At 66.2% G+C, this 112649-nt stretch carries 112 protein-coding genes and 1 pseudogene (2 of these 113 only partly in view); 46 read left to right on the top strand and 67 right to left on the bottom strand.

Features of this window, described 5'->3' with window-relative positions; all coding sequences use genetic code 11:
* Positions 1–642, top strand: partial view of an acetolactate decarboxylase gene (gene budA, locus CFOUR_RS02465; protein WP_085957723.1) — the 3' portion only. Its footprint begins 99 nt before the window's first position; 642 of the gene's 741 nt are visible here — the last part of the coding sequence; the start codon falls outside the window, past its left edge; the stop codon is at positions 640–642.
* Between the two features lie 15 nt (positions 643–657).
* On the opposite strand, the gene CFOUR_RS02460 is transcribed toward budA, so the two are convergent.
* Positions 658–1125 carry a hypothetical protein gene (locus CFOUR_RS02460; RefSeq protein WP_085957722.1) on the bottom strand — a complete coding sequence of 156 codons (468 nt, stop codon included), beginning with the start codon at positions 1123–1125 and terminating at the stop codon, positions 658–660.
* 22 nt (positions 1126–1147) lie between these two features.
* A complete protein-coding gene (locus CFOUR_RS02455; RefSeq protein ID WP_230471816.1) occupies positions 1148–1876 on the bottom strand; it encodes a biotin--[acetyl-CoA-carboxylase] ligase in 729 nt (242 codons plus the stop codon).
* 142 nt (positions 1877–2018) lie between these two features.
* Between CFOUR_RS02455 and CFOUR_RS02450 the strand changes: the two genes are divergently transcribed.
* A complete protein-coding gene (locus CFOUR_RS02450; RefSeq protein ID WP_290179841.1) occupies positions 2019–4106 on the top strand; it encodes a catalase in 2088 nt (695 codons plus the stop codon).
* Here the strand turns inward: CFOUR_RS02450 and CFOUR_RS02445 are convergent, their stop codons facing one another.
* Positions 4107–5012, bottom strand: coding sequence for an RNase H family protein (locus CFOUR_RS02445; RefSeq protein ID WP_085957719.1), 906 nt, complete (start codon positions 5010–5012; stop codon positions 4107–4109).
* Positions 5013–5167: 155 nt separating this feature from the next.
* Between CFOUR_RS02445 and CFOUR_RS02440 the strand changes: the two genes are divergently transcribed.
* From CFOUR_RS02440 to CFOUR_RS02420, 5 genes are all read left to right on the top strand, one after another.
* A complete protein-coding gene (locus tag CFOUR_RS02440; protein WP_179154829.1) occupies positions 5168–8170 on the top strand; it encodes a PD-(D/E)XK nuclease family protein in 3003 nt (1000 codons plus the stop codon).
* Positions 8171–8172: 2 nt separating this feature from the next.
* Positions 8173–11886, top strand: a complete 3714-nt coding sequence (locus CFOUR_RS02435) for a UvrD-helicase domain-containing protein (RefSeq protein WP_085957717.1) — start codon at positions 8173–8175, stop codon at positions 11884–11886.
* A gap of 71 nt (positions 11887–11957) precedes the next feature.
* Positions 11958–13472, top strand: a complete 1515-nt coding sequence (locus tag CFOUR_RS02430) for an acyl-CoA carboxylase subunit beta (RefSeq protein ID WP_085957716.1) — start codon at positions 11958–11960, stop codon at positions 13470–13472.
* Between the two features lie 12 nt (positions 13473–13484).
* The gene (locus tag CFOUR_RS02425) at positions 13485–13670 is read left to right on the top strand and encodes an acyl-CoA carboxylase subunit epsilon (protein WP_085957715.1); all 186 of its coding nucleotides are present in this window, start codon (positions 13485–13487) and stop codon (positions 13668–13670) included.
* A complete protein-coding gene (locus CFOUR_RS02420; protein WP_085957714.1) occupies positions 13670–14260 on the top strand; it encodes a Maf family protein in 591 nt (196 codons plus the stop codon). The genes CFOUR_RS02425 and CFOUR_RS02420 overlap by 1 nt, the downstream gene beginning before the upstream one ends.
* Here CFOUR_RS02420 and CFOUR_RS02415 read toward each other — a convergent pair.
* Genes CFOUR_RS02415 through CFOUR_RS02395 form a run of 5 tightly spaced genes read right to left on the bottom strand, consistent with a single transcriptional unit; the run spans position 14257 to position 16922 of the window.
* A complete protein-coding gene (locus CFOUR_RS02415) occupies positions 14257–14778 on the bottom strand; it encodes an ankyrin repeat domain-containing protein (protein WP_085957713.1) in 522 nt (173 codons plus the stop codon). The genes CFOUR_RS02420 and CFOUR_RS02415 overlap by 4 nt on opposite strands.
* Before the next feature lie 12 nt (positions 14779–14790).
* Positions 14791–15318 (bottom strand): hypothetical protein, encoded by a 528-nt coding sequence (locus CFOUR_RS02410; RefSeq protein ID WP_085957712.1) that lies wholly within the window; start codon positions 15316–15318, stop codon positions 14791–14793.
* A gap of 9 nt (positions 15319–15327) precedes the next feature.
* Positions 15328–15849 (bottom strand): hypothetical protein, encoded by a 522-nt coding sequence (locus CFOUR_RS02405; protein WP_085957711.1) that lies wholly within the window; start codon positions 15847–15849, stop codon positions 15328–15330.
* A 14-nt stretch (positions 15850–15863) separates the two neighbouring features.
* The gene (locus CFOUR_RS02400; protein WP_085957710.1) at positions 15864–16391 is read right to left on the bottom strand and encodes a hypothetical protein; all 528 of its coding nucleotides are present in this window, start codon (positions 16389–16391) and stop codon (positions 15864–15866) included.
* 9 nt (positions 16392–16400) lie between these two features.
* Entirely contained in the window at positions 16401–16922 is a 522-nt protein-coding gene (locus CFOUR_RS02395) for an ankyrin repeat domain-containing protein (RefSeq protein ID WP_085957709.1), read from the bottom strand.
* Positions 16923–17027: 105 nt separating this feature from the next.
* On the opposite strand from CFOUR_RS02395, the gene CFOUR_RS02390 reads away from it, so the two are divergent.
* Together CFOUR_RS02390 and CFOUR_RS02385 are read left to right on the top strand one after the other, a co-directional pair.
* The gene (locus CFOUR_RS02390) at positions 17028–17426 is read left to right on the top strand and encodes a DUF3151 domain-containing protein (RefSeq protein ID WP_085957708.1); all 399 of its coding nucleotides are present in this window, start codon (positions 17028–17030) and stop codon (positions 17424–17426) included.
* A gap of 6 nt (positions 17427–17432) precedes the next feature.
* Positions 17433–18152: a hypothetical protein gene (locus CFOUR_RS02385; protein ID WP_085957707.1), complete on the top strand. Its 720-nt coding sequence runs from the start codon at positions 17433–17435 to the stop codon at positions 18150–18152.
* A 308-nt stretch (positions 18153–18460) separates the two neighbouring features.
* Here the strand turns inward: CFOUR_RS02385 and CFOUR_RS02380 are convergent, their stop codons facing one another.
* Positions 18461–19522, bottom strand: a complete 1062-nt coding sequence (locus tag CFOUR_RS02380; RefSeq protein WP_085957706.1) for a Cj0069 family protein — start codon at positions 19520–19522, stop codon at positions 18461–18463.
* 271 nt (positions 19523–19793) lie between these two features.
* Between CFOUR_RS02380 and CFOUR_RS02375 the strand changes: the two genes are divergently transcribed.
* Both CFOUR_RS02375 and CFOUR_RS02370 read left to right on the top strand, forming a co-directional pair.
* Positions 19794–20705, top strand: a complete 912-nt coding sequence (locus tag CFOUR_RS02375) for a sulfurtransferase (protein WP_085957705.1) — start codon at positions 19794–19796, stop codon at positions 20703–20705.
* A 92-nt stretch (positions 20706–20797) separates the two neighbouring features.
* On the top strand, positions 20798–22591 hold the full coding sequence (locus tag CFOUR_RS02370) for an acetyl/propionyl/methylcrotonyl-CoA carboxylase subunit alpha (protein WP_085957704.1): 1794 nt from the start codon (positions 20798–20800) through the stop codon (positions 22589–22591).
* 3 nt (positions 22592–22594) lie between these two features.
* On the opposite strand, the gene CFOUR_RS02365 is transcribed toward CFOUR_RS02370, so the two are convergent.
* Entirely contained in the window at positions 22595–23539 is a 945-nt protein-coding gene (locus CFOUR_RS02365; RefSeq protein ID WP_143339013.1) for a chymotrypsin family serine protease, read from the bottom strand.
* Between the two features lie 23 nt (positions 23540–23562).
* Between CFOUR_RS02365 and CFOUR_RS02360 the strand changes: the two genes are divergently transcribed.
* The gene (locus CFOUR_RS02360) at positions 23563–24066 is read left to right on the top strand and encodes a GNAT family N-acetyltransferase (protein WP_085958446.1); all 504 of its coding nucleotides are present in this window, start codon (positions 23563–23565) and stop codon (positions 24064–24066) included.
* 6 nt (positions 24067–24072) lie between these two features.
* Here the strand turns inward: CFOUR_RS02360 and CFOUR_RS02355 are convergent, their stop codons facing one another.
* Entirely contained in the window at positions 24073–27501 is a 3429-nt protein-coding gene (locus CFOUR_RS02355) for a pyruvate carboxylase (protein ID WP_290179830.1), read from the bottom strand.
* A 156-nt stretch (positions 27502–27657) separates the two neighbouring features.
* Positions 27658–27921 (bottom strand): annotated as a pseudogene (locus CFOUR_RS02350) (citrate/2-methylcitrate synthase); the annotation flags it as partial.
* Here CFOUR_RS02350 and CFOUR_RS02345 point away from each other — a divergent pair.
* On the top strand, positions 27890–28087 hold the full coding sequence (locus CFOUR_RS02345; RefSeq protein WP_179154754.1) for a hypothetical protein: 198 nt from the start codon (positions 27890–27892) through the stop codon (positions 28085–28087). The pseudogene CFOUR_RS02350 and the gene CFOUR_RS02345 sit on opposite strands and share 32 nt — an antisense overlap.
* 112 nt (positions 28088–28199) lie before the next feature.
* Here the strand turns inward: CFOUR_RS02345 and CFOUR_RS02340 are convergent, their stop codons facing one another.
* On the bottom strand, positions 28200–29606 hold the full coding sequence (locus tag CFOUR_RS02340) for an NAD(P)H-quinone dehydrogenase (protein ID WP_085957701.1): 1407 nt from the start codon (positions 29604–29606) through the stop codon (positions 28200–28202).
* A gap of 77 nt (positions 29607–29683) precedes the next feature.
* Entirely contained in the window at positions 29684–30892 is a 1209-nt protein-coding gene (locus CFOUR_RS02335; RefSeq protein WP_085957700.1) for an amidohydrolase, read from the bottom strand.
* Between the two features lie 98 nt (positions 30893–30990).
* Between CFOUR_RS02335 and CFOUR_RS02330 the strand changes: the two genes are divergently transcribed.
* Positions 30991–31422 carry a hypothetical protein gene (locus CFOUR_RS02330; protein WP_085957699.1) on the top strand — a complete coding sequence of 144 codons (432 nt, stop codon included), beginning with the start codon at positions 30991–30993 and terminating at the stop codon, positions 31420–31422.
* A gap of 18 nt (positions 31423–31440) precedes the next feature.
* On the opposite strand, the gene CFOUR_RS02325 is transcribed toward CFOUR_RS02330, so the two are convergent.
* Both CFOUR_RS02325 and upp read right to left on the bottom strand, forming a co-directional pair.
* On the bottom strand, positions 31441–31842 hold the full coding sequence (locus CFOUR_RS02325; RefSeq protein WP_085957698.1) for a helix-turn-helix transcriptional regulator: 402 nt from the start codon (positions 31840–31842) through the stop codon (positions 31441–31443).
* Between the two features lie 98 nt (positions 31843–31940).
* Positions 31941–32576, bottom strand: coding sequence for a uracil phosphoribosyltransferase (gene upp / locus CFOUR_RS02320; RefSeq protein ID WP_085958445.1), 636 nt, complete (start codon positions 32574–32576; stop codon positions 31941–31943).
* 88 nt (positions 32577–32664) lie between these two features.
* On the opposite strand from upp, the gene CFOUR_RS02315 reads away from it, so the two are divergent.
* The 5 genes from CFOUR_RS02315 (at position 32665) to CFOUR_RS02295 (ending at position 37806) form a co-directional block, all read left to right on the top strand.
* The gene (locus CFOUR_RS02315; protein ID WP_290179824.1) at positions 32665–32946 is read left to right on the top strand and encodes a hypothetical protein; all 282 of its coding nucleotides are present in this window, start codon (positions 32665–32667) and stop codon (positions 32944–32946) included.
* An 8-nt stretch (positions 32947–32954) separates the two neighbouring features.
* Positions 32955–34010 carry a C40 family peptidase gene (locus tag CFOUR_RS02310; RefSeq protein WP_290179822.1) on the top strand — a complete coding sequence of 352 codons (1056 nt, stop codon included), beginning with the start codon at positions 32955–32957 and terminating at the stop codon, positions 34008–34010.
* A 10-nt stretch (positions 34011–34020) separates the two neighbouring features.
* Positions 34021–35259 (top strand): SatS C-terminal domain-containing protein, encoded by a 1239-nt coding sequence (locus tag CFOUR_RS02305; RefSeq protein ID WP_085957696.1) that lies wholly within the window; start codon positions 34021–34023, stop codon positions 35257–35259.
* Positions 35260–35412: 153 nt separating this feature from the next.
* Entirely contained in the window at positions 35413–36555 is a 1143-nt protein-coding gene (locus CFOUR_RS02300; RefSeq protein WP_179154828.1) for a TRIC cation channel family protein, read from the top strand.
* A complete protein-coding gene (locus CFOUR_RS02295) occupies positions 36556–37806 on the top strand; it encodes a D-alanyl-D-alanine carboxypeptidase family protein (RefSeq protein WP_230471815.1) in 1251 nt (416 codons plus the stop codon).
* Here the strand turns inward: CFOUR_RS02295 and CFOUR_RS02290 are convergent.
* Positions 37766–38860 carry a YhjD/YihY/BrkB family envelope integrity protein gene (locus CFOUR_RS02290; protein ID WP_085957695.1) on the bottom strand — a complete coding sequence of 365 codons (1095 nt, stop codon included), beginning with the start codon at positions 38858–38860 and terminating at the stop codon, positions 37766–37768. The genes CFOUR_RS02295 and CFOUR_RS02290 overlap by 41 nt on opposite strands.
* Positions 38861–39017: 157 nt before the next feature.
* On the opposite strand from CFOUR_RS02290, the gene cmtR reads away from it, so the two are divergent.
* Positions 39018–39377: a Cd(II)/Pb(II)-sensing metalloregulatory transcriptional regulator CmtR gene (gene cmtR, locus CFOUR_RS02285; protein WP_034662574.1), complete on the top strand. Its 360-nt coding sequence runs from the start codon at positions 39018–39020 to the stop codon at positions 39375–39377.
* Positions 39374–41266 (top strand): heavy metal translocating P-type ATPase, encoded by a 1893-nt coding sequence (locus CFOUR_RS02280; RefSeq protein ID WP_290179818.1) that lies wholly within the window; start codon positions 39374–39376, stop codon positions 41264–41266. Before cmtR ends, CFOUR_RS02280 begins: the two co-directional genes overlap by 4 nt.
* Before the next feature lie 39 nt (positions 41267–41305).
* Here the strand turns inward: CFOUR_RS02280 and trpS are convergent, their stop codons facing one another.
* Positions 41306–42316 (bottom strand): tryptophan--tRNA ligase, encoded by a 1011-nt coding sequence (trpS, locus tag CFOUR_RS02275; RefSeq protein ID WP_085957693.1) that lies wholly within the window; start codon positions 42314–42316, stop codon positions 41306–41308.
* An 83-nt stretch (positions 42317–42399) separates the two neighbouring features.
* On the opposite strand from trpS, the gene CFOUR_RS02270 reads away from it, so the two are divergent.
* From CFOUR_RS02270 to CFOUR_RS02250, 5 genes are all read left to right on the top strand, one after another.
* Positions 42400–42813, top strand: coding sequence for a hypothetical protein (locus tag CFOUR_RS02270; protein WP_143339012.1), 414 nt, complete (start codon positions 42400–42402; stop codon positions 42811–42813).
* Positions 42810–42971, top strand: coding sequence for an RNA helicase (locus CFOUR_RS02265; protein WP_101494221.1), 162 nt, complete (start codon positions 42810–42812; stop codon positions 42969–42971). The genes CFOUR_RS02270 and CFOUR_RS02265 overlap by 4 nt, the downstream gene beginning before the upstream one ends.
* Positions 42972–43178: 207 nt before the next feature.
* On the top strand, positions 43179–43532 hold the full coding sequence (locus CFOUR_RS02260; protein ID WP_070614319.1) for a GntR family transcriptional regulator: 354 nt from the start codon (positions 43179–43181) through the stop codon (positions 43530–43532).
* The gene (locus CFOUR_RS02255; RefSeq protein WP_085957691.1) at positions 43529–44212 is read left to right on the top strand and encodes an ATP-binding cassette domain-containing protein; all 684 of its coding nucleotides are present in this window, start codon (positions 43529–43531) and stop codon (positions 44210–44212) included. The genes CFOUR_RS02260 and CFOUR_RS02255 overlap by 4 nt, the downstream gene beginning before the upstream one ends.
* A complete protein-coding gene (locus tag CFOUR_RS02250; protein WP_085957690.1) occupies positions 44209–44892 on the top strand; it encodes a hypothetical protein in 684 nt (227 codons plus the stop codon). Before CFOUR_RS02255 ends, CFOUR_RS02250 begins: the two co-directional genes overlap by 4 nt.
* 18 nt (positions 44893–44910) lie before the next feature.
* Here CFOUR_RS02250 and bsaP read toward each other — a convergent pair whose 3' ends face one another.
* The 4 genes from bsaP to CFOUR_RS02230 form a co-directional block, all read right to left on the bottom strand.
* Positions 44911–45114, bottom strand: a complete 204-nt coding sequence (gene bsaP / locus CFOUR_RS02245) for a biotin synthase auxiliary protein BsaP (protein ID WP_179154827.1) — start codon at positions 45112–45114, stop codon at positions 44911–44913.
* 14 nt (positions 45115–45128) lie between these two features.
* Positions 45129–46190 carry a biotin synthase BioB gene (bioB, locus tag CFOUR_RS02240; RefSeq protein WP_085957689.1) on the bottom strand — a complete coding sequence of 354 codons (1062 nt, stop codon included), beginning with the start codon at positions 46188–46190 and terminating at the stop codon, positions 45129–45131.
* A 93-nt stretch (positions 46191–46283) separates the two neighbouring features.
* Positions 46284–46724, bottom strand: a complete 441-nt coding sequence (locus CFOUR_RS02235; protein ID WP_143339011.1) for a hypothetical protein — start codon at positions 46722–46724, stop codon at positions 46284–46286.
* Between the two features lie 4 nt (positions 46725–46728).
* Complete coding sequence (locus CFOUR_RS02230; RefSeq protein ID WP_085957687.1) at positions 46729–47643, bottom strand: exodeoxyribonuclease III; 915 nt, start codon at positions 47641–47643, stop codon at positions 46729–46731.
* Positions 47644–47703: 60 nt separating this feature from the next.
* Between CFOUR_RS02230 and CFOUR_RS02225 the strand changes: the two genes are divergently transcribed.
* Entirely contained in the window at positions 47704–49890 is a 2187-nt protein-coding gene (locus CFOUR_RS02225; protein WP_085957686.1) for an NADP-dependent isocitrate dehydrogenase, read from the top strand.
* 278 nt (positions 49891–50168) lie between these two features.
* On the opposite strand, the gene CFOUR_RS02220 is transcribed toward CFOUR_RS02225, so the two are convergent.
* Positions 50169–51107 (bottom strand): DUF559 domain-containing protein, encoded by a 939-nt coding sequence (locus tag CFOUR_RS02220; protein WP_085957685.1) that lies wholly within the window; start codon positions 51105–51107, stop codon positions 50169–50171.
* A gap of 129 nt (positions 51108–51236) precedes the next feature.
* On the opposite strand from CFOUR_RS02220, the gene CFOUR_RS02215 reads away from it, so the two are divergent.
* Both CFOUR_RS02215 and metX read left to right on the top strand, forming a co-directional pair.
* Entirely contained in the window at positions 51237–52571 is a 1335-nt protein-coding gene (locus CFOUR_RS02215; protein ID WP_085957684.1) for an O-acetylhomoserine/O-acetylserine sulfhydrylase, read from the top strand.
* On the top strand, positions 52572–53708 hold the full coding sequence (gene metX / locus CFOUR_RS02210; protein WP_085957683.1) for a homoserine O-acetyltransferase MetX: 1137 nt from the start codon (positions 52572–52574) through the stop codon (positions 53706–53708).
* Here metX and CFOUR_RS02205 read toward each other — a convergent pair.
* The 7 genes from CFOUR_RS02205 to CFOUR_RS02175 form a co-directional block, all read right to left on the bottom strand.
* Positions 53705–54373, bottom strand: a complete 669-nt coding sequence (locus CFOUR_RS02205) for a metallophosphoesterase family protein (RefSeq protein WP_085957682.1) — start codon at positions 54371–54373, stop codon at positions 53705–53707. The genes metX and CFOUR_RS02205 overlap by 4 nt on opposite strands.
* 200 nt (positions 54374–54573) lie before the next feature.
* Positions 54574–55869: a hypothetical protein gene (locus tag CFOUR_RS02200; protein ID WP_085957681.1), complete on the bottom strand. Its 1296-nt coding sequence runs from the start codon at positions 55867–55869 to the stop codon at positions 54574–54576.
* Between the two features lie 63 nt (positions 55870–55932).
* The gene (locus CFOUR_RS02195) at positions 55933–57597 is read right to left on the bottom strand and encodes an ABC transporter permease (protein WP_085957680.1); all 1665 of its coding nucleotides are present in this window, start codon (positions 57595–57597) and stop codon (positions 55933–55935) included.
* 9 nt (positions 57598–57606) lie between these two features.
* Positions 57607–58668, bottom strand: coding sequence for an ABC transporter substrate-binding protein (locus CFOUR_RS02190; RefSeq protein ID WP_085957679.1), 1062 nt, complete (start codon positions 58666–58668; stop codon positions 57607–57609).
* 32 nt (positions 58669–58700) lie between these two features.
* Positions 58701–59714, bottom strand: coding sequence for an ABC transporter ATP-binding protein (locus CFOUR_RS02185; protein WP_230471814.1), 1014 nt, complete (start codon positions 59712–59714; stop codon positions 58701–58703).
* A gap of 95 nt (positions 59715–59809) precedes the next feature.
* Complete coding sequence (locus tag CFOUR_RS02180; RefSeq protein WP_085957677.1) at positions 59810–60136, bottom strand: DUF3017 domain-containing protein; 327 nt, start codon at positions 60134–60136, stop codon at positions 59810–59812.
* A gap of 25 nt (positions 60137–60161) precedes the next feature.
* A complete protein-coding gene (locus CFOUR_RS02175; protein WP_085958441.1) occupies positions 60162–61034 on the bottom strand; it encodes a bifunctional methylenetetrahydrofolate dehydrogenase/methenyltetrahydrofolate cyclohydrolase in 873 nt (290 codons plus the stop codon).
* An 18-nt stretch (positions 61035–61052) separates the two neighbouring features.
* On the opposite strand from CFOUR_RS02175, the gene CFOUR_RS02170 reads away from it, so the two are divergent.
* Entirely contained in the window at positions 61053–61523 is a 471-nt protein-coding gene (locus CFOUR_RS02170) for a tRNA (cytidine(34)-2'-O)-methyltransferase (RefSeq protein ID WP_085957676.1), read from the top strand.
* Here CFOUR_RS02170 and CFOUR_RS02165 read toward each other — a convergent pair.
* The 3 genes from CFOUR_RS02165 to CFOUR_RS02155 all read right to left on the bottom strand — a co-directional run bounded on the left by CFOUR_RS02165 (position 61470) and on the right by CFOUR_RS02155 (position 66729).
* Complete coding sequence (locus tag CFOUR_RS02165) at positions 61470–62840, bottom strand: PH domain-containing protein (RefSeq protein WP_230471813.1); 1371 nt, start codon at positions 62838–62840, stop codon at positions 61470–61472. The genes CFOUR_RS02170 and CFOUR_RS02165 overlap by 54 nt on opposite strands.
* A complete protein-coding gene (locus CFOUR_RS02160) occupies positions 62837–63331 on the bottom strand; it encodes a PH domain-containing protein (RefSeq protein ID WP_230471812.1) in 495 nt (164 codons plus the stop codon). The genes CFOUR_RS02165 and CFOUR_RS02160 overlap by 4 nt, the downstream gene beginning before the upstream one ends.
* A gap of 227 nt (positions 63332–63558) precedes the next feature.
* Entirely contained in the window at positions 63559–66729 is a 3171-nt protein-coding gene (locus tag CFOUR_RS02155) for an error-prone DNA polymerase (RefSeq protein ID WP_290179804.1), read from the bottom strand.
* 212 nt (positions 66730–66941) lie between these two features.
* Here CFOUR_RS02155 and CFOUR_RS02150 point away from each other — a divergent pair, with 212 nt between their 5' ends.
* The 5 genes from CFOUR_RS02150 to CFOUR_RS02130 are packed head-to-tail and all read left to right on the top strand — an operon-like array spanning position 66942 to position 71264.
* Entirely contained in the window at positions 66942–67838 is an 897-nt protein-coding gene (locus tag CFOUR_RS02150) for a MetQ/NlpA family ABC transporter substrate-binding protein (protein WP_085957675.1), read from the top strand.
* Positions 67839–67867: 29 nt separating this feature from the next.
* Positions 67868–68755, top strand: a complete 888-nt coding sequence (locus tag CFOUR_RS02145; RefSeq protein ID WP_085957674.1) for a MetQ/NlpA family ABC transporter substrate-binding protein — start codon at positions 67868–67870, stop codon at positions 68753–68755.
* Positions 68756–69784 (top strand): methionine ABC transporter ATP-binding protein, encoded by a 1029-nt coding sequence (locus CFOUR_RS02140; protein ID WP_085957673.1) that lies wholly within the window; start codon positions 68756–68758, stop codon positions 69782–69784.
* Positions 69781–70482: a methionine ABC transporter permease gene (locus tag CFOUR_RS02135; RefSeq protein ID WP_085957672.1), complete on the top strand. Its 702-nt coding sequence runs from the start codon at positions 69781–69783 to the stop codon at positions 70480–70482. Before CFOUR_RS02140 ends, CFOUR_RS02135 begins: the two co-directional genes overlap by 4 nt.
* Positions 70483–70493: 11 nt before the next feature.
* Positions 70494–71264, top strand: coding sequence for an HAD hydrolase family protein (locus CFOUR_RS02130; protein ID WP_085957671.1), 771 nt, complete (start codon positions 70494–70496; stop codon positions 71262–71264).
* A 207-nt stretch (positions 71265–71471) separates the two neighbouring features.
* On the opposite strand, the gene CFOUR_RS02125 is transcribed toward CFOUR_RS02130, so the two are convergent.
* Positions 71472–72359, bottom strand: coding sequence for a sucrase ferredoxin (locus tag CFOUR_RS02125; protein WP_101706443.1), 888 nt, complete (start codon positions 72357–72359; stop codon positions 71472–71474).
* 139 nt (positions 72360–72498) lie between these two features.
* Here CFOUR_RS02125 and CFOUR_RS02120 point away from each other — a divergent pair, with 139 nt between their 5' ends.
* A complete protein-coding gene (locus tag CFOUR_RS02120; RefSeq protein WP_290179798.1) occupies positions 72499–73086 on the top strand; it encodes an AMIN-like domain-containing (lipo)protein in 588 nt (195 codons plus the stop codon).
* A gap of 35 nt (positions 73087–73121) precedes the next feature.
* Here the strand turns inward: CFOUR_RS02120 and CFOUR_RS02115 are convergent, their stop codons facing one another.
* Positions 73122–74717 (bottom strand): Y-family DNA polymerase, encoded by a 1596-nt coding sequence (locus CFOUR_RS02115; protein WP_290179797.1) that lies wholly within the window; start codon positions 74715–74717, stop codon positions 73122–73124.
* The gene (gene imuA', locus CFOUR_RS02110) at positions 74714–75463 is read right to left on the bottom strand and encodes a DnaE2-dependent mutagenesis accessory factor ImuA' (protein WP_230471811.1); all 750 of its coding nucleotides are present in this window, start codon (positions 75461–75463) and stop codon (positions 74714–74716) included. Before imuA' ends, CFOUR_RS02115 begins: the two co-directional genes overlap by 4 nt.
* A 122-nt stretch (positions 75464–75585) precedes the next feature.
* On the opposite strand from imuA', the gene CFOUR_RS02105 reads away from it, so the two are divergent.
* Together CFOUR_RS02105 and CFOUR_RS02100 are read left to right on the top strand one after the other, a co-directional pair.
* Entirely contained in the window at positions 75586–76002 is a 417-nt protein-coding gene (locus CFOUR_RS02105) for a hypothetical protein (RefSeq protein WP_085957666.1), read from the top strand.
* 171 nt (positions 76003–76173) lie between these two features.
* Positions 76174–76656, top strand: coding sequence for a PspC domain-containing protein (locus tag CFOUR_RS02100; protein WP_179154825.1), 483 nt, complete (start codon positions 76174–76176; stop codon positions 76654–76656).
* A gap of 4 nt (positions 76657–76660) precedes the next feature.
* Here CFOUR_RS02100 and CFOUR_RS02095 read toward each other — a convergent pair whose 3' ends face one another.
* On the bottom strand, positions 76661–77629 hold the full coding sequence (locus CFOUR_RS02095; RefSeq protein WP_230471895.1) for an alkylhydroperoxidase domain protein: 969 nt from the start codon (positions 77627–77629) through the stop codon (positions 76661–76663).
* A gap of 167 nt (positions 77630–77796) precedes the next feature.
* Between CFOUR_RS02095 and CFOUR_RS02090 the strand changes: the two genes are divergently transcribed.
* On the top strand, positions 77797–77925 hold the full coding sequence (locus tag CFOUR_RS02090) for a hypothetical protein (protein ID WP_268989752.1): 129 nt from the start codon (positions 77797–77799) through the stop codon (positions 77923–77925).
* Here the strand turns inward: CFOUR_RS02090 and CFOUR_RS02085 are convergent.
* Both CFOUR_RS02085 and CFOUR_RS02080 read right to left on the bottom strand, forming a co-directional pair.
* Positions 77922–78557: a LuxR C-terminal-related transcriptional regulator gene (locus tag CFOUR_RS02085; protein ID WP_085957663.1), complete on the bottom strand. Its 636-nt coding sequence runs from the start codon at positions 78555–78557 to the stop codon at positions 77922–77924. The two genes, CFOUR_RS02090 and CFOUR_RS02085, sit on opposite strands and share 4 nt — an antisense overlap.
* Complete coding sequence (locus tag CFOUR_RS02080; RefSeq protein ID WP_101706385.1) at positions 78554–79681, bottom strand: ATP-binding protein; 1128 nt, start codon at positions 79679–79681, stop codon at positions 78554–78556. The genes CFOUR_RS02085 and CFOUR_RS02080 overlap by 4 nt, the downstream gene beginning before the upstream one ends.
* A 112-nt stretch (positions 79682–79793) precedes the next feature.
* Between CFOUR_RS02080 and CFOUR_RS02075 the strand changes: the two genes are divergently transcribed.
* Positions 79794–80897 (top strand): PspC domain-containing protein, encoded by a 1104-nt coding sequence (locus tag CFOUR_RS02075; protein ID WP_085957661.1) that lies wholly within the window; start codon positions 79794–79796, stop codon positions 80895–80897.
* Here the strand turns inward: CFOUR_RS02075 and guaA are convergent.
* From guaA to guaB, 4 genes are all read right to left on the bottom strand, one after another.
* On the bottom strand, positions 80860–82413 hold the full coding sequence (guaA, locus tag CFOUR_RS02070; protein ID WP_085957660.1) for a glutamine-hydrolyzing GMP synthase: 1554 nt from the start codon (positions 82411–82413) through the stop codon (positions 80860–80862). The genes CFOUR_RS02075 and guaA overlap by 38 nt on opposite strands.
* 121 nt (positions 82414–82534) lie before the next feature.
* On the bottom strand, positions 82535–83827 hold the full coding sequence (locus CFOUR_RS02065) for a PAS domain-containing protein (RefSeq protein WP_085957659.1): 1293 nt from the start codon (positions 83825–83827) through the stop codon (positions 82535–82537).
* Between the two features lie 21 nt (positions 83828–83848).
* Positions 83849–85003, bottom strand: a complete 1155-nt coding sequence (locus CFOUR_RS02060) for a GuaB3 family IMP dehydrogenase-related protein (protein ID WP_085957658.1) — start codon at positions 85001–85003, stop codon at positions 83849–83851.
* A gap of 15 nt (positions 85004–85018) precedes the next feature.
* Complete coding sequence (guaB, locus tag CFOUR_RS02055) at positions 85019–86542, bottom strand: IMP dehydrogenase (protein ID WP_085957657.1); 1524 nt, start codon at positions 86540–86542, stop codon at positions 85019–85021.
* A gap of 137 nt (positions 86543–86679) precedes the next feature.
* Here guaB and CFOUR_RS02050 point away from each other — a divergent pair, with 137 nt between their 5' ends.
* On the top strand, positions 86680–87051 hold the full coding sequence (locus CFOUR_RS02050; protein ID WP_290179792.1) for a DUF5319 domain-containing protein: 372 nt from the start codon (positions 86680–86682) through the stop codon (positions 87049–87051).
* Here the strand turns inward: CFOUR_RS02050 and CFOUR_RS02045 are convergent.
* Together CFOUR_RS02045 and CFOUR_RS02040 are read right to left on the bottom strand one after the other, a co-directional pair.
* The gene (locus tag CFOUR_RS02045) at positions 87048–87992 is read right to left on the bottom strand and encodes a hypothetical protein (protein ID WP_290179791.1); all 945 of its coding nucleotides are present in this window, start codon (positions 87990–87992) and stop codon (positions 87048–87050) included. The two genes, CFOUR_RS02050 and CFOUR_RS02045, sit on opposite strands and share 4 nt — an antisense overlap.
* Complete coding sequence (locus tag CFOUR_RS02040; protein ID WP_085957656.1) at positions 87989–88564, bottom strand: sigma-70 family RNA polymerase sigma factor; 576 nt, start codon at positions 88562–88564, stop codon at positions 87989–87991. The genes CFOUR_RS02045 and CFOUR_RS02040 overlap by 4 nt, the downstream gene beginning before the upstream one ends.
* A 270-nt stretch (positions 88565–88834) precedes the next feature.
* Here CFOUR_RS02040 and CFOUR_RS02035 point away from each other — a divergent pair, with 270 nt between their 5' ends.
* The gene (locus tag CFOUR_RS02035) at positions 88835–89146 is read left to right on the top strand and encodes a WhiB family transcriptional regulator (RefSeq protein ID WP_085957655.1); all 312 of its coding nucleotides are present in this window, start codon (positions 88835–88837) and stop codon (positions 89144–89146) included.
* Between the two features lie 66 nt (positions 89147–89212).
* Here the strand turns inward: CFOUR_RS02035 and groL are convergent, their stop codons facing one another.
* The 10 genes from groL to CFOUR_RS01985 form a co-directional block, all read right to left on the bottom strand.
* The gene (groL, locus tag CFOUR_RS02030) at positions 89213–90820 is read right to left on the bottom strand and encodes a chaperonin GroEL (protein WP_290179788.1); all 1608 of its coding nucleotides are present in this window, start codon (positions 90818–90820) and stop codon (positions 89213–89215) included.
* A gap of 5 nt (positions 90821–90825) precedes the next feature.
* Positions 90826–91125, bottom strand: a complete 300-nt coding sequence (groES, locus tag CFOUR_RS02025) for a co-chaperone GroES (protein WP_042406332.1) — start codon at positions 91123–91125, stop codon at positions 90826–90828.
* 156 nt (positions 91126–91281) lie between these two features.
* Entirely contained in the window at positions 91282–91731 is a 450-nt protein-coding gene (locus CFOUR_RS02020) for a hypothetical protein (RefSeq protein ID WP_230471927.1), read from the bottom strand.
* 67 nt (positions 91732–91798) lie between these two features.
* Positions 91799–92848 (bottom strand): tRNA (adenosine(37)-N6)-threonylcarbamoyltransferase complex transferase subunit TsaD, encoded by a 1050-nt coding sequence (gene tsaD / locus CFOUR_RS02015; protein WP_085957653.1) that lies wholly within the window; start codon positions 92846–92848, stop codon positions 91799–91801.
* Positions 92845–93321 carry a ribosomal protein S18-alanine N-acetyltransferase gene (rimI, locus tag CFOUR_RS02010; protein WP_085957652.1) on the bottom strand — a complete coding sequence of 159 codons (477 nt, stop codon included), beginning with the start codon at positions 93319–93321 and terminating at the stop codon, positions 92845–92847. Before rimI ends, tsaD begins: the two co-directional genes overlap by 4 nt.
* Positions 93318–93950, bottom strand: coding sequence for a tRNA (adenosine(37)-N6)-threonylcarbamoyltransferase complex dimerization subunit type 1 TsaB (tsaB, locus tag CFOUR_RS02005; RefSeq protein ID WP_085957651.1), 633 nt, complete (start codon positions 93948–93950; stop codon positions 93318–93320). Before tsaB ends, rimI begins: the two co-directional genes overlap by 4 nt.
* Positions 93950–94453, bottom strand: a complete 504-nt coding sequence (locus tag CFOUR_RS02000) for a hypothetical protein (RefSeq protein ID WP_085958437.1) — start codon at positions 94451–94453, stop codon at positions 93950–93952. Before CFOUR_RS02000 ends, tsaB begins: the two co-directional genes overlap by 1 nt.
* Before the next feature lie 10 nt (positions 94454–94463).
* Complete coding sequence (gene tsaE / locus CFOUR_RS01995) at positions 94464–94931, bottom strand: tRNA (adenosine(37)-N6)-threonylcarbamoyltransferase complex ATPase subunit type 1 TsaE (RefSeq protein ID WP_085957650.1); 468 nt, start codon at positions 94929–94931, stop codon at positions 94464–94466.
* Positions 94932–95999: an alanine racemase gene (gene alr / locus CFOUR_RS01990; RefSeq protein WP_290179780.1), complete on the bottom strand. Its 1068-nt coding sequence runs from the start codon at positions 95997–95999 to the stop codon at positions 94932–94934.
* Between the two features lie 7 nt (positions 96000–96006).
* A complete protein-coding gene (locus tag CFOUR_RS01985) occupies positions 96007–96657 on the bottom strand; it encodes a GAP family protein (protein WP_290179778.1) in 651 nt (216 codons plus the stop codon).
* A gap of 83 nt (positions 96658–96740) precedes the next feature.
* Here CFOUR_RS01985 and CFOUR_RS01980 point away from each other — a divergent pair, with 83 nt between their 5' ends.
* Entirely contained in the window at positions 96741–97595 is an 855-nt protein-coding gene (locus tag CFOUR_RS01980; protein ID WP_290179776.1) for a dienelactone hydrolase family protein, read from the top strand.
* A gap of 30 nt (positions 97596–97625) precedes the next feature.
* On the opposite strand, the gene CFOUR_RS01975 is transcribed toward CFOUR_RS01980, so the two are convergent.
* The 4 genes from CFOUR_RS01975 to glmM form a co-directional block, all read right to left on the bottom strand.
* Positions 97626–97904 carry a hypothetical protein gene (locus CFOUR_RS01975; protein WP_085957648.1) on the bottom strand — a complete coding sequence of 93 codons (279 nt, stop codon included), beginning with the start codon at positions 97902–97904 and terminating at the stop codon, positions 97626–97628.
* A gap of 2 nt (positions 97905–97906) precedes the next feature.
* Positions 97907–99079, bottom strand: a complete 1173-nt coding sequence (locus CFOUR_RS01970; protein ID WP_290179774.1) for a hypothetical protein — start codon at positions 99077–99079, stop codon at positions 97907–97909.
* A complete protein-coding gene (locus CFOUR_RS01965) occupies positions 99079–99354 on the bottom strand; it encodes a hypothetical protein (RefSeq protein ID WP_143339007.1) in 276 nt (91 codons plus the stop codon). Before CFOUR_RS01965 ends, CFOUR_RS01970 begins: the two co-directional genes overlap by 1 nt.
* Before the next feature lie 148 nt (positions 99355–99502).
* Entirely contained in the window at positions 99503–100846 is a 1344-nt protein-coding gene (gene glmM, locus CFOUR_RS01960; RefSeq protein ID WP_290179773.1) for a phosphoglucosamine mutase, read from the bottom strand.
* Positions 100847–100988: 142 nt separating this feature from the next.
* Here glmM and CFOUR_RS01955 point away from each other — a divergent pair, with 142 nt between their 5' ends.
* On the top strand, positions 100989–101879 hold the full coding sequence (locus CFOUR_RS01955; RefSeq protein ID WP_085957646.1) for a hypothetical protein: 891 nt from the start codon (positions 100989–100991) through the stop codon (positions 101877–101879).
* On the opposite strand, the gene rpsI is transcribed toward CFOUR_RS01955, so the two are convergent.
* The 6 genes from rpsI to eccCb all read right to left on the bottom strand — a co-directional run bounded on the left by rpsI (position 101797) and on the right by eccCb (position 108085).
* Positions 101797–102345: a 30S ribosomal protein S9 gene (rpsI, locus tag CFOUR_RS01950; RefSeq protein ID WP_085957645.1), complete on the bottom strand. Its 549-nt coding sequence runs from the start codon at positions 102343–102345 to the stop codon at positions 101797–101799. The genes CFOUR_RS01955 and rpsI overlap by 83 nt on opposite strands.
* A complete protein-coding gene (rplM, locus tag CFOUR_RS01945) occupies positions 102345–102788 on the bottom strand; it encodes a 50S ribosomal protein L13 (RefSeq protein ID WP_034997310.1) in 444 nt (147 codons plus the stop codon). Before rplM ends, rpsI begins: the two co-directional genes overlap by 1 nt.
* A 292-nt stretch (positions 102789–103080) precedes the next feature.
* Positions 103081–103365 carry a WXG100 family type VII secretion target gene (locus CFOUR_RS01940; protein WP_085957644.1) on the bottom strand — a complete coding sequence of 95 codons (285 nt, stop codon included), beginning with the start codon at positions 103363–103365 and terminating at the stop codon, positions 103081–103083.
* 10 nt (positions 103366–103375) lie between these two features.
* A complete protein-coding gene (locus tag CFOUR_RS01935) occupies positions 103376–103687 on the bottom strand; it encodes a WXG100 family type VII secretion target (RefSeq protein WP_085957643.1) in 312 nt (103 codons plus the stop codon).
* 100 nt (positions 103688–103787) lie between these two features.
* The gene (locus CFOUR_RS01930; RefSeq protein WP_085957642.1) at positions 103788–104678 is read right to left on the bottom strand and encodes a type VII secretion-associated protein; all 891 of its coding nucleotides are present in this window, start codon (positions 104676–104678) and stop codon (positions 103788–103790) included.
* Positions 104675–108085, bottom strand: a complete 3411-nt coding sequence (gene eccCb, locus CFOUR_RS01925) for a type VII secretion protein EccCb (protein WP_290179768.1) — start codon at positions 108083–108085, stop codon at positions 104675–104677. The genes CFOUR_RS01930 and eccCb overlap by 4 nt, the downstream gene beginning before the upstream one ends.
* A gap of 128 nt (positions 108086–108213) precedes the next feature.
* On the opposite strand from eccCb, the gene eccD reads away from it, so the two are divergent.
* Complete coding sequence (eccD, locus tag CFOUR_RS01920) at positions 108214–109518, top strand: type VII secretion integral membrane protein EccD (protein WP_290179766.1); 1305 nt, start codon at positions 108214–108216, stop codon at positions 109516–109518.
* The gene (locus CFOUR_RS01915) at positions 109518–110651 is read left to right on the top strand and encodes a S8 family serine peptidase (RefSeq protein WP_290180256.1); all 1134 of its coding nucleotides are present in this window, start codon (positions 109518–109520) and stop codon (positions 110649–110651) included. Before eccD ends, CFOUR_RS01915 begins: the two co-directional genes overlap by 1 nt.
* On the opposite strand, the gene eccB is transcribed toward CFOUR_RS01915, so the two are convergent.
* Positions 110587–111801, bottom strand: a complete 1215-nt coding sequence (gene eccB, locus CFOUR_RS01910) for a type VII secretion protein EccB (protein WP_290179764.1) — start codon at positions 111799–111801, stop codon at positions 110587–110589. The genes CFOUR_RS01915 and eccB overlap by 65 nt on opposite strands.
* 37 nt (positions 111802–111838) lie before the next feature.
* A protein-coding gene (locus CFOUR_RS01905) for a DUF6541 family protein (RefSeq protein ID WP_290179762.1) crosses the window boundary here: on the bottom strand, positions 111839–112649 show its 3' portion. The gene runs 1307 nt beyond the window's last position; 811 of the gene's 2118 nt are visible here — the last part of the coding sequence; its start codon lies beyond the right edge, outside the window; the stop codon is at positions 111839–111841.

Genomic DNA, 112649 nt, shown 5'->3' with positions numbered 1-112649 from the left:
TTGAGCAAAGGCAACTTCGGACTCGGCACCTTCGACGCCCTCGACGGCGAAATGCTCATCCTCGACGGCGTGTGCCACCAGCTCACCTCCGACGGCAAGGCACGCGTGGCCGATTTGGACCAGCGCACCCCGTTTACCGTGGTGACCAACTTCGTGCCCCGCCTGCGCTTCGACGCGCCCGCAGGAATGTTGCGCTCCGAGCTGGCCAGGTTCATCGACGACGCCGAGCCCAGCCACAACTTCTTCACCGCCGTGAAAATCACCGGCCGGTTCAAGCAGGTCCGCGTGCGCACCGTGACCAAGCAGGAAAAGCCCTACCCGCCGATGTCGCAGGCGGTCTCCGATGACGCCGAGCACGTCTTCACCGACGTCGACGGCGTCATCGGGGGCTTTCGCACCCCCGCATACGCGAAGGGCATTGGCGTGCCGGGCTGCCACGTGCACTTCATCGACGACGCCCACTCCCGCGGCGGCCACGTGCTGGACTACACAGTCGACGAAGCCACAATCGAGCTGTGCCCCGGCACCGACATGGAGCTGCACCTGCCGGTGACCGCGGAGTTTTTGGGCGGCCAGCTCTCCCCCGACGACCTGGACGAGCAGCTGCACACCACCGAAATCAAAGACGAGGCGACGCGCTAGCGGCGCACCCGGCGCCTAACGCTGGCGCTGCCCGGTGAGTGCGCGCTGGACCGCCTTCTCTACGGCGCGGGTCCGGCCCACCCGCTCAAACACGACCGGTTGCGCGTATCCGTACACCGCCACCTGCAACCCGCCGTGCTCCCGGCGCACGGAATGGATCTGGCGCAGCGGGATCGAATCCACTGCCCCGCGCCGGCCGCGGGCGAGGATGCGCTTGTCGGTGAGGATGAAGCGCCGCCTTCGCGACGCCACCAGCGGGAGGACAAACCGCCACAACACCAACAGCGCCCAGACGAGCACCACGATGTTGCGCATGCCCGCATCCACGTGCGGGGTCACGTCCATCCAGCCGATAGCCATCCACGCCACGCCGGTGACGGCTACGACTTCCAACAGCGGGATGGTCAGCGAGGAAATCGGCGCGCACACGTCGGCGAGGACCACTTCGTCCCCGCCAACGCGAAACGGTGCTTTGCCGGACATAACCAGGCAGGGTACTGCACACCTAGGACGTCGGCCGCAGATGGTGGACGTCGCCCACCGAGTACGCGGCGCCGTCGATAAGCACTTCGCCCTGGTCGTTGACCCCGGTGACCATGCCGCGGACGGTCTCTTCCCCCTCGCGCATTTCCAGCCGCACCTGCTGGCCGATGGTGGCGCACACCGCGCGGTAGTCCTCCAGCAGCTGGGGGTCGCCCTCGCGCCACTGGGTCAGCCTCTTGCCCATGGCCAGCAGGATGTCGGCGGTGAAGTCGTCGAAATCCACCTCGATGCCCTCGAGGTTGAGCGCCGTGGCAGTCTCCACCGGCAACTCTTCGCGCCGCATGGCCACGTTGATGCCGATGCCCACGATCACCCGCGGCATGTCCAGCGCAGACAGGATGCCGGCGATCTTCTTGCCGCCTATCTGCACGTCGTTGGGCCACTTCAGCTGCGCCTGCGGCACCACGTCGGTCACGGCCACCCCCGGAGCGATGGACAGCAGCCCGAACGGCGGCGGGGTCGCGCCCACCTCCACCACCATGCTCATGGCCAGCTGGGAACCTTTCGGCGAGACCCACTGGCGGCCCAGGCGCCCCTTCCCCGCGGTTTGTTCGTCGGCGATGAGCACGGTGCCCGGTGCACCTTCTTTGAGCAGGTCTGCGTTTGTAGAGCCGGTGGATTCCACCCAGCGCACGTTCGGCCAGTATTGCTCCACCGCGTCCTGGATGGCTTGAATGTCGCGCACAGTCATGCCCCCGAGCATATTGCTTGTCGACGTTCGTTCCGCCCACCGCGCACTCCACCGCCGATCTTGAATGCTTGTCCGACACACCCACGTCGAACGCCCCTACCCTCGGCCACGTCCCCGCATATCAACGAAGAGGTGGATTGAGATGACCGACAAGAACCAAAACCCGCCCCAGGACGCGCCGGAACAGCAGGGCCCGGCCGCCGTGTCCCCCACCGGCTGCCCGTTCCACATCGGCGCCAGCGACGCGGACCCGCGTTCGCAGCAGGGCGAGTACCTGACCACGTCCCAGGGTGCGCGCTTGAGCGAGACTTCGAAGTCCCTGCGCGCCGGCGAGCGCGGCCCGCTGCTAGTGCAGGACCACCACTTCCGCGAGAAGATCACCCACTTCGACCACGAGCGCATCCCGGAGCGCGCCGTCCACGCCCGCGGCGTGGGTGCGCACGGCACGTTCGTAGCCAACGGCAACGCCTCGAAGATTTCCAAGGCCAAGGTGTTCAAGAAGGACGCCGAGACCCCGGTCTTCGTGCGCTTCTCCACCGTGCTGGGCTCGCGCGGCTCCGCCGATTCCGTGCGCGACACCCGCGGCTGGGCCACCAAGTTCTACACCGAAGAGGGCAACTGGGACCTGGTGGGCAACAACATCCCGGTCTTTTTCATCCAGGACGCCATTAAGTTCCCGGACGTCGTCCACGCGGGCAAGCCCCGCCCGGACCGCGAGATCCCCCAGGCTCAGTCCGCACACGACACCTTCTGGGATTTTGTGGGCCAGCACACCGAGGCCACCCACCACACGCTGTGGAACATGTCGGATCGCGGTATCCCGCGCTCGCTGCGCATGATGGAAGGCTTCGGCATCCACACCTTCCGCTTCATCAACGACGCGGGCGAGACCTCCCTGGTGAAGTTCCACTGGAAGCCGAAGTTCGGCGTGCACTCCCAGGTTTGGGAAGAAGCGCAGATCACCGGCGGCATGGACCCGGACTTCCACCGCCGCGACCTCTACAACGCCATCGAGGCCGGCGCTTTCCCGCAGTGGGATCTGGGAGTGCAGGTCTTCCCGGACACTGAGGACCAGATGTTCGAGGGCATTGACCTGCTCGACCCGACCAAGCTGGTGCCGGAGGAGCTCGCTCCGGTGGAGGTCATCGGCACGATGACGCTGAACAAGAACCCGCGCAACTACTTCGAGGAAGTTGAGCAGGTCGCGTTCTGCCCGTCCCACCTGCCTCCGGGTATCGACGTCACCGCCGACCCGCTGCTGCAGGGCCGCCTGTTTTCCTACCTGGACACCCAGATTTCGCGTCTGGGCGGGCCGAACTTTGCGCAGCTGCCGATCAACCGGCCGCAGGCGCCGGTCAATGACAACCTGCGCGACGGCATGCACCAGGTGGCCTCCCACACCGGCGTCGCCCCGTACAAGCCGAACACGCTCGACGGCGGCGCACCGTCCGAGGCGACCGAGGACGAGGGCGCGTTTATCGACGTCCCCGTCGCCGTGGAAGGCGAGATCACTCGCGAGCACCCGGCGTCCTTCGACGACCACTTCTCCCAGGCGCGCCTGTTCTACATCTCCCTGAACGACGTGGAGCAGGAGCACCTGACCCAGGCACTGTCGTTTGAGCTGGGCAAGTGCTACGAGGAGTCCGTGAAGACGCGCTACCTCGAGGTGCTCGCCCACGTGGACCAGGCTCTGGCTGAGACGGTGGCCGACAACCTGGGCCTGGCGCATCCGGCGAAGCAGGAGGTCGCGGACGTCACACCGTCTGAGGCACTGTCCCAGATGGGTGGCACCTGGCCTATCGACGGCCGCCAGATCGGCGTGCTCATCTCCACCGAGCTGGCTGGCGACGAGGCCGCAGCCGTGGGCAAGCTTGTCGACGAGCTCTCCGCCGCCGGCACCACCCCGCTCCTGGTTGCAGAAAAGGGCGGCACAGTGAAGTTGGGCGGAAAGGACACCCCGATCTCGCGCACCTACCTGACCGCAAGCTCCATCGAGTTTGACGCTGCCGTGGTGGTCAACCCGCCGGCGACGCCCGACGTGGACACCATGCTGGGCGAGTTTGAGCGCCACAAGAAGGCCATCATCGCCGTCGGCGAGACAGGCAAGCAGGCGCTCGAGGCCGCGCGCGTTCCCGCAGACCAGCCGGGCATCACTGTCGTCGACTCCGCGGATGCGGCGGCCGAGCCGGTCAAGGAGCTGCTGGCGTCCCACCGCGTTTGGGAGCGCTAGTTACCCCACCGCAACGACCTGGCGGAGCTCCTCACACAGGTGCGCAATCTGCGGGGTGCCCTCCAGGTCCCACTGCGCGTTCCGGCGCGCAGTCACAGCACTGCGGTGTGCCAGCTCGTTGAGCGGGTGGCCGTTGTGCCCGCGCACCCACCGCACGCTGATGTCAACGCCGTTGCGGCGCACGCGCGCCAAGCGGCGCAGACATTTAATTTCTTCCGGCCCGCTGCCGGGGCGCTGCGTCAGCGCGCCATCGAGGATGATGTTGAGGTAGCGGGCTGCTTTTAACGAGTCGGTGAGCACCTCGACACTTGCCACGTTGCCGCGCACGGTCGACAGCGCAAGCTCGATCGCGGCGAACTCGCCTTCCAACACCTTCGAGGAGTTGACCTTGGCGGTAGCGATGCGGCCGGAAGTGCTCACCGCCGCGATGCCGACGACGTTGGAGCACTTCTGCTTTGACGCGTCGGTGGCAATGGTCAGGTGAACCGGGGCTGCCGGCGCCTTTTCCGGCAGCGGCTTGGCGTAGAGGGTTTCTTGCATGGCGGCGAAGCTCGCGCGGCATGCTTCCCACGTGCCGCGCATGCGCCCTGTGGTGGTAGCTGGAAACTCGATGCCGCGAAATTCCGGGTCCAACTGCGCTACCTCGCGCAGTTCCACCGGAAGCCCGTATACCGCAAGGCCGCCGTCTGCGTGGGCCCAGACCCGCTTGAGCGCGTTGAGCAGGACGCGGTGCACGTCAGCGTGGTCACGCACAGGCTCCGCCGCCAGAAACATGGTGCGGCCGTTGACCGCAGCTGCGATGTCCACGCACGGTGACTCGCCGGTGAGACGGGCGACGTGGTGGATGGCGGCGACTGGCTTGTGCGAGATGCGGGCGAACAATGCGGGGGTCGGGTGGTCAGACACGGCTGGGTCCTTTCGGCTGAATTTTGCGCTGCACCGAGAAACTTAGAAACGGGGCCGACACCGGCCACCGACATTCGCACACCTGTTCCCTTTTTTGTTCGATGTCGGAGCATTCCCCGGCCCCGGTGTCGGAGCCGTCGACTAGCGTCGTGCCCATGACCTCCGCGCAGAGTTTCCGCAGCCGCAGCAGCCAGTTCAGCGACCGCCTTGTTTCCGCAGTTCGAAGCGCCAAAAGCACCGACCCGTTCACCCCCGTCACCGTCCTGTGCGGTCCGGGTGCAGTAGATGACGTCACCTCAGCGCTTGCAAAATCCGACAAGCCCTTTGTCAACGTTGAGGTGCAACCGCTGGAGGTATTCATCCACAGCGCCGCTGCTCTCCTGGCCAAGCCTCGCCTACAGCGCTCCGAGGTCGCGGCTGAGGTTGCGGCCGCACTGCGACCGGACGCTCCAACACAAACCGTCTTCCACCGCAAAGGTCTCAACGAGTCGGCCGCCACGCTCGAGGGGCTCACGGACGCGGTGTTCACGTTGTCGACGCTGCCCGAGCCCTGGCGCAGCCAACACCAGGATGCGGAGTTGCCGCGGATCTGCGCCGAGCTTGCAAACGGCATTCTGGCGAAGCTGTCTCACCGCTTCTACACCTTCCCAGAAGCCGTAGACGCCGCCGCTGCATTCGCCGCCGAGCGGCAACTTATCGTCATGGGAGATATTGCACTGGACCCGTTATCCGAGTGGGCGCTGGAAAAAATTGCCGGCCAGTCAGTCCAGATCCAGCCCGGAGAGTTTGCTGCAACAGTGGAGCACCGCTCCTTCGTCGCGGAGTTGGATGAGGCGAAGTACGTCGCCGACGCCGTGGCGAAGGCGCTGGACGACGGTGCCCAGCTGCACGAGCTTGCGGTCGGCTACTGCAGCGAGGCGTCACTGCCCTATCTCGTGCGAGCGTTCAACGAGGCCGGCATTTCCCACCACGCACCGGCCACTTCCGTGTGGGCGCAAAACCCTTACTTCCGGGCGCTGAGCCTCATTCTGCGGATCGATCCGGAAGAGATGAACCGCCGCGACCTGGCAGCGCTATTATCCACCGGTGTACTCAGCCGCGGGGAAGAGACGCAGTCTCCGTGGATCGTGGACTTTGACCGGGTGAGCAGAAACTCGGACCAGCAGTTTTACGCCGGCGAGGACTGGCACCCGAAAGAGATTGCCTCAGGCAAGCTGGAAAAGCAGGCCACCGCGGTTGTGCATTGGGTGAACACGCTGGCAGATGAGCTACACACAGTCTGGGCCGCTTCCGACTGGAATACAATGGCTAACGCGTTGCGCACGGTTGCCCGCCGCTGGCTGCGCAACCCGAGGGGCGAAGAAACGGTCTACGAAGAAGAGTTCTTCCGCGCTCTAGAGCGCCAGCAAGGGCCTGTGCACAGAGCACGCGCAGTCGACGCTGTTGCCCCACTGTTTGAACAGGCGCAGCCAACAGCAACGCGCGGGCTGGTGCGCATCGGTGCGCTGGAGTCACTCACGGGGCGAAACCTCCACACCGTGTTCATCGTCGGTGCGCTGGACGACGCGTTGCCCGGCTCCATCACCCCCAGCGCCACGGTGACCGAGACACAGTCCCACTTAAGCGCGGAGGCGTTCATCGGCGTACGCCGGCGCGCTCTCGACGCGGCACTGCGCTGCGCACCGAACGCGGTTATCACCCATCCGCGCTCGCACCAGGACGGTTCGGGACGAACCGAGCCGTCCCAATGGGTGTCCAAAGAGGAGCTGGAGGCACACGGACTGAGTCTCTCCACTGCCGCAGACAGCCCCGCCGACGGCATCGTAGCGATGCCACCGCTGAGCACCATGCTGCTTACCGGGCAGATCACGCCAGTGGGCGCGGCGGACCTGTCGCTCGTGCGCACCGCGCACGGCCAGGCAGATGAGCACGTCAGCCGCTACAGCGAGATCATGGGCTACCGCGATACCGGTGCCGCCGGCGAGTCAGAGGGCGCAGAATTCAATGGGTACACGCGAAGTGAGGTGGGCCTGCAGTTTTTGAGCAAGCAGATCTCTAACTCCGCGCTGGAATTGTTTACCCGCTCGCCGCAGTTCTTCTTCATCGAGCGTGTGCTGGACGCCTACCAGCTCGAGGATCGGGTGCACACGCTGGACATGGATGCGCGAGAACGCGGCACGCTCTACCACGTCATCTTCGAGCGTTGGACCAAAGAGGTCCTGCTCGGTGGGGACGCCACCGCGCCAGATGATCCTGAGTGGTGGGACGGGGCCGGCCGCCGCGCCCTCGAAACCATTGTCGCCGAGACGCTGCAAGACCACCGGAGCGCACGCGTCAACGAAGCAGTGTGGAAAGGGTTTGAGACCAACCTGTGGCGCGACATCGACCGCTGGTACGCCACAGAGCGCGCTGAGTACCGCGCAGGCTGGCGGCCGATTGCCGCCGAACTCGCCTTCGGCAGCAACAGCCGCGACGGCAGCGACTATCCCGCCCCGGTCCTGCACGTGCCAACGGGCGCCGGCAGCACCGCCGCGATGGAATTTCGGGGGTTGATCGACCGGGTCGATTACCGCGTCGTCGAGCCGACAGCTGCAGACGAATCCCAGCTTGCCTACACCGAAATCCGAATCACCGACTACAAGACCGGCAACAAACACAAAGACGTCGCGTCTGCGCTGAGACGCTCACCGACCGGGGATCCGGCAAAGGAGCACTACTTCCAGTTGGCGCTCTACGGCTGGGCAGTCCACCACCGATTCGTGGACGCCCCGGATCCCGACGCGGCCAGCTGGTTTCCACAGATCGCCGAAGCTGTAGAGGGAAAACCTCCAGTACAAGCGGTGCAGGCACGGTACTGGTATTTCCAAGCGCCGGAGGACGAAGACGGCCAGCCACACCTCGACATCGACGACAAGGCAATTGCCACGCTGAGAACGAACCTGGCGAACATTTACCAGTACATCGCCGCGGGCACCTTCCCTCCCCATGCGTTGCCGAAGTCGTTGTGGACCGACGACGCAGAGGTGCGCATCGGCCGCGCGCAGTACACGGTAGTGACCGAAGCGTTAGCAGAGCAGGAACTGACTCCGCTCGATATCACCACTCCGTTCGACGACACCGTTGATCCACAACACCCCGAGGCAGAAGCAAGGAACTGAACATGACTGCACGCCCTACCTACCTCACCCCCGCTGACATCGCCGCCGGCGACAGCCTGCAAACTGACATCAACGGCAGGGAATTCATCCAGTGGAGCACCGGCACCAACGTCTTCGTCCAAGCGGGCGCGGGCTCGGGAAAGACCACGACGCTGATTCAGCGCATCCTGACGCTCATCGTCGACGACGCGATCACCATCGAACAAATTGCCGCCATCACCTTCACCGAGGCCGCCGGCGGCAAGCTCGTCTCCGATTTGCGCGCAGCCCTGACCCAGGTTGCACGCGAGGCGAAGCACAGCCCCTTCCCCGGGAAGGAGACCACGTTCCGAAAGGTCGCCGACCCCGAAGAGGTGAAACGTCGCGCGCAGGCCGCGCTTGAAGGACTGCCCGGCGCAGCGATCGGCACACTGCATTCGTTTTGCCTCCGTCTGCTCAAGCAGTATCCGCTGCAGGCGGGGCTGCCGCCCAAGGTGGACAAGGTGGACGAGCTGCGGCAGCAGATGGATGCCAGCCTGCGCACGGACCGGGTGATTGAAACGTTGACGCAACTTATCGCCGGCGATCCGCGCGCCGCGGAAGATGTTGCGAGGCTCAAGGACGCATTCGGCATCGACATCGACCCGTCCACGATTGCTGGAGACCTTGAAACCCTGCTCGGCTACGGGGTTCGCATGTCCGCGATCGGCGAGGCTGCCCGGTGGATGGATGAGCGGTGGGGAGAGCTTGACCCCACGCTTGCGCAGCCGCGCTGGTTTGCTGCAAACGACGCCGAATTCGTCGCTGGAGAGTTCGCGTTACTGCAGGAGCTGCACGCCGCAGCTGAAGGTGTCAGCCCCGACGACACGCTGTTGCAGTGCCTGGAAACGTATTTGGAGCTGATCCAGCCCTTCGCGGGCGGTGCGCAGGGCGACCTCGGCCTGTGGCAGCCCGTGCTGCCCAGCGTGGGCAGGAAAGGACGCAAGCCGAATTGGAAGGCCGTGGTGCTGCCCGACCACGTGCTCGCCGAGCTGGCCAGCCGCGGCCTCGAGGTTGATCCGGACGACCCGAAGGCCGCGGTGGTCGAAGCACTCAAAAACGTTCGGGCGCGGTTTAGCGCCCGCGCGCGGCCCGGTCTCATCGAGGCGCTCACCCACGTCACTCCCCTGCTCGCCGCTGTGGTGCTGGACGCGAAAAACGACCGCCTGAAGCGGGGCACCCTCGAGTATCACGACATGATCTTCCTGGCCAAGCAGTTGGTCACGGCACCCGAAAACGATCGGATCCGTAAGGAGCTGCACGACAAGTACAGGGTCATTTTCGTCGACGAGTTCCAGGACACCGACCCCGTCCAGTACGAGATTGTCCGCGTCATTGCCGCCGGGCTTCTCGACGCACCTCCGGCCCCCGGCAGCCTGTTTATGGTCGGTGACCCGAAGCAGTCCATTTACCGGTTCAGAAACGCCGACATCGACAACTACAACAAGGTCAAAGCCACCTACCACCAGGACGGCTCCGGCGAAGGCGTGCTGGTCAACCTCACACAGAACTTCCGCTCCTCTCAGCGAGTGATCGGGGCGGTAAACGCCCTGTTTGCCAAGGTCTTCACCGATGTTGAGCCTGCGCCGGGAAGCCCAACGCAGGCGTCGTACGAGGACATGCTGCCCCAGGCGGCCAAGTCAGCGCAGCTGCCAGACGGAACAACAGCGACGCTTCCGGGCAAGGTGGTCTTCGTCTACTCTGACGAGGCCGCGCAAGCAAAGGCCAGCGATGCCCGGAAGGTGGCGGAGGAAGAAGACATCGTCGCCATCGTCCGCGCGGCGGTGAGCAACGCAAACGGCGAGTACTTCTCCCACAAACCCGTTCGCGGGGAGGACGGAAGCGACGTCGCTAAGCCACTGCGCTACTCGGACATCGCGGTGCTGGTGCACACGCACGCAGATTCGCGCAGGGTGCAGCGCGCGCTGGCGCGGGCTGCAATCCCGTACGTCTCCGAGGGATCCACGCGCCTGTTTTTGGTACCCGAGATCAACGACTTGCTCACGGTGCTGCGCGCGCTCGGCGACCCTGCGGACTCCTTCACCCAAATCGCCGCATTGCGCACCGCCCTGCTGGGATGCTCGGACGCCGAGATCGCCGCTGATGCGCTTGGCCAGCCGGTCTCCGACCGGGTCGAGAACAAGAGGCAATGGTTGCGGGAGGTCTCCCGCAACGCTGGCGGGACGGATGTGGGCACGCTCGTGCGCGAGATTGTGACCGAGTTCGGCCTCGCGGACAGCTTCGTGGCGCAAGGCAAGGAAGATGCGCTGGGCAGCTTGGAGCAGCTGCTCACCCTGGCCGATCAATTCGCCCGCACCACCGGGCTGGGCTTGCGCGAATTCGTGCGCTGGGCCGACGAACAGGCAGACAGCAACAACGGTGCGTCCGATCCCGTGCTGGACAACAACGCCGACGGGGTCAGGATCATGACCATTCACCGCTCCAAGGGCCTGGAATTTCCCATGGTCATCGTGGCCAACCTCAGCCAGGACTACAGGTTTTCGGGCCTGCAGCAGGGATTTTCCAAAGACGACAAACGGGTGGCGCAGCTGAAGTTCGGCTCTATCCAAAGCCCCGACTTCGAGCCGCTGAAAGACTACGAGGCACAAGCCGCGCAAGACGAGCTGAAGCGGCTCATGTACGTCGCCCTCACCCGCGCTGAATCGGTCCTCGCCGTACCGCTGCACGTGGGCACCAGAGCTAACTCGGACGAGCTTCGCAGCACCAAGGGCACCGCGCTGATGGAGGCGATGCGAGAGGTGATAGCTGAAGCGCAAGAAAACGGCACCGCGAAAGAGCTTGCGGGGGCGGGAATTTCGTTGGTCAGCCGCGACTCCCTCGGCGAGGTGGACACGATTCAGGTGCCCGACACGGCGCGCCCCGAATACGCGCCACTTGAGGAGCGCGAGGAAGCGCACACCCGGGCTGTGGCGGCACTGGCGGCTGCGGCGGGTGCCGCTCCGAGAATCGGCGTGACCACCATCGCCCACGCCGAGGACCAGAACGCAGAGCCGGCAGCGAAGAACCAGGACACAGACGCCGCGCAGACCCGCACCACGGCCGTAGACGAGGAAGTGCCAACCGCGCAGCGCCGCACCGGCGAGGCTGTGCGTTCCCAGCTCGAAGCAGCAGGCTGGACCGTGCCTGCGGCAGCGCGCTTCGTTGACGCGCACGTTGAGCGCACAGCAACAGGTACTGACTTCGGCTCTGCGGTCCACGACGTCATGGAGCGCCTGCCTGACGCGGGCGACCGCAGCATCGAAGACTTGTGCCGCCTCGCCGTGGCACAGTTCGGCTTGGCTCAGGACGCGTACGCGGATGTGCTCGCCGCCGCCCGCGCGTTCTCGCGCTCGCGGCCGTACCAGAGCGCGGTCGCCGCGGAGCAGGCCTTCTTCGAGCTGCCGGTGCTGCGTGGAGTGCAGCTGGACGGGGACTCGGACACCATCGCGGTCAACGGCTACATCGACCTGCTGTACAACGATGGTGGCAGCTGGGTCATCGCCGACTACAAAACCGACAGTCACGCACGCGAAGAACGCGTGGCCAGCTACTTCCTCCAGCTCGAGCTCTACGCCCGTACGCTCAGCGAGGCGCTCGGCGCTCCGGTGTCCCGGCTGGAGTTGATCTTCCTCGACGGCCGCGAAGCCGATGGCACGCAGGTGCTCACCCACAACCGGCAGGAGGATTCGCCGCGTTAGCTGGGAAACGAAACGCGGCGCGGAGCCGTCGATAAGCAATGACGTACACACGGAACATAGACTGAGGCGTTATGAGTGCATCCAAACCCGACATGACCACCACCGCGGGCCGCATCGAGGATCTGCGCAACCGCTTGGACGAGGCGCAGGCCCCGGTCGGTCAGGACGCGATCGACACAGTGCACGCAGCTGGCGGCACCACCGCCCGCGAGCGGGTGCTCAAGCTCGTAGACGAGGGCACGTTCGTCGAAACCGACGCGCTGGCCAAGCACCGCGTCGAGGCGTACAAGATGGACAAGTCCAAGCCGTCCACCGACGGCGTAGTCACGGGCTACGGGCTTATCGACGGCCGAAGGGTCTGCATCTTCTCCCAAGACCCGACCATCTTCGACGGCCAGATCGGCGAGGTCTACGCCGAAAAGGTGCTGAAGATCTACGACCTGGCCACCAAGACCGGCGTGCCGCTGATCGGCATCTACGATTCCACCGGTCCGCGCTGGAAAGAGGGCATCGTCACCGCCCACATGCAGGCCCAGATCCTGCGCGCGGCCACTCGTGCGTCCGGCGTGGTCCCGCAGATCGCGGTGGTTGCTGGCGACGTGGCCGCGCTGGCCGCCACGACGGTGCCGCTGGCGGACATCACTGTCATGGCCGAGGGTGCCTCCTTGCACGTGACCACCGCAGACATCGTGAGCAAGGTCACCGCGACGGAAACCACCACTGATGAGCTCGGTGGCAACGCCGTGCACGCGACCGAGACCGGTCTGGCGCAGCTGAGCGCCGCCACCGACGCAGACGCCGTGGAGCTCGCTCGCGCGATCGTGGGCTACCTGCCGCTGAACAACAAGGCCGCCTCCCCGCTCGGCGCCGAGGCTGACGGCTCGGGCGCGGATTTGGACACGTTCATGCCCGACGACGACAACCAGCCTTACGACGTCGCCGACATCATCGCCGCCGTCACCGACGGCGACTTTTTGGAGCTGTCCGCCCAGCACGCCGGCAGCGTGGTCACCGGGTTCGCGCACGTGGGTGGGCGTGCCGTCGGTGTCGTCGCCACGCAGCCCAGCGTTCTCGCCGGCTGCCTGACCCGCGAGGCGGCGCGCAAGGCTGCCCGCTTCATCCGCACCTGCGACGCGTTCAACCTGCCCATCGTCCAGTTCGTGGACTCCCCCGGCTTCCTGCCTTCCGTGGAGGAGGAGCGTTCCGGTTCCGCGGCCGGCGCCGCCGCCCTCGCCTACGCATTCGCAGAGGCCCAGGTGGGCACCATCACCGTGGTCACCCGCAAGGCGTTCGGCCCGTCCTACGCGCTGCTGGGCTCCAAGGGCCTCGGCGCGGACCTGGTCTTCGCGTGGCCGACTGCCCAGATCGCGCTCGCCGACGCCGCCACCGCCGCCGAGGCAATCGGCACGGACGAGGAGGCTTACGCGGCCGACAACCTCAACCCGTACGTTGCCACCGAGCGCGGTCTCGTCGATGCCGTGATCGAGCCCAACGCCACCCGCACCCGCGTGCTCGAAGGCCTGCGCCTGCTTGAGCGCAAGGTGGCCTACCCGGCGCAGAAAAAGCACGGCAACATCCCGCTGTAGAAGGAGGCTGACGTGGACATTCAAGTACTCAAGGGCAACCCCACCGACGCGGAGCTCGCAGCGCTGACGCAGGTGCTCGAGCAGCTGCAGCGCGAGCGCAAGACCGCCGGCGTGAAGGCGGACGCGAATATCTGGGGCGCGGCGCACCCGGCTACGACGTTTAACCCGCACGCCTTCGATTCGGCGGCGTACTTCTGATGCGGCTGGTGTTGGCGTCGCAGTCGCCGTCGCGGCGCATGCTGCTGGAACAAGGCGGTGTGACACCGGTGTTGCGGCCGGCGCACATCGACGAGGACGCGCTCATCGCCTCGCTTGACGACGCACCTCCGGCCACCACCGTCTCCACCCTCGCCCGCGCGAAAGCGGAGGTGGTCGTGCCGGAATACCCCGACGACGTGGTGGTCGGCTGCGACTCCATGCTGCTGCTCGACGGCGAGCTTTTGGGCAAGCCCCACACCGTGGAGGCGACCGTCGAACGCTGGAAAGCGCAGCGCGGCAAGGTTGCGCAGCTGCTCACGGGCCACGCGGTGTGGTTCGGTGGCGAATGGGTGGTGGACACCGTTGCCACCACCATCCGCTTCGGCGACGTCTCCGACGCCGACATCCAGGCCTATGCCGAATCGGGCCAGCCGCTCGAGTGCGCCGGCGCATTCACCCTGGAGGCGCTGGGCAGCTGGTTCATCGACTCCATTGATGGCGACCCCACCAGCGTGATCGGCCTGTCCATGCCGCTGTTGCGCCGCTGTCTATACCGCTTCGGACTGAACGCGTCCGACTTCTGGGCCTAGAATCCGCGGGCGGTGAGGAACTCGTCGAGGACCTTGAGCCTCTCCGGCTGGTGGTCCACGCACATGCGCAGCCACTCGCCGATCTTGTTCTTGGGGTTGCGGACACTTGACGGCTCGTCCAAGTCCACATCCTTGCCGAACAGCGCTTCATAGATCGGAAGGCGCTGCTCGTCACGCTCCGCCCCGATCTTCACCGCAAGCTTAATCGGCGTGTCCCCGTGGCTTTCGCGGAAGTTCACGTCGGCGCCGGCTTCGACAAGCCGCTGCACCAGGGCCGCGTCGCCGTCGCCGAGATCGTCGTGGCTGAGCAGCAGCGTCAACGTGTTCTGCCCGTAATCCACCACCGTCGCATCGGCGCCGCGGTCCAGCATGTCGTTGCTGATCTTTTCGCGCGCCTCCGGGTCGCGGTTGATCAAACCGCGGAGGAGCATCTCCGTCGCGTCGTTCGCTTCCGGGTCGTAGACCTTCAGAAACTCCTCGTAGGTGCCGTTTTGGGCGGCGTAAACCGGGCTAGCCATTGGATTCTCCTTCTAGTAACTTCTGCTTTTCAAGAATTCATCGAGGACATAGTGCTTTTCCGGGCGGTCGTCGGCGTTCATGCGCAGCCACTCGCCGATGCTCATGACTGGCTCGTGTGCATTGGACGGAAGATCCAGATCCAGCTCTTTTGCTCCAAACAGGGCCTGGTACAGCGGGCGACGCTGCTCGTCGTCGTCCACCCGGATCTCGACTGCCAGCTGCGCCACCAGCGATCCACGGCGTTCGCGGTAGTTCACGTCGGCGCCGCCGTCGACAAGCCTTTGTGTAAGCGCCGCATCACCGGAACCCAGATGACGGTGCCTTCCCAACAGAATTGTCAGCGCGTTTTGCCCGTACTCGACTCTCGACGCATCCGCGCCCCGGTCCAGCATGTCGTTGCAGATCGCAGCGCGGGTTTCCGGATCCTTGTTGGTAAGGCCGTTAAACAACATGTCCGTCGGGTCATTCACCTCTGGGTCGAACACCTCGAGGAATTCCTCGTAGGTGCCCTTCTTCGCCGTGTACGTCGGGCTTGTCATCGCCGCCTCCTAGTAGCCCCTGTCCTTGAGAAACTCGTCCAGGACATCGAGTTTGCCGGGGCGCCCGTCCACGTTCATGCGCAGCCACTTCCCGATCGTGTTTATCGGGTTGCGGACACTCGACGGCTCGTCCAAATCCACGTTTGCAGCGAACAATGCCTCGTACAGCGGGCGGCGCTGCTCGTCGTCGTCGACGCGGATACGAATTGCCAGCCGAATGGGCACATCGCCGCCGCTGTTTCGGAAATCCACGTCGGCGCCGCCGTCGATAAGCCGCTGCGCCAGTGCCGGGTCGCCTTCAGCGAGCCGGTCGTGGCTGAGCAGCAGCGTCAACGTGTTCTGCCCGTAATCCACCACCGTCGCATCGGCGCCGCGGTCCAGCATGTCGTTGCTGATCTTTTCGCGCGCCTCCGGGTCGCGGTTGATCAAACCGCGGAGGAGCATCTCCGTGGCATCGTGCGCTTCCGGGTCGTAGACCTCCAGAAACTCCTCGTAGGTGCCGTTTTGGGCGGCATACAGCGTGCTAGCCATTGTTTTCTCTCCTTCTAGTAACTTCTGCTTCTCAAGAATTCATCGAGGACATAGTGCTTTTCCAGACGGTGGTCGGTGTTCATGCGCAGCCACTCCCCGATGCTCATGACCGGGTCGTGCACGTTGTATGGCAGGTCCAGATCCAGCTCACCTGACCCAAACAGGGCCTGATAGAGCGGTCGACGCTGCTCGTCGTCGTCCACCCGGATCTCAACCGCCAGCTGCGCCACCAGCGATCCACGTCGTTCGCGGTAGTTCACGTCGGCGCCGCCGTCGACAAACCTTTGCGCAAGCGCCGCATCACCTGACCCCAGATGGCGGTGACTGCCTAGCAGCACAGTCAGCGCGTTTTGACTGTCTTCAACAAACGAAGCGTCCCCACCACGGTCCAACATGTCGTTGCAGATCGCAGCACGGGTGTCAGGATTCTTGTTGGTGAGCCCGGCAAACAACATGTCCGTGGCATCGTCCGCGTCCGGGTCGAATACCTCAAGGAACTCCTCGTAGGTACCCTCCTGGGCCGTGTACAACGGGCTTGCCACAGTCGCCTCCTAGTAGCCTCTGGCCTTGAGAAACTCGTCCAGGACGTCGAGCTTGCCCGGGCGGTTCTCCACGTTCAGCCGCAGCCACCCGCCGAGTGTGTTGATCGGGTTGCGCACGTTGGAAGGCAGCTCCAAGTCCAGATTTTCCGCACCGAACAGCACTTCGTAGATGCTTCTGCAGTCCTCGTCGTCGGTGCCGGAGAACAACACCAAGCGCAGGGGTAGCTCACCCTGGCTGGTGCGGTGGTTTACGTCGGCACCGCCGTCGATAAGCCTTTGCAGCAGTGCCGCGTCTCTCTCCCCGTACTCGTCGTTGCTCAGCAGCAACGAGACGGTGTTGTTCCCGTAATCCACCACCGTTGGGTCCGCGCCGCGGTCCAGCATGTCGTTGCTGATCTTTTCGCGCGCCTCTGGGTCGCGGTTGATCAAACCACCGAGAAGCATCTCGGTGGCATCATTCTCATCCGGGTCATAGACCTCCAGAAACTCCTCGTAGGTGCCGTTTTGGGCGATATAAAGCGGGCTAGCCATTGGTGCTCCTCGGTGTGGGACTTAGATCACATCGGGTTACGCACCACAATATTTGCGAATGCCGATCCCGGCATAGGCTGCCAGCAAACTAGTAGCCTGGCGGCCATGGAAATTAACGACATGCTCGCCCCGAAGCCCATCGAGCTGCCCGCCGACCCGGCCGCAGGCAAGGATCTGCTTGCAGACGACACCGCGCTCGCCCACCCCGACTCCCCCGCAGTCTGGGCCGCCCGCGCCGAGCGTGAACTCGACGGCGGCGACAAGCTTATTGCCTACGCCTACGCCCGCACCGGCTACCACCGCTCCCTGGATCGCCTGCGCGCAAACGGTTGGAAAGGTTGGGGCCCGGTCCCGGCTTCGCACGAGCCGAATCAGGGCGTGCTGAGGGCCATCGCGATGTTGGCAGTAACTTCACAGGTCATCGGTGACCAGGCTGAATACGACCGCTGCCGCCAGATGCTCTCCGACGCAGACCCGGAATGCGTGGAAAAGCTTTTACCCTAACGAGGTATGACGCGAATCAACCAAGCCACCCGCATACTCATCACAGTCCCTGTGGCGCTCGCGATTGCGTCGTGCAGCGCCACCAACGACACCCCTGCGACCGACCAGGACGCCAGCCCTGCCGCCGAATCAGCAGCCGCATCCGCTGCCCAGGAGACGGTCACACAGGAAAAGACGGTCACCGAGGCCGCGGCACAGCAGCCCACCTCCGAAGAAGTTGAAGCAGCCGCCGCGCCCGCGGCAGCTCCTGAGGCCGACAACTGCGCAATTCCCAACCCCGACCCGCGCCAGCAGTACGCCACCGGCACTGCCCCAGGCCGAATGCCGGCGGCAAACCACCGTTCAGACGCGAACTACTGGATCGAGGACATCGACAACCACTACGATCCCTGCGCACCGCTCAGCTGGATCACCTTCCGCGGCTCACTGGGCCACGAGGACCGCACGGCGGGCACGGCCGCATCCATCACCGACGGGCTCGCGCTTTACGTCGACGGCCAGCCGGCCGGCGACATGCGGGCATTCACCGAGGTAGAAAACGTCGAACTAGTCGACCCCACCACGCTGCGCCTGAGCTGGGGCGAGCGCGGCGGCGCCACTGCGGAAGGCATCACCGACCACTTCACCGTGGATCTCACCGCAGCCAACGGCACGGTCCAGGCCGTGGCCGGCGACACCGAACCGTTCACCCAGCGGTGGAACCAGTCCGGCTACTTGTTGAACTAGCACCGGGTAACGCGGCTCGCGCTGGCTGATCGTCTAGCAGTGCCCCTCGGGGTGCTAGACGATCAGTGCGCTGACCGCGCATTGTCCCAGGTCATGTTGAAACTCATCGCCGTTAGTGGCGAGTCCGTATAGCAACGGCTCACGGCTGCTATACGGTCCGTCCAACGGGGCCCAACGGGCATGACCCAACGGGGCACCAACCCACCACCCCACCGCCTCAACCGACCCAACACCGAAGAAACCACCGCCCCGGCTCTGTGGTGAGCCGGGGCGGTTGAGTGCTGTAGACGTCGATAAGCAAAACGCTCTTAGGCGTGCTTTGCCTCGACGCGCTTGATGGCCTCCTTGGCCACCATCTCCTGGATGCCCATGTCTAGCTCAGAGGTGAAGCCGACGCAGGAGCAGTTGATCTCGCCCAGGACGTAGGTGTCCTCGCCGGTTTCGTCGTCGTCGGCGAGCATGAAGTCCGCGGTCCAGATCAGTGGAATGTTGTCTCCGCCGAGGTTCTCGGCGATGACCGGGCGGGCCTCGGCGAACATGTCCACCAGCTCCTGCCACTCTTCCGGCTTCTGGTAGGTGTACTTCGCACCGGAGAACAGCGTCGCGGAGAACGCGTCGCCGCCCTCGGCCGGCTTCTTGTGCACGACGAAGACCGGGTGCGGGCCGACCAGCAGGATGCGGATCTCGCCCTCGACGATGCGCGGCATGAAGCGCATGTCCACGAGCATGCCGTTGTCGCCCACGATGTACTGGTCGCAGAAGTCCATGAACTCGCCGAGCTCGCGCTCCTCGGTGTGGTTGTCCACAGCCTCGGTGCACTTGAGCTTGGTGTCCAGCGGCAGGGCGGTGCCCGGCTCGACGGACTCGGCCAGGGACTCGTCGGCCAGGCGCACGCGCCAGATGCCGGAACCGGTGGAGCCGCGGTTCTGCTTGAGCACGCGCTCGCCGTAGGACAGGGAGGTCGGGAAGGTCTCGTGGAACTCCTCCACGTCGTAGTACGCGGCGGTATCTTCCGGCACGAGGTCAGTCTTGTTCAGCTTGACCAGGGCGTCCTTGGCGCCGTAGGAGATCATCTCCTCCGGGGTGGACATGCCCACCAGGCCAGCCTCGGACAGGCGGTTGAGCAGGTCGAAGTAGCCCTTTTCGCCGCCCGGAATGTTGCCCGGGTTCACGCGCGAAATGTAGGCGTCGAAGTTCTCGGAGACGTAGGTGAACAGGTCGTCTGCCCACTCGGGGCGGAAGTAGACGACCTCGGAGTGCCAGCCCTGTTCCTTGATGGCGTTAACGATGGGCATGGTGTCCTTGCGGTGGCCGTCGAAGGACTTGTCGGAGCCGCCTTCGACCTCGAAGACAACAATCGCCTTGTGCACGGTTGGTCCCTTTCATGTGTCGCGCCCCGCAGCCCGCACATGCCGGGGCCGCCGGGGCAAGCCAGATACCCAGAACAACGGGCGATAACCAGTGTGTTCCTGACTTCAACTTTAACCCCAGGCAGTGAGTTCCACCGGGTGAGGGATTTGATAGTGTGCAAGTTCACAACTCCGAAAATTTTGGCGAAACGCATCAAGCGCACCGCATTCGTTTCTGTATGGTTGACGGTGGTTTGCCAACCGCACACGAGCGACAAGAAAGGTTGCCGCCATGGGCATCGAGCTCGACAACACCCCGCAGTTTCAGCACTACGCACACCCGGAGAAGTTCGTCTCCGCCGCGTGGCTGTCCGCCCGCTTGGGTGTGCCGGGATTGAAGGTCGTGGAAAGCGACGAGGACGCATTCCTCTACGACATCGGCCATATCCCGGGTGCTGTTCGCATTGACTGGAAGCGCGACCTCAACGACCCGCTGGTGCGCGACTTCATCGACGGCGAAGCGTTTGCGGAGCTGATGCGCTCGCGCGGGATCAACCGGGACGACACAGTGGTCATCTACGGCGACTCCTCCAACTGGTGGGCCGCCTACACCGCGTGGGTCTTTGAGCTGTTCGGCCACCCGGACGTGCGTCTGCTCGACGGCGGGCGCGACGCGTGGATGGGCGAAGAGCGCGACACCTCGTTTGTGGTGCCGGAGTACCCGGTGAGCGATTACCCGGTGGTCGAGCGCCAGGACGCGCCGTTGCGCGCGTTCGCCTCGGGGCTTTTGGAAAAGAAGCCTGCGCAGCTTATCGACGCTCGTCCCGCCGCCTACTACCTCGGTGAAGACCCGGAGCCCGCTGACGTGTCCGCGCCTGCGCTGCGCCAGGGCCACATCCCCGGTGCGGTGAACGTGCCCTGGGGCCGTTCGGTGTTCCCCAACGCCCGTTTCCGCACCTTGGAGGACATCGAGAAGATCTATTCCTCCTTCGACAAGGACGCCGAGACGGTGGTGTACTGCCAGCTGGGCGAAAGCTCCTCGCACACCTGGTACGTGCTCAGGCACATCCTCGGCTTCAAAAACGTCGCGCTCTACGACGGCTCCTGGGCCGAGTGGGGCAACATGGTGCGCATGCCGGTAGCCAAGGGGGCTGACGTGGATACCGCAACCGGCGCAAATGCCGGCGACGACACGGTCGAGTAAGCGCGTCAGCGCCGAGGCGCTGTAACATGGTGCGACGTTTGTCCGACGTTTGTAACGGTTAATTTTTTCCGATTGAAGGACGGGATTGCTTCGTGCCTACCACAGCAGCGACCACTGACCTACCCAAAAGCGTGACCAAAGTGCTGGTGGCTAACCGCGGCGAGATCGCCGTGCGCGTCATCCGCGCCTGCTTGGATGAAGGTCTTGCGTCTGTCGCCGTGTACGCCGAGCCGGACGCGGACGCGCCGTTTGTCCAGCTTGCCGACGAGGCCTTCGCGCTCGGCGGCGCCACGGCGGCCGAGAGCTACCTGGATATGGACAAGGTCATCGCCGCGGCGCAGAAGTCCGGCGCGGACGCGATTCACCCGGGCTACGGCTTCCTTTCTGAAAACGCCGAGTTCGCCCAGAAGGTCATCGACGCTGGGCTGACCTGGATCGGCCCCTCCCCTGCCGCGATTGCGGCGCTGGGCGATAAGGTCACCGCCCGCCACATCGCGGAGGCGGCGCAGGCCCCGATGGCGCCGGGCACCAAGGACCCGGTTTCCGGCCCGGACGAGGTCGTCGCGTTTGCGGACGAGCACGGCCTGCCTGTGGCCATCAAGGCAGCGTTCGGTGGCGGCGGCCGCGGCATGAAGGTCGCCTACACCCGCGACGAGATCCCGGAGTTGTTCGAGTCCGCCACCCGCGAGGCCACGGCGGCGTTCGGTCGCGGCGAGTGCTTTGTGGAGCGTTACCTGGACAAAGCACGCCACGTGGAGGCGCAGGTGCTGGCCGATCAGCACGGCAACGTCGTGGTCGTGGGCACGCGCGATTGCTCTTTGCAGCGCCGCTTTCAAAAGCTGGTGGAGGAGGCCCCGGCGCCGTTCCTCACCGACGAGCAGCGCGAGCGTATCCACACGTCCGCGAAGGCGATTTGCCGTGAAGCCGGCTACTTCGGTGCGGGCACCGTGGAGTACCTCGTGGGCTCCGACGGCATGCTCTCCTTCCTCGAGGTCAACACCCGCCTGCAGGTGGAGCACCCCGTCACTGAGGCCACCACGGGCATCGACTTGGTGCGCGAGCAGTTCCGCATCGCCCGTGGCGAGCAGTTGCTTATCGACGCCGATCCCGTCCCCCACGGCCACGCCATCGAATTCCGCATCAACGGCGAGGACCCGGCTGCGAACTTCATGCCGGCGCCGGGCACTGTCACCGCCTACGCCGAGCCGGCCGGCCCTGGCGTGCGCGTGGATTCCGGTGTGCGCGCAGGCTCTGTGATCGGCGGTCAGTTCGATTCCATGCTGGCCAAGCTCATCGTCACCGGCGCGACCCGCGAGCAGGCCATTGAGCGCGCCCGCCGCGCCCTCGGCGAGTACGTGGTGGCCGGCTTCCCCACCGTGATCCCGTTCCACCAGACAATCCTGGACACCCCTGCATTCGTGGGCGACACGGACGGCTTCGGCGTCTACACCCGCTGGATCGAAGAAGAGTGGGACGGCTCGCTTCCGGCAGCCCCGGAAGGCACCGATGATGCCGACACGGACGACACGGTCACCGAGGCGCCAGCCCGCCGCACCTTCGCGGTGGAGGTGGACGGCCGCCGCATTGAGGTCGCCCTTCCGGAGGAGCTCGTCGCGGCCAGCCCTGCCAAGCGGAAGCCGAAGAAGCGTCGCGCCGGCAAGGCCGCGGTGTCCGGCGATGCGGTGGCCTCGCCCATGCAGGCCTCGGTGATCAAGGTCAACGTGGCAGAAGGCGACGAGGTTGCCGAGGGCGACATCTTGGTGGTGCTGGAAGCGATGAAGATGGAAAACCCGGTCAAGGCCCACAAGGCTGGCACGGTCACCGGCCTGGCTGTGGAAGTCGGCGGTCAGGTGAACAAGGGTGCCGTGCTCATGGAGCTGAAGTAGTTTTTAGCTCGGCAGCGCGAGCTGCTCGCGGTACTCCACGGGCAGTACCTTCACAATCTCGGGCAACGCAAGAAGCACGCCGGCGAGCACGATGAGCGCTGCCACGGCGATCCCGCCGCCGTCTACCGCAGAGCTTCCGGAGCTGCCGGTGCCGACCGAACTGCCCTGCTCTGCCACCGGGGTGGGCTCGCCGCCGGGCACCGCCGTCTCGTGCGTCACCGGCGTTGTGATGCGTTTGGTCTGCAGCAGCAGCTCCAACTCTTGCTCGGAAGTGACCTGCGGGCCGTTTTTGGGCACGGAGCTGCGGTTGAGCCGCCCCTTTTCCACTTCGTCGCTCATCGCGAGGCTGACACCGGTGTAGATGGACAGCAATCCCTTGCCTTCTACCCACACGGGCCCGCCGGAGTCGCCGGGTTTGCCGGACGGGCCGTCCCAGTAGATGTTGTTGCCTATCGCGCCGATGAAGCTGCCGCAGGTGGTTTTCTTGCTGGCGGCGCCGTAGACGCAGACCGGGTCTCCGCTGCGCAGCAGAGACGGCTCCGCCACGCTGTCGCCGGAGAGGGTGTTCGGCTTCAGCTGCACGCCGTCCGCCCAGCGGATCACGGCCCAGTCGTTGGACGTGCTGGGCTCCCCCATTGCTGAGGAGGGGTGGAACGTGCCGGTGGCGTTGCCCTGTGCGCTCGCCACCACGGCGCGGTCGCCTTCGGCGCCACAGTGGCCGGCAGTGTAGCTGACCCCCTGTTTGAGGTCATTGAACGCGATGGTGCACAGCCCCTTGCCCACCACGGTCACCGAGTCGCCTTGCCGGACCACCGGGGCTGCCGGCGCTGGCTGCGTGGTTGCCTCAGTCGTAGGTTTATCGGCCACGACGGGCTCCGCTGCGGCGAATGAGGGGAGGCAGGCAAGGGCCAGGGCTGTGGTCGTCGTCAGGCAAATGCGTCGAAGCATGGAGAAAGATTAACGTGGTGCGCATGGATTACACACCTGAGTTCCAACTCCGCGAAGCCACCGAGTCCGACCGCACCTATCTGCGGCGGCTGAACTACCTCGCCGACGTGTTCGGCGACGAGGCAGGCACTGTCGGCCACAGCGAGCGCGAAGGCGCCGAGACGTACGTGGGCCAGTGGGATCCGGACCACGAAAGTGGCATCGTGGCGTTCGACCAGTTCCACGTGCCTGCGGGCGGAGTCTGGCTGCGCTACTGGCAGTCGCCTGACGACGGCCACGCGAACCTCTCCCCCGACATCCCTGAAATCGCCATCGCGGTGGAAAACCGCTACGCCGGCAACCAGCTCGCCGTGAAGCTGCTGCGCGCCGCCGTCGATTTGGCCAAGCGCCAGGGTGCGCCGAAGGTGGCGCTGTGGGTGGACCCGGACAACGACCGGGCGCGCCACCGCTACGAAAAGTTCGGCTTCAAAGACGTCGACGGCCACGACAATGTCATGGCCGTCGACGTGGACGATTTCACCGCTTAGGCGCCCCTAGGCGATAACCACCACGAGGTCGCCGCCCTCCACCTTGGTGGGCTGGGTGAACGCGACTCGTTCGATCTTGCCGTCCTTGGTGGCGGAGATCGCGGCCTCCATCTTCATGGCCTCGATGGACGCCACCGGGTCGCCCGCCTTGACCTCGTCGCCTTCCTTCACGGTGACGGTGACGGCGCCAGCGAACGGTGCGGCCACGTGGCCCGGGTTGGAGGCGTCGGCCTTCTCCACCTCCGCGACGGTGGATTCCGCGGACTCGTCGCGCACCGAGATCGGGCGGACCTGGCCGTTGACGGTGAGGATGACCTGGCGCATGCCCTTCTCGTCCGGCTCGCCCACGGCGTCGAGGCTGACCACCAGCGGCGGGCGGTTCTCGTCGATCTCGCCGTAGTAGATCATCGTCTCCACGCCCTCTTCCAGCCCGTAGAAGAACGCCTTGTCGCCGAGCTGGTCGGTGATGCCGTAGGTGCGCAGGTGCTCCTGGTACTCGGCGTACTGCTTCGGGAAGAGCAGCTTGTCCAGCGCCGCGCGGCGGGTGGCGTGGTCTTCAGACTGCAGGTCTGCGGCCAGCTCCTCCGGCACGTTCACGGTGTGGTCGACCTCGGAGCGGTTCTCCAGCGCCTTCTCGCGCAACAGCGGCCAGCCGCCCGGAGGGGTACCCAGCTCGCCCTGCAGGAAGCCGATGACGGACTCCGGGATGTCGTACTTGCGTGGGTTGTCCGCGAACTCCTGCGGGCTGACGCCCTGGCCCACCAGCTGCAGCGCGAGGTCCCCGACGACCTTCGACGACGGGGTCACCTTGGTCGGGCGGCCCAGGATCTCGTTGACACCGGCGTAGTAGTCCTCGATGAGCTCGAAGCGGTCCTCCAGCCCCAGCGCCTTTGCCTGCGTGCGCAGGTTGGACAGCTGGCCGCCCGGGATCTCGTGCTTGTACACGCGACCGGTCGGGCCCGGGATGCCGGACTCGAACGGTGCGTAGACCTGGCGCACGGCCTCCCAGTAGGGCTCCATGTCGAAGACGGCCTGCAGGTCGATGCCGGTGTCGCGCTCAGTGTTGGCGAACGCTGCGACCAGGGCGGACATGGACGGCTGCGAGGTGGTGCCGGCCAGCGGGGCGGACGCGACGTCGACGACGTCGGCTCCGGCGTTGGCGGCCGCCATGTAGGTGGCCAGCTGGCCGCCCGCGGTGTCGTGGGTGTGCACGTGCACCGGCTGGTCGAAGCGCTCGCGCAGTGCGGTGACCAGCTTGGCTGCCGCGGCCGGGCGCATCAGGCCGGCCATGTCCTTGATGGCAAGCACGTGGGCGCCGGCCTCCACGATCTCCTCGGCGAGCTTGAGGTAGTAGTCCAGCGTGTACAGGTCCTCGTTCGGGTCCAGCAGGTTGCCGGAGTAGGCCATGGCCACCTCGGCGACGGTGGTGTTGGTCTCCAGCACCGCCTCAATCGCCGGGCGCATCTGGGAGACGTCGTTGAGCGCATCGAAGATGCGGAAGATGTCGATGCCGGAGGTCGCGGCCTCTTGCACGAACGCCTTGGTCACCGAATCCGGGTACGGGGTGTAGCCCACGGTGTTGCGGCCGCGCAGCAGCATCTGGATGTTCACGTTCGGCATCGCCTCGCGCAGCTCGTCCAGGCGCATCCACGGCGACTCGTGGAGGAAGCGCATGCCCACGTCGTAGGTCGCGCCGCCCCACGCCTCCACGGAGGTCAGCTGCGGGGTGAGGTGGCCGACGTGCTTCGCAGCCGCGACCAGGGTGTTGGTGCGCACGCGGGTGGCCAACAGGGACTGGTGGGCGTCGCGGAAGGTCGTCTCGGTGACACCGAGCGCAGTCTGGTTGCGCAGCTTGTCCGCCCACTTCTTCGGGCCGAGCTCGAGCAGCTCGTCGCGGGAGCCGCGCGGCAGGTCGCCGTAGGAGTTATCCGGCAGTTTCTTCGACGGGCGGATGTCGGTCGGGCGTGCGCCGTTGGGCTGGTTGACCGTCACGGACGCCAGGTAGTTGAGGATCTTGCCGGCGTCATCCGCGGCGGCTGGAGCCTCCAGCAGGTGCGGGTGGTCTGCAATGAAGCCGGTGTTGATGCGCTCGTGGCGGAACTCCGGCTCGGACAGCAGGGCGCGCAGGAAGCCGATGTTGGTGGACAGGCCGTTGATGGTGAACTCGTTGAGCGCGCGCAGCGCACGGTCGACAGCGACCTGGAAGTTGCGGCCGCGGCAGGTCATCTTCACCAGCAGGGAGTCGAAGTTCGGGGTGATGGTGGTGCCCACGGCCACGTTGCCGTCGAGACGCACGCCCGCGCCGCCCGGCGACTGGTAGCCGGTGACCACGCCGGAGTCCGGGCGGAAGCCGTTTGCCGGGTCCTCGGTGGTGATGCGGCACTGCAGTGCTGCGCCGTTGACCTCGATGAGGTCCTGGGTCAGGTGAAGCTCCTCCAGCTTGGCGCCGGCGGCGATGTACATCTGGTTTTTCACGATGTCGATGCCGGTGACTTCCTCGGTCACCGTGTGCTCCACCTGCACGCGCGGGTTCATCTCGATGAAGACGTGGTTGCCAGCTTCGTCCACGAGGAACTCGACGGTGCCGGCGCCTTCGTAGTTGATCTCCTTGCAGAAGTTCACCGCGTCCTGGCAGATGCGCTGGCGCTGTTCCTCGGTGATGTGCTGCGCGGGCGCGATCTCCACGACCTTCTGGTGGCGGCGCTGCACGGAGCAGTCGCGCTCGAACAGGTGCACCACGTTGCCGTGGGAGTCGGCCATGATCTGCACCTCGATGTGCTGCGGGCGGATCACGGCGCGCTCGATGTAGACGTTCGGGTCGCCGAACGCGGCCTCGGCCTCGCGGGAGGCTTCAGCAGCGAGCTTTTCGACGTCCTCCGGTCGCTCGATAAAGCGCATGCCGCGGCCGCCGCCGCCTGCGACAGCCTTGACAAAGATGGGGAACTCGAAGTCCTTGGCGTACTCCACCAGCTGCTTCGGGTCCGAGGACGGCTCGGAATCCTTCAGCACCGGCAGGCCGGCGCGCTCCGCGGCCTGCACCGCGGCGGACTTGTCGCCGGTGAGGTCCAGAGTCTCCGGGGACGGGCCGATGAACTTGATGCCGTTGTCGCGGCAGGCGCGGGCGAGGTCGGCGCGCTCGGAGAGGAACCCGTAGCCCGGGTAGATGGCGTCTGCGCCGGTCTCCTTGGCCGCGCGGATGATCTCGTCAATGTCCAGGTAGGCCTTCACCGGCTGGCCCTGCTCGCCAATCTGCACTGCCTCATCGGCGAACGGGCGGTGGAAGGAGTTGCGGTCCTCCCGCGGGTACACGGCGACGGTCTTAGCACCAGTCTCGAACGCGGCGCGGAATGCGCGCACGGCAATCTCTCCACGGTTCGCCACCAGGATTTTGCTGAAGGCGGGCAGGTCGTGAAGCGGGAGGTTATCCGGATTCATCGGTTTCCTTTCACAAAGGAAGGGTTTGCGGTCATACTGCAAACCGCAGTTTAATACAGATCACATCTTTTGCGGAGTGATTTGGGGGAATGCGCGGGGGTGGCGAAACGCGGGCCGTCGCAAAGCAACTGCCCGCGTTTCGGGGGTAACAACTCGCTAGCGCTGCACGTGGCGCTCGTCTGGGCCGTTGTAGGCGGACAGCGGGCGGATCAAGGAATTGTTCTCAAACTGCTCGATGACGTGAGCGGTCCAGCCGGTAATGCGGCTCATCACAAACAGCGGGGTGAAAAACTCGATGTCGAAGCCGAGGATGTAGTACGCCGGGCCCGACGGGAAGTCCAGGTTCGGGCGGATGTTGATGGAGGTGTTGTCGTGCATGGTCTTGGCCATGATGTCGTACATCTCCACCCACTTCTGGGCGTCCTTTTCCGGGTGCTCGGAGGCGCAGCATTGCTTCGAGCTGGCCTACCACTACGGCGCCCTCGCGCATTCCGGCGAAATTGCGGCGCTTACGCAGCTTTTGGACGACCCTTCGGCTCGCCAGGTCACCCCCACGGCCCCAGCCAGTATTACGCGGCCGCCGTGACCATGCCGTATACGGAGCTGCTCGCCACCGCGACCGAGACGCGCTACGACATCGACGTCATCTCCGCCCGCTTCGGCACCGGCAATTCTCGTAAGCCGCCGCGGTCCGGCGGCTAGTCCAGGTCGGAGTGGGTGATCAGGCGGCGCGCCGCCTCCGTGATGGACCCGGACAGCGACGGGTAGACGGCCATGGACTGCGCCAGCTGGGTCACGGTGAGGTTGTTGGTCACCGCGATGGTCAGCGAGAGGATCAGCTCGGACGCCGTCGGCGCGACAATGACGCCGCCGAGAACCTGGCCGGAGCCCTTGCGGGCGAAGATCTTGACAAAGCCGTACTGCAGCGAGCGCATCTTCGCACGCGGGTTGGTCGCCAGCGGCAGCTTGTAGATGTCGGCCTCGACCTCGCCGTCGCGGATCTGCTGCTCGGTCACGCCCACTGCGGCGATCTCGGGGCGGGTGAACACGGCGTTGCCCACCGTCTTCAACCGGATCGGGCTCACACCGTCGCCAAGCGCATGGTCGACGGCGATGCGGCCCTGCTGCGCGGCCACAGATGCCAGCGGCATGAGGTCGGTGCAGTCGCCGGCGGCGTAGATGCCGGAAACGTTGGTGCGCGAGACCCGGTCGACGTGAATGTGGCCGGACGGGGTGACCTCCACCCCGGCGGCCTCCAGGTTCAGGTCAGCGGTGTTCGGCACCGAGCCGATGGACATCATCACGTGCGACCCCTCGATCGCGCGGCCGTCGGTGGTGTGCACGACCACGCCGTCGCCGGTGTTTTCCACACGCTCCACGCGGGCGTCCTTCTCCAGCTGCACACCGCGTTCCGCCAGCACTTCCTCGAGCACGTCGGCGGCGTCCGCGTCGTCGTGAGGCAGAATGCGGTCGCGGGAGGCGACCATGGTCACCTTCACGCCCAGCTCAGCGAAGGCGGAGACGAACTCCGCGCCAGTTACGCCCGAGCCGACCACGATCAGGTGCGTGGGCAGCTCCTGCAGGTCGTACATCTGGCGCCAGTTGAGGATGCGCTCCCCGTCTGGCTCCGCCCCCTTGAGCACGCGCGGGCTCGCGCCCGCAGAGACCAGCACCATGTTGCAGCTGATGGTCTCAGTGGCACCGTCAGCCGTATCGACTTCGATGTTGTGGGTGGTGTGGCCGGTCTGCTCGTCCGCGAAACGCGCACGCCCCTCAATGAAGCGCACGCCGCTGCGCTCGAGCTGCTCGCGGATATCGCTGGACTGCTTCTCCGCCAGCGCCTTCACGCGCTCGTTCAACGCCAGCAGCGACAGCGTCGCGTCGCCGAGCGTGTGGTTGAGGCCCATATCGTCCGCGCGGCGCAGGTCCGTCTTGATGTTCGCGCCCGCGATGAAGCTCTTCGACGGCACGACGTCCTTGCGGATCGCCGATCCGCCCGCGCCGCTGTCTTCGACGATGGTGATGTCCGCCCCGTATTTGGATGCCACCAACGCCGCCTCGTAGCCGCCGGGGCCGCCACCGATGATGACAATCTTCTTGGACAAAACAGCACTCCTCTTAGGTCAAATGGACGGGGTCACATGGACAGGCCAAACTGCGTCACAGTGTACCCAGAGTCCGCCTATTGTTCGCCAGGGCGGAAGTACTCCTCCACAATTGAGCCGAACAGGCGCACTCCCACCCCGATTGCGCGCTCGTCCACGTTCAGATTGCCCTGGTGCAGATCCTGGCACTGCCCTTCCCCGCTCCAAGCGCCCAGCCGCATCATCGCGCCCGGCACATGCTCCAGGTACCAGGAGAAATCCTCGCCGCCGCTGGACTGGGGCGCAGCAACCACGCACTGCGGGTCCACCGCGCGGGCCGCTTCGACCGCCAAGGCAGTCGCCGCGTCGTCGTTGAGCACCGGCGGCACGCCCCGGATATAGTCCAGGTGGTACGTGCACCCTGTGGGGGCGACGATCAGGTCGATGAGGTCCGTGAGCAGATCTTCAATCTCGCGCCAGGTGGTGATGTCCGCCGTGCGGATGGTGCCCTCGAGCAGGCCGCGCTTCGGAATCGCGTTCGCGGCATCGCCGGCCTCCGCGTGGCCGAAAACCAGCACCGTGCCGGTGCGCGGATCCACCCGGCGCGACAACAGCCCCGGCAGCTGGGTGATCAGCGCGCCCATGGCGTAGACCACGTCCGCGGTCAGCTGCGGGCGGGACGTGTGCCCGCCGGGGCCCTGCACCTCAATGCGCAGCACGTCGGACGCCGAAGTAATCGCTCCGGTGCGCACGCCGATCTCCCCGACCTTGATGTGCGGCTCCGCGTGCACGGCGTAAATGGCAGCGACATTTTCCAGCCCACCCCACTTCACAACATCCAACGCGCCGCCTCCCATGACCTCTTCGGCCGGTTGGAAGATCACTCGCACCGGGTGCGCCAGCTCGATGGTGGAAAGCGCGCAAGCCAAACCGAGCGCGACGGTGGTGTGGACGTCGTGGCCGCAGGAATGCGACACCCCAGGGTTGGCGGAGGCGAAGCCCAGGCCGGTTTGCTCCGGCACACGCAACGCGTCGATGTCCGCCCGAAACGCAAGGCGCTTGCCTTCGGACGGACCGAGGTCGACATACAGACCGGTGCCCGGGAAGCGCACGGGGTGCAGGCCGTAGCTCTCCAGCGTTTCCACAAGGAAGTCGGTGGTCTCCACCTCCTCGTTGGACAGTTCCGGGTGGGAGTGGATGTGGCGGCGCCAACCAATCACGCGCTCCTGGTTCTCAGCGAACCAGTGATCGACCGCAGCGGCGATTCCGACGTTGTCCACGAGATCCACGTGCGCTCCCCTTTTCATGCCTCGAAGTCTGTGATGCCTAGTTGTGCAAGCCGAGTGTACGCGCACCTTCACCGAAGTAGACAAAGCGGTGCACAAGATTTGTTAGCTTGGTGTCTATGACTATCAGGACGACGTGTGCAACTGCAGTTGCCGCGACCCTGGCGCTTGCCAGCCTCACGGCATGTGGCGAATCCGCCGACCAGGTCGCCCCCGAAACTGAAGCTGGCGGCACCGCGGTAGCCGCCGAAACGGTGACCTCCGTAGTGTCTGAATCCGCCAATGCCCCGGCCAACGCCGCCGACGAGGCAGGTGCTCTCGCAGCCGCACCCGCAGGCGAGCTGCCGCAGTCAGTGCAGGGATACACCGATGCCGCCCGGGCCGAGATGGCGGACGAGGGCGTGACCGAGTCCGATGTGGACGCCGCCCTCGCCGCCGCGCACAACGGCGAAGCCGAGGTCGAGTTCGACGACGGCCACTGGGAAATCGAATGGCGCGACATCGACGTCGACATCACCCCGGAAGGGCAGGTCTTGGAGGCCGACCGCTAAGTCGCCGGCACCCGCCGCCTAGAACGCAGGCGTATCGAGGGGTGCGCCACGGCGCAGGTACGTGTCGTGAAACCGCGCGGTATCGCGCGCACTGCGTGGCCATTGGAACCTGATCGGCGCCGGCGCATCCACGTCCACGAGCGCGAAACACCCCTCCACCTTGTCGGCCGCGCCGGGCAGCAGCGCCGCGGGCGGGACCTGCAACGCCGAGGCCAGCCGGTAGCAAGTGCTCAAGGTGGGGTCGGCCACCTTGGAGTTGTAGTCGTTGCGCTCCAAATTCGAGATCAACGAGCGCGACACCCCCGCCAGCTCAGCGAGGCGCGTCTGGCTCAACCCCCGCATCAGGCGGATGGCGCGCACGCGCTCCCCCAGCCCTAACGCGTAGCTCGCCCAATGCGATTGCGGCAGTACTTCCCCCATGTTTCCCCCGTCTCAGCGCTCCCAGAAGCGCGTGTCAGTTACGCCACGAAATGTAGCGCGGGATTGGCCGGGGCGCTACCGAAGGTGCGTCGAAAAGCTTAAAGCTCGATGTTGCGGGGGCCGTAGAGACGATCGCCCGCGTCCCCCAAGCCGGGGACGATGTAGGCGTCCTCGTTCAGCGACGGGTCGATGGTCGCGGTGACCAGTCGGATCGGGCCGCCGTGCGCTTCAAGCTTGTCCACGCCGGGCTGCGCGCTGACCATGCAAACGCAGGTGATGTCGTCCGCGCCGCGCTCTACCAGCAAGTCGATCGCGTGCAGCAGCGAGCCGCCGGTGGCCAGCATCGGATCCACCAGGAACACCGGCTGTCCGGACAGGTCGTGTGGCAGCGCCTCCAGGTACGGCACCGGCTCGTGGGTCTGCTCGTCGCGGGCGAGGCCGATAAAGCCCACCTGCGCGTCCGGGATCATCGACAGCGCCGGGTCGATCATGCCCAGACCAGCGCGGATGATGGGCACAATGATCGGCGGGTTTTTCAGCCGCGCGCCCTGGGCGGTGGCAACCGGCGTTTCGGTGTCGAACTGCTCCACCTCAAGTTCGCGGGCCGCCTCGTAGATGAGCATGGCGCCGAGGTCCGCCAATGCAGCGCGGAACGCGGCGTTGTTGGAGCGCTTGTCGCGCATGATGGTCAGGCGAGATGCGGCCAGGGGGTGGTTGACAACCGTGATATCCATGCGGCTCATGCTAGTTCACGCGCGGGGGCGGGAAAATAATTTTTCTGTTCCGAGGGAACCGCGGCGGCGTTTTCTGCGTCCAATGGCCATGACAGTTTTCCAGATTGATTCCGCAGACGTATCCGCCCTGACCGATTCGCTGCGCGAGGACGCAGCCCAATTGCAGTTGCTTCACGACGTCAACGTGCCCGACATCTGGCCCCTCGGCGAATTCAGCGCCACAGTGAAATCGGCCATCGGCAAAGCCAATACCGATGCCGAAGCATTGCGCGCCGAAGCCCGCCGCATCGCCGCGGTGATGGACCTGACGGTGGACGCCGCGGCGGCCGTGGACCGCTGCACCTGCGAGCAGCTGAGGGCGACGCTATGAACACCGTGATGCGTGAATTGAGCGACGGGCTCGCCGGCGCAGCAGGCCACAAGTGGCTCGACTTCGGCCTGGACGTGGGAGCAACCGCCGCGAAGCTGGCCACGCTGCTCCCCTTCGACGTTCCAGCCCTGCCCGGCTACGGCATGCCCACCTTCAACGACTTCGACCCGCTGGCGCTGGTGGCCAACGCCTCTGGTGCCTCCCGTGTCGGTGCCGCAGCGGAGCTGGCGGACTACCGCGCAACCATCGGCGGCGCGGTGCTGCGCGGCGGCGTGCTCATCGGCACCGCTGCTTTCGAGCTGGGGACAATCGCGGCAGAGCTGATCCGCAAGGCAGCCGCCACGCCCGCCATCGCCGCCACCCCGGTGAGCCTGCTCGGCGCCGCGGCCTACGTGGCCGAACTCATCGCAGACGCCCTCAACGCGGCGTTGCAGGTGCTCAAGACCTTGGAGGCGGACCTCGGGGCAATCGCCCAACCGTTATCGGAGGCAACCGCCGCTGCGGCGAACCGCGTCATGCCAGGCCCCAGCGCCGCCACCGAGAAGGCCCATGGCGAGCTCGAACGCCTCGCCGCCCAGGTCGCCCCGCCAGCTCCAGCAACGCCCGCACCCGCCCCACCGGTGGTGAAAACAGCCTCGGCCGTAGCCCCGCCCGCACAGCCGGAGCCGGTCCAGGCCGCCGCCCCGCCGCCGGCACCGGAGCCGATGGAAGGCGAGGGCTCAGCAGTCGGCGCCGCCGCCGTCGAAGCTGCCAAGAGCCAACTTGGCGTCCCGTACGTGTGGGGAGGGGCCGCGCCAGGCGGTTTCGACTGCTCCGGGCTGACGTCCTGGGCGTACCAGCAAGCTGGCGTGGACATCCCGCGAGTGGCCGCAGACCAGACCGTGGGCCGGCAGGTGTCCTACGACGAGCTGCAACCGGGCGATCTGGTGCTGTGGTCCGGCCACGCCGCGATGTACGCGGGCGACGGCATGATGATTGAGGCGGGCAGCCCCGTACAGATGAACCCGGTGCGCACGGAAAATATCGGCATGACCTTCTGCGGATTCTGGAGGCCGACCGGCTAAGGTTTGCCGCATGACTACGCGCGCGATTCTTCCCGTCAAGCTCTCCCTGACCGAGGGCGACTTCTACACCCTTTGGGCACCCACCTGGAAAGAAAAGGGCAGTCAGTGGCAGGCCTTCCTCGGCGACGACCAGGCCGTGCTGGTGTTCCACACCCCGGAGGAGCTGCTTGCTTACCTGGAGTCCACCACCGCCCACGACCTGGCGGACCATCCCAAGTGGCAGCAGTTCCAATCGCAGGACGAGGACCGAGTAGTACCCACGGACAAGCAGTACTACGACATCATCGGCGCCCCTGAATTTTTGGCTGGCCGCCCGAGCCACGACAACGTGTCCAAGCTGTCGCGGGTGTTCCAGATCTCGCGCTCGCTGGCGGATGTCACCTCCGCAGAGCAGGCGCAGATCTTCTTCGCCTCCCACTCCATTTTGGGCAACGTCACCCGCGGCTCCGACCACTACGCGGGCGAAAACGGCTTGTCGGAATGGTCCGGCGTCGGCCGCGTGGTACTGGCCAACTGGGAAAACGTGGTCAAGTCACTCGACGAATCGGTGCGCATCGTGGACACCAGCGAGCTCGACGCTGACCGCGTGGCGGCCGCCAGCGCCGCGATTGCTTCTGCCGTCGAGGCCCGCACGGCTGCAGAGGAACAGGCCCGCGCCGACGAAGAAGCCCGCGCGGCAGCGGAAGACCCGTACGACTCCTCCGCCTGGGGCCGCGCCGGCATCGACCCGGTCAAGATCTCCATCCAGGGCCAAAGCGTTTACACCCTGCGTACCTACCTGCGCGGCGCACCCGTCTTTTTGGGCAAGTACGGCGAGATCTTCACCTTCCCGTCCACCAAGCACCTGGGCCGCTGGATCCTGGAAAACGACGACCACGACCTCGCCGGTGTGTCCACCTGGCAGGACCTCATCAACGCCGCCAACGCCGGTGAGCTGAAGGTGGAGGTCCACCCGGACAACTCCTACTCCTTCAACGGCATCGCCGCCGACATCAACCGCGGCACCGACGCGGTGGACACCAGGCAGATGTCCAAGGCGTACGAGCTGCTCGCGGACGCCGCAGACTGGGCACAGGACGATTCCCTGAACTCGCTGCTGCTGGCCAACCCGCGTATGCAGGACTACCTGGCGTACATGCTCGGCTCGACCGAGTCCGCCGGCTACGTGCCGTCTGCTCCGTTTACGGACAAAGCCGAAACCTGGACCGAGATGGAAAACCAGCTGATCAAGCGCTTCTCCAAGTTCTAGCGCGTAACCCGGTTGCGCAAGAAGAACTCGCTTACGTGCTTGAGGCTCGGCCACAGTCGCTGGCGGACCTGCTGACCAAAAATGGACACCAGGGGCTCGTCTCCCGCAGCCCCGACGTGCCCGGCAAACATGCCACCTTTACAATTCGCAACTATGGCAGTGGACCAGGTCGACCCGCTCATCAGCTCCATCTATCACTGGATGGACATCTCGGGTGTGTTGCTGATGGGCATCATCGGCGGCACCCTGGCCCGCCAACTCGGCTACGACATCGTCGGGTTTCTCTTCATCGCCATGCTCTCCGCCCTCGGCGGCGGCATGTTGCGCGACGTGCTGATCAACCAGGGCACCGTCGCGGCGATGAGTCAGCCTGAGTACCTCGTCTTGGCGTTTACCGGCGCGTTGATCGCCCGGTTCACCTTCTTCAAAGGCCGCGCCTGGGAAATCTTGCAATCCCACGGCGACGCACTCGTTTCCGCGCTGTGGGCCTCCACCGGCGCATCCAAGGCCATCCAGTACGGCCTGCCCATCTTGCCCACCATCATGATGGGCGTATTCACCGCCACCGGCGGCGGCATGATCCGCGACGTGGTCACCGGCCGCGAGCCCAGCGTCTTCGGTGGCAACCAGCCCACCGTCATCCCGGCGGTGGCCTGCGCCGTGATCACCCTGCTGGGCAACGCCACCGGATTCCTCGCGCTCGGCATGGTGCTGGGCCCAGTTGTGAGTTTCGCACTGTTCCTCTTCGGCTACTGGGGCAACTGGCGCGTCTCCACGGATTCGGAGTTCGCCCCGGTCAACACCACCGTCAACGCAACTGCAACCCAGGTGGTGCATCTGGCGCGCAAGGCGGAGAATAAGTCCCGTGCCGTGGCGCGCGAGCTGGAGCCGACCCGAGTGCGCTCGTGGCGCCACCGCCAGATGGAAAAGGCGCTGCAGCGGCGCATCGAGGAAGAGATCCGCAAGGGCAAGCGCCCTGCAGAAGCGTTCAGCGATGCCGATGATTTCCTTACCGAATTCACCACCCAGTTCCCCGCCATCGACGCGGAGGTGCTGGCAGAAGCAGTGGGCACAACAGCACCCGAGGCCGCGGATCAGGCGGAGGACGAGAGCCTTTTCGACGGCATCGGTGTGGACCTCACCGGCGATTCCTACGAGGATGAGGCTGCAGAGCCGGATCCGGCAGAAACGGAGGCGATGAACGCCGACATGCTGGATATCATTCTCTCCGACGAAGCACTGACCGACGAGTTGATCGAGCGGCTGGCGGCCCGCTACGACCAGAAGGAGTCCTAGATGAAGCGCACGGCACTCGCGGCGATCGGTCTGAGCGTGTGCATGGCCGCGCCGGCACTCGGCCAGGATGCCGAGACTCCGACAGAGACCACCACCGGCGGTCCCACTGTCGGCTACTACAACGACGCCGGCGAATGGATCCCTCCCAGCCGCGGCCGCGCCCCCGACACCGACAACTGCCCGCAGGCGACCTGGCCGCCTGAGCCAGTGTCCACCTCCGAGCGCGCCGCGTCGGCCCCCGACCCGCTGCCTGTGCTTTACGACGGACCTTGCGGTGTCACCGCCGCCGAGGGCTACACCGTCCCGGACGGTGTCGTGGCCTCCTCCTGGCTCGTCGCCGACCTGGACTCCGGCGAAGTGGTGGCCATGAAGGACCCACACGGGCGCTACCGGCCCGCCTCCATCATCAAAGTGCTGCTGGCGCTGACCGTGATCGACGAGCTGCCGCTGGAGCAGAAGGTCGAAGTCTCCGCCGAGTCCGCAGGCCAGGAAGGCTCCGCCGCCGGCATCGGCGAAGGGGGCGACTACACCGTCGAAGACCTGCTCACCGGCCTGCTACTGTCCTCCGGCAACGACTGCGCCCATGCGCTCGCCCAGGCGCTCGGCGGCGACGAACTCACGTTGGGAAAGATCAACGCCTTGGCGCAGAAGCTGGGGATGAATGACACCCGCGCCACCTCCTATTCCGGGCTCGACACCCCGGGCATGTCCACCTCCGCCTGGGACATGGGCCTGGCCTACTCCGCTGCGTTTGCGAACCCGACGTTTGCGCGCATCGTAGACACGGAGCACTACACTTTCCCCGGCTTCGATGACCTGCCGCCCTTCGAGCTGTGGAACGACAACCACCTCTACCTCAACGACCCGGACGGCATCGGTGGAAAAACCGGCTACACCGACGACGCGAACCACACCTTCGTCGGCGCCGTCAACCACGAGGGCCGCCGCCTCGTGGCCGTCGTGCTCGACACCGCCGCCTACGACCACCGCCCCTGGGAACAGGCGCAGATGCTTCTACACGAGGCGTATGGGGTGCGAAGCTCCGTCGCCAAGCTTGAGGCTATAGCCGCGGAGACCACTCCCGCCCCGACAACGACTGAGGCCGCCCCCACCCCCGCGCCTGAGGCTGGGGAGGAGACGGCCTGGAACCGCTGGTGGTCCTATGTGATTGTGGCGGCAGTGCTGGCGCTTGCCGCGCTGTGCGCTGCTTTTAGTCTCGGGACAGCAGAGAAGCCACGCCGACGCCGATAGCGCCCAGCGCCGCGCCCACACCGAGCGCCTTGCCGGTGGCATTGGACTCTTCCCTGCTGCGCACCGCCCCCGCGCGCACGTTGATCACGGCCGGCTCCGGCACCTCCGCCGGCGCCATGGCCAACGACTCCTCCGTGGTGGCGGTCCACGCCGCGACGTAGAGCACCACGCGCCAGATCAGGTACAGCATGACCATCAAGGTGATGATCGGGCCAAAGATCGCACCCGCCGGGTTGCCGGTGGCAGAAGAGATAACCAGGCCGGCGAACTGCTGCAGAACAGCAAAGATAACGGCGCCGAGCAACGCGCCCTTGAGCCCCGACTTCGCCGGGACCTTCGTGCGCGGCATGTACATGTTCACCCACAGCATGACCAGGAAGCTGGCCAGCACGCTGACGAGAAAACCCACGACCCAAACCACGAAACGAGCGCCGGGGAAATCGCCGACGCCGAGGCGCTCCATCGCGGTACTGGTCCAGCTGGACAGGCCCACCGCGGTCACGCCCGCCGCGACGACGAACAGGATGATCAGCACGATCAGGCCGAGCAGGTCGGCGAGCTTTTTGGTGACGAAGTTGCCGCCTTCGTTCGCGTCCACCTTCCACATTGCGGACACTCCGACGCGCAGGTTGTTCATCCAGCCAAGGCCGGACCACAAGGTGGTGAGCAAACCGATGCCGGCGACGGCGCCGCGCTGGTCGATAGCCGCGTTGACCAACTCGGTGAGCATCTCACCTAAGTCCCCGTCAACGGCGGAGGTGATCTGGTCCTCGATGTCCTGGATCAGATCCGGGCGGGCGCTCAAGAAAAAGCCGAGGCCCGCAAACAGGAGCATCAGCAGCGGAAACAGCGCCAGCACCGAGAAGTACGTGATGCCGGCGGCCATCTGGTTGCCGCCCTGGGCGCCGAAACGGTCGTTCATGCGCAGCAGATGGCCAGCGGCGGGAGACTTCTTCTCCACCTTCGCCTCAAAGCCGCCCTGCTGCTGCTTCGAGGCGCGCTCAATGCCGTGTTCGTCGGTGTACGCCTTGCGCGGCGATGTCGAGGTAGCCATCGACGTCCCTTCAAATATGTGTCATTTACCCAACACATCGTAGAGGAGGCCGTGCGATGGCGGGGCGGGGCCGGGGCAGGGTGGCGACAGACTCTTCGAGCACCGCGTCAGTTCAGTCAACTTTGTATAGTTCAGTTCTTGCTGTACCGTTCAGTACATGCTGACTATTGCTTCACGCCTCGACGTCATGAACCGGCTCGGCCGGGCCATGGCGGATCCGACGCGTTCCAGAATCCTGATGACACTACTCGACGGCCCGAGCTACCCGGCCGTGCTTTCGCGCGACCTGGACCTGACCCGCTCGAACGTCTCGAACCACCTGACCTGTCTGCGTGACTGCGGCATCGTCGTAGCCGAGCCGGAGGGCCGCAAGACACGCTACGAAATCGCCGATCCGCACCTCGCGGCAGCGCTCAACGCGCTGGTGAACGCGACGTTGGCTGTCGACGAAAACGCCCCGTGCATCGACCCTGAGTGCTCAGTGCCCGGCTGCGGCGAGAAGGGAGCGGATGCATGAGCTCGGCGTGTGGATGCGAACACGAACCCGCCACGGAGATCGAAGAGCTCGATCGGCCATGGTGGAAAGACCCCGAGTTGCTACTGCCGATCTTCTCCGGCATAGCCCTCTGCATAGGCCTAGCGCTGGACTGGTCCGGGCTAGAGACACCCGCGACAGTACTGTTCTGGGTCGGCCTGCTGCTAGGGGCGTATACGTTCGCGCCCGGCGCGATCCGGAACCTTGTCACGAAACGCAAGCTCGGCATTGGTTTGCTGATGACGATCAGCGCGGTCGGCGCGGTAATCCTCGGTTACGTCGGAGAGGCCGCGGCGCTAGCGTTCCTGTACTCGATCGCCGAGGCACTGGAAGACAAGGCGATGGATCGGGCGCAGGGCGGACTGCGGGCACTGTTGAAGTTGGTACCGCAAACCGCGACGGTGCTGCGCGACGGCACGTCGGTCGAGGTCGCAGCGAAGGACCTCGTGGCTGGTGAACTGATGCTCGTGCGCCCCGGAGAGCGGATCGCCACGGACGGCATCATTCGGTCTGGGCGCTCCAGCCTTGACACCTCAGCGATCACCGGAGAATCGATTCCGGAGGAGGTTGCGCCCGGCGACGAGGTGCCCGCGGGAGCGATCAACTCCGCCGGTGTGCTGGAAGTCGAGACGACCGCAGCTGGAACGGACAACTCACTAACCACACTCGTGGACCTGGTCGAGCAGGCGCAGGCGGAAAAGGGCGACCGCGCCCGGATCGCCGACCGGATTGCCCAACCCCTAGTGCCCGGGGTGATGATCCTGGCGGTGCTAGTCGGCGTGATCGGCTCGCTGCTGGGCGACCCCGAGACGTGGATCACCCGTGCGTTGGTGGTTCTGGTCGCAGCGTCGCCGTGCGCGCTGGCAATCTCCGTGCCGCTGACGGTCGTGGCCGCGATCGGCGCGGCCAGCCAGTTCGGCGTGGTCATCAAGTCCGGCGCGGCGTTCGAGCGGCTCGGCGGCATCCGTCACCTGGCGGTGGACAAGACCGGAACCCTCACCCGCAACCAGCCCGAGGTTACGGGCGTGGTCCCAGCAGACGGGTTTGATCGGGCGCAGGTGCTTACTTTTGCGGCGGCAGTTGAGCGGCAATCGACGCACCCCCTCGCCGCGGCGATCGCGGCAGCGGGGCCCGAAGCGCCCGCCGCCCTGGACATCAGCGAGGAAGCCGGGCATGGCATCGGCGGCACCGTCGAAGGTCGACGGGTGCTGGTGGGCAGCCCCCGGTGGATCGACGCCGGGCCACTGAAGGCAGACGTTGAGCGCATGGAGTCCGAGGGCCAGACCTGCGTCCTGGTCACCGTCGATGACACCCTCGCCGGAGCGATCGGGGTCCGCGACGAGCTGCGGCCCGAGGTTCCCGAAGCCGTGCAGACCCTGCGCTCCAAAGACGTGGAAGTGAGCATGCTCACCGGCGACAACACTCGCACCGCCCGGGCGCTGGCTGAAATCGCCGGAATCGACGACGTGCGCGCTGAGCTGCGCCCTGAGGACAAGGCAAGCATCGTCGCCGAATTCTCCTCCAAGACACCGACGGCGATGATCGGCGACGGCATCAACGACGCGCCGGCACTGGCGGGCGCGACGGTGGGCATAGCGATGGGAGCGACCGGCTCTGACGCCGCAATCGATTCCGCTGACGTCGCCTTCACCGGCCACGACCTCCGACTGATCCCGCAGGCGCTGCAGCACGCCCGCCGAGGCAGCAGGATCATCAACCAGAACATCGTGCTGTCCCTGGCCATCATCATCGTGTTGATGCCGCTTGCGATCAGCGGCGTGCTAGGCCTGGCAGCCGTCGTGTTGGTTCACGAGGTCGCTGAAGTCATCGTCATCTTGAACGGTCTGCGGGCTGCGCGAGCCAAGCGCTGAGGCTACACCGGATGCGGCCCCCGGCCCCGCCGCGAGCCCCTAGCGCTTCGGGGGGAGGAACCCGACCTTGTCATACACGTCGGCCAACAGCGGGGCCGCGACCTCGCGGGCGCGTTCGGCACCGCGGGCCAGGATGGTCTCGAGCTCACCGCGGTCGGACATCAGCTCGTCGTAGCGGGCGCGAAGCGGCGTGGTGAACGCTTCGAGTGCTTCTGCGGTGTCGACCTTGAGTGCGCCGTAGCCCTGGCCCTCGTAGCCGGCGACGAGGTCTTCGATAGGCTTGCCAGTCAGCTCCGACTGGATGACCAGCAGGTTGGACACGCCCGGCTTGTTCTCCTTGTCGTAGGCGATCACGCCGTCGTTGTCGGTGACGGCGGAGCGGATGCGCTTTGCAGACGTCTTCGGCGCGTCCAGCAGGTTCACAATGCCCTTCGGGTTCGCACCCGACTTGGACATTTTGGAGGTGGGATCCTGCAGGTCGTAGATCTTCGCCGCGCCCTCAACGATCATGCCCTCCGGCACGGTGAAGGTCTTGCCGTAGCGGGAGTTGAAGCGCTCCGCGAGGTTGCGGGTCAGCTCCAGGTGCTGGCGCTGATCCTCCCCCACCGGCACCAGCTGCGGGGAGTACAGGAGAATGTCCGCGGCCATGAGCACCGGGTAGGTGAACAGCCCCACGGAGGTGCGGTCCTGGCCCTGCTTGGCGGACTTGTCCTTGAACTGCGTCATGCGGCTCGCCTCGCCGAAGCCGGTCAGGCACTGCAGCACCCACGTCAGCTCGGCGTGCTCGGGCACGTGCGACTGCACGAACAAGGTGGAGCGCTCCGGGTCGATGCCCAGCGCGATCAGCTGCGCGCAGCCGGCGAGCGTGCGGTTTCTCAGTTCTTCCGGATCCTGGTCCACGGTAATCGCGTGCAGGTCCGGGATGAAGTAGAAGGCGTCGTAGCCGTCCTGCAGGTCAATCCACTGCTTCAGCGCCCCGAGGTAGTTACCCAGGTGGTAGGAGTCGGCAGTGGGCTGGATTCCGGAAAGCACGCGTTGCATGGGGTTCATAGTAGTGGTCCGGTGCGGGGAGGGAACCGGTGGCGGTGCGGGCGCGTCTAACTCTTTAATGCCGTCCACAGAAGGAGTACACGTTGGCTCTTACAAAATCAGACAGACCTTGGTTGCTTACAGCGCTCGCAGTTGCTGTTTCTCTCGGATTTGCTGTCAGTAATGCAACACGTTCGGCCGAAGAAGCCTGGATGGTGCTCGACTTCGCGTCTCGCATCATCGGGCCTCTTGGAGCTGCTTGCATTGCTTGGCTCGGGGTTTCGCAAACACTCGATAATTCGCAAAAGCTGGACCGCGTTAAGGAGTGGCACACGATGCTTCGCTGGGCGACTGACATGTGCAACGCCTCGAGCGAGCGTGAAGTTGAGGCGGGGATTGCTATTCTCGATTCCATCGACAGGCAGTCGGAAATCCCTGCCGACCAGCACGAGGTAATCGACGCGATCTTGACCGCCGTGTTCCGAAATCCCAACACGCCTTTTGAGGAGCAGCGATGACAGCCCGATCCAAAGCTAGAGAAATTCAGTCTCCGAAGCCGGAGTTTTCCCGGAGCCAGATCGCCGCGGCCAAGCTCATCGTGAAGCGCGATAAAGAAGGAAAAGGCAAGGTTCCCATTACGCCGGACATTCTCCGCGCAGCATCCTTCGACCTCTAGCCATGCGCATCACCGTTCTCCAGGCGGCACTTCTCGCCTGCACTGTCTCGGCGCTCCCCTAATGTCGCAGTTCAGTGGGCCACACCCGGCCAACAGCTAATAGAAATCGTCTCTGCCCAGTAGCTTTCGCGATCCAACCGGGTTCACCCAACGCTTCGTGAAAAAGAGGGTTGACGCGCCGGGCTTTCCAGTTCTATAGTTACCCACATGAGTGGTAAACCCATATATCTACAGATAGCAGATGAGTTACGTGACCTCATCGGCGCAGGCACCCTCGCCCCCGGCGACCGGGTGCCGTCCACCAACGAGCTCTCCGCCTACCACTCTGTCAACCCCACCACCTCCGCCAAAGCGCTCACCGAACTGTTCAACGAGGGTCTGCTGGAGAAACGCCGCGGGCTCGGCATGTTCGTCCTGGAGAGTGCGCGTGAGCAAGTGTTACGTACGCGTCGCGAAGCATTCGCCCGCGATTTTGTCCAACCGTTTGTACATGAGGCCAACCAACTCGGCATCACTACCGAGGAGCTGACGGCAATGATCGAAAAGGAGCGCGCCCAATGAATCCCGGCTTCTACGCGCTGGTCGGCCCGAACGCCGCCGGTAAAACTCACTACCTCCACACGCTCATGAGCCCGCAGGCCGCGTTCGTCCCGGCTGGTGCGGACACCAAGTTTGCAGGCACGACCGTGGACGATCACCTGCGCGCAGTCGCAGCGATCTACCCGCACGTAGACCTAGACTTTCCCAACGCCCGCATCAGAGATCTCTCCGTTGGGCAGCGCCGCCTACTCACCATTGAGGTGGCCCTAGCCATCGGCAAAGACCTGTTGCTTCTCGACGAGCCGTTTGATGGCATCGACACCACCACCCGCAAACAGGTCCGCCAGAGACTGATCGACTACATCGCGGAGAACCCGCAGCGCAGCGTAGTGATGGCATCGCATCGCCCGGAGGACTTCGTAGGTCTCGCCACCCATGTCATCCAAGTGTTTGATCGGGTGGTTTCGCGCCCAGTCCCACTCGACGACGCCCGCCTGTGCTTTCCAACGGTCACCGGCCCCACCGCCGAGATCAAAGACCTTATCGCCCGCTTCCCCGTCGCCGAGACAGCGAGTCTCGGGCCCACGACACGCGCGACGTTCGCCGAACCTATCGGCGAGGCCGATGTCGACCTGCCCATCGAGTATCCGGACGATGCCAAACTCATTGACTTCCTCGCGACGGAAAGGCCCGAACGATGAAACTCTTCCTCAGCCCCTTCAAACCACTGTCCTACCTGGCAACACTGGCCGTTTTGCTGGTCCTAGTCCCGCTGGGCCGTTTCTACCAGGGCGATGGCTCCCTCTGGACCGTCTTCGGAGGCTTCGCACTGACCGTCCTATTCATCCTGGCAGGTGCGCAGTGGAGTGCGTTGAACCAGCTCGGCGCAAGCTTTACTACGTGGATGAACTCAGCCACACTCACATCCATCGTGGCGGCAGTGGCGCTGGGCGTCCCCACCGCGGCATCCTCGATCTACAACCAGTTCAAGAGCCCGTACTACCAAGCCTATGACCTGTTCCTCTTCACCAACGGCGCAGACGTGCCCTGGGTGGACACTAACGGCGCCCCCTACATCATGGCGAACGCCGGGCAAGACACCTCGTCAATGGCGTGGACGGTGCTGCTCCACATCGCGTTCTTCTTCGTTGCTGCCATCGTGGGGGTTGCGCTCGGCTTGGTCTACGCCTCCTTCGGCGCGGGGCGCGGTCTCATTACCGCATTTGCCACGTTCCTCATCGCGGTCGCGTTGTACTGGGCTACTGAGTCCCATGTAGACGATTGGTACACCGCCGCCGTCGGTGGCGTAAGCGCCGCATGCTTGGTCACACTCGCCGTCAGCGCGGTGGCGTTTCGCAACACGAGGCGCTTCGTGCGCTAGCAGCCACTCCCGCCCCTGCTACTTCTCCACCCACTCGGAGCGCAGCAGGCCGTGGCGGGAGCAGGCCGCCTCCCACGCCATCGGCGAAATTTTCACCACCATGCGCCGGCCACACAGCGGGCAGATGCGCGGCGCGTCGTAGGGGCGGGCCGGGTCGAGCGGCCAGGCGATTTCGCCGGACAAAACGGCATCGGCGAGATCGGTGTTGTCGGGAATCTTCATGCGCGGGGAGATTTCTAGAGCGACTTGATGGTGTCGTAGAGCACGCCGTGGCCGGAGTTCTGCTTCTCGCCCACCGGGGTGATGCCCAGGTTCACACCCGGAGTCGCGCCTTCCATCACGCGGTCCACCGCGTCGCGGTCCTTTTCCATCGGGCGGCCGAACGTGGTCAGGTAGTTGCCGCCGATGATCGCGTTGGCGCCGCCCATGAGACCGGCTTCGGTACCGTCGTCGCCAAGCGCGAGCTCGGTGCCGCCGGCGAAGCGCAGCTGGGTGGACGGCATGGCCAGACGGAATGCGGCCACTGCGCGCAGCGCCTCGCCCTGCGGAACCAGCGGACGGTCCGCGAACGGGGTGCCCGGGCGGGGGTCGAGGAAGTTCATCGGCACCTCGTGCGGCTGGATTTCCGCGAGCTGGACGGCGAACTCTGCGCGCTGCTCGATGCTCTCGCCCAGACCGATGATGCCGCCGCAGCAGGTTTCCATACCCTCTGCCAGCACATTTTCCAGGGTGTCCTTGCGCTCCTGCCAGGTGTGTGTGGTGACCACGTTGGGAAAGAAGCTCTCGGCGGTTTCGAAGTTGTGGTTGTAGCGCGACACGCCCATCTTGGCCAGCTGGCGCGCCTGGTCGCGGGTGAGGATGCCCAGGGACGCGGAAATGGAGATGTCCACCTCATCCTGGATGGCGGTGACGGCTTCGGCGACCTGGTCCAGCAGCTGCTGGGTCGGACCCTTGACCGCGGCGACGATGCAGAACTCGGAAGCGCCCATCTTCTCGGACTGCTTCGCGGCCTCCACCAGCTCGTTGATGTCCAAGGTCACGGAGCGCACCGGGGACTCGAACAGGCCGGACTGGGAGCAGAAGTGGCAGTCCTCGGGGCAGCCGCCGGTTTTCAGGGAGATGATGCCCTCCAGGGAGACGTCCACGCCGCAGTGCTTGATGCGCACTTGGTGGGCGAGGTCCAGCAGCTCCGGCAGGCGCTCGTCTTCAATGTTGAGGATCTGGACGAGCTCGTCCTTGTTCAGGCCCTCGCCGTTTTCCAGGGCCTTTTCGCGTGCGATCTCGAGGATGTCAGTCATGTTGCTGCACTCCGTTCTTGGTGGTTCACGTCACAAGCGTGTGTCAGTGTAGCGCGTCCTTGAACGGTGTTCAGTGATTTGGCCCCGAAGTTTTTATTGCACCGGCGAGCTGCTCAAATCCTGCGCCGCCGTACCGTGCACGCCCTGCAGCACCCACTTGTCGCCCTCAAGTTGGAAGTCGATCTGCTCGTTGGTCACCTCGCGGATACCCTCGCGGTCGCCCTTGCACAGATCGACCTCGTCGCGCTTGTAGGCCTCCGGGAGAATCACGCTGTCGAAGCGCTGCTGCACCATCCAATTCTCGTCGTCGCGGGGCTCTTCCAGAACGTTTCTGCCGAAGACGTCCGCCACCGCAGCGTCGTCCGAAGTGCACACGATGAACAGGCTCTTCGCGGCCGGGTACGCCTCCGCGAGATCGACCGTTGCGGCGTCGGAATCACCACCCAGCGCCTTATCCAGCGTCAGATCGTCCGACGCGCACGCCGCCAGTAACATGACCGGCGCCACAATCAGTCCAATCGCTGCCTTCTTCACACAATCAACGGTACTCCACCACGAGCGGCGAATGATCGGACCACCGCTGCTCCACCGCGGGAGCCTTGTCCACCCACGTGCGCTCGGCGCGCTCGAGCATGTTGGCGGTGGCCGCCTGCACGTCAATGCGCCAACCGGCGTCATTGTTGAAGGCCTGGCCGCGGAAGGTCCACCAGGTGTACGGCGCGTCCTGCGGCTGCAGCCTGCGCGCCACGTCGAACCACTGCGGGGAGCTGTTTGCTTGGCGACGCCCTCCGGTCGCATACTCCACCGCCCCAGCCCACACCGGGTCGGCCTTCTGCTCGACGTCCTGCGCTTCTTCGTCCGGGAAGCAGCCGAACACCGCGTCCATGAATGCACGCTCGTGCGGCAGGAAGCCGGACTTCTTGCGGTTCGTCTTCCAATTTTTCAGGTCCTCGCGGCGGTGGCAGATGTTCCAATCGCCGCCGATGACCATGTCGGGGTATTCGCCGGCCCATTGCTCCAGCAGCGGCTCGAACTCGTCGAGGAAGCGGTACTTCTCGTCCTGCTTGGCCGTGCCGGCAGAGCCGGAGGGCAGGTAGAGGGAACCGACGCGGGTGCCGCCGGGCAGGGTGGCGGCGATGAAGCGGCCGGCGTCTTCGAAGGAGGGGATGCCGAAGGCGACGTCGTCAAGCGGCGTGCGCGAAAGAATGCCCACACCCGCGCGTCCCTTCGCCCCAGGGGTCTCCGCGGGGGCGACGGCAAGGTGCCACCCCTGCTCGAGCGCGGGCGCCAACGCGGCGCGAGCCTGATCGGCGGTGGCGCGAACCTCCTGCATAAGCACCACATCGGCCGGCGTTTGTGTCAGCCAGGCGAGCATGCCCGGATTGTCCTCGTTGCGGATTTTGGTGGCGGCGCGGATGCCGTTGACGTTGACCGACGCGATTGTGAGACTCATGTGTGACGACCCTAGTAGTCTGGTTGGCTGAAGTCAGACACCTTAAACCTGAGGAGCATTATGGCGAAGATCATTTGGACCCGCACCGACGAAGCGCCGCTTTTGGCGACCTACTCCCTCAAGCCGATCGTGGAGGCGTTCGCTTCCCGCGCCGGCATCGACGTGGACACCGCCGACATCTCGCTGGCCGGCCGCATCCTCGCGCAGTTCCCGGACCGCCTCGGCGACAAGAAGGTCGACGACGCGCTGGCGCAGCTCGGCGAGCTGGCGAAGACGCCGGAAGCTAACATCATCAAGCTGCCGAACATCTCCGCTTCCCTGGTGCAGCTGAAGAAGGCCATCGCCGAGCTGCAGGCCGCCGGCTTTGACATCCCGGACTACGAGGATGCCCAGGACAAGTACGACGCAGTCAAGGGCTCCGCCGTGAACCCGGTGCTGCGCGAAGGCAACTCCGACCGCCGTGCACCGGAGGCCGTGAAGAACTTCACCAAGAAGCACCCGCACTCCATGGGCGAGTGGTCCTCCGATTCCAAGACCAACGTGGCCACCATGGATGCTGGAGACTTCCGCCACAACGAGAAGTCCGTGATCATGCCGGAGGCGGACACCCTGACCATCAAGCTCGTCACCGCAGGCGGTGACGAGAAGATCTTGAAGGACGGCCTCAAGGTTGAAGCCGGCGAGGTCATCGACGGCACCTACATGTCCGCCAAGGCACTGGACGCCTTCCTTTTGGACTCCGTCCAAAAGGCGAAGGAAGATGGCGTGCTCTTCTCCGCGCACCTGAAGGCCACCATGATGAAGGTCTCCGACCCGATCATCTTCGGCCACGTCGTGCGCGCCTTCTTCAAGGACGTCTACGACAAGTACGGCGAGCAGCTCCTCGCCGCCGGCCTGGACGGCGAGAACGGCCTCGGCGCAATCTACGAGGGCCTGTCCGAGCTGGAGGGCGGCGAGGAGATCCGCGCCGCCTTCGACAAGGCCCTGCAGGACGGCCCGGCGCTGGCGCAGGTCAACTCCGCCAAGGGCATCACCAACCTGCACGTGCCGTCGGACGTGATCATCGACGCGTCCATGCCTGCGATGATCCGTACCTCCGGCCACATGTGGAACGCCGACGACCAGGAGCAGGACACCCTGGCCGTCATCCCGGATTCCTCCTACGCCGGTGTGTACCAGACCGTGATCGACGACTGCCGCGCAAACGGCGCGTACGACCCGACCACCATGGGCACGGTGCCGAACGTGGGCCTGATGGCGAAGAAGGCCGAGGAGTACGGCTCCCACGACAAGACCTTCAAGATCCCGGCCGACGGCAAGGTCCAGGTGGTCAACTCCGCCGGCGACGTGCTCATCGAGCACGACGTTGAGGCAGGCGACATCTGGCGCGCATGTCAGACCAAGGACGCCCCGATCCAGGATTGGGTCAAGCTGGCCGTCAACCGCGCACGCCTGTCCGGCATGAAGACCATCTTCTGGCTGGACGAGGAGCGCGCGCACGACCGCAACCTGATCGAGCTGGTGAACAAGTACCTGGCGGATCACGACACCGAGGGCCTGGATATCTCCATCGCCTCCCCGGTCGAGGCAACTAAGACCTCCGTGGAGCGCATCCGCCGCGGCGAGGACACCATCTCCGTGACCGGCAACGTGCTGCGTGACTACAACACGGACCTGTTCCCGATCCTGGAGTTGGGCACCTCCGCGAAGATGCTCTCTGTCGTCCCGCTCATGGCTGGCGGTGGCCTGTTCGAGACCGGTGCTGGCGGCTCCGCACCGAAGCACGTCCAGCAGGTCCAGGAAGAAAACCACCTGCGCTGGGACTCCCTCGGCGAGTACCTCGCACTGGCCGAGTCCTTCCGCCACGAGAAGAACACCAACGGCAACGACAAAGCCGGCGTCCTGGCCGCCGCGCTGGACCAGGCCACCGAGAAGCTTCTCGACGAAGGCAAGTCCCCGTCCCGCAAGGTGAACGAGATCGACGACCGCGGCTCCCACTTCTGGCTCTCCCTGTTCTGGGCAGAGGCGCTGGCAGCCCAGTCCGACGACGCCGAGCTGGCCGAGGTCTTCGGCCCGATCGCGAAGGACCTGCGCGACAACGCCGAGACCATTGACAAGGAGCTCCTGGACGCCCAGGGCAACGCTGCCGATCTCGGCGGCTACTACTGGCCGGACGAGGACAAGACCTCCGCGGTCATGCGCCCGTCCGCGACCTTCAACAAGATCATCGACGCACTGGAGAAGTAGCTCGCTGATCTGAGACCGGCCGGCCGGCTGCGGGTAGCACACCCGCAGCCGGCCGTTTTTCTGCGCTATCCGGCGAGATGCTTACTCCTGGATGCTTACCCGGCTAGATGCTTACCCGAGGGTGCTTACCCGGCTAGATGCTTACCCGAGGGTGCTTACTCCCCAAGTAACCCGCAGTTCTGCCAGTCCCGCTACTCGAGCAACTAGCATCCAGGAGTAAGCATCCTGGCTAGGCCAGCACTCTGGAGTAAGCACCCTCGCGGTAAACACCCCCGCACCTACCCCATCCGGGCCGACAACAGGCCGGCACCCGCCAATGTCGCACGCACCTCCGCAATGAATTGATCTGGGTGTTCACGCAATGTCTTCGGGTCAAACCGCAGAAAGACATATCCCTTGTTACCGATGCGCTTTTGTCGCTTGAACTCCGCATTCCATACTTCAGCGGCATCCTCGCCTTCGTATTTCACCGCGCCGTCAATCTCGATGATCAGCCACCCATCAACGAGCAAATCCGCAAAGTAGTGCTCGATTTTAGCTTGCGCCACCACCGGCCCGATACCGGCTTGGATAAGCAATCCCCGGGCAAGCGACTCGTAAGCAGAGTCAGAGTTTGGAATCGCATGCGCCAGACACTCCCGCGCCATTGCGATCCCCTTTGCACGCCCCATCCGCCGGATTTCCTGCGCAATCTCGGCCGGGTCTTTGCCCCGCCGCAGAAGATAATCGGCCGCGATAAGCCCTTCGATGAACCCGTGATATCGAGCGATGTCGATGAAGGTGCGGATCGGGGTGGTGACACTATGCCCCTCATAGACGAGCGCGTCGTCTGCCCGAAGCCTCGAACAGTGGAACGTGTAGTCCCCGCTCCGGGCCCGGCTTTGAGAGATGCTCCGCGACGGTAGCGCCACCTCAACCAGCTCGTCCCCGCTTGAAATCACCCACATCCCAAGTTTCCGCGCGGCGGATCGCCCCGCCAGCACCGCAGAGGTGCTGGTCATTGCTGCAGCTTCTACCCGCAGCCACTGCCGCTCGTGGTACCGCAGCCTCTTCCACACCGCAGCGGGGCACCACACCGTCGGCTCCAGTTCCACGAAATCGCCGTCGGGGAAGGTCCCGTGGGTGAGCCTCCGCGTATCGACGAGCTCTGCCCGCAACCCCTCCTTCGTTGCTTCCCACTTCTGCAGAGTGTCCTTGCTTTCCCGGTCTATCCCCATGCCACTTTGACGCGGACGCCCCCGCCCCGGTTCCCGCGCGAATTTTTATTCATCCAAACCCACAGCACAGCAAACCCGAATAGACCACTTAGTACATTCTTGCAGACCAAGCTGACTACATTGCTTGCCATGACGAACCCGAAGCAGAAGTACGACAACTCGAACGCACACGAATGGTCATTCGGCACCCGCTCCATCCACGCTGGCCAGCAGGTGGACCAGGATTACGGCGCACGCAACCAGCCGATCTACATGACCACCAGCTACGTCTTCGACGACGCGCAGCACGCCGAGAACCGTTTCAACCTTTCGGACGCGGGCCCGATTTACACCCGCCTGACCAACCCGACGCAGTCCGCGCTGGAAGACCGCCTCGCTTCCCTGGAGGGCGGCGTGGCAGCCACCGCGTTCGGCTCCGGCATGGCCGCGGAAACCGCCGCGATCCTCACCCTCGCGCAGGCCGGCGACCACGTGGTCACCTCCCCGCGCCTCTACGGCGGCACCGAGACGCTCTTCCAGCACGCGCTGCCGAAGCTGGGCATCGACTTCACGTTCGTGGACAACCCGGACGACCCGGCAAGCTGGCAGGCCGCAGTGCAGCCGAACACGAAGGCCTTCTACGGCGAGACCTTCGGCAACCCGATCGCGGACGTTTTGGACATCCCGGCGGTCGCGGAGGTGGCCCACAACAACCAGGTGCCGCTGATCGTGGACAACACCATGGCCACCGCTGCCCTGGTGCGCCCGCTGGAGCTCGGCGCGGACATCGTGGTCATTTCCACCACGAAGTTCTACACCGGCAACGGCGCGGCCATCGGCGGCGCGATCGTCGACGGCGGCACGTTCGACTGGACTGTCCAGCGCGACGGCGAGGATGTCTTCCCGCTGTTTACCGTCCCGGACCCGGCGTACCACGGATTGAAGTACGCGGACCTCGGCGCGCCCGCTTTCTCGCTGCGCGCACGCGCCGGTGTGCTGCGTGACACTGGCGCCGCGATTTCCCCCTTCAACGCATGGGTGGCGCTGCAGGGCATAGATACGCTTGCGCTTCGCGTCGAAAGGCACAACGCGAACGCGAAGAAGGTCGCTGAGTTCCTCGCGGCCCACGACAAGGTGGCGAAGGTCAACTACGCCGGCCTGGACAGCTCACCGTACAAGGCCACGCAGGAGAAGCTGGGGTTGAAGTACACCGGTTCGGTGCTCTCCTTCGATATCGCCGGCAATACGGACGACAAGACTGCGGCCTGGAAGTTCATCGACGCGCTGAAGCTGCACTCCAACCTGGCCAACATCGGCGACGTGCGCTCGCTTGTGGTCCACCCGGCATCCACGACGCACTCGCAGTCCGATGCCGCCGGCCTTGCGCGCGCCGGCATCACGCAGGCCACCGTGCGCCTGTCCGTGGGCATCGAGGACGTCGAGGACATCATTGCGGACCTCGAGCGCGGCTTCGCGGCGATCTAAATGCTGGCAGCGGAAGGCGAGCTGGCCACCGTCGCCATCGGCGACGTGCGCACCGAAGCAGGCGCGGTGATCCGGGACGCGCAGATTGCCTATCGACGGTGGGGCGTTCCGCGCGGCGACCTGAGCGGCAAGAACAACATCCTGCTGGTCGAGCATGCACTCACCGGCGACTCCGACGCCGCCGACTGGTGGTGCGAAGCGGTCGGGCCCGGCAAGGCGCTCGACACCGACGAATGGTGCGTGATCTGCACCAACGCACTGGGCTCCTGCTACGGCTCCACCGGTCCCGCCAGCGAGCACCCCGACGGCGGGGTGTGGGGCTCGCGCTTTCCTGCGATCAACATGCGCGACATGGTGCATGCCGAGCACGCGTTTTTGGCCCGGCTGGGCATCGGCCGGGTGCACGCGATCATCGGCGGCTCCATGGGCGGCGCCCGCACCCTCGAGTGGACCCTGCTCTACCCCGAGGCCGTGGACTACGCGCTGGTGCTCGCCGTTTCCGCACGCGCGAGCGCTTGGCAGATTGGCATCCAAACCGCGCAGATCACCTCCATCACCCACGACCCCGACTGGCACGGCGGCGACTACCACGGCACTGGCCGCTCCCCCGACGCCGGATTGGCCGCGGCTCGGCGCATCGCGCACCTGACCTACCGGGGCGAGCTGGAAATCGACGAGCGCTTCGGCACCTCGGCCCAGGCGTGCGAAAACCCGCTCGGACCTTTCCGCGCGGACGGCGAGCGCTTCGCCGTGCAGTCCTACCTGGAACATCAGGGCAATAGACTCACCGAACGGTTCGACGCCGCCAGCTACGTCATCCTCACCGAAGCGCTCAACCGCCACGACCTTGGGCGCGGCCGCGGCGGGCTGAACAAGGCGCTAGCGTCATCGACAGTGCCGACCATGATCGTCGGCGTGGACACCGACATCTTGTACCCCTACCACCAGCAGGAGCACCTCTCGCGCAACCTTGGCAACCTGCTCGCCATGGCGAAACTGTCCTCCCCGGTCGGGCACGACGCCTTCCTGGTCGAGGCCCGTCAGATGGATCGGGTCCTGCGCAACTTCATCACCCTGACCAGGCAAACCCCATCCGCACGAGAGGTTGCCGCGGAGCGCGGCGCCTACGACATCTAGCCCAAATCGCGCACCTCTACCCTGCCTTCGCGTGCATGGGCCAGGTATCCCTGGCCCATGCCCACCCATCCGATAAACGGCTTATCGGATAACGTCACCCGCTCATGAACGTGGCCCAACAGCCATGCGTCGTAACCGCAGCCGAGCAATTCGTCGCGCGTGCACGGCAAGCACTCGTGGTTGGAGTATTCACCGGTGACGGAGGTGTGCAGCAGTCCTAGGTTTTGCGCGCCGACAACAGGCTCCGGGAACTCGGACACGAGCTGGCGCGGGTCCCGGTCGACCTCCACCGCAGCAGTATGCAACGCCCACTGCCCTGCCCGGAAAGTCTGCGGCCTGATCCCCGCAACCGTCACACCGTCCGGTACGACGCCAGAGAGGTCGTGGTGCACGTCGTGGTTGCCGGCGCTAAACAGCACGGTGTCGAACAGCTCCAATCCACGTGCAAAGAACTGGGACACCTCCCCGTAGGTGGCATCGGTGAAGCGCTTGCGGTCGATGACGTCGCCCAGCATGACCATGTGTCGCGCCCCGGCCACGGCACCTCGCTCGAGCGCGCCGAGCGCCCAACCAAGACCGGGCCCAGTCTTCTTGTCGCCGTGTTGCTTGCGGCCCAAGTGGATGTCGGCGACAACGAGGATGGGGGCGGCTGCGAGGTGAGGCATGGCCCCAGGGTATCCGGGCGCGGAGCCTGACTGCGGAGCCCGCGGCTTCCTCGGTGCGCGATTTCGTAAAAGTTGACAATGCTGAAATCTGACCTGGGGTTTTACAGACCCGAACGGACCAAAATGTCAACTTTTACGAACGCTTGGGGCGGACCAACTGTTGGTGGCCGCCGAATTGTCCGCAATGCGGAGCCCGCAAGCTAGATGTCGCCCAGGAAAATCTGGGTGTGGCGCAGGTCGAAGATGTCCACGTCCGCGATTTCCCCGTACACCATCGGGTACAGCTTCTCCCGGTTGGGCAGGCGCGTCTGCTCGTACTCTTCGGGTGACTGGTGGTCCAACACCACGATAAAGCGGCGTCCGGGCAGCGTGTTCAGCCCTTCCTCGAGCGCCAGCGAGAATTCGTCGTTGGCTTCGTCGGTCCAGCCGCGGGGGATGAGGTCCGTGATGTCGCGCGGCAGCCAGTGCCCAATCGTGCGGGCCAGCTCAATTGCCGCGTCGACCCGCATTTCCTCGTTGAGTTGCGCCGCGGCGCGGGCCAGGTCCCGGGGCACTTCAAACGTGCCGTCGAAGTTGCTCATCACCGATAGCGAGTACGCGTACATGTCCAACAGGTTGCGGCGGTAGACCCCGTCCTCGTCGAAGCGCGAGGAATACACGAGGTTGTCCAGCTGCTTCGCGTAGGCGAGTTCGGTGTAGTACTCCACCGGGGTGTAGCCGCAGGTGACGCTGCTGAACACCTCGGCGGCCTCGCCAAGCTCTTTCAGCAGCGGAAACGCCTCGTTGTCCGTGTGGACGATATAGGTCAGGCGCATGCCGTCGACGTAAATAGAGGTGGCCAGACGAGACCTGATCGTCCCGTCCGGGTACATCGGCACCGGGTAGACAGTGCGGCCTACAGCGTTATAGGTATCCACCTCGTCCGCTTCCAGAATGTTCACGCTCACCGCCTCGTGGTCCGGGGTGAGCGTGGCGGCGAAGCTTTCTGGCGTCTGCAAATCGTCCACAACCACGACTTGGTCTGTGGGGCTGTGGCTTAGCAGCCGCGCTGGCAGCCACGTCTCTAAGCAATCGTGAAAATCCTCGAGTTCATCCATGAGGAAGTTGCCCGCCGCCTGTTCGCACTTCCTGGCCTGGTAGTAGGCGTTGGTAAAGCGCGGGTCCCACTCCTTGAGTACCTCGAGGTTGTCGGCGGCTTCCGCGAAGTAGCGGCGCGCCTGCGAAGGGGTGGCGTCCACAGAATTGCGTGCGAGGTCCAGCAACTGGTGGGTGTTGGCCAACAGGAGGTAGGCGTCCAAGGACTCGGTGCGCCACGGCTCCACCGGCGTGTATTCGGACGCGACTGCTGTCAGCGTTGCCGAAAGCTCCCGGGCGAATTCAACCTGCTGTGGCGACGGGGCGTCGTAAAAAAGCGACTGCACCATCACGGTCACCTCAACCTCGGCGCCGGGGACGTCGGTGGTGAGTGCGAAGTAACTCGGGCGGGAATCTGTCATGCGGGACCTCCTGGGGAAACGACAGCTTCAACCCTACGAAGCCCGCCGACACGCAGCGTCGGGTTACCGAACGTGTGCGCTACTTCTGCCCTGCCACCACCGGATCAGCACCAGCACGACGGTGGAGGTGCCCACGCCGATCAGCGTCATGGCCATGGCTTCGGCGCGGTGCCCCTGCTCGAACTGGTTCATAATCCACGGCGCAAGCAGGTTGATGCTCGTCGGCCGGATCAGCGAGGACATGACTAGCTCGCGGATGCCCACGAAGAACGCGAGCAGCCAGCCGGCGAGGATGCCCGGCGCGAGCATGGGCAGGGTGACGCGGGTGAAGGTCTGCCAAGACGTCGCGCCAGCCACGGCGGAGGCCTCCGAGAGCGTCGGCGACATGGAGGCGGCGGAGGTCTTGATGTTCTGCACCGCCATGGGCACGAACAGCACCGTAAACGCCATCACTAGGATCAGCTGCGAGCCGTAAGGGGTAAACGGCAGCTTCGGCGAGTTCCACAGCAGGATGAAGCCGATGGCCAGCACGATGCCGGGCACAGTATCCGGGGCGACGGCCAAGAAGTCGGAGAAGCGCGCAGGCCAGCGACGGCTGCGCATGGTAAACACCGTTACCGCAAGTGCCAGAATCACCGCGGTGGTCGCGCCGATTGCGCCAAGCGCGATGGAGCGTGTCAGCGCCTCCAGGCCAGACGGCATGCTCAGCACGATCTGGAAGTAATCGAACGTAAGGTTGTCCAGTGTCGGCGGCTTGGAGCGCAGGATGGTCATCGCCGCCAGAATGATGGAAATGTACGGGATAAACACGCTCAAGGTGAACACGATCGCGGTGTACACCCAGGCAAGGGCCATCATGCTTCTCGACGGCCGAAGGTTGACCGCCCTCGACACCCTGCCACCGGAGGCCAGTACCCCACGGCCGGCCCATTGCTGCACCGCCCACGCCATCACGCCGAGGGTGAACAGCACGCTCGAGGAGGCCGCCGCTTTGGAGAAGTTCAGCGGGTCGATGGTCACGTCCTGGTAAATCGAGGAGACAAGCACCTCGTAACCGATCGCGTTGCCGAGGGTGACCGGGGTGCCGAACTCGCCGGCGGCCTTGATGAAGACGATGAGCGCGCCGAGCGAATAGGGCCCGACCACTGCGGGGACGACCACGCGGCTGAACTGCTGCCACCGGCTGGCACCCGCCACCTGCGCCATCTCCAGCTGCGAGGCGGGGATCGACGCGAACGCGTTGCGCAGGATCAAATAGAGGAACGGGAACAGCTCGGCGGCCATGATGAAGCCCATGCCCCACACGGAATTGATGGCGGACCGGACGGCGTCGCCAAGCGTCGGCCCCAAAAGCATGTCCGCCACGCCGCGCAAGCGGGTGAAGTCCATCCACGCCATTGCCGCGGCGAACGGCGGGGTCATAAACGGCACCATGACCAGCACTTCCACCCACCCGGCGCGCCGCATGGGCGTCCAGGCGCGGAAGAATGCCAGCGGTGCCGCAAACAGGGTGGCGAAGAAGACGACGAGGACGGAAAGCCACACCGTGTTGCGGATGACCTGCAGCATCTCCGGCCGCAGGAGCGTCTCCAGCGCGGAATCCTCCCCGCGGTACCCGGTGACCGCCGTGATCAGGACGGACGCCAGCGGTGCCGCGACCAGGACCAGCAGGATAACCAAGACCGGGTACACCCCGGGGTTGGTTGTCGTCTTCGTCTTCGTCGTCATTGCTGCCTTTTACTTCAGGTAGCGCTCAGCGAACTGCTCGCGAACACCCTTGGATTCCTTGGAGATGGCGGCCCAGTCGTCGGAAATCTGCTCGATGTCCGCCAGCTTCGGGCCGTTCTTCGGGTCCACGTTCTTGTTCGCCGGGATCATGTTCTTGGACGCGGAGATCTGCTGCGCTTCCTCGGAGAACATGAAGTCCACAAACGCCTTCGCGGCGTCCATGTTGTCGGAGGATTTCATGATCATCACCGGACGCGGGGTAACCGTGGTGCCGGCAGACGGGATGACAACCTCGAGCGGCTCACCCTTGCCCTTGGCGGAGTACGCGGAGTAGTCCACGCCGCCGAAGACGATGCCCTTGGAGCCGGAGGTGACCTGGTCAAGCGCCGGGCCGTTCGCACCCTGGACGATCATGCCGTTATCGAAGAGCTTGTCAAACAGCTCCCAAGTCTTGTCCTCGCCCCACTCGGAGGTCATCGCGGCCAAGAGATCGGCTGCGGTGCCGGACTCGCGCGGGTCGGGCATGATCACCTGGTCCTTGTACTTCGGGTCTGCCAGATCCTCCCAGTCGGTCGGGATGTCGGAGACCACGTCGGTGTTGGCAACCAGCGCCAAAGCGGAACCGTCGCGGCCGTGGAAGGTGTCGTCGGCAGCATTCCAATCGGCGTTGGCGTTCTCGACGTTTTCCGGCTTGTACGCCTCCAGCGCGCCCGTTTCAGCCTGCTTGTTGGCCGCGTTCCAGGATGCGAGGTAGACCACGTCCGCCTGCGGGTTGGCCTCCTCTGCCTTGATCTTGGCGGTGACCTCGCCGGTGGTGCCAGCGAACACGTTGACGGTCACGCCGGTGCGGTCCTGGAAAGCCTCGACAAGCGCATCGGTCAGGCCCTGCGGGTTTGCAGAGTAGTAGTCGATGGATCCGGACAGGCCTTCCGGCGCCTTCCACTGCTCGGCTGCGACGGTCTCATTGCTCGCGGTGGTGGACTCGGAGGTGCCGTTGGATTCGACGGAACCACAGGCCACCAGGCCGAACGCGGCGGATGCGCCCGCGAGCGCAGCGATGATCTTCTTCATTTCGGGATACTCCTACATAAGGGAAACTGGGGTTAGGAACGTGGGGTGACCGTCAGCAACACGTCGTCGCCGCGGCCCAAGCGGTGCCTGGTGTAGGCCAGCCAGGGCTCGGGCGCACCCGGCACGACGCTGCGGATTTCGTAGCGCCCGCCGGTGTACTGGCTCTCCACCACCTCGCCGAGGATGGAGTTCGCCGGAAGTACATCCGGACGCTTTCCATGCAGCGGGGTGACCTCGACATCCTCCGGCCTATTCGAGGGGAGGGTCTCGTGCGTGTTTGTCACGCCGACAAAGCCGGCGACGAAGTCGTCCGCCGGATGGTCGTAGAGCTCCACCGGGTCGGCGAACTGGCGAACGTTGCCGGCGTCCATCACCGCCACCCGGTCCGACATGGCCAGCGCCTCGGATTGGTCGTGGGTGACGTAGATGACGGTGAGGTTGAGCTCGTAGGCCAAGCGGGTCAGCTCAGAGCGGATTTGAGTGCGCAGTGCTGCGTCGAGGGCCGACAGGGGCTCGTCCATAAGCAAAAGCTCCGGATCCGAAACCAGCGCACGCGCGATAGCCACGCGCTGCTGCTGCCCGCCGGAGAGCTCATTCGGCCGCTGCTCGGCCTTCGCGCTGATGCCCACCATGTCCATCGCACGGGAAACGCGCTGTTCGCGCTCCGCCTTGGATACCTTCTGCTTGCCGGTGGTTAGCGGGAATTCGACATTCTTGGCCACGGTCATGTGCGGCCACAACGCGAGGTCCTGAAAGACCATGGACAGGTTGCGCTTGTTCACCGGCACGTTCACGGAAGGGCCAAAGACTTCGTGCCCGGCGAATTCGATCACCCCGGCATCCGGCGTTTCCAAACCCGCGATGCAGCGCAACAGCGTGGACTTGCCGCAGCCCGAAGGCCCGAGGATCGAGACGAACTCGCCCTTAGCGATGTCCAGGGAGGTCTCGTGCAAACCGGTGCCGTCCGCGAACTCGCGACGCACCCCGCGAAGCGTCACCTGCGCGGTGGCGCCAGCTGTATCGACTTCTCCACTTTTCAAATTCACCCGTGGCACCCTAGGGCGTGAAGCTGAACCCCCGCCGACACACAGTTAAACAACAGGTGAATCTTGAAGTTTCACAATGTTTCTGAACTACTGTTTCAGGACCCCAGCGCGTCCACCGACCACGACAGCCACAGCATCGCAGCCCCCAACGCGGTGGTAAACATCGCGTCGTAGCGCTTGGAGCGCACTGCGACAAGGCCGATCACCTTCGAATCGCACGTCAGGCGCATCAGGGTCAGCCACAGCATGGCCGCACCCAGTGTGAACGTGGCGCGGCGCCAATGCTCCGTCGCCGCGTACACCCCCGAAAGCACAAACCCCACGACAAACAGCGCCACCATCGCGCGCTGCACCGCAAGCGGCAGCGGCGAGGCGGCGTTGCCGCGGTCATGGGGGTTGTCCAGCGTCAAGCCCGGCGGCATCTCCGCACCAGGCAGCTGGATTTTGCTACTGCCCACCCTGCTGGACACCAGCCTGGCGCTCGGCGTTTTCCACGATGTTGCGCACCAAGAACGTGCGCGTCATCGGGCCCACACCGCCCGGGTTCGGCGAGACCCAGCCGGCCTTTTCCCACACGTCCGGGTGCAGGTCGCCGACGGTTTTGCCGTCGACGCGGGAGACTCCGACGTCGAGAAGCGCCGCGCCCTCTTTGATCATGTCGGCGGTGATCATGTGCGGCTTGCCGGCCGCGGCGATGATCACGTCGGCCCGACGCGTCTCCGCGGCGAGGTCCTTCGTGCCGGTGTGGCACAGCACCGTGGTGGCGTTGACGTCGCGGGAAGTCAGCATGAGCGAGATCGGGCGGCCCACGGTCACGCCGCGGCCGATGACGCACACGATCGCGCCGTCAAGGTCCACGCCGAAACGCTCCAGCAGTTTGATGGAGCCGTTCGGGGTGCACGGCAGCGGGGCTGGCTCGCCCAGCACCAGCTTGCCCAGGTTGACCGGGTGCAAACCGTCGGCGTCTTTGGCCGGGTCGATCAGCTCGAGCACGCGGTTTTCATCCAGGTGCTTCGGCAGCGGCAGCTGGACGATGTAGCCGGTCACGGCCGGGTCGTTGTTGAGCTCGCTAATGAGCTGTTCCAGCTGCTCTTGCGTGCAGTCGCCCGGCAGCTCCTTCATAATCGAGGCGATGCCCAGCTCCTCGCAGTCTTTGTGCTTCATGCGCACGTAGTTCTGGCTGGCGGGGTCTTCGCCGACGAGCACCGTGGCCAGGCCCGGGGTGATGCCGCATTCGCTCTTGAGGCGAGCGACGCGTTGCTTCAAGTCCGCGAAAATCTCCTCGCGGTAGAGTTTTCCGTCCAGTTTGATCGCAGTCACGGCCACAATCCTAGACTCTTGGTCGTGCTCCACATCATCTACGACAACCCGGCCATCGGCGGCAACGCGGGCGCCGCGATCCGTCTGGCGGCGAACACCGGCGCGCAGCTGCACTTTGTCGAACCGCTCGGCTTCAATTTCGACGACAAGCACCTCAAACGCGCTGGCTTGGACTACCACGACCTCGCCGACGTGATCATCCACCCGAACATCGACGCCTGCTTCGACTCCATCCCGGATTCCCGCATCTTCGCGTTTTCCGCGCACACCGAGCACCACTTCCACGAGGTGGCCTACCAGGACGGCGACGCGCTGATGTTCGGCAACGAGGCCAACGGCATCCCGGAAGCACACCTGGCCCACCGGCGGATCACGCGCGAGGTGCGCATCCCGATGCTGCCGGCGCGGCGCAGCATGAACCTGACCAACTCCGCGTCAGTCGCCGTCTACGAGGCGTGGCGCCAGCTCGGCTTCGTCGGCGGGGTCTGACAGCGGCGGGAGCTTGCGGGCTCGCAGCTTATCGACGATCTCCCGCGCCTGGTCCGCCCCCACATCGCGCACAGACACGCTGAACGGGCCCGGCACCAGGTCTAAGTCCACGTTGGCCAGCCCGAGCGAACGCTGCAGCGGCCCCTGCTCGAAGGCCAGCTCCTGGATGTGCGGGGTTTCCACCATCTGGTACCAGCGGCCGATGCGCCCGGCCGTGACGGCCACCGCGCCGTCGCGCACCTTGACCGTCTGGCGCTTCCAGTCGATCGGCGAGACCCAGCGGGCGCTGCGCGGCGAGCGGTAGTCGGCGCTGGCAAGGTCTGTCAGGTCATCGCCGGTCAGCGGCCCGATCGCGTCCACCACCGCCTTCGCCTGCTCCCACGTGCCCACCGGCAGAAGCTTGGACGTGCCGGACTCCTTGTTGCGCTCCGAGCCGTAGCCAGCCACCACCACAGAGACCGTCCACCAGCCGAAGGGTCGCCAGAACATGGGCTGGCGCAGCTGCACCGCGTGGATGCGTGAGCGCGGCACCGCTTGGCGACGGCGATTGGCCAACCCATAGGTGAGGTGGAACATCTCCCCTTCCTTGGTGCAGGTAAAGCGCCAAGATTGGTCGATCGTGCGCCAAATCTGCGGCAGAAAGCCCACCACCACCGGGATAATCGCCGCCGCGTTCAGGTCTGTCCAGATCGGCACAAACGACCACGCGAGGGTAAACAGCGTGGACATTTGGAAGGTGGTGCCGATCAGGGATCTGCGGATGGGAATCGGGGGCACGAGGTGGGGGCCGGAGGTGGCGTCGATAGGCAGCTGCCCCTGCGTGCCGCCGATGCGGCGCAGCAGCTGCGCACGCACCTCCTCCGCCTCGTCGCGCGGTAAGTACATGATCTCGATGGCGGATTGCGCGTTGCCCGCGGCCTCGATGCGCACCGAAGCCAACCCGAACACGCGCGGGGCAAACGACTCGATGACGTCCACGGCCTGGACGCGGTCGTACTGCGCGGAGCGGACCTGGTTGGTAAGCACGCCGCGGCGCACCTCCACTTCCTCCTCACCGATGATGAACCCGCTGCGGCGCCACCAGATCTGGGACACAGCGAAGATCACCGCGAAGGCGGCGACCACACCGGCGGCCGCCCAGGCGATGTCGGCCGCCCCGACGTTTTCGCGCTGCGCCCAGTGATAGATAGGCATGGTGAAGTTGAACAGGGCGATGGTGGCCAGCGCCAGTGCGAACGCCCACACGCGCAGCAGCGGCGTCAGTCGGTGGACCTGGCGGTAGCCCTCCATGCCGGGGGTGGTGTGAAGCGTGCTCACAGACCGCTCATCCGTTCGCGGGCTTTTACGGCGAGACGGTCGCGCAGCGCATCCGCGTCCTTTGCGAGCAAACCCGGAAGGTCCGAATCCGACGAGCTCGACGCGGTGTGCACCTTCAGCTCCTTCAACCCGAGCGGGCGCGAAATCGGGCCCGACTCCACATCCACGAACTGGATACGCCCGTACGGAATGACCGTGATGGTGTGGAACATCTTGCCCTTGCTCAAGACCAGCTCATTGTCTGTTTCCAGCCAGCCCATGTTGCGCACCTGGAACGGGATGAGGAAAAACCGCCAGATAAAAAAGACGGCGAACGCCCCCAGCGGGATGAGAAAGCCCCACCCCCACTCCCGGTAGGACAGGTACAGCCCGCCGCAGATGATGAGCATCCAAATCGCGTTGCCCACCAACTTCGGCCACATCAGCTTCGGCGAGACCTTGTGCATCTGCTCCACCGAGGTGGGCAGGGGCGTTATCGGGGCATCGGACATGCCGCTCACGCTACCAGCCTGGTCTGGCGCGGCTCCGGCTGCAGATGCTTACCCCAGGGTGCTTACCCGTCCCAGATGCTTACTCCAGGATGCTTGCACGTCGAGAGCCGTGCCAGACAGCGCAGGGGCCGTTTCGAAGAGTAAGCATCCAGGAGTAAGCATCCTGCCTGAGTAAGCATCCATGAGTAAGCATCCCGCCCCGGTACACATCCCGCAGCCGGACCCCCTCACCGAAAATCCCGGGACCCGCGCGAGAGCAGCTCGCCCATCGCCAGCGGCTCCAACCGGTCCGCCACCACGGACACCGCCCCGGAGGCGTTTTGCACGATCCCGCGCACAACCAGCGCTTTGGCGGTGCGGGCCAGCACGCGCTGCTTGTTCCACAACCCGACGGAGATGACCACGTTGATCAGGCCGGTTTCGTCCTCCATGCCTAAAAAGGTCACCCCGCCTGCGGTTTGCGGGTGCTGGCGGTGCGTGATCACCCCGGCGACGCGCACGCGGGTGCCGTCTTCGACCCCGTGCAGCAGCTCGGACGCGGGCACCACGCCCTGCTCCGACAACGCTGCGCGCACCATCTCCACCGGCATCAGACCCGGGGTCACACCGGTGGCCGCGACGTCGGCGGCCATCAGCTCAAACGGGTTCATGCCCGGCAGCGGCGGCGCCGTCACGGCAGACAGTCCCGGCAGCATCCCGTCGCGCTCCGTGGCGGCCACGCCCGCCTGCCACAGCGCCTGGCGGCGCGTGACCCCGAAGCAGTCCAACGCGCCCGCGCGGGCCAGCGCCTCCACATGGTCCACGGACAAATCCGCCCGGCGCGACAGGTCCGCGATATCCGCAAACGGCGCCGCTTCCTCCACGCGCCGCGCCGCTGCCGCGCCGAGTCCGCGCACCAGGTTCAGCCCCACCCGGATCGTGGCGGAATCCACGCACCGCGCCTCGCAGCCGGACTCGTTCACGGACACCGGCAGCACTTCCACCCCGTGGCGGCGCGCGTCCTGGATCAACGACTGCGGGGAGTAAAACCCCATCGGCTGCGCGCGCAACAGCCCCACGCAAAACTGCGCCGGGTAGTGGCGCTTAAACCACGCGGAGAAGTACACCAGCGAGGCAAAGGACTGCGAGTGCGACTCCGGGAAGCCGTAGGCGGCAAACGCCACGATCTTCTGCCACAGCCGCTCCGCCACTTCCTCGCCGATGTCGTTGGTGCGTAAGCACCCTTCGAAGAAGCGGGATTTCAACGCGGCCATTTTGGCGGGAGAGCGTTTGGAGCCCATGGCTCGTCGTAAAGCATCCGCCTCCCTGCCGGAAAACCCGGCCGCATCCACGCAGATCTGCATGAGCTGCTCTTGAAACAGCGGGATGCCCAGCGTCTTGCCCAGGCAGCGCTCGAGCACCGGGTGGTCGTAGGTCACCGGCTCCAGCCCGTCGCGGCGCCGCAAATACGGGTGCACGGAACCACCCTGGATCGGGCCGGGACGGATCAAAGCGACTTCCACCACGAGGTCGAAAAACCGGCGCGGCTTCAACCTGGGCAGGGTGCCCATTTGCGCGCGCGACTCCACCTGGAACACGCCGACGGAATCGGCGCGGCAGAGCATGTCGTAGACGTCCGCATCGTCGAGGGGCAGCTCCCACAAGTGCACCGTGCGGCCGGTGGTCTCCTCCACCAGGTCCACCATGTGGTGCAGCGCTTCGAGCATGCCGAGCCCCAGCAGGTCGAACTTGACCAGGCCGGCGGAGGCGCAGTCGTCTTTGTCCCACTGCACCACCGAGCGGTTTTCCATGCGCGCCCACTCCACCGGCACCACGTCGGCGATGGGGCGGTCGCAGATGACCATGCCGCCGGAGTGGATGCCCAGGTGGCGCGGCTGCCCTTTGAACTGGGCGGCGAGTTTCACCACGGCCTCCGGCGGGTCTGTCAGCCCCTTCGACCAGCTGTCGGCGGCGCCCTGGGCGAACCCGAGCGCCCGCGCCGCATCGCGCACCGCGCCTTTGGTCCGGTACGTGATCACGTTGGCCACCTGCGCAGCGTTGTCCCGCCCGTAGGTGGCGTAGACGTACTGGATGACCTCTTCGCGCCGGCCGGATTCGATGTCGAGATCGATATCGGGCGGGCCGTCGCGGTCGGGCGATAAGAAACGCTCGAACAACAGTCCCGCCTCGATCGGCTCGACGTTTGTGATCCCGAGCGCGAAGCACACCGCCGAGTTCGCCGCGCTGCCGCGCCCCTGGCACATGATGTTTTCGCGCCCGCAGAAATCCACCAGGTCGTAGATGATGAGGAAGTAGCCGGGGAAGTTGAGCTCTTCAATTACCTCCAGCTCGTAGCGGATCTGGGCCATTGCTTTGCGACGCACCTCCGGCCCCCTCCCCGCATACCTCACCTCCGCACTCGCCAGGGTGAGCCCCCGCAGGTGGTCCATCTCGCTGCGCCCGCCAGGCGTGGGGTAGCGCGGCAGTTCCGGCGCCACCAGGTCGAGGGTGAACGCGCAGGCTTGAGCAAGCTCGACGCTGTAGGCCAGCTTCGGCTCGCAGCCGGGCAGCATGCGTGCGAGCTGTTCGCCGGAGCGCAGCCAGTTCGCCCCCATCGGATGCAGGTCCCCGTGCGCCTGGGCGAGCGACTCGCGCCTGACCAGCGCCCGTTTCGCCGCGGCCAGCCGGGCATGGTCGCGGGTGGCGGCGGCCGGGGCTGCGCTGACGATGGCAGGCAGGTGCTCGTGCCGGTCCAGCAGCGCGTGCCGGTCGGCGTCTTCCGGGGTCATGGATACCTCGTACTCGCGCACGACGTTGGGCTCACCGAAGGAGTCGATAAGGTGATCGATTTCTCCCGCCCACCGCCACCCGGCGAGTACGACGCAGGTGCCGCCGAGCTGGTCGCCGATCAGCTCCAGCGGCGGGTAGGCCACCTTGTCTTTTTCGCGCGTGGCCATGTGCGCATCCGCCATCAGGTGCGACAGCAGCTTGTACCCCTCGGGACCGCGGGCAATAACGGGCAGCACCTTCTCGCCCAAGGTCAGCTCCGCCCCGAAGACTGTGGCCAATCCGGCCGCCGCTGCGGCTTCAGCAAACTTCACCACACCGTAGAACCCGTCCCGATCCAGCAGCCCGACAGCGCTAAGACCCAGCTCAACCGCCCTAGCGACGAGGTCCTCCGGTTCACTCGCCCCACCGAGGAAGCTGTACGAACTTACGGCGTGCAACTCCGCAAACGGCACCGTCGCAACGCCCCGCTCGCGCGGCGGCGCCGCGTACGGCGCGTCGGAAGCCGCGCCGTACGCGGCGCCGGCCGGGGTGCCCGTGTGCCCCACCGGCACCGGTTCCGGGCCAGGCCGGCCGGAGAGAATGCGCTCCAGCCGCGACCACGACAGCGGCGCTCCCCCGTTGAATCTCATAGCGGAAACGCTAGCACGGTTCGAAACTGCGTTCTAGTCCACCAAAGGGTGGCCAAGACAGCGCCTATGGCGGCACCAAACCGCCCACCCGACCGCAGATGAAGCACAGCGAACAGACAGCTCAGTAAATAATTTCCGAAGAAAATAGACTAAGCGGTATATCGAGTGCTAGATTCTGACCCGTCATACATTCCCGACATCAAGGAGACCCCATGCGTATCAAGCGCACCCTCGCAACCGTTGCCGCGGCTGCCCTGGCCACCACCGGCTTGGTCGCCTGCTCCAACGAGTCCACCGACTCCGCAGAAACCACCGCCAAGGACGGCGAAAACGCCACCGTCAAGATCGGCACGACCGAGGCCGACCAGGAAGCCTGGCGCGTATTCAAAGACCTCGCCGCCGACAACGGCATCACCCTGGACATCGTCTCCTTCTCGGACTACTCCCCCGTCAACGAAGCACTCGCGCAGGGCGAGCTGGACGTGAACAAGTTCCAGCACATCAAGTACCTCGCGGAATACAACAAGGCTTCCAACAACGACCTGCGCGTGGTCGGCTCCACCGAGATCGTGCCGCTGGCACTGTTCTGGAAGGACCACGACTCCATCGAGGGCATCGACGGCCAGTCCGTGGCAATCCCGAACGACCCGTCCAACCAGGGCCGCGCCATCAACGTGCTGGTCCAGGCCGGTCTGCTCACCCTGAAGGGCAGCGTCGCAGACGAGCTCGCCCCGACCCCGGCCGACATTGACAAGGACGCCTCCAAGGTCACCGTCACCCCGGTCGACGCGTCCCAGACCCCGTCCGCCTACAACGAGGGCAAGCCGGCGATCATCAACAACACCTGGTTGGACCGCGCTGGTATCGAGCCGAGCCTGTCCATCTTCGAGGACGACCCGGAGTCCAAGGAGGCCGAGCCGTACATCAACGTCTTCGCCGCCCGCGCAGAAGACATCGACGACGAGACCCTGAACAAGCTGGTCGAGCTGTGGCAGACCCCGGAGGTCGCCGAGGCAGCAGCGAAGGACTCGAAGGGTACCTCCGTGCCGGTCTACCGCGACAAGGCTGAGCTCAACGACATCCTGGATCGCCTCCAGGACAAGAAGTAACCGACAGCTACAGAGAAAGGAGCACGCACATGCGCACCAAGCGCGTTATCGCCGCGGCAGCGGCTTCCCTCATCGCAGCCACGGGGCTAGTGGCCTGCTCGTCTGAGACGGAATCGACGTCGTCAAGCGACGGCGACAAGGTCACCGTGAAAATCGGCACCACGGACGCCGACCAGAAGGCGTGGAGCGTGTTCGCCGACGAGGCGCAGAAGGCCGGCATCGACCTCGACATCGTGCGCTTCACCGAGTACCCGCAGGTCAACCCGGCGCAGTCCGAGGGCCAGATTGAGATCTCGAAGTTCCAGACCATCAACTACCAGGCCCAGTACAACGCCACCTCCGGCAAGGACCTGCGCATCATCGGCTCCGGCGAGATCAACATCCTGGGCCTGTACTGGAAGGACCACGACTCGCTCGACGGCATCGAAGGCACCGAGGTAGCAATCCCCAACGACCCGTCTAACCAGGGTCGCGCCATCAACGTGCTGGTTCAGGCCGGCCTGCTGCAGCTGCGCGACGGCGCCTCCAAGCTGACCCCGACCCCGGCCGACATTGACAAGGACGCCTCCAAGGTCGAGGTCGTGGCGGTGGACGCCTCCCAGACGCCGAACGCCTACAACGAGGGCCGCCCGGCTGTGATCAACAACAACTGGCTGGCCCGCGCGGCGATCGACCCGGCCTCCTCCGTGGCCGCGGACGACCCGAACTCTGAGTTGGCAGAGCCGTACATCAACGTCTTCACCGTCTCCGGTGAGGACCTGGACAACGAGACCTACGCCAAGCTGGTGGACGTCTGGCAGTCGCCGGAGGTCACCGCCGCGCTTGACGAGGACTCCAACGGCACCGCCGTGCAGGTCCAGCGTTCGAAGGAGGAGCTCAACGAGATCCTCGACCGCCTTGTGGAGGAGTACAAGTAGATGGAACATACCGGCACCCGGATTGAGTTCCGGAACGTATCCAAGGTCTTCCAAACCAAAGACCGCGAGGTCACAGCCGTCGACGACGTTACATTGACCGTCGAGTCGGGCGAGATCCTCGGCGTGATCGGCTATTCGGGTGCTGGCAAGTCCACGCTTGTCCGCCTCATCAACGGCCTGGATACGCCCACCTCGGGGCAGCTGTTTCTCGACGAGACCGACGTGGTTGGCATGCCCGAGCGCAAACTGCGCGAGATCCGCCGCAACGTGGGCATGATCTTCCAGCAGTTCAACCTCTTTTCCTCCCGCACCGCCGCTGGCAACATCGAGTACCCGCTCAAGCTCGCCGGCGTGGACAAAAAAGAGCGCAAGCGCCGCGTGGCGGAGCTGCTCGACTTCGTGGGCCTGGGCGAGCGCGGCGAGAACTACCCGGAGCAGCTCTCCGGCGGCCAGAAGCAGCGCGTGGGCATCGCCCGTGCGCTGGCGACCAACCCGTCGCTTCTGCTTGCCGACGAAGCCACGTCCGCCCTGGACCCCGAAACCACCCACGAGGTGCTCGGCGTGCTGCGCCGCGTCAACGAGGAGCTCGGCATCACCATCGTGGTGATCACCCACGAGATGGACGTCATCCGTTCCATCGCCGACAAGGTTGCCGTGATGGAAGACGGCCGCGTGGTGGAGTACGGCAGCGTCTACGACGTGTTCGCCCACCCGCAGACCTCCGTGGCACAGCGTTTCGCCGCCACCAGCCTGCGCAACCGCCCGGACGAGGTGGAGGCGCGCGAGCTTTTGGCCGCCCCGGGCCGATTGTTCACCGTGGATCTGACAGAGGACTCGGGCTTCTTCGGCGCGGCCGAAGCCGCCCGCAAGCGCGGTGTGTCGGTAGAGCCGGTGCACGCCGGCATCACCACGCTGCAGGAGCGTTCCTTCGGCAGGATGACCGTGCGCCTCAACGGCGACGACGCCGCCATCAACGAGTTTTTGTCCACGCTCCAGCAGAGCACCGAGATTGAGGAGATCACCCGATGACCCCGTTGAACGCTGGCGTAACCGAGTACGTGCTGGCGGAGCCGAATTGGGACACCCTCGGCCCCACCTTCATCGAAGCCATCGGCGACACCATGTGGATGGTTGCTATCACCATGGTCATCGGCGGCTTCTTCGGCCTGCTTTTGGGCATCTTCCTCTACACCACCCGCCCGGGTGGCATCCTGCAGAACAAGGTGGTCTACACCATCATCAACGTGGCGGTGAACTTCTTCCGCCCCATCCCGTTCATCATCATGATCGCGATGCTCTACCCGCTGACCCTGCAGGTGGTGGGCACCACCATCGGCCGTGGCGCCGCCACGTTCGTGATGTGCTTTTCCGCCACGTTCACTGTGGCCCGCATTGTGGAGCAGAACCTGGTGGCCATTGACCCGGGCGTGATCGAGGCCGCCCGCTCCATGGGCGCGAGCCCGTTGAAGATCATCAATTCGGTGATCCTGCCGGAGGCGCTCGGCCCGCTGATTTTGGGCTACACCTTCATCTTCATCGCGGTGATCGACATGTCCGCCATGGCCGGCTACATCGGCGGCGGCGGCGTGGGCGACTTCGCCATCGTGTACGGCTACCGCTCGTTCGAGCCCCAGGTCACCTGGGCCGCGGTGCTGGTCATCGTGGTCATCGTGCAGCTGGCGCAGTTCCTGGGCAACTGGCTGTCCAAGAAGGTCATGCGCCGGTAAGTTGAGGTGCCATGAAGGTTGCGGCGTTCGACTTCGATGGCACTCTCCACCACCCTCCCCACGGGTTCCGCGAGGAGGACATCGCCGCGATAGATGCCTGGCGCAGCGCCGGGCATCTTGCCATTTCCGCCACCGGCCGCTCCCGCACCGCGCTCGCGCACGGCATGCGCGGCAGCAAGTTGGCGTTCGACTACCAGGTGCTGTCCAACGGCGGTTCCGCCACAGACGGCGCGAACCGCGAGCTCATCTTCGGCCACGAGGTTTCAGGCGAGGTGGTGCGCCAAACGCTCGACGCCTTCGGTTCCCGCGACGGCTTGGCCATCTTCGGCACCACCCTGGGCCACGTTGACGGCGTGTTCGCCAACAACACGGGGCACACGCACGACTTCACCGCCCATTTCCAAAAGATGCGCCCGGACGACATTCCAGACCACCGCTTCGCCGTCGTGCCCATCTGGGTACCGGGTGACGCCGAGCTGCGCGCAGAGGTTGTCGCTTGGGCGTCGTCTCTCGGCACCGTCGAGGTCGCACAGAACCAGGACTACATCGATCTGATGGCCCCGGGCCGCTCCAAGGGCGCGGGGCTTGTGCAGCTTTTCGACGAGCTCCGCATCCCCCGCTCCACCATCGAGCTCTACACGTTCGGCGATTCCTGGAACGATCTGCCCATGCACGCGATCGCGGATGTCTCGCACAGCTTCCACCACTCCCCCGTGCAGGTGCGCGAGGCCACCGACCGCGTCATCGGCTCCGTGTCGGAGGTCCTCGGCGGGTACCTGTAGCCCCTCGCACCGAGTGGTATAGCGGCCGGGCCGGCGCTGCTATACGACGCTGTCCCGGCGCCAGCGTTTTCCCAGTTGATATTGACAATCATTTCCAATTGCGGCCGCGCCATATAGCAGGCAGGATCCGTCGCTATACGCCCGCGACGGTGTCACCGGATCTGCGGGGAGCCCGCCGCGCGCGAACCTCCTACTTCGCGGCAGTACCTACGCCCCCGGACTTGCAGGCGTGACGGACACAGCGACCCAGGCTGAGCTTTCCTTCGGGGCCTTCCCGCACGAGTCCACCACGCCGGTAACGGCGCGCTGCTCCAGTTCCACCTCGTATTCCGTGCCGGATGCGGTGTCGGTGACCGAGACTGTTCCTTCCTCCGCCGCGGCGACCGCGAACTGCCCGTAGCGCGCGCCCGGCACCTCGGCGGCGACGGCGAGTTCCGCCACTTGTTCTTTCGGCCTGAGGGTGCCGCGGCCGCGGTTACCGGGGACGAAGTAGCGGCCCTCGGCGGCGTCAGCGAGCATTGCTTCTGTGGCCTCAACGTTCATGCGCCCGAAGCTGTACGCCCACGGCATGAGCAGCATGGTGGCTGCGAAACGGTGGCCCTTGATGTGGGAGGTCTCCCACACCACGTCGTTGCCCGGGCCGAAGGGGTGGCGCTCGTGTATCGCGTTGAGCAGGGGGCGGCCCTTGACTGCGCAGCAGCGGTCGCGTTTGCCGTGGGTGCAGATCAGCAACAGCGGGCGGTCACGTTCCTTTGCGCCGTTGCGTCCCGGCCCGGTCAGATCGAGCTCGAGCAGCGCTTCGGGCCCGTCCACGTGCATCACCTCGGTGACGGCCTCGTCGGCGAAGACGAGATAGAGGTGGTGGTCGCTGATGTTGCGGCCCTCGCGCGTCGGGTGGCGGATCAACAGCAGCGTCGCGTCGTGCGCCTCGAGCATGGGGGCCAGCTTCGCGGTGAGTTCCTCACCGAGCGCGGCATCGCCCATCACGTCGCGCGGCCAGGCGTGCGGCCACTCGAAGAGCACGTACACAGAGCCGGGTTTCGCGGTCCCCGGCAGCGGTTCAACTTGCATGTCGGAGCAGGGCTGTTCTTGCATGTCACCCACCATAGCTAAGTGTGCCCTAAGCTGAAATACCCCTCCTGGACGCAGCCGCACGATGTAACGGTTGTGTAACCCTTTGCATTATCCCCCTTTTCCTTTTTGATCTCCCCCGGCTGCTGGCTACGGTGGCTTGGTGCTCAAAAATTCTGGTCTCTCCCGCGTGACGCTCGCGGGCGCGTGCGTGGCGGCCGCTGTCGCTTGCAGCGCCTGCGGCGTCGCCGGCGACGACGCCGGAAAAACGCTGGCGGGCAGCATCTCCGCGCCGTCCACGCAGGCGCAGCCGCTGGGCACCGCCGACCCGGCGCCAAAGACGCAGCGACCGTCGGAACCCGCACAGCTCGCCGTCGTTGGCGTGCGTGTGGGCGCCCACGAGGGGTTCGACCGCGTGGTGGTGGACCTGGAGGGCGAGGGCGAGCCAGGCTGGTTCATCGACTACACCTCCACCCCGATGCAGGAAACGGTGGGCCGCCCGCTACACGTGGCCGGCAACAGCTTCCTCAACATCAACGTCGACGGCACCGTCTATCCCTTTGAGCTGGGCAAGGACAACAACGTGCCGGTCAAGATGGCGGGCGATACCGGCAACGTCATCGACGTGATCAGCGCCGGCACCTACGAGGGCCGCAGCCAGATCGTGGTGGGGCTGCGCTCCGAGCTGCCGTACTCCGTGCAGGTGCTGGATAACCCGAAGCGTGTTGTCGTCGACATCGTGCAGCAGTAGCTGCGCAGCAGGAGCAGCGCAGAAGTAACTAGCACCTAGTACACCGCCTCCACGCGCCAGCTGCGCCTGCTCCACACCAGCAGCCAGCCGGTGACAGCCCCGTCTTCCCCGCCTTCGCGGCCCACCACTTGCATGCGCGCAACCCTGCCGGCGGGCAGTTCGGTCTGCGTCCACCAGTCCGCGTCCACGGGCCACGGCCCCGCCCACCCGGTGACCAGGTAGCGTTTCTCGCCCCAGGCCAGGCCGTAGGGTTCGGCGTTGAGCAGGGCTTCGGCGGTGACGATGACGGGGGCACCGGAGGCGTCGATAAGCATGATGCGCGAGGCGGGGTGGTCGATGCCCCCTCCGAGGCGCGCGGGCAGGGGCGCGGGGATCGCCCCGGGCCACGATTGCTTTACGACGTCCTCCGGTTCCTCCCCAAACGGCACCATCGCCACCCGCTCGGCCACTCCTCTCCCGCCGACCAGGCGCGGCTGCACCACCGCGTCGATGCCGAGCTGGGACTGGACGCGCTCCACCACGCGGCGTGCGGTGTCTGTGGACGCGCCGTCGGCCCACAGTTCGCCGACCGGTTCGGGCGGGGCGAATTCGAGCGGCTCGAGGATGAGGCTGGTGATGCCGCCCTGCTCATCTTGATCATCCTGACCGCCCTGGCCTCCCGAGGCGGAGCGGAGGGAGGTCAGCCACCCATCGAGCTGCCAACGCACCCGGTCCGCCGTGGCCGCCTCGGTGAGCGGCTCGCGGGTGCGCCAGACACGTTCGACGCGGGCGCCGTCGGAAAGTTCTGCCACCACCTTCAGGCGCAGGCAGTTGCGGCCCGTCTCCTTGAGCCGTCCGTGCAGGCTGGCGGCCAGCGAGCGCGCGGCGAACGCAGCCGCGTCCACCCGTTCGATGGGGTCCTCAGGGGTGATTGCCACGGCGAGGTCTTCCACCGGCAGCTCCGGGGCAACCCGGCGGTCCGGCGCAGCAGAGGCGATGCGGTGGATGCGCATCCCCTTTGCCCCGAAGCGGGTGGTCACTGCGTTCGGCGGCAGTGTTGCCAGCTCACCGAGCGTGGAAATGCCCAGCTGCCCCAGCGCCTTGACCGTGTCCGCATCCGCGGCGAGCGAGTCTTCCGCCACCAGCACCCGCAGCGGCTGCGCGGCCAAAAACGCCGCCGATCCGCCCGGCGCCACCACCTGGGAGGCGCGCGCGGCGATCAGCGCGGTGGCGATCTCGTCGGCGGCGCCTGCCATGGCGTCGATGCCGCGGCGCGAAGCGGCGTCGATAAGCATCTCCAGCGCTTTGCCCTCACTGCCGTGGAAGCGCGCGGCAGCCTCCATATCCACCACCACGAGCCCGGGGCGCACAACCTCCACGCTCGCGGCGACCTCGTCGAAGCTGGCGGCCAGCGAGGCGAACATGCGCCCGTCGCGGTCCGGGTTGTCGTCGATGACCGTCAGCTCCGGCGCGACCGCCTGAGCGTTGCGCACCCGCATCCCGCGACGGATGCCCACCTGGCGTGCGGCGTGCGAGCACACCTTGATCCGGTGCTGCGCCGCAATCGCGATCGGTTCTTGCAATTCGTCGCCCGATTCCAGCCGCGCTGCCTGCACCGGCCAGTCCGGAAACCACAGCGCCGCCGCCCTCATGTGACAGCCCGCAGCCTTCGCTTCTGCGAGCCAGCGCCGCCTGTGGCCTCAGCAACCCCCAACGTCACCCGCGCGCTCGCTGGCCGGTAGCCTTTCGTCTCCGCGCGCACGTCGAAATCGATGCCGGTGATGCGGCCTGTGCCCCGGCCGATGCCGTGGAAGTCCGCCAGCTGGCCTGTGACAGTCAGCGCAGGCGAAGGCACATGCACGTTCACACACACCAGCGCGGCCTGGCCCTTACGGATCCGCGCGAGCAAAGGACGCGCGCGCACCGGTGTGAGCTGCAAGGGGCTGCGGGTGCGCATAACAACCAGGTCGAGCCCCTCGGCGAGCACGCCCGCCACGCTTAAGTCGTCCAGGCCCGCATCCGGCACCGCCACCACCCGCTCCAGCGCGTCCTGTTCGATGCCGGCATACGACAGCTCCGGCCATCCCACCACGCCTGCGCGCCCGCCGGCTGCGACCACCTGCCCGATCAGCTCCACGATCAGCGCCGGGGTGTCGCTGACGTGCGTGACCGCCCGGCGCGGTAGGCCCGCGTTCGGCAGCACGAGCGAAAGGCCACCTTTCACCACCAGAGTTTCCGTGTCCTCGACGACCTGCTGCGGAACCTCCCCACCGATGGCGGCCATGCGGGCGCGCAGCTCGGCAATCTGGTCGGCGCGCGACGGCTGAGCTGGCGGTTCATCCACAACCGCCAGGTCCGCCGCCGCTGCCGACGCAGCTCGAATAGGTGTTCCACTCACGGGGACGAGTATGCACCCCGGGTGCGACACAGGCAAGGTTCCTGGTCGAACACGCTTTCGCACGCAGGCGCACTTCGATGCGTTACAAAGCTACACAGGACCGGACCGATACACTGCTCCGCATGATCCCGATCAGCGCAGCAGAGGTCCGCAACCGCGTCACGCCGATCCCCACCCCGACCTTCGTTCGGACACTGGGCTCTGCCGGCGTCGGTGGGTCCGTCGGCGTGATGGTCTCGCAGGCGCCGCTGGGGGTGAAAGCGGCCGTGGCGATCCTGTGCGTCATCGCCGCCGTAGCCGTCACGTTGCTGCACCCCTACCGCAAGCAGATCCGGGCATTCGCGGAGGAGCACAACGTGGCCAGGGTGCCGTCGATAGGCATGGTGCTCCCCCTGATGCTGTGGTGGCTGCTCCTGATGCTCGCGCCACTGGCCGGTTGGCCAGCGGTGGGCGCATGGGTTGTAGGTGTAGTGGCGGCCGCGGCGGCCTGGGTGCTGTACCCGCACGTGGATGGTTCGCGGCGCCTCGCGTACGCGTAAAGCTACTCGAAAGGCTTTCTAGTAGACGAGTTTTCGCAGCTCAACCTAGAAACATTCCCTTTCGAGTAGCTTTCTAGTAGCTTTCGAGCTACTGCAAAGGCCCTTCACGCAGCCCCACCATCCTCGAAACCGCTGCTGCGAAGTCCGGCGGAGATACGGATAATGGCGCGCATGACTCAAGGATCTTCAACTTCACTCAAGCACATGTGGGACACCCGCCCGCACCGCATCCCGAAAGACGAGGGCGGGCGCGCCGTGATCGCCGGAGTCTGCACCGGATTCGGCCAGCGCTACAACGTCGACCCGGTTGCCGTGCGCATCGCGTTTGTGATTCTCAGCCTCGTGTTCGGCGGCGGCATCTTCGCCTACCTGCTGTGCTGGTTTTTCATGCCGCGCGTGGGGATGAACATCACACCAGCCAAGGCGATTGTCACCCCGAAAGAGCAGCTGACCCCGCACGAGATTGAAGAGCGCAAGCCCGGCTGGTGGCTGCTGCTCGGCCTGATTATCTTCTTGCCCGCGGCCGGCCAAGCGGCGGATCTGCGCGGCACACTGCTCAGCTTCGCCGCGTTCTTCTTCGTCTGGTTCTTCACCTACGCGCGCACCCCGGAGCCGCCGGCAGGCACCAACGGCGACGATCTGGTCTACCGCTAACCAGCTAGCGGTAGCGTTTCGGCACGTCCGGCTCGCCGAGGGTGAGCATAAGCCGGTTCGCCCAGTTGAAGAACGCGGAAGAGTTAATCACGTCCAGCACCGCAAGATCGTCCAGCCCCTCGGCCCGCAGCGCGTCCACGTGTTGGGGGCCGAACTCGAACGGGGTGCAGGTCAGCGCCACCGCGGCGTCGCGGATCGCGTTCCACAGCTGCGAGTCGAGGTCGGCGGTAACGCCTTGGTCCAGCAGCCGTTGGATCGCTTCCGCGTCGCCTCCCTCTTCCTTGGAGCGCGCCTGGTGCACGGACGCGCAGTACTCGCAGCCGTTGAGGCGCGAGACCACCGTGGCGGCGAGTTCGCGCTCGGCTCGGCCCAGCCCACCTTCGGTGTTGTAGAAGATGTCCAGGTCCGTCAGCGTGCGGGCTTTCAGCGCCTGCGGGTCGCGCGCGAGCAGGCGGAAGTACTCCATGTCGGCGCGCTCGGGCTTGATCAGGGCGTCGAGGTGGGCGTCGGTCAGCTCGCCCTTCTCCAGCGGCGCCACCCACGGCTTCCAGCCCAGCGGGTGCGCCACAAACTTCCCGGGCGCCACCACCTGGGGCTGCAGGGTGGCAGGCACAGGTGCCCAGCCTGGGTCAGCGGCACCGGCTCGCCGCTCCGCGCCCTCCGGCACCTCCGGGTGTCCTCTCAGCACGCACACACCGTGCACAACGCGCAGCTGGAACGCCACAAAGGCGATCAGCTGGCCGAGCGAGACAATCGCGTCCTCGTTGTAACCGGCGCTTTGCAGATGCCCGATCGCCGCGGGCGAGGCGTCCTTCGGGTGGAAAGTGAGCAGGTGCGCGAAGTCGAAAGCCGCGGCCAGGGCGCCCTCGCCGAAGGTGACAAAGTCGCCTCCCGCGTAGGGGCCCGCGGACACACCTGCGCGCACCGCGTCCTCGACCACCGCCACGAGCGATTCGTCCTCGTCGGCGAGCAGGTCGGTGTAGAACGCCGCGGCGCGCTCGGCGCCCGATACACCCGCACTGTCGGGCCCGGAACACGGTGCCGGGGATGACGTTGATGAGCTCGCGGGTGACGTCGTGGTGCGGGTGAGTAAACACCTCGTCCGTTGCGCCGTATTCCACCGACGATCGCCTGCACATCGTGGGCATCCCCACCGGCAAGCAATGGGCCGACACCACCATCTCCCCCATGCCCGGCACTGATCCGCTCATGCTCCAGGAAAGCGACAAGACGGCCCGCTCGCTGCTCACCCAGGCTGGTGTGCTCTAGCCCAGGTCCCGCGCCACCGCCCACCTGGTGAGCTGGTGGCGGTTGGAGGTCTGCGTCTTGCGCAGGATATTCGACGCGTGCGTCTCTACCGTTTTGACAGAGATGAACAGCCGCTCGGCGATCTCCTTGTACGTGTAGCCGCGCGCGAGCAGCCGCAGCACCTCGAGTTCGCGGCGGGTCAACGAATCCGCTGCCGGGTCGTCCTCCTCCACCACCGGCCCGGAGGCGAATGCGTCGAGGACGAACCCGGCTAGCCGCGGCGAGAAGTACGCGTCCCCGCCGCGCACCCGCCCAATCGCCTCAGCAAGTTCGGCGCCTGCGATGTTCTTGGTCACATACCCGCGCGCACCGGCACGGATGAGCGCGATGACGTCCTCGGCGGCATCGGAGACACTCAGCGCCAGATACGCCGGGCCCGGCGCGCGTTTGAGCACAGCGAGTCCGCCGCCGTCGGGCATATGCACATCCAGAAGCACCACATCCGGGCGTGTGCGCTCGATCCCCCGCACCGCCTCGGCGACGGTGCCTGCCTCACCGACAACCTCTACCTGTCCGCTGCCCGCAGCGGACAGCTCCGCTTTCACCCCGGCGCGGAACACGGAGTGGTCGTCGACCAAAAACACGCTCGTCATAGGTTCAACGCTAGTTCTACTTCAGAGCCATTGCCTATCGACGTCCACAGGTTCGCCCGCCCTCCCACACGCTCAACGCGCGCGATGATGGAGTCACGTACCCCGTGCCGGTCAGCCGGAATATTGTCCGGGTCGAAGCCTGCGCCCCGGTCGCGCACAAAGACCTCGAGCCTTCCTTCGAGGTGCTCGGCGTAGACGTCGACCGTGTCCACGCCCGCATGCTTGGCGGCGTTGACCATCGCCTCACGCGCCGCGAGCACGATTGCCTCGGTGCGTTCGTCGAACGGGAGGTCCTCTCCCACCGTGACCGGCGAGATGACCACGCGAAAGGCATCCTCTACCTCACCGGCGGCCTTGCGCAGGGCGGCGAATGTGGTGGTGTGGTTGGGCACGGAGTCTCTGAACAGCCAGGCCCGAAGCTCACGCTCCTGAGCGCGCGCGAGGCGGGCGACCTCCTCTGCATCGCCCGCCTTCTTCTGCATCAGCGCGAGAGTCTGCAGCACCGAATCGTGCAGGTGCGCGGCGATCTCTGCGCGCTGGTCCGCCACAGCTTTCGCCTCGCGCTCCGCGACCAGCGAATTGGCCAGCTTGGCAATCAGCGGCACCACGAGTACTGCCACGCCGACCACTGTGATCAGCACCGAGAGCACAACGCCGCCAACCCCCGCGCTTTCACCCAAAAGCGCCACCGCAAGCACCCCGGACATGACCAGCAGCGCGCCTAAGGTCAACGCAGCGATGTTGCCCCACGACCCGGTGCCGCGGTCGTAAGCCTGCAGCGCGACCACCGCGCCGACAATGAGCACTCCGAGCACGAACACCACCGTGGCGCCCACACCCGAAGACAGCTGCAGCGCCGCGAGCGTGCCCACGAAACCGAGTACCACCAGCGCGAAGTCCAAAGCCCCCGGGCGTTGGCGCGGCGCGACACCGTTATCGAGCGGCGCGAACATCCACAAACCGGCGTAGAGCAGCGCGCCGAACCCACCTGCGAAGCTGGCCGCGACGAAAAACAGGCGCACCCACTTCTCCTCCACCCCGAGGTGGCCGGCCACGCCGGAAGCCACACCGGCCACGACGCGGCGGGAACGGTCCCGGGTCAGTCGGGGATACAGCGCAGACATGCTCCCCATCGTTGCACGGGCAAGCTTTCGGGCACATCAGGGAAAACCCTGAAACGAAAAATCAGGGTCGTTCCCGATACCGCGCCCGGTGCACCCGCGAGAGGATAGAGCCATGGAAAAACACACATTCTCGCAGATGTGGGCTACCCGCCCGCCCCGCATCCCGGAGGATCAAGGCGGCAAAGCGGTCGTCGGCGGCGTCTGTGAAGGCATCGGTGCCCGCTACCAGATCGACCCGACGTTCATCCGCGTCGTCTTCGTCGTGCTCACGCTCGCGTTTGGCGGCGGCTTTTTCCTGTACTTGCTGTGTTGGATCAACATGCCCCGGTTCGGACTCACCCGCAGCCCCTGGGCCACCATCATCACCCCGAAACAGCAGCTGGACAAGGTGGAGAAGAAAGACCGCGACACCGGCTGGCTGCTGCTGCTCGGGCTGTTCCTGTTCTTCCCGTCCGCTTCTGTCGCCAGCGATATGCGGGCTGTGCTGGTCACGTTCATTCTCTTCGCACTCGGCTGGTTCTTCCTGCACCAGCGCCAGCCCGAGCCGCCGGCGGGGTTGCTCGTGGGCGGGCCTGATGAGGCACCGGCAAGCAACACCGCCGTAGTGGACACCTCGCACCTGACCGCCCCCGAAGGCCACGAACACCCAGGCCGGCGAGCACCCGCGTGGGACCCGCTTGGTGTCGCGCCCGACCTGGGGCACCTGCCGGACCCGGCGGAGCCCGCGCAGCAGCAGCCGAAGAAGCGCAACTGGCTCTGGATCCCAGCCGCACTCGGGCTTTCAGCGCTTGCGCTGATGGCCCTAAAGTTTTCCAGCGGCCTGCGCACCGTCGATTACGGGAGCTTCGGCAGCACGCACGTCACCGTGTACGACATCGCCGCGATGCCGGACCTCAACGGATTTGTGGGCGAAAGCACCATCGACCTGTCGGAGCTCGAACCGCTGCGCGAGCCCGCGACGGTCAACATCGAAAACGGCATCGGCAAAGTGGACGTGATCCTGCCGCGCGACGTTCCAGTCGACGTGCACTGCGAGGTCACCGTCGGCGAGACTGCCTGCCCCACAGAACGGCAAAACGCGGACGCGGACAGCGCCCTGCTCACGCTAAACGTTTCGCAGCGCGTCGGATCCGTGTCCGCGTACTACGCCCGCTCAGGAGAGGGCGAAGGTAGTCGACTTACTCCCACTCGATGGTGGCTGGCGGCTTGGAGGTGACGTCCAGCACCACGCGGTTGATGTCGGCGACCTCGTTGGTGATGCGGGTGGAGATGACCTCGAGCGTGTCATAAGGAATGCGCACCCAGTCTGCGGTCATGGCGTCTTCGGACGCGACCGGGCGCAGCACGATCGGGTGGCCGTAGGTGCGGCCGTCGCCCTGCACACCCACGGAACGCACGTCGGCAAGCAGCACGACCGGGCACTGCCAGATCTGCTCGTCCAGGCCAGCGTTGGTCAGCTCCTCGCGGGCGATCGCGTCGGCGGCGCGCAAGGTCTCCAAACGCTCCTGCGTCACCTCGCCGATGATGCGGATGCCCAGGCCCGGGCCCGGGAACGGCTGGCGGTTCACAATCGCCTCGGGCAGGCCCAGCTCGCGGCCCACCGCGCGGACCTCGTCCTTGAACAGCAGACGCAGCGGCTCGACCAGCTCAAACTCCACGTCGTCCGGCAGGCCGCCGACGTTGTGGTGGCTCTTGATGTTGGCGGTGCCGGTGCCGCCGCCGGACTCCACCACGTCCGGGTACAGCGTGCCTTGGACGAGGAACTGCACGTCTTCGCCCTGCAGCACGCCGGCGACCGCTCGTTCGAAGGAGCGGATGAACTCCGCGCCGATGGCCTTGCGCTTCGCCTCCGGCTCGGTCACGCCGGCCAACTTGTTCAAAAACGCCTCGCGCTCGTCCACGGTGACCAGCTTCGCGCCGGTTGCTGCGACGAAGTCCTTCTCCACCTGCTCGCGCTCCCCCTGGCGCAGCAGGCCGTGATCCACGAACACGCAAGTCAGACGGTCGCCGATGGCGCGCTGCACCAGCGCCGCCGCCACGGCGGAATCCACGCCGCCGGACAGAGCGCAGATGGCGCGGCCCTCGCCGACCTGCTCGCGCACGTCCGCGATCAGCTGCTCGGCGATGTTGGAAGCAGTCCAGTTCTGCTCCAGGCCAGCAATGTCGGTGAGGAAGCGGGTGAGCACCTCCTGGCCGTGCGGCGAGTGCATGACCTCCGGGTGGTACTGCACACCGGCGAGCTTGCGCTCGGCGTTCTCAAACGCCGCCACCGGCGCGCCCGGGGTGGACGCGGTGACCTCGAAGCCCTCCGGGGCGCGGGTCACCGAGTCGCCGTGGGACATCCACACCGGGTGCTCGGCGTCGAGGCCGGCGTGCAGAATGCCGCCGTCGACACGCATCTGCGTGCGGCCGTACTCGCGGGCGCCGGTCTCGGCCACCTCGCCGCCAAGCGCACGGGTCATGATCTGGAAGCCGTAGCAGATGCCCAAGATGGGCAGACCCAGCTCGAAAATCTCCGAATCGAGCTGCGGCGCGCCCTCCGCGTACACCGACGACGGGCCGCCGGAGAGGATCAGCGCCTGCGGGTCTTTCTCGCGGACCTCAGCGGCGGTGATGGTGGACGGAACCACCTCGGAAAACACGTTCGCCTCGCGCACGCGGCGGGCGATCAGCTGCGCGTACTGCGCACCGAAATCAAGGACAAGGACAGGGCGAGTTTGCGGAGTATTCACAGGGCTAGATCGTAGTCGATCACCCGTGAAATCCACGCGGCAGGCGCTGTTGGACAAAAACACAACCGCGGCGGCGGCGCCGAAGTGGCACCACCGCCGCGGAAAGCGGGAGCTGAAAGGCTTACTTCACTGCCGTGCTGAGGCGATCCAGGGCGGCACGGACCTCGTCCGTCGACGGCGCCTGGGCCAGCTTCTCGGCAGAGCGCTGCAGCTGGGCGATAGACGCGTCAGCCGCCTCCATCGCCTTATTCACCTGCTCCACCAGCGGCGCGACCTCCGCGCCCATGGTGGAGTCGTTGGTGTTCTGGGACCAGCGGCGGATCATCTCCAGCGGAATCTTGGTCAGCTCTGCAATCGAGTTGACCTTCAGCTCCACGCGGCGACGGAACGAGGAGTGCAAGAATACAGCGTCATCCATCTGGCGCACGTCCACCTCGAGCGCGTCCACCAGCAGCTGCATGGATTCCTGCGCACCCTGCTCCGTGGAAAACTGCGCGGTCTGAGCGGTGTGCAGACGAGCCAGCGCAATCGCCATGCGGGCGTTGGCGGTCTTGGCGTAGAGCTCCTCCGCCACCTCGGCCAGGGAGGATGCGTTTTCGTCGATGATGCCACGCATGGTCGCCCACACCTGCAGCGGCGCGAGCAGCAAGGTGCGCGACGCGCCCTCGGTGACCACGTTTTCCATCTCCGCTTTCACGTTGTTGGTGACGGCGTTTTCCTCCACTAGCGTCGCAGAGGCCTTACGCAGCTCATCCGCCGCGTCCTTGATGGCGGTCTGCACGACCATGAACTGGTCGAGCTGGCCGTAGAGCGCGTTCGCAGCGTCATAGATCTCGCCGGAGCCCTCCGGCAGCGTAAAGCCTGCGTCCTCGAGTGCCTGCACCTCCTCCGGCAGGCTTTCGCGGATAAACGCGTCGTAGTCCGGCAGCAGCTCGCTGATCTTTTCCGCGCCCATGACGGCGCGTTCGCGGCGTCCCACGCCGTTCGCCTTCGCTTCGTGCTCGACCACGTTGGCTTCCTGGTAGAGCTTTCCTGCGGCTTCGAAGCGCTCCGTCATCGGGCGGGTGCGCACGGACAGGTAGCCGCCGTTGGGCAGCGGGGTGACCGTGGCGAGCACGTCGTACGCCGAGCCGCTCTTCGCCCGGTTGCGCACGTACCCGGCGAAGGGACGGCCGTCCTCGATGGTGTCCCACATCATCTTGAACGCGCCACCCGGCATCTCATCGTGGCGGATGAGGTTGTGTGGCTTGCCAATCATCTCGTCCGCGTCGTACTGGGCGTAGCGGATGAACACGTCGTTGACGTGGGTCATCACTCCCTTCGCGTCAGTGACCGAAAAGAAGATGTCGTTGACATCAACTTCGTGGGAGGCACCCTCGGGTGCATCGCGAAGAATGGTTACTCGGCTAGGCATACGCGTACTCGTCCATTTTTCTTAACTACGGATTGCCAAATCGGCTTTTTGAAAGGCTTTAACGTCAGTATAACCACACTTCGCCATGATCCTCTTCAGACCTCCGACGACGTTGAGGCTGCCCCACGGATCGCTGGACGGGCCGAAGAGCACCGTCTCCAGCGACGAGGACGCGCTCGCGCCCGGCTCCTTGCGCACATCGCCGCGCGGGAAGCGCGGGTGCGCGGTCTGCGCCTCCCAGTACGCCCCGCCCCCAGCGGCCTCACTGGCCTGCGCGAGGGAGCGGCCGAGCATGACCGCATCCGCACCGCAGGCGATGGCCGCGGCGATCTCGCCGGACTCGTAGATGGCCGTATCGGCGAGCACGTGGACGTAGCGCCCGCCGGTTTCATCCAGGTAGTCACGGCGCGCGGCGGCCACGTCCGCGATGGCGGTGGCGGTGGGTACCCGCACCACAGTGCTGGTGTGGCCGGAGCCCACGATCACGCCGGCCACGCCCGAGCGCATCAGGTGCGTCGCCGTGGAGTAGTCGTATACCCCACCCGCGATCACCGGCACGTCGAGGGAGCCGACGAATTCCTTCAAGTTCAGCGGCTCGCCGCCCTGCTGCACATGCTCCGCGGAGATGATGGAGCCCTGGATGAACAGGATCTCTGCGCCGGCGGCGATCACCACGGGCGCGAGTTCGCGCGCGTTTTGCGGGCTCACGCGCACCGCGACGGTCACGCCAGAGTCGCGCACCTGGGCGATGCGCTCGGAGAGTAAGTCGCGATCCAGTGGTGCGGCGTGCAGTTCCTGCAGAGTACGCACGGAACGCTCGCCGGAGTCGACGAACTCCTGGTACTTCTCCTGCGAATCGATGCCCCAGGCATCTTCGCAGGAATCCACGACCTTCTTCACCGCCCCCTCGAGGTCCGCGTGGCGGCCCCAAAGCCCCTCGGCGTCGATCACGCCGAGGCCGCCCTGCTTGCCCATCTCAATGACGAACTCGGGGCTGGCCAGCGCATCGGTCGGGTGGGAGGCGAACGGGATGTCGAAGGTGTAGGCGTCGATATGCCAGCTGGTGTCCACGTCCTTGGAGGAACGGGTACGCCGCTTCGGCACGATCGAGATGTCGCCCAAGTCGTAGGCCCTGCGGGCCTCGCGGCCAAGACCGATTTCCACGTAGTCGCGCATGTGCTTTTCTATCCCCTACTGGCGGTAGTTCGGTGCCTCGACGGTCTGCGTGATGTCGTGCGGGTGGGACTCTCGCAGGCCGGCGGCGGTGATCTGGACGAACTGCTTCGTCTGCAGCTCCTCAATGGAGGCGGCGCCGGTGTAGCCCATCGCGGCGCGCAGACCGCCGACGATCTGGTGGGTGATGGAATCCAGCTCTCCGCGGAACGGCACACGGCCCTCGACGCCCTCCGGCACCAGCTTGTCCTCGCTGGTCACGTCCGCCTGGAAGTAGCGGTCCTTGGAGAAGGAGCGCTTCTCGCCCGTCAGGCCGCGGCCCTGCATGGCGCCCATCGAACCCATGCCGCGGTAGCGCTTGTACTGCTTGCCGCCCACGACCACGATTTCACCTGGTGCCTCTGCGGTACCGGCGAGCATGGAGCCGAGCATGACGGTCGACGCACCGGCGGCCAGCGCCTTGGCCACGTCGCCGGAGAACTGCATGCCGCCGTCAGCGATGATCGGCACACCTGCGGCCTTCGCCGGCACAGAGGCCTCGAGAATCGCGGTGATCTGCGGCGCGCCCACACCGGCGACCACGCGGGTGGTGCAGATGGAGCCCGGGCCGATGCCGACCTTGATGGCGTCCGCGCCAGCGTCGACCATCGCTTGGGCGGCGCTGCGGGTGGCCAGGTTGCCGCCGATGACGTCGACGCGGTCGCCAAACTCCTTCTTTACGCGCGCAACCATCTCCAGCACGCGGTTGTTGTGAGCGTGCGCGGAGTCGACCACAAGGGCGTCCACGCCGGCTTCCACCAGCAGGCCAGCGCGGTCGAAGGCGTCCTCGCCCGTGCCCACGCCAGCAGCGACGAGCAGGCGGCCGTCCGCGTCCTTCGACGCGTTGGGGTACTGCTCGCTCTTGACAAAGTCCTTCACGGTGATCAGGCCGGCCAGGGTGCCGTCCTTCGCCACGATCGGCAGCTTTTCCACCTTGTTGGAAGACAGCAGCGCGAGGGCCTCATGCTTGTCGACGCCCTCCGGTGCCACCACCAGCGGCATCGGAGTCATCACCTCAGCGACCTTGCGCTGGAAATCCGCTTCGAAGCGCATGTCGCGGTTGGTGATGATGCCCACGAGGCGGCCACCGTCATCCACCACTGGCAGACCGGAGATGCGGAAGCGGGCGCACAGCGCGTCGACGTCCTGGATGGTCATGTCCGGGGTGGCTGTGACCGGGTTGGACACCATGCCGGACTCGGAGCGCTTCACAACGTCGACGTGCTCCGCCTGGTCCTGGGGGCTCAAGTTGCGGTGCACCACGCCGATGCCGCCCTGACGCGCCATGGCGATCGCCATGCGCGACTCCGTCACCGTATCCATGGCCGCCGACGCGATCGGCATACCCAGGCGGATGTTTTTGGTGAACTGGGAGGCAGTGCTTACCTCAGACGGCACGATGTGGGACTCTGCCGGCAGCAGCAGCACGTCGTCGAAAGTCAGGCCGCGCAGCGCAACCTTGTCCGGATCGTCCCCACCAGTCCACACACGCTCGTTAGCCATCGCCTTAAGTCTCCTCTCCCGCGCAGATGTTTTTCGCCATGATATAACGCAGCGCAAGCCCTGACCCTGCCGCCCAGTTCAACAGTGTTGTAAGCGGCGGGTCTGACCGGTTTGCCACACCGTATAGGCTTGCATGGGTGAACTACGACGACATGATGCCACTGGACCCGTTCGCGGATGACCCCAACGACCCGGCATCCTTCATCGATGACGAGGAGAACGCCGAGCCGCTCTCCCCCGAGGAGCGCGTAGCGGTCATCCAAGACCTTGCGCATGTCCGGGACGCGCGGCGGATGCTCAAGCCCCGCGGCATCCTCGGCGTGTCGTTCCTCTGCGAAGACTGCGACCAGGTCCACTACTACGACTGGGAGATCATGGAGCAGAACATGATCGCCTCACTGAACAACCAGCTCCCCCCGGTGCACGAGCCCAGCGCCAACCCCAACGTGGAGGCGTACGTCCCCTGGGATTACGCCATGGGCTACCTCGACGGCCTCGAGGGGCGCTAGGAGCTGCCCAGGCCCGGGTGAACCACCGGGCCGCTTTCGCCGCCGGCAACCTCCGGCGCGGGCGAGCGCACCATCGTCGCCGGGTCGTTGACGCGCGGCGAGGTGTCTTGCTGGCGGGCTTCCTCCGTGTGCGCCGTGCCCTGCTCCGACGGGGAGGCGGAGTTGCCCGTCGGCGTATTCGACTGGGTCGTCGGCTGCGTCGGCGCGGACCCTTGCGTCGCGCGGGTGGTCTGGCTGGGCCGTCCCGTACTGGTGCCGGAGCCGCGCTGCGACGATTCCTTCGGCACCTGGGTCGACTGCTGCGCCGGCGCCGGGGCGACAGGCGCTGCCGGTGCGTCAGGCACCGCAGGCGACTGTTCCTGCGTCGGTTCCTCCTCGGAGCTGTGCGGGTCCGCCGCCGTGGTCGTGTCCGTGACGGTCTTGGTCACGGTCGCGGCCTCGCCGCCGTTGTCGGCGCGCTGCTCGCGCCCCTTCATGGAGGCCACCAATTCTCGCGCCTGCTCCAGCAGGGTGCGGGCCGCCTCTGCGTCGCCGCTCTGGTTTGCGGCTTCCAGCTCGTCGAGGGTGGTCGCAAGCTCCACCACGGTCGTGTCCTGCTCGCTGCCGCCCTGGTCGAACAGCGCGGCACCGGTACCCACGCACACCACGGTCGCGGCGGCAGCTCCGATCAGGCCGGACAGCCAGGGGCTCACGCGGCGCTTCGGCCGCGCAGCGCGGGCCGCGTCCAGGGAGGCGACGTTCGCTGCGGCCTCGCCCGCCCCGGCCAGCTGGGGGGCCGGCGGCATCGGCCGGTCGACATCGTCCTTCAGATCCAGCAGCGCTGCTGCGAGGGGGTCGGTGCCAGCCGAAGGATCGTCGCCAAGCGCAAGCGCATCAAAAAACGCATCGCTTTCCGCGAAATCCTCCATGCCGGGTTCGACCGACCCGTTGTTGCGTGTCATAGCTCCGCCTGCCCTCCGTCCAGTTGCTCCCGCAGTTTGGACAGCGCGCGGTGCTGGGCAACCCGCACCGCTCCCGGTGTGCTGCCCATAACTTCTGCCGTCTCCTCCGCGGATAGGCCCACAAACACTCGCAGAATGACGATGTCACGGGCCTTCTCGTTTAATGAATCGAGCAAAGCCCGCGCAGCGTTACTACCTGCAGACACCATGGTCGCATCCTCGGGTGTGATTGTCGCCACTTCGGTGTCCGGCACCTCCTCCACCGGGCTCAGCTTGTCGCGCGCCATCGAACGATGCGCGTCCGCGACCTTGTTAAACGCGATGCCGTACACGAAGGCCATAAACGGGCGACCGGTGTCGCGGTAGCGGTCGATGCTGGTGGCAACCGCCAAACAGATCTCCTGGGCCACATCTTCGGGGGTGGGCATACGCCCTCCCCCGATTCGCGCCCTGGCATAGCGCAGCACACGGGGATGGATGATGGCGATGATGCGCTGCAGCGCCCTCCGGTCGCCCTGAGCAGCGGCGGGAACCAGGTCAGCGAGCTCCGCATCTTCATCAGCTGCAGCCACGCGCCACTCCTTCCGTCGTCCCTGTGCTTGATTCGCGTAACCCGTTCATAATAAACGCACTTGCTCCGCCAATTGCGCTACCGACCTTTTGCCAGGAATTCACCTGCCCGTAACCAGGCACGTAGTCGCAGTTAAACGGGGCAAATTTGCACGAGTTCCTCTCCGGGACAGCACGGCGTAACCGGGACGACACCAAACGTTAACCAGGACAGTCCACACTCGTGTCTGGTTTCACGTTTGAGGTACTTCCACAAAGGAGCACTCCCGATTATGTCTTTGCCGCACCAGCTTCCCGGACCGAACGCCGACTTCTGGGATTGGCAGCTACACAGCAAGTGCCGGGGGGAGGCGTCTGAGATCTTCTACCACCCCGACGGGGAGCGCGGCAGGGCCCGGACCCAGCGCGAGAACCGCGCCAAGGCCATCTGCTTCGAGTGCCCGGTACTCTCCCAGTGCCGCGAGCACGCCCTGCGCGTGGCCGAGCCGTACGGCATCTGGGGCGGCATGAGCGAATCCGAGCGCTCCGCGGTCCTGCGCGGCGCGGCGGGCGGCATGAAGGTCGCCGCGGCGTCAGCGAAGTAAGAACGGAAAATGCCCCAGCGTTGTGCTGGGGCATTTTTGCTTTTCGACGTCTCCTCCGGCCGTGCCCTAGTGGGCGTGGCCGGCTTCCTCGTCTTCTTCTGCAGGCTTCGTCACCACAGATGCCTCGGTGGTGAGCACCATGCGGGCCACAGAAGCGGCGTTGACCACCGCGTTGTGGGTGACCTTCACCGGGTCGATGATGCCCTGCTCAAGCAAGTTGCCGTACTCGAGCGTGGCGGCGTTGAAGCCCTCGCCGTTGCCCATCTCGGCGACCTTGGACACCACGACGGCGCCGTCGAGGCCCGCGTTGTCGGCGATCCAGTAGGCCGGCTTGGACAGGGCGCGGGCCACAGCCAGCACACCGGTCTTCTGCTCGCCCTCGAAGTCCTCGGCGAACTCCTCGAGCTGCTTGGCAATCTGCACGAGTGCGGAGCCGCCGCCGGCGATAATGCCCTCTTCGACCGCCGCGCGGGCGGCGTTGATGGCGTCCTCGACGCGCAGCTTGCGCTCGTTTTGCTCGGTTTCGGTGGCGGCGCCGACGCGCAGCACTGCCACGCCGCCGGAGAGCTTGGCCAGACGCTCTTCAGCCTTCTCCTTGTCCCAGGTCGAGTCGGTGGACTCGATCTCGCGGCGGATCTGGTTGCGGCGGTCCTCCACGGCCTCCGCGGTGCCGGCACCGTCGACCATGACGGTGTCGTCCTTGGTCACGGTCACGCGGCGGGCGGAGCCGAGGTGCTCCAGGGTGGCGTCCTTGAGGTTGACGCCGACCTCCGGGTCGATCACGGTCGCGGCGGTGACCACGGCCAGGTCGTCCATGAAGGCCTTGCGGCGCTCGCCGAAGTACGGCGACTTCACAGCGACGACCTTGAGGATCTTGCGGATGGAGTTGACCACCAGCGCCTGCAGGGCTTCACCCTCGATGTCCTCTGCCACCACGAACAGCGGCACGGACTCGGAGGCGGCCTGCTCCAGCAGGGGCAAAAAGTCCGGCAGGGAGGAAATCTTGCCGCGCACCAGCAGCACGCGGGCGTTTTCCAGCACGGCCTGGCCGGCGTCCGGGTCGGTCATGAAGTACGGGGACAAAAAGCCCTTGTCAAAGGAGATGCCCTCGGTCAGGTCCACGTAGGAGTCGATGGACTGGGACTCCTCGACGGTGAGCACACCGTCCTTGCCCACCTTGTCCATGGCGCCGGCGACCATCTCGCCGACCTCCGGGTCGCGCGAGGACACGGTGGCCACGTTGGCGATCTCGGCGGAGGACTTCACGTCGGTCGCGCGGGCCTTGAGCTCCTCGACAACCTTGTCGGCAGCGGCCTTAATACCCTTGTTCAGCTCGATCGGGTTCGCGCCGGCCGCGACGTTGCGCAGGCCCTCGGCGACGAGCGCCTGGGCCAGCAGGGTCGCGGTGGTGGTGCCGTCGCCAGCGATGTCGTTCGTCTTCACGGCGACGGACTTGACCAGCTGCGCACCGAGGTTTTCAAACGGGTCCTCGAGGTCGATGTCGCGGGCGATGGTCACGCCGTCGTTGGTGACGGTCGGCCCGCCCCAAGACTTCGACAGCACTACGTTGCGGCCGCGGGGGCCGAGGGTGACCTTCACCGCGTCAGCGAGCGTGTCCACGCCGCGCTGGATGCCCTCGCGAGCTTCCTGATCAAATGCGATGAGTTTTGCCATGGCGTTTACTTCTCGACGACGGCCAGCAGGTCACGAGCGGACAGGAGCAGGTACTCCTCGCCGTTGTACTTCAGCTCGGTGCCGCCGTACTTGGAGAAGATGACGGTGTCGCCCTCCTTGACGTCCACGGCGACGCGGTTGCCGTTGTCGTCCAGGCGGCCCGGGCCAACAGCGATGACGACGGCTTCCTGCGGCTTCTCCGCAGCGGAATCCGGGATAACCAGGCCGGACGCGGTGGTGGTCTCAGCCTCGGCGATCTGGACGAGGACCTTGTCCTCCAGCGGCTTGATGTTGACGTTTGCCATGATCAGCAACCTTTCATTGGTGAATGATTCAACAGTTCAGGTCTGAAGAGGCGCAGCCGTCGTCGCGGGTGAACAACTGTGCTTCACACAACCTGCTTTGGCACTCTACCCCCGAGAGTGCCAGCCAACAACCACAGGTGCGTGCAGGTGCAGGGCCTAGCGGTTTTTCACCGCGTTGCGCCAGAGCTCAAACTCTTCGGCGTTGTCCGTGCGGTAGTTCTCCACCGCGCGGATGGCCTGCATCACCTTGTCGATGGTGCGCTCGTCCACGCTCGAGCCGTCGCGGGCAATGAAGATCACCGGGCCGGAAATCGCGCGGGTCGGGTCCGTGAGAAACTCCGGGTTGTCCGTCTCCGCGGTGTTGCGGGCGAGGGAGGCCACCGGGTTCGGCTCCTCCCCGTGCGCGGCCGCGTCCGGGCGGAAGATGGCGTGGAAGCGGTTGCCGTCCTGGTCGAAAGCGACATCGACGACGTCGTCGGTCATGCCGCCGATGCTCTCGCGCGCGGTGTCGTCGTCGAAGACGACGCGGCGGTAGGTCAGGTCCGGGTTGACCAAAAACCCGAAACGTTCGCGGTCTGCCTGGTCCTGGTTGAACTGCTCGGTCACGGGAATTCCTTTCATCGGGAAAGTTGCTCGGCCCCCAATGTATCCGTAACCACGAATGTGTGCTGGCTTACAAGCGCACGAGCGGGACCTCAACCTCTAAGCCGGTGTCCGTGGCCACGCCGAGCTCGGACGGCTTGGCTCCTTCGTGGATGAGCTGGGCCGCCAGCGCCGCGATCATCACCCCGTTATCCGTGCACAGGTTGAACCGGGGCACGCGCAGCTCAATGCCGGCCGCCTGGCAACGCTGCCCCGCCAGCTCGCGCAACCTGCTGTTCGCCGCCACGCCCCCGCCGAGCAGCAGGGTGCGCGCACCGGTGTCCTCGCAGGCCATCACCGCTTTGGCAGTGAGCACGTCCACCACCGCTTCCTGGAATGACGCGCAGACATCCTCCAGCGAAATCACCCGCCCGTCGCGCTCGGCGGCCTCCACGTGGCGCGCCACCGCAGTCTTGAGCCCCGAGAAGGAGAAGTTGTAGCGGTGCTCGCCGCGCAGGTCCTCGGCGCGCGAGAGGGCGCGCGGAAAGTTCACCGCCTGCGGGTCGCCGGACGCGGCGAGCTTGTCCACGACCGGCCCGCCCGGATACCCCAGGCCCAGCAGTCGGGCGACCTTGTCGTAGGCCTCGCCGGCGGCGTCGTCAAGCGTCGTGCCCAGCTCGCGCATCGGCTTGCCCACCGCCTCCACCTCGAGCAGCTGCGTGTGGCCGCCGGAGACCAGCAGCGCGATCGAGTGCGGCAGCGCCTCGCCGTCCAAGTTGGCCACCGCAACGTGGCCACCCAAATGGTTCACCCCGTAAAACGGCACACCCCATGCCGCCGCGTACGCCTTCGCCGCAGACGCGCCCACCAGCAGCGCCCCGGCAAGTCCCGGGCCCACCGTCGCGGCCACGGCGTCCGGCTTATTAATCCCGGCGTCCGCCAGCGCCTTTTCCATCACCTGGGGCATCGCCTCCAAGTGGGCGCGCGAGGCGATCTCCGGCACCACGCCGCCGAAACGGGCGTGCTGCTGCATCGACGAGGCGACCACGTCGGCGAGGATGTCCATCGTCCCGTCGGGGTGCAGCTCAACGATGCCCACGCCCGTCTCGTCGCACGAGGACTCGATGCCCAAAACGATCATTGGTCTCGCCTTTCGCTCTTCTTCGGCCGCGTCATCGTGTACGCGTCCGTGCCGGAGGCCTGATAGTAGTTCTTGCGCACGCCCGCGGTGAAAAACCCGAAGCTTTCGTACAGCCGGATCGCCGGCGTGTTGTCCACCCGCACCTCCAAAAAGCACGGCCCGTCGAGCAAGTCCACGGTGTGCATCATCTGCTCCATCAGCGCCCGGCCGACACCCCTGCCCTGCTGGGCGGGTACCACGCCGATGGTGTGGACCTCGAACTCGGGGTCGTCGCGCGGGCCCAGCATGGCCAGGCCGGCGTAGCCGACCATCCGATCCTCGTCGAACGCGCCGAGGTAAAAGGTGTGCGGCGCAGAGATCTCCGCGCGGTAGGCCGCTTCCGACCACGGGCTGTCGCCGGCGAACAGCACCGCCTCGATCTCGGCGGCAGCGGCAGCATCTGCCACCGCCAGCTCGCGAAACGCCAGCGTCATGGCAGCGCCGGCGACTTCGGGGCCTGCTTCGGCGGCACCGCGTCGGGGCGGCGCAGATACAGCGGCACCAGCGGCTCTGGCTCAGCGGCGAGATCCGCCGCCGCCACCAGGCCGGCAGGGGTTGGGGGCTGGTAGGTCACCGAAGGTGCGTCGACAGGCAAAAGCTGCGCCAACTGCTCGGGAACGCTGACCACGTCAACGGCGGGCGATTCGAGGTCCGCCGGTTTGCACACGTCCGGGCCCGCTACGCGCGCGCCCTTTGCGTAGCGCGCCCAGTACACCTCGCGGCGGCGCGCGTCCGTCACCACCAAAGCGTCGCCGTTTAACTCAGCGGCGACAGCGTCGTGCGTGCACACCCCGTGCACAGGAATGCCCAGCGCCTGGCCCAGCGCGGAGGCGGTGGCCATGCCCACGCGCAGCCCCGTGAACGGGCCCGGGCCGCAGCCGACCACGACCGCGCCCAGATCAGCGAACTTCACGTTCGCCTGCTGGAGCAGCCCGGTGATTTCCGGCATGAGGCGCTCGTTGTGGGCGCGGGTGGCCACGCACGTCTGGGCGAGCACCCGGTCCCCGTCCACGATGCCGGCGACCAGGTCAGTCGTGGCTGTGTCCAGGGCAATAACGAGCATTACTGGCCCATCCCGAGGGTCCAGCGGCCCTGGTCCATGTGGAACGGCATCGCCGTGTTCAGCGGGAAGGACTCAGACTGCGGCACAGTGCAGATGTCCACCCGGTCCAGCTCCACCGCATCGACCATCGGCTCCTCGCCCTGGCCTCCCGGGATGAGCAGGACGTAGCCGAGGTCGCCGTCGAGGTCGAGGTCCTCGGCGTTCAGGCCGAACGCATCGAGCTTCGCGCCCACCAGCTCCTCCGGCTCGTTCGGGCACAAGGTGGTGTAGCCGAGGAAGCGCTCCGCGTCGTAAATGCGCGACGGGTCCACCAGCTGAGCGGTGACCACCTCGCCGCCCGGACGGGTCTGCTGCAGCGAGCGCGACAGCGAGTTGGTCGGCTCCACCTGTGCAACCTCGGTGGAGCGGGACTGCGGGATGAAAATGATGCCGGCCAGAAGGACCAGCCACAGCACGGCTGCGAGCACGATCCAGCGGCGGGACTGGCTTGAGAGGTTGAGCATGCGCATAAGCCTACATCCCGGACTCGACACGCCAGGAGATGATCCGCGCCTCCGTCTCGGCGTGCGTGCGCCGGTCCAGGGTGACGTGGATGTAGCGCTGCGCGAGCTGCTCCACCAGCCCGCCGCCCCACTCCGCCACCACGACCGCGTCTTCCAGCGCGGTATCTAAGTCGAGCGCGTCTAACTCCCCCAGCGGGTCCTCGCCCAACCGGTAGGCATCCACGTGCACCAGCGCGGGGCCGTTGCTTTGCGACGCATGCTCACGCGCAATCACAAACGTCGGCGAGGTCACCCGCCCTTTGACCCCCATCCCCCTTGCGATGCCCTGGGTGAAGGTGGTCTTGCCTGCCCCGAGCGGGCCGTCGAGCACCACCAGATCGCCCGCCTGCAGCGCCTTGCCCAGCTCCGCGCCCAGCGCCTGCGCGTCCGCGGCCGTCGGGCACAGCCGCTCGCCACGGTCCGGAAAACTTGCCTCCATTTACTTGCCCTCTCCGATGTAGGTGCGTGTGGTGCGCCCGCGCGGGGCGCAGACAACCTCGTAGTTGATGGTGCCAGCCCGGGCTGCCAGCGCGGTGGCGTCGCCGAACAGCACAGCGGTGTCCCCCGGCGCGACACCCGCCTCATTGGCGCCCAGCCAAATGACCACCTGATCCATGGACACCCGCCCCACCTGCGGGTAGGAACGCCCGCCAATTTCCACCTCGAGCGCGCCCTGCCAGCTGCGTTGCACCCCATCCGCATAGCCGACCGGGATCACGGCGCTGAAGCCGTCTTCGGGCGCCTGCCAGGTACGCGCGTAGCTGGTGGCCTCACCGGCGCGCATCGGCTTCACCGTCACCACCGGCGCCGACCACGTCATCGCCGGACGCAGCCCGTGGTCCAGGCCCACCACCGGCTCCAGGCCGTACAAGCTCAATCCCGGGCGCACCATGTCGAAGTGCAGATCTGGTCGCGTCCACGTCGCGGCCGAGTTCGCCGCGTGGTTGCGCTCCACACGCAAGCCCACCTGGCGCGCCTGCGCGATGGCGCGGCGAAACGCCGTCGCCTGCTGGTCGGTGTACGGGTCGGACGGGTCGTCGGCGCAGCTGAGGTGCGTCATCAACCCCGCCACCTCGCACCTGCCCTGTTTTTGAGCGACCAGCGCCAGCTCGAACGCCTCCTGCCAGCGCTGCTCGTCGATGCCGGAGCGGTGCATCCCGGTGTCGACTTTGAGGTAGATGGTGGGCGCCGAAGGGACGTCGATAAGCGCCCGCAAGTGCTCCAGCGACGGCACGCCGACATCCACGCCCTCCGGGATCTGCTCCGCCGGATCCCACAGCCACGCCAACACCGGCTTGCCGGTCAACGCCCGCACCCGGCGCGCCTCCGCGAACGTGGCCACGCCGAACGCGTCCGCGCCGTTGGCCTCCATGACCGGCACGCACCGCTCCACGCCGTGGTTGTAGGCGTCCGCCTTGACCACACACATCAGCTGCGCCTGCGTCTGCGCGCGCAACGTGCGGGTGTTGTGGGCGATAGCGTCGAGATCGATCGTTGTTGTCAGCACGGGGCTATTACACCACGTGGGTCACGCCCAACACGATGAGCAGTGCTGCCACCGCCCACGTCGCAACAGCCGTGACTTTGTCCGGGTGGGCGCGCGCCCACGCGAACGCGCGGGCAGCCGCACTGTCCGGCTTCGCGCGCACCCAGCCGACGGCGAAGGCGGACAGCGTCGGCAGTGACAGCGCCACCGTGGCATACAGCGGAATCGACGCATAGCGCACCTGCGACTCAATGCCAGACGCCGACAGCAACGCGAGCCCGCCGTAAAACGGAAACGACGTAGCAGACTGGACAAGACCGAGCACGACGCCGGTGAGCACTGTCGCCGGCCCGGGTGTGGCAAGCGGGCGCATAATCTTGCTGGTCAACGAGGAATTGTCGCCGCCGCGCAACGCCAGCACCGCAGTGAGGACGCCAGTGGCGATGAGCAAAATGCCAAAAACAGGGCCTTCGACAAAGCGCTGCACCACCGGGCCCAGCCCGTCGAAAATGACCAGCATGACCAATGCCAAGCCCGCCACCCCGCACCAGTCGCCCGCGATCAACAACGCGGTGGTCTTGGCGTAGTTCCGGCGCGCCGCGATACCGACTGCGACAATGACGCCGATTAAGAGCAGATTCACGGAATCAATGAACGCCAACTGCAAGGCACCGCGCATCTGTCCTCCTATGTGGGTTGCCGGTTCGGGCCTGTATGTCGGACTCACACTAGCCGAGACGAGATTGCAGTAGGATTGCCCGCGTGTCTGCGAAGCTGAAGAAACTCTCCGACCTGTCCAAGCGCGGCCCGCACCGCGTCCTGGAAGGCGACCTGGGATACACCGGGCTGCCCGGCAAGGTCTACACCCCCGCCGAGGGCAAGAACCTGCCCGGCGTCGCGTTCGGCCACGACTGGCTCAAGGACATCGACGCCTACGAAGGCACCCTGCGCCACCTGGCCAGCTGGGGCATCGCCGTCGCCGCGCCGGCCACGGAAACCGGGTTCAAAACCGACCACCCGGGGTTCGCCGCCGACCTGGAAACCGCGATGCAGATCCTCGCCGGTGTGCGGCTGGGCAACGGCAACATCTCCATCTCCCCCGGCAAACTGGGCATCGTCGGCCACGGCATGGGCGGCGGCGCAGCAGTGCTGGCGGCGGTGGACAACCCCAAGGCGAAGGCCGTGGCTGCGGTCTACCCGGCAAACGTGGCGCCGTCCGCCGTTGAGGCGGCGCGCAACCTGTTCGTCCCCGGCATGGTGGTCGGCCCGGGCGAAGACGGCGACTCGCTGTTCGACCCCGGCAACCCCGCCAAGCTGGCCTACAACTGGGCCGGCGAAGTGGTCTACCGCGCCCCGAAGAAGGGCGACCAGCAAAGCTTCTCCGAAGACAACATGGTCAAGCGCGTCCTCGGCCTGGGCAAATCCGACCGCGGCCTGCAGGAGACTATCCGCGGCCTGCTGGTGGGCTACCTGCTGCATCAGCTCGACGGCGACAAGGCCTACTCCTCCTACTCCGAGGTGGACGCGGAAGGCTCCGGCATCGAGTCGCTGACCGGCGAGGACCTGTCCAAGGCCGCCGGCCTGGCGCGCGACAACGCAGCCTTTTCCCTGTTCTAAAGCCGCCCCGGCTGGCCCCGTCGCGTAGCTTTACGCGACGGGGTTTTCTCCATTCGGGCCGATGGCGCGCAGCACCGCCTGGATCTGCTGCTTCTGTGCCTTTCGTGCCGAACTGCGGCGGGGACGCGGCATGCTGTAGTCCCCGCGCGGCACCGTCACCGGCTGCCGAGGCATGGTCTCGCGCGCCCGCGCGTGATGCTCGGCGGTCCTTTCCATCTTCTGCTGCGTTTCTTTCATCAGCGCCTCAAAATCCGCCATCCGCTTCGCGGTGCGCCGCTGGTACTGGTTCACGAACTCTTCAAAATCCATCGCTACCACTGCCCTGCTTTCTTCATTGCCCACGGATCAGCCTCGGCCCCTGCGGCGCCGTTACTTCCTACCTCATCGATCGCACCAGCCTGCGCCGGTTGCGTGCCCGCCTCCAGTTTCTTCGGCGGCGGCGCCGGCTCCTCCACCTGCGCAAGCTCCGGCGGCGGTGTGATCACACCGTCCTCGGCGGGCACCGGCTCGGGTTCCGGTTCGCACTCGGGCTCGGGTTCCGGCTCAGGCTCGGGCTCAGGCTCGCACTCAGGCTCGGGTTCCGGCTCGCACTCGGGCTCGGGTTCCGGCTCGCACTCAGGCTCGGGTTCCGGCTCGCACTCGGGCTGCGGCTCTGGCTCGCACTCCGGTTCCGGCTCGCACTCCTGCTGCGCCGCGGCGATGCACTCCAGCGCCCCCAGCGCCACAGCTGCACCGGCCGCGCCGAGCGTGCCCACCAGCGCGGCCGGCTCGATGCGAAGCGTCGCATCCAACGACACGTCCAACCCCGCCCGAGCACCGGCCTCGGTGGCGGTGGCGGCGGGGCGCGTGGCGACGTCGCAAAGCGAACGCCCCTGCCGCTCAAACTCCACCGGCGGCGCAGGCTGCTCAACCGCGGCGGCATCCGCGCGCGAGGCCACCTCGCCCAAACACTCCTTGATCACGCAATTGCGGTCGCTGGCGGTCTCGCGCGCCGAGCGCAACGCCTCGATGACCACCTCCACAGCCGGCTGCACCAGCTGCACAATGCCGCAATTCAACACCGCGTCGAGCATCCGCTTCGCCGGCTCGAGCAACGCGCGCACGGCCGTTTCCGCCGTGTCCACAATCGCCCTGAGCGCCTCGCCGCACTGCCCGATGCTCGTGCCCACCTGCTGCACGCGATCGAAGTGCTCGCTTTCGCTGACCTCGTCGCTACGCTCGCGCTCGCGGATGCCGACCTCGTCGAACCACGCGCTGTCGTCGCACGAGCAGTCCCGCGCCTGCGTTTCCGGCCGCTCGCAGCCGGCGGCGAGGCGCACGCCGGCGGAAAGAAACGCGCTGAGATCCAACCCGTCGGCCTGCCCGACCAGCTCCAGCAGTTCGCCAGCAAGCCCGTGGACCGCGGCGCGTTGCGACGGCCCTACCTCGGGCGCGACGTCGACGGCACGGACCAGCCCCTCGACGTCGTCTTTGACCGCTGCCATCATGCGTCCATCACCCCGCCCAACGCGTCGGCGGAACAGGCGTCAGCGGCCACCGTGGCGTCGCTCAGCGCCAGCACCTGCCCCCACTGCTGTCCACGCGCGGCAAGAAAGCGCTGCGACGTGGAATGCAGCGCCTCCAACGCATCCACGATGCGCTGCCCCTCACGCGCAAACCCCGCACCGAACGCAGCGGCGTCGACCACCGGCCGGTTACACTCGAGATCGCGCGCCGCCCCGCGATACGCCGCGATCGCTTCCGTGTATGTCCTGCGCACCGCATCCACATCGATATCTAGTGCCCCGGCATGTCTCATGTGCCCACCCCCAAAAGGCTCGCAGTTGAACTGTCTTACCTTTACTTAGACTCCCCCGAAGCCCCGGCGGTTCCCTGCCGAGGCCAAAAACTTTCTGCGCTGTAAAAACCTACACCGCAGCGACAACCGCCGCGAGGCGACCGGCAACCTTGCGGGCCTGCTCCTCCTCCGCAGCTTCCACCATGACGCGGAACAGCTCCTCGGTGCCGGACGGGCGCAGCAGCACACGGCCGGAATCGCCGAGCTCAGCCTCAGCTTCCGCGATCGCGTCCTTAACGGAGGCGTCCTCCAAAATCAGCGCCTTGTTCGACACCGGCACGTTGATCAGCGTCTGCGGCAGCACCGTCATCACGTTGGCCAGCTCCGCAAGCGTCTGGCCGGTCTCCGCCATGCGCTGCATGAGCATCAGGCCGGAAAGGACACCGTCGCCGGTAGTGGCGTGCGCTGGCACGACGATGTGGCCAGACTGCTCGCCGCCGAGCGAGAAGTCGCCGCGGTTCAGCTCCTCGAGCACGTAGCGGTCGCCCACCTTCGTCTGACGCAACTCGATGCCCTCGTCCTGCATGGCAAGCTTCAGACCCAGGTTGCTCATCACGGTGGCGACCAGCGTGTTGTCCTTCAGCGAGTTGGACTCTTTCATGCCGGTGGCCAAGATCGCCATGATCTGGTCGCCGTCGACGATGTTGCCCTGCGCGTCCACGGCCAGGCAGCGGTCGGCGTCGCCGTCGTGCGCCAGGCCCAGGTCCGCGCCGTGCTCGACCACGGCGGCCTGGATCTGCTCCATATGGGTGGAGCCGGAGCCGTCGTTGATGTTGTAGGCGTTCGGGGTGTTGTGGATCGCGGTGACCTCGGCACCAGCGGCGGCGTAGGCCTTCGGGGCGACCTCGGAGGCGGCGCCGTTGGCGCAGTCGACCACGACCTTGATGCCGCTCAGGCTCTCGCCGACTGCTTCCTTGAGGTGGGCCAGGTAGCGCTCCTGGGCGTCGGGTGCTTCTTCGATCACGCGGCCGATGGCGGTGCCGGTCGGGCCGGTCTCCTCGAGCACCGCCATGGCGCGCTCGATCTCGTCCTCGATGTCGTCCGGCAGCTTCTTGCCGCCGGCGGCGAAGAACTTAATGCCGTTGTCCGGCATGGGGTTGTGCGACGCGGAGATCATCACACCGATATCGGCGCCGTAGTCGTCGGTGAGATACGCCAGGCCCGGGGTGGGGATGACGCCGACGCGCAGCACATCCACGCCTTTGGATGCCATTCCGGCGGCCATCGCGGCGGCGAGCATTTCGCCGGAGACGCGCGGGTCGCGGCCGATCAGCGCGATCGGGCGGCGCTTTTCAGAGCCGCGGTCTTTGGTCAGCACCGTTGCGGCGGCGGCACCGAGCTTGAGGGCAAGTGATGCGGTGAGGGCCTCGTTAGCCAGGCCGCGCACACCGTCAGTTCCGAACAATCGAGTCATGCGCACAATTATGCATGTGCTTGTCGACGTTCGTTCCGCCACCCCGTTCTAACTGGGAGGTTAGCGGTTATCCACAGGGGGTGTGGCGCGAATTCCACAGGCTGGGTCCGGGTGGGGTTGCGGTTGGTTTAGCGTATGGGCCATGAACCCGTTCGCAGCACTCATCGAAGCGATGTCGACCAAGGCGCTAGCAACCTTGGCCGACTTCGTCGTTGACGCTGCCCTCGCCGCGGGCTTCGCACCGGACAAAGCACGTGCGTTCGGCCGGCTGCGCGAGACCTACTACGGGAAAACCACGTTCACCCGCAAGCAAGCCACCGCCTTACAACGGGCGCAAGGCTTCTCCTTGGACGAGCTCGCCCTGATCGAACGCCGCCTCGCTGGTGTGAAGTCCGCTGCTGAACGCTGGCGGCTACGCCTGGAACTGCTCAACGTTGAAGGCGGGTACCGCGCCATTGAGCGCGCCGCCCGCCACCTCATCCCCAAAGAAGACACGCCCGCGCGCAGACAAGTGGCGTTTTCCGGATCCCGCAACGGCCGGGCACGCATCACCATCGACACCACCGACCGCAACGCCGCAGACTTAGAGCACCGCCTGCGCCAACACATCGACCCCACCCTGCCCGCCGCAGCCCAGATGGAAGAGGAGTTCTGGCGCATCCTGGACGGCACAACCGGCGGGGTTGTCGCCGCCGCACCAAGGCCGATCGTGATGGTGCCCATCGATGCGCACACCCGCATCCTTGACGGTGGCGGCGACGACATCGAACTTGTGCTCACCGACGGCACCACCATGACCGGGGTGCCCCCGTATGGATCTCCCCACACGGACACCACATCCGCAACACCACCCGCGGAGCCCTCGACCAACTCTTCGGACCACACTAGAAAACGCAAAACGCCGCCGCCCGAACACGGGCGACGGCGCAAAAGCGCGCGTAAACCTGCGATTAACGCTTGGAGTATTGCGGTGCGCGACGGGCCTTGTGCAGACCAGCCTTCTTGCGCTCCACGGCACGGGCGTCACGGGTGAGCAGGCCGGCCTTCTTCAGGGCCTGGCGCTCAGCCGGGTTGTAGATGTTCAGCGCACGGGCGATAGCCAGACGCAGCGCACCGGACTGGCCGGTCGGGCCGCCACCGGAGATGTTGGCCTTGATGTCGAACTGGCCCTCGCGCTCGAGCAGGGTCAGCGGGGTGAGGATGTCCTGCTGGTGCAGCTTGTTCGGGAAGTAGTCCTCGAACTCGCGGCCGTTGACAGTGATCTTGCCCTCGCCCTCGACGACGGTCACGCGGGCAATGGCGCGCTTACGGCGACCGACGGTCTGGATCGGGCCCTCGTGCAGCGGAGCAGCCTCAACGGTCTCCTCGGCAGCGTCGGCCTCGGGTGCGATTGCGTCGCCGATGGTGTAGTTGAACTCCTCGGTCGCGGCGGTTGCGGCGTCGACGTCGGTGCCCAGCTCTTCAGCGGCGGTGTTGTCGAAGTTGTTCGGCTCGGTCATTACTGTGCCACCTGCTTAAACTCGTAGGTTTCCGGCTGCTGGCCAGCGTACGGGTGCTCGGCACCGACGAAGACGTGCAGCTTCTTGATGGACTGACGGGAAAGCTTGTTGTGCGGCATCATGCCCTTGACAGCTTCCTCGATCACGCGGTCCGGACGCTCGTCCAGGGCGCGGCCCAGGGTCATGGACTTCAGACCACCCGGGTAACCGGAGTGGCGGTAGCGCATCTCACGCTCGCGCTTGTTGGAGGAGATGTGGATCTTGTCGGCGTTGATCACGATGACGTGGTCGCCAGTGTCAACGTTCGGCGCGTACTGCGGCTTGTGCTTCCCGCGCAGGATGTCTGCGACGGTGGAAGCAAGCTTGCCCAGCACCACGTCGGTTGCGTCGATGACGTACCACTTACGGGTGATGTCACCGCTCTTCGGGTGGTAAGTAGACATGCATGACTCCTTAAAGTCTGTCTAGATGGCTGCCGGCCAAACCTCGCCTGCCCCTTTGCGCTTTACGGCGGCCGGTGGAGACCCGAAAAGCGCATCCGGCGGGACACACAGAGCTCACACACTACGGCACTGCCGCATGAAAACAAAAAAGCGCCGCCGCAGGTGATCCCCCATCACCTGCGGCGGCGCGTCCCCCGTCCCCCGTTTTGTGGTTGCGCCGCGGCCCGGATAGGCCGCGCCCGTCCCCCGATGATTGCGGCCTGTGCCGGCCCGCGGCGCAAGATTGTGTGGTTTAGCCCCAGCTGTTTGCGGCGGCGTTGTTGACGGCGAGCATGGTGGAGTTGCCGTCTTCAACGGTGTTCGCGATCTGGTTGAGGATCTGGTTGAGGTCCTCTGCTGCCTGGTCCCACTTGGCCTGGTGCGCCTGGTAGGCGGCGGCTGCGGTACCTTCCCAGGTCTGGGCCATGGGCTGGAGCATCTGCTTGAGCTCTGCCAGATCGCCGTTGATGCGCGAGGCGGATGCGCGCATATCTTCTGCCGCGCCGGCGATTTGGGCGAAGTCGTACTTGATCTGCATGGTGTTCCCCTTAGAGTGCGAGCCCGCCGGCGATCTGGCGGAGGCTGTCGGTGTTGTTGGCGTCGGTGGTCTCGTAGTGCTTGGCGTTGTCGCGGATGTTCACGGCGATGGCGCTGAGCGCTTCTGAGAGTCGGCGTTGAGCGTCGTCGTAGCGGACCATGAGCTCGTCGAAGCTGCGCTGGGCGTTGCCCACCCAGTAGCCGCGGGTGGCTTCGGCGACCTGCTGGATGCGGTCGATTTCGCGGTTGACGTCCGCGTTGGTGTCGTCGGTGCGGTCTGCAGCGGCGCGCATGACCTCAGCTTCGGTTGCGAACTGCTCCATAATTTCCCCCTCGTGTTGTGTGCTGGGACGGGCAGCTGTTTGCTGCCCGTATATCTGACTGCCGTTTGGCCCGTTCGGTTCCCTCGGTTCCAAAACTTTTTTATGGCCCCACGTCAGCCTCCTGAAATTCGGCGGATTCCATGGCCATGCGGCAGGTGGCGCGTTGCACGACGGTCGGCTCGCTGCGGGTGTGGCAGCCCACGAACAGTTGCACCGCGCCGTTGGGCCATGTCTTCCAGAGCGACTGGGAGCCGTCGGCGGCGCGCTCGAGGTAGGTCACAGCGACCCCGTCGGTGTCCACGAGTTCGACTTCCGGGTCGGCCTCGATGTCTGCGATCAGTTGCTCTGCCATGGTGCGCGCGGGCAGCTGGTAGAGGCGTTCTATGTCCATGTGGAGGCGGAAGTTCGGATCGTCTCCGGTGGCGCGCCACCCGTCGCCGTCGGCGTCGAGCGTGAATCCTGCGGGAAGCTGCACGCTGAGCCCGTCGCGCGCGACGCTTATCGACGGCAGCTCCGCTTCCTCCTGCTCCGGAGTCTTTTCCGGCGCCTGTTCTTCTGCTGTTTCCGGAGGTTCCTCCGGGGCGGCTTCGGCAGCGGGCTCGGGCTGTGCGTTGCTGGTCAGTCCCCAGATCACCCCGGCGCACGCCAGGGCGACCAGCGCGACCACCCCGGCGACGATCCACGTGCCGTTTCCGCCCGGCTCAGGCGCCTCTGGTGCGGGGCGAAGGGGGTCCGAAGGTGCGTCGTCAGGCACAGGCCCGAGAGTTTCGGTGCTCAGCTCGATGTCGTAGTCGGCCAGCGCGTGGGCGAGTTCGTGCAGGCGCTGCGGGTCGGCGGCGATGTGCACCTGCGCGCCCGCCGGGTCGGGGCCGAGCACGCTACGCACGGTGCCGGCGATCTCCCTGCTCGACGGCGCGTCGAAGCGGTGGATGTTGGCCGCACCGGTGATCACGGTGGAGGCGTCGGTGGCTGTGATGCGCAGTGCGGTCATGACGCCTCCGGCAGTTGAATCGTGCCGCGCGGCTCGCCGTGGACCCAGGTGGCCCGACCCGGTTGCTGCCCGGTGGGCCGCACGCCGAACAGGGCGCCTTCGTCGCGGGTGCCGTCCATGATCAGCACGTCAGGGTGCTGGTCTTTCAGCGCAGTGAGAAACGGCCCGAACAGCGCGCGCGAAACACCGCCGAATTTGCGGGTGGCCACGACGTGCAGGCCGATGTCGCGCGCGTGCGGCAGAAATTCCGCGAGCGGGCGCAGGGGTTCCTCGCCGACGAGTTCGTAATCGTCGATGATCAGGTACAGCTCCGGGCCGTGCCACCAGGAGCGCTCGCGCAGCTGCTGCGGGGTGACATCCGCACCGGGCAGGCGCGAGGACAGTGTCACGGCCAGTGATTTCGCGGCTTCGACAATCGAGCTGGACGACGCGGCATACGCCGCCACCATGTCCTCGTCGGCGCGCCCGAGGTGGGCTCGGCGCGGGTCGAAGATGACCATGCGCGCGGCGGCGCGTCCCATGTGCTCCACTGCGGCGATGGTGCTGGCGATGAAGGTGGATTTGCCGCAGCCGCCGGCGCCGATGACCAGCACGTGCCCGGCCGAGTACACCGGTTCCAGGGCGGGTCCGCCGATGCCGAGGGGGATCCTTTGGCCGTCGACAAGCGTGTGCGTGGCGACGGCCTCCGGCAGCACCCGCAACCTCTCCACCGGGGCCTGGTCGGTGTGCGCCGCCAGGTGCGCGATGTCCTCGCCGCTGGTGAAGGCCAGCTGCACCGTTTTGCCGTCCGGCGTCAGGCCGCGACCGGCGATCGCGGGGAGTTTTTCCTGCTGCTTGCGGTCGATCAAGGAGTCCATCGGCTCCGTGAGCCGCAGCTCGATGCGGGTGCCGATGAGGTCGCGCACGTTCGGGCGGATCGCGCTCCAGCGCTGGGTGGTCACCACCAGGTGGATGCCCGCGTCCGGGCCTTCGGAGGCGATGCGGGCGAGCAGATCGCGCAGATCCTCGTCCAAGGCGTGCCAGCCGTCGACGACCAAGATGGCGGGGCGTGGCGCATCAAGCAACGAGGCGACCTCGTCGATGACGCGGCGGGTGCGTTCGGTGTCTTTCATGCTGGCCACACCCGCGACGTGGGGCAGTAACTCGAGCTCCGGCACGTCGCCGATGACGTAGACCGCATAGCCCGCGCCCAGCTGTGTGGCCACGATGCCGCGCACCGCTATCGTCTTGCCAGTCTGCGGCCCGCCCGCGATGGCCACGTGCCCGCCGGCGGCCGACAAGTCCAGGTGAAACGGTGTTTGGCGCTGCTTGAAGGGCTCGTCGATCAGCCCGAGCGCGCCGTCGGTCTGCGACAGCGGGATGCGCTCGGGCAGCGGCGGCAGCCACACCTGGTGCGCGCGCATGCCGCGCACCTGCGCCACCTCGCGGGCCTTGTCCACCACCGCGTCCAACAGTGTGGTGGAGCGGTCCTCCTCCACGTACGAGGCGGGCGCGGGCTCCACCTCGTCGCCGGTAAACAGCCGCACGTGCTGCTGGTCCTGGTGCGCGTACACCGTGCGGGTGAGCGGCCCGGAGACGTACGCGGCGCGGAACCGGACAAGGTCCATGCCCGCCTTGAGGTATCCGGAGCCGGGCTCGCCGGGCAACTCGTAGGCGTCCGGCACCCCGAGGACTTGGCGCGACTCGCCTGCAGAAAACGTTTTCAACCCGATGCGGTACGACAGGTGGCTGTCCAGCCCGCGCAGCTTCCCCTCCTCCAAGCGCTGCGAGGCGAGCAGCAGGTGCACCCCCAGCGAGCGGCCCAGCCGGCCCACCGCCACGAACAGGTCCGCGAAGTGCGGGTGCTGGGTGAGCAGCTCGGTGAACTCGTCGACCACGATGACAAGCGAGGCCAGCGTGTGCCCCGCCTTGGTGTAGTCCGTGATGTTGGCGAAGTTGCCGGCGGCGCGCAGCAGTTCCTGGCGGCGCTGCATCTCGCCCGAGATGGCGTCGAACATGCGCTCCACCAGCACCGCCTCGTCTTCGAGGTTGGTGATCACCGCGGCAGTGTGCGGCAGCTGCTCGCAGCCCAGAAACGTCGCGCCGCCTTTGAAGTCCACCAGCACGAAGTTCAGCTCCTCCGGCGAGTGCGTGACTGCAAGCGCCACCACGAGGGTGCGCAGCAGCTCGGATTTTCCGGACCCGGTCGCGCCGATGCACAGCCCGTGCGGGCCCATGCCGCCGAGCGCCGCTTCCTTCAAGTCCAGGTACACCGGATCGCCGTCGGGCGTGGCGCCGATCGGCACCGTGAGCTTGTTGCGCACGCCGGGCCACATGGTGTGGGCATCTAGCGCGTCGACGTCGACAACGCCCAGCATGGACAGGAAGTCTCCGCCCGCCTCGCCCGTAGTCTCCGGGCGGCGGTAGAAGCCCAAGTGGCGGGCGATGAACTCCGCCTCCGCGTCAGAAAACGCGTCCGGCGCCCCGAGCGTTTCCGCGCCCTGGGCTGTCACCGCCTCCAGCGTCTCGCCGCACACGAGGTGGAACGCGTCCGGGTCGACGAAGAAATCCGGGTCGTCGTGGACGGCGACCACGACATCGGCGTCGGTGGGGGTGGCGGACCTGTGGCCGTCGACAAGCGTGATGCGAAACGCCGCCGCCGAGCGGGAGTGCGGCAGCCACTTCGCCCACGCAAACGGGGCGTCGATGCTGACCTGCTCCGGGCCGTAGAAGAAGGCGAGCTGGCACACGATCGAGCGGGCCACATCCGCCGCGGCGGGCCCGGCGAGCGTGATGGCGTCGAAGGCGTCGAGCTGCACGAGCACCGGCATCCCCGGCACCGTGCTCACCGCGGCGACGGTGCGGCGCAGGCTCACCGCGCACACCGGGTCGAGGTCTTCGGGGCTGCCGGGGTCGTCCACGTCTACCGGGGTGCACAGCGCGCCCGCCCCGGTCCCCAGCCGCACGGTCGGCGCGCCGGCGCGCTCCCACACCCGCTCTACTGGCACCGCCGCGACCAGCTCGCCCGGCGCGGGGTACAGCGTGGCAGCGTGGGTACGCTGCTTGGCGGCGTTGGTGCGGGCCGTTGTCGCCAGCGCGTCCAAGTGGCGCAGATACACCCGGCGCGTTTCGTCGATATCGCCCTGTTTCTCCTGCGGGTTGACCATCCCGGCCAGCCCAAACAGCATCATCAGCGGAAAAATCAGCATCATCGGGCTCACGGCGCGGCCGGACAGCGCCATGAGCACCATCACCGCGCCGAGGGCAACCACCATCACCACCGGCAGCAGGATTTTCACCACCGGCAGCGGCTGTTGCTTCTGCGCCGCGGGAACGGGCTCGGCGCGAAGCGCACCGGACGGCGGCGGCGCGATGTCGGGCGCGCCGACGGTGGGCGCGAGGACGTGGTTGTAGTCGAGGCCGAGCAAAAGGTTTCCCCCCTAGAGTCTTCTCCGCAGTTCCCCCGAACTGTGGACGTGGTGCGGATTGTAAGCCATACTGTGTCCCGTCGCGCGGCGAATGGGGGCCGCGCCCAGATATCGGGGGAGAACATCCGTTGGTTGCAACGTCTGCGCACCACGTCGTGCGCGTTACTGTCCGCGTGTCCGTCGTCGCGTTCCACCGCGACATCGACGTGACACTTCCTACGTCGTCCACGCTGGCTGAGGTGCTGCCGGAGCTTGCGCGGCTGGTGGAGCTGCCGGAGGTGCACCGCCCCTGGCAGGCGGCCACCGCCGGCGGGGCGCCGTTGGACATGCACACGCCGCTGTACGCGCTGAAGCTTTACGACGGCGCAACGATCGCCCTGCATCCCCAAGAGCCGACATCCCCGCCTGTCGTGCGCGACGCCGCCGACGCGCTGGCCTCTGTGGCGCAGTCGGCGCGTCAGGTGCGCGGTCTGGATGCGGCGGCCACTTTCGCGGGCCTTGCGGCCGTAGTGGTGCTCGCGCGGGTGGTCGCGCCGTGGCCGGCAGCGCTCGCTGCGACCGCGCTGTTGGCGTTGACGGTGGCTGCGGCGGGCTCGTCGCGCCTGGCGTATGTGCCGGTGCCGCTGCTGGCTGGGGGTGCCGCGGCCACGTGGGTGGTGGGCGCAGATGCGAGCGCAACAAGCGTCGGCTTCGGCGCGCTGGCCGGGCTGCTCGCGGCTCTGGTGGCTGTGGGCGTCGGCGCGGCGCTGGGGTTGGCCGGGGCAGCGCAGGTGGCGTTTTTCGCCGCCGTCGGCGTACTCGGTGGCGCTGGGGCAGCCGGGGCGTGGCTGCCTGGGTCGCTGGCCGCACCGGCACTGACGGTGCTCGCCGGGGTGTTGGCAGTGATGGCCGCGCCGGGAGTGGCTACTCGGGCGGCCGGGCTCACGGTGCCGCGGGTGCCCACCGCCGGTGAGGAGTTCGACCGCTCCGACGACTACCAGGACGACGTGGATGAGCGCAGCAGCGTCGCCGCCGACATCGCCGCGGCGATCTGCTGCGCCGTCGCCGTCTGCTGTGTGCCCGCGCTTTTGTGGTTGGGCCGCGCCGGCGGGGTGTGGGCGTTCGCGTTCTGTCTCGGGGTGGCGGGTGCGCTGGTGGTCTACGCGTCGCGCCACCACTGGGCGCTGCCCCGGGTGTGTTTGACGGCGGTGGCGCTTTCCGCCGTCGTCGCCGCTGCGGCAGCGGCCGCAAGCACAGGGCACCCGGCCTGCATCGCGGTGGCCGCACTCGCCGCGCTCGTTGCCGCGTCCACCGCCGCCTGGGTGCCGCGCGTGCCGGACCTGGAGCCGACGACGGTGGTGTGGTTTGAGCGCGCAGAGATCGCCGCCACCATCGCCGTGATCCCGCTCGCGGTCCATTTGACCGGGCTGTTCGACATGATCCGGGGGTTGTGATGAAGCGCTGGCTGCCTGCACTTGCCCTGCTCGGGTGCTCGCTCGCCCCTGCGCCCGCCGGCGCCCAGGATGTGGCGTGTGCGGTGCCGGCACTCGTGGATAAGCCCCCTGCGGATGCCGCGACCGATGAGCTGCGGCGGTTTTCCACCGGAGCGGGGGTGCGGGTGGCTGTGATCGACACCGGTGTTGCACCCCACCCGGAGATCGCGCATCTGCGGCCGGGCCGCGACTTCGTCGCCTCAGACGCGCTGATGGACTGCGACAACCACGGCACCGCCGTCGCCGGCATCATCGCCGGGCGCACCCTCGGCATCGCACCGGAGGCGGAGATCATCTCGGTGCGCCAAACCTCCGCGCACTACCGCGACGTCGACGCCGGCAACCTGCACACCCTCACCGACGCCATCCACAACGCCCTCGACGAAGGCGCCAGCGTGCTCAACATCTCCGTGGTGTCTTGCTTGGAGCCCGCGTTCGCCTCGCGTCTCGACGCTTCCGGCCTCACCGCCGCCCTCCACCGCGCAGAACAGCAGGGTGCTGTCGTCGTCGCCGCTGCCGGCAATGCCGGGCCCGACTGCGAACCGGGCTTTGAGGTCTTTCCCGCCCACTTCCCCACCGTGCTGGCCGTCGCCGCCCGTGCCGACGCGCACACCGTCGCCAGCTACTCCCTGCCCGCGGAGCTGTCCGCTACCGGCACCGCTGCGGCGGCACTCGCGCCCGGCGGGTGGGCGGAGGGCACCGTGGTCAAAGACGGCGTGCATCCGTACACGGGCACCAGCTTCGCCGCCCCGGTGGTCAGCGGCACCGTCGCGCTGCTGCAGTCGCGCTACCCCGGCATCAGCCCGGCGCACGTGCGCGGCTTGATCACCGCCGCCGCGCAGCCCGGCGGCGGGGCGGTCAGCCCCATGGCGGCGCTGACGCAGCTGAGCCCGCAGGAGCTGGATAAACGCCCGAGGCTGCAAGTGGAGGCGGCAGACCAAACGTCCAACCCCGCCGCGGGGCGGCTGGGGTGGTGCATGGGCGCCGCGCTCGGGTGCGCCGCGCTTGCGGTGGCGCTTCGCGCAGGCGCTAATAGGTGGCGGAAAGCGCCTGCTCGCGGGTCAGCGCCGCGCCTTCCGGCAAGAGGGAAATAATCTCCCACGGCACCCGCTCCACGTGCGCCGCACCCACAGTTTCTAACGCGGCGGCGTCCGGGGCGCTGTGGCGCAGGCCGTTCGCGGAGACCACGTGGTAGCCGTGACCAGAATCCACGCCGACCGATCCGTGCGCAAGCCCCGCGAACCGGGCAGCCACAGAAGTTCCCGATAGCTCGATGCCCTCGGGCACCTCGTCGTTGATCGCGCCGCCGCGGCCCTGGTCGACACACACGGTGTGCGGATCGACCCACTCCGGGCGCTCCCGCGGCAGCCGCAGCTGCCTGTCCCCGTCCGGGTAGTCCGCCAGATCCGCCCGGTTCGCGGTGTTCGCCTGCGCCCCGGCGTCGAGGAGGATGCGGCGCTGGGTGTCGGTCAACGGTTGGACCTTCCCGTCCGCCAGCGCCCAGGACTGCCCGTCGGCGTCGATGACCTCCGGCAGCTGCTCCGGCAACGCCGCCGGCGGCAGTTCTTGAAGCGCCGCGATCACCTGCGCGGGCGGGGTCCACCGCGGCGTGTCCGGGGTGATGCCCAGCGCGCGGCGCAGCACTCGGCCCTGCGCGGTGTGTTCCTCCGGCAGCAGGCGCCGGCCCTGCGCGGTGACCAGCCACTCCCGGGAGTCGTCGGCGGCCAACGCGGCGGCGTGGTCCGGCAATGGCTCCGGCGCACTCCCCGCCACCACAGTGATGGTGTCCGCGCCGCACACCGACCAGCTGGCATCCGGCGCGCTCTCCGGCGCGAACATCCCCGGCGCCGCGACGATGCCCACCGGCACCCCGCGCGGCATCGCCGCCAGGTTCGCATCCCCGATGCGGGCGGGTTCAGCCGCCGAACCCGCAATCAGGCGCGCAGAGGCCAGGTTCGTCACCGGATGCGCCGCCTGCCCCACCCGGACGTACAGCGTGCCGTCCGCCGCGCGGAAAATCGGCGCATCGCCCGGATCTGCATTCGGCCGCATCCACGCGAACAGCCCCATCACCCCGGCGATCATGACCACCGCAGCGGTGCCGAAAATCGTCGCGCGCCGCCGCGCGGCCAACGGGTCGTGGATCATGCGGCTGTCGCCGAAGACAAGGCCGTGCTCCATCCGGCGGCGCATGAATTTGTGGCCCGATACCTGGGCGCGCGTAGTTGGCAAAAGCTTCGCCATGACAATTCCCCTCCCCCGAGAACTCCTGGCGCAAAGCCTACTGCGTGGCGGACACCTCCGCGAGCGCAAACAGCTCGTCGGAGCCGTGTTCTTGCCCGTCTTCGACCATCTGCTGCAGCTCTTCCTGGCTGAACTGGCTGTTGACCGCGAAGATCGCGGTGCCTCCCTTGCGGTAGACCGGGGTCACGCCGTTAGAGACCCAGAAGTCGCGCAGCATCTCGTACGGCGGGTACTGGTAGTTCCAGAACGCGCCGGGGCTGAGCAGGAAGAACTTCACGTTGAGGTTTTCTACTGTTTCGTCGACGAGGTTGTGCTCGCCTTCGCCGATGAAGTCCGCGTTCCAGTACATGATGTCGCCGTTGGTGCCGCGCCCGCCGTTGGGCCACAGGTAGTGGCGGTTCAGGGTGGGCACGCCGTTGTAGGCGTACATCCAGGAGTAGCCGTCTGCCGGGTCGCCGGCGGTGAGTCCTTCCCAGGCGGCGGGCTGGGTTGCCAGCCAGTCGAAGGCCTCGAGGTCGTCGGCGTCGACCATGCGGTCGATGACGCGGGCGGCGGCGTAGCTTTTCTCCGCGCCTTGGTCGGTGTGCTGGTGGATCGTCGGGATCGCGGCGGATGCGACGATGCAGGCCACCACGATGGATGCCACTGCACTGACCCGCTCGCCTTTGGCATAGCGCTTAGCGACGGGCGCTGCCGTGATCACCCTGATCCCCGCAGCGACCGCAATGGCGGCCGCGGCGGTGACCGCCATCACCACCGGCATGATCAGGCGGTGGCCGGTGCTGTAGTGGAGGTTGCCCACATACGCCAACAGGTTGCCCAGCGTGTTGTCGAAAGGCACGAGCGCA

Origin of the sequence: Corynebacterium fournieri (assembly GCF_030408775.1) — a bacterium.
Lineage (GTDB): Bacteria > Actinomycetota > Actinomycetes > Mycobacteriales > Mycobacteriaceae > Corynebacterium > Corynebacterium fournieri.
Note: the sequence above shows the minus strand (reverse complement) of the source record. Positions and strands in the feature narration are given on the sequence as shown.

Coding starts and splice junctions, on each gene's coding strand:
- CFOUR_RS02460 (WP_085957722.1), bottom strand. CDS start 1,125: ATGTCCGGCAAAGCACCGTTTCGCGTTGGCGGGGACGAAGTGGTCCTC.
- CFOUR_RS02455 (WP_230471816.1), bottom strand. CDS start 1,876: ATGACTGTGCGCGACATTCAAGCCATCCAGGACGCGGTGGAGCAATAC.
- CFOUR_RS02450 (WP_290179841.1), top strand. CDS start 2,019: ATGACCGACAAGAACCAAAACCCGCCCCAGGACGCGCCGGAACAGCAG.
- CFOUR_RS02440 (WP_179154829.1), top strand. CDS start 5,168: ATGACCTCCGCGCAGAGTTTCCGCAGCCGCAGCAGCCAGTTCAGCGAC.
- CFOUR_RS02435 (WP_085957717.1), top strand. CDS start 8,173: ATGACTGCACGCCCTACCTACCTCACCCCCGCTGACATCGCCGCCGGC.
- CFOUR_RS02430 (WP_085957716.1), top strand. CDS start 11,958: ATGAGTGCATCCAAACCCGACATGACCACCACCGCGGGCCGCATCGAG.
- CFOUR_RS02420 (WP_085957714.1), top strand. CDS start 13,670: ATGCGGCTGGTGTTGGCGTCGCAGTCGCCGTCGCGGCGCATGCTGCTG.
- CFOUR_RS02415 (WP_085957713.1), bottom strand. CDS start 14,778: ATGGCTAGCCCGGTTTACGCCGCCCAAAACGGCACCTACGAGGAGTTT.
- CFOUR_RS02410 (WP_085957712.1), bottom strand. CDS start 15,318: ATGACAAGCCCGACGTACACGGCGAAGAAGGGCACCTACGAGGAATTC.
- CFOUR_RS02405 (WP_085957711.1), bottom strand. CDS start 15,849: ATGGCTAGCACGCTGTATGCCGCCCAAAACGGCACCTACGAGGAGTTT.
- CFOUR_RS02395 (WP_085957709.1), bottom strand. CDS start 16,922: ATGGCTAGCCCGCTTTATATCGCCCAAAACGGCACCTACGAGGAGTTT.
- CFOUR_RS02390 (WP_085957708.1), top strand. CDS start 17,028: ATGGAAATTAACGACATGCTCGCCCCGAAGCCCATCGAGCTGCCCGCC.
- CFOUR_RS02385 (WP_085957707.1), top strand. CDS start 17,433: ATGACGCGAATCAACCAAGCCACCCGCATACTCATCACAGTCCCTGTG.
- CFOUR_RS02375 (WP_085957705.1), top strand. CDS start 19,794: ATGGGCATCGAGCTCGACAACACCCCGCAGTTTCAGCACTACGCACAC.
- CFOUR_RS02365 (WP_143339013.1), bottom strand. CDS start 23,539: ATGCTTCGACGCATTTGCCTGACGACGACCACAGCCCTGGCCCTTGCC.
- CFOUR_RS02360 (WP_085958446.1), top strand. CDS start 23,563: ATGGATTACACACCTGAGTTCCAACTCCGCGAAGCCACCGAGTCCGAC.
- CFOUR_RS02355 (WP_290179830.1), bottom strand. CDS start 27,501: ATGAATCCGGATAACCTCCCGCTTCACGACCTGCCCGCCTTCAGCAAA.
- CFOUR_RS02345 (WP_179154754.1), top strand. CDS start 27,890: ATGATGTCGTACATCTCCACCCACTTCTGGGCGTCCTTTTCCGGGTGC.
- CFOUR_RS02335 (WP_085957700.1), bottom strand. CDS start 30,892: ATGAAAAGGGGAGCGCACGTGGATCTCGTGGACAACGTCGGAATCGCC.
- CFOUR_RS02330 (WP_085957699.1), top strand. CDS start 30,991: ATGACTATCAGGACGACGTGTGCAACTGCAGTTGCCGCGACCCTGGCG.
- CFOUR_RS02325 (WP_085957698.1), bottom strand. CDS start 31,842: ATGGGGGAAGTACTGCCGCAATCGCATTGGGCGAGCTACGCGTTAGGG.
- upp (WP_085958445.1), bottom strand. CDS start 32,576: ATGGATATCACGGTTGTCAACCACCCCCTGGCCGCATCTCGCCTGACC.
- CFOUR_RS02315 (WP_290179824.1), top strand. CDS start 32,665: ATGACAGTTTTCCAGATTGATTCCGCAGACGTATCCGCCCTGACCGAT.
- CFOUR_RS02310 (WP_290179822.1), top strand. CDS start 32,955: ATGCGTGAATTGAGCGACGGGCTCGCCGGCGCAGCAGGCCACAAGTGG.
- CFOUR_RS02305 (WP_085957696.1), top strand. CDS start 34,021: ATGACTACGCGCGCGATTCTTCCCGTCAAGCTCTCCCTGACCGAGGGC.
- CFOUR_RS02300 (WP_179154828.1), top strand. CDS start 35,413: ATGGCAGTGGACCAGGTCGACCCGCTCATCAGCTCCATCTATCACTGG.
- CFOUR_RS02295 (WP_230471815.1), top strand. CDS start 36,556: ATGAAGCGCACGGCACTCGCGGCGATCGGTCTGAGCGTGTGCATGGCC.
- CFOUR_RS02290 (WP_085957695.1), bottom strand. CDS start 38,860: ATGGCTACCTCGACATCGCCGCGCAAGGCGTACACCGACGAACACGGC.
- cmtR (WP_034662574.1), top strand. CDS start 39,018: ATGCTGACTATTGCTTCACGCCTCGACGTCATGAACCGGCTCGGCCGG.
- CFOUR_RS02280 (WP_290179818.1), top strand. CDS start 39,374: ATGAGCTCGGCGTGTGGATGCGAACACGAACCCGCCACGGAGATCGAA.
- trpS (WP_085957693.1), bottom strand. CDS start 42,316: ATGAACCCCATGCAACGCGTGCTTTCCGGAATCCAGCCCACTGCCGAC.
- CFOUR_RS02265 (WP_101494221.1), top strand. CDS start 42,810: ATGACAGCCCGATCCAAAGCTAGAGAAATTCAGTCTCCGAAGCCGGAG.
- CFOUR_RS02260 (WP_070614319.1), top strand. CDS start 43,179: ATGAGTGGTAAACCCATATATCTACAGATAGCAGATGAGTTACGTGAC.
- CFOUR_RS02255 (WP_085957691.1), top strand. CDS start 43,529: ATGAATCCCGGCTTCTACGCGCTGGTCGGCCCGAACGCCGCCGGTAAA.
- CFOUR_RS02250 (WP_085957690.1), top strand. CDS start 44,209: ATGAAACTCTTCCTCAGCCCCTTCAAACCACTGTCCTACCTGGCAACA.
- bsaP (WP_179154827.1), bottom strand. CDS start 45,114: ATGAAGATTCCCGACAACACCGATCTCGCCGATGCCGTTTTGTCCGGC.
- bioB (WP_085957689.1), bottom strand. CDS start 46,190: ATGACTGACATCCTCGAGATCGCACGCGAAAAGGCCCTGGAAAACGGC.
- CFOUR_RS02230 (WP_085957687.1), bottom strand. CDS start 47,643: ATGAGTCTCACAATCGCGTCGGTCAACGTCAACGGCATCCGCGCCGCC.
- CFOUR_RS02225 (WP_085957686.1), top strand. CDS start 47,704: ATGGCGAAGATCATTTGGACCCGCACCGACGAAGCGCCGCTTTTGGCG.
- CFOUR_RS02220 (WP_085957685.1), bottom strand. CDS start 51,107: ATGGGGATAGACCGGGAAAGCAAGGACACTCTGCAGAAGTGGGAAGCA.
- CFOUR_RS02215 (WP_085957684.1), top strand. CDS start 51,237: ATGACGAACCCGAAGCAGAAGTACGACAACTCGAACGCACACGAATGG.
- metX (WP_085957683.1), top strand. CDS start 52,572: ATGCTGGCAGCGGAAGGCGAGCTGGCCACCGTCGCCATCGGCGACGTG.
- CFOUR_RS02205 (WP_085957682.1), bottom strand. CDS start 54,373: ATGCCTCACCTCGCAGCCGCCCCCATCCTCGTTGTCGCCGACATCCAC.
- CFOUR_RS02200 (WP_085957681.1), bottom strand. CDS start 55,869: ATGACAGATTCCCGCCCGAGTTACTTCGCACTCACCACCGACGTCCCC.
- CFOUR_RS02195 (WP_085957680.1), bottom strand. CDS start 57,597: ATGACGACGAAGACGAAGACGACAACCAACCCCGGGGTGTACCCGGTC.
- CFOUR_RS02190 (WP_085957679.1), bottom strand. CDS start 58,668: ATGAAGAAGATCATCGCTGCGCTCGCGGGCGCATCCGCCGCGTTCGGC.
- CFOUR_RS02180 (WP_085957677.1), bottom strand. CDS start 60,136: ATGCCGCCGGGCTTGACGCTGGACAACCCCCATGACCGCGGCAACGCC.
- CFOUR_RS02160 (WP_230471812.1), bottom strand. CDS start 63,331: ATGTCCGATGCCCCGATAACGCCCCTGCCCACCTCGGTGGAGCAGATG.
- CFOUR_RS02155 (WP_290179804.1), bottom strand. CDS start 66,729: ATGAGATTCAACGGGGGAGCGCCGCTGTCGTGGTCGCGGCTGGAGCGC.
- CFOUR_RS02150 (WP_085957675.1), top strand. CDS start 66,942: ATGCGTATCAAGCGCACCCTCGCAACCGTTGCCGCGGCTGCCCTGGCC.
- CFOUR_RS02145 (WP_085957674.1), top strand. CDS start 67,868: ATGCGCACCAAGCGCGTTATCGCCGCGGCAGCGGCTTCCCTCATCGCA.
- CFOUR_RS02140 (WP_085957673.1), top strand. CDS start 68,756: ATGGAACATACCGGCACCCGGATTGAGTTCCGGAACGTATCCAAGGTC.
- CFOUR_RS02135 (WP_085957672.1), top strand. CDS start 69,781: ATGACCCCGTTGAACGCTGGCGTAACCGAGTACGTGCTGGCGGAGCCG.
- CFOUR_RS02130 (WP_085957671.1), top strand. CDS start 70,494: ATGAAGGTTGCGGCGTTCGACTTCGATGGCACTCTCCACCACCCTCCC.
- CFOUR_RS02125 (WP_101706443.1), bottom strand. CDS start 72,359: ATGCAAGAACAGCCCTGCTCCGACATGCAAGTTGAACCGCTGCCGGGG.
- CFOUR_RS02115 (WP_290179797.1), bottom strand. CDS start 74,717: ATGAGGGCGGCGGCGCTGTGGTTTCCGGACTGGCCGGTGCAGGCAGCG.
- CFOUR_RS02105 (WP_085957666.1), top strand. CDS start 75,586: ATGATCCCGATCAGCGCAGCAGAGGTCCGCAACCGCGTCACGCCGATC.
- CFOUR_RS02100 (WP_179154825.1), top strand. CDS start 76,174: ATGACTCAAGGATCTTCAACTTCACTCAAGCACATGTGGGACACCCGC.
- CFOUR_RS02085 (WP_085957663.1), bottom strand. CDS start 78,557: ATGACGAGCGTGTTTTTGGTCGACGACCACTCCGTGTTCCGCGCCGGG.
- CFOUR_RS02080 (WP_101706385.1), bottom strand. CDS start 79,681: ATGTCTGCGCTGTATCCCCGACTGACCCGGGACCGTTCCCGCCGCGTC.
- CFOUR_RS02075 (WP_085957661.1), top strand. CDS start 79,794: ATGGAAAAACACACATTCTCGCAGATGTGGGCTACCCGCCCGCCCCGC.
- CFOUR_RS02065 (WP_085957659.1), bottom strand. CDS start 83,827: ATGCCTAGCCGAGTAACCATTCTTCGCGATGCACCCGAGGGTGCCTCC.
- CFOUR_RS02060 (WP_085957658.1), bottom strand. CDS start 85,003: ATGCGCGACTACGTGGAAATCGGTCTTGGCCGCGAGGCCCGCAGGGCC.
- guaB (WP_085957657.1), bottom strand. CDS start 86,542: ATGGCTAACGAGCGTGTGTGGACTGGTGGGGACGATCCGGACAAGGTT.
- CFOUR_RS02045 (WP_290179791.1), bottom strand. CDS start 87,992: ATGACACGCAACAACGGGTCGGTCGAACCCGGCATGGAGGATTTCGCG.
- CFOUR_RS02035 (WP_085957655.1), top strand. CDS start 88,835: ATGTCTTTGCCGCACCAGCTTCCCGGACCGAACGCCGACTTCTGGGAT.
- groL (WP_290179788.1), bottom strand. CDS start 90,820: ATGGCAAAACTCATCGCATTTGATCAGGAAGCTCGCGAGGGCATCCAG.
- groES (WP_042406332.1), bottom strand. CDS start 91,125: ATGGCAAACGTCAACATCAAGCCGCTGGAGGACAAGGTCCTCGTCCAG.
- tsaD (WP_085957653.1), bottom strand. CDS start 92,848: ATGATCGTTTTGGGCATCGAGTCCTCGTGCGACGAGACGGGCGTGGGC.
- rimI (WP_085957652.1), bottom strand. CDS start 93,321: ATGACGCTGGCGTTTCGCGAGCTGGCGGTGGCAGATGCTGCCGCTGCC.
- tsaB (WP_085957651.1), bottom strand. CDS start 93,950: ATGCTCGTTATTGCCCTGGACACAGCCACGACTGACCTGGTCGCCGGC.
- CFOUR_RS02000 (WP_085958437.1), bottom strand. CDS start 94,453: ATGCTCAACCTCTCAAGCCAGTCCCGCCGCTGGATCGTGCTCGCAGCC.
- tsaE (WP_085957650.1), bottom strand. CDS start 94,931: ATGGAGGCAAGTTTTCCGGACCGTGGCGAGCGGCTGTGCCCGACGGCC.
- CFOUR_RS01985 (WP_290179778.1), bottom strand. CDS start 96,657: ATGCGCGGTGCCTTGCAGTTGGCGTTCATTGATTCCGTGAATCTGCTC.
- CFOUR_RS01975 (WP_085957648.1), bottom strand. CDS start 97,904: ATGGATTTTGAAGAGTTCGTGAACCAGTACCAGCGGCGCACCGCGAAG.
- CFOUR_RS01970 (WP_290179774.1), bottom strand. CDS start 99,079: ATGGCAGCGGTCAAAGACGACGTCGAGGGGCTGGTCCGTGCCGTCGAC.
- glmM (WP_290179773.1), bottom strand. CDS start 100,846: ATGACTCGATTGTTCGGAACTGACGGTGTGCGCGGCCTGGCTAACGAG.
- CFOUR_RS01955 (WP_085957646.1), top strand. CDS start 100,989: ATGAACCCGTTCGCAGCACTCATCGAAGCGATGTCGACCAAGGCGCTA.
- rpsI (WP_085957645.1), bottom strand. CDS start 102,345: ATGACCGAGCCGAACAACTTCGACAACACCGCCGCTGAAGAGCTGGGC.
- rplM (WP_034997310.1), bottom strand. CDS start 102,788: ATGTCTACTTACCACCCGAAGAGCGGTGACATCACCCGTAAGTGGTAC.
- CFOUR_RS01940 (WP_085957644.1), bottom strand. CDS start 103,365: ATGCAGATCAAGTACGACTTCGCCCAAATCGCCGGCGCGGCAGAAGAT.
- CFOUR_RS01935 (WP_085957643.1), bottom strand. CDS start 103,687: ATGGAGCAGTTCGCAACCGAAGCTGAGGTCATGCGCGCCGCTGCAGAC.
- CFOUR_RS01930 (WP_085957642.1), bottom strand. CDS start 104,678: ATGACCGCACTGCGCATCACAGCCACCGACGCCTCCACCGTGATCACC.
- CFOUR_RS01915 (WP_290180256.1), top strand. CDS start 109,518: ATGAAGCGCTGGCTGCCTGCACTTGCCCTGCTCGGGTGCTCGCTCGCC.
- eccB (WP_290179764.1), bottom strand. CDS start 111,801: ATGGCGAAGCTTTTGCCAACTACGCGCGCCCAGGTATCGGGCCACAAA.